The 115,343-nt window shown below is 55.3% G+C and carries 105 protein-coding genes and 1 tRNA gene (2 of these 106 cut by a window edge); 47 read left to right on the top strand and 59 right to left on the bottom strand.

Annotated elements, in window-relative coordinates:
* The 4 genes from ctrA to BMY44_RS18460 all read left to right on the top strand — a co-directional run.
* On the top strand, window positions 1-558 hold the 3' portion of the coding sequence (gene ctrA, locus BMY44_RS05350) for a response regulator transcription factor CtrA (RefSeq protein WP_089991178.1). The gene continues 156 nt to the left of window position 1, outside the view; only the last 558 of its 714 coding nucleotides appear in the window; its start codon lies beyond the left edge, outside the window; the stop codon is at window positions 556-558.
* A 156-nt stretch (window positions 559-714) separates the two neighbouring features.
* Entirely contained in the window at window positions 715-2,841 is a 2,127-nt protein-coding gene (gene ligA / locus BMY44_RS05345) for an NAD-dependent DNA ligase LigA (RefSeq protein WP_089994582.1), read from the top strand.
* Entirely contained in the window at window positions 2,838-4,928 is a 2,091-nt protein-coding gene (gene recG, locus BMY44_RS05340; RefSeq protein WP_089991175.1) for an ATP-dependent DNA helicase RecG, read from the top strand. Before ligA ends, recG begins: the two co-directional genes overlap by 4 nt.
* Window positions 4,929-5,032: 104 nt before the next feature.
* Entirely contained in the window at window positions 5,033-5,155 is a 123-nt protein-coding gene (locus BMY44_RS18460) for a hypothetical protein (protein ID WP_278246565.1), read from the top strand.
* 187 nt (window positions 5,156-5,342) lie between these two features.
* On the opposite strand, the gene BMY44_RS05335 is transcribed toward BMY44_RS18460, so the two are convergent.
* Complete coding sequence (locus tag BMY44_RS05335; protein WP_089991173.1) at window positions 5,343-5,780, bottom strand: iron-sulfur cluster assembly scaffold protein; 438 nt, start codon at window positions 5,778-5,780, stop codon at window positions 5,343-5,345.
* Between the two features lie 65 nt (window positions 5,781-5,845).
* Here BMY44_RS05335 and hisI point away from each other — a divergent pair, with 65 nt between their 5' ends.
* Complete coding sequence (gene hisI, locus BMY44_RS05330; protein ID WP_089991171.1) at window positions 5,846-6,220, top strand: phosphoribosyl-AMP cyclohydrolase; 375 nt, start codon at window positions 5,846-5,848, stop codon at window positions 6,218-6,220.
* Here the strand turns inward: hisI and gluQRS are convergent.
* From gluQRS to gyrA, 5 genes are all read right to left on the bottom strand, one after another.
* Window positions 6,189-7,025 (bottom strand): tRNA glutamyl-Q(34) synthetase GluQRS, encoded by an 837-nt coding sequence (gluQRS, locus tag BMY44_RS05325; RefSeq protein ID WP_089991169.1) that lies wholly within the window; start codon window positions 7,023-7,025, stop codon window positions 6,189-6,191. The two genes, hisI and gluQRS, sit on opposite strands and share 32 nt — an antisense overlap.
* Before the next feature lie 12 nt (window positions 7,026-7,037).
* Window positions 7,038-7,592: a class I SAM-dependent DNA methyltransferase gene (locus BMY44_RS05320; RefSeq protein ID WP_242650488.1), complete on the bottom strand. Its 555-nt coding sequence runs from the start codon at window positions 7,590-7,592 to the stop codon at window positions 7,038-7,040.
* Window positions 7,593-7,673: 81 nt separating this feature from the next.
* Window positions 7,674-9,026: a methylenetetrahydrofolate--tRNA-(uracil(54)-C(5))-methyltransferase (FADH(2)-oxidizing) TrmFO gene (trmFO, locus tag BMY44_RS05315; RefSeq protein ID WP_089991162.1), complete on the bottom strand. Its 1,353-nt coding sequence runs from the start codon at window positions 9,024-9,026 to the stop codon at window positions 7,674-7,676.
* A 42-nt stretch (window positions 9,027-9,068) separates the two neighbouring features.
* On the bottom strand, window positions 9,069-9,779 hold the full coding sequence (locus BMY44_RS05310) for a hypothetical protein (RefSeq protein ID WP_089991159.1): 711 nt from the start codon (window positions 9,777-9,779) through the stop codon (window positions 9,069-9,071).
* Between the two features lie 101 nt (window positions 9,780-9,880).
* A complete protein-coding gene (gene gyrA / locus BMY44_RS05305; protein WP_089991156.1) occupies window positions 9,881-12,643 on the bottom strand; it encodes a DNA gyrase subunit A in 2,763 nt (920 codons plus the stop codon).
* 195 nt (window positions 12,644-12,838) lie between these two features.
* Here gyrA and BMY44_RS05300 point away from each other — a divergent pair, with 195 nt between their 5' ends.
* Window positions 12,839-13,102: an usg protein gene (locus tag BMY44_RS05300; RefSeq protein WP_089991153.1), complete on the top strand. Its 264-nt coding sequence runs from the start codon at window positions 12,839-12,841 to the stop codon at window positions 13,100-13,102.
* Between the two features lie 808 nt (window positions 13,103-13,910).
* On the opposite strand, the gene BMY44_RS05295 is transcribed toward BMY44_RS05300, so the two are convergent.
* Window positions 13,911-14,957 (bottom strand): ornithine cyclodeaminase, encoded by a 1,047-nt coding sequence (locus BMY44_RS05295; RefSeq protein WP_089991150.1) that lies wholly within the window; start codon window positions 14,955-14,957, stop codon window positions 13,911-13,913.
* Window positions 14,954-15,871: an arginase gene (gene rocF / locus BMY44_RS05290; RefSeq protein WP_089994580.1), complete on the bottom strand. Its 918-nt coding sequence runs from the start codon at window positions 15,869-15,871 to the stop codon at window positions 14,954-14,956. The genes BMY44_RS05295 and rocF overlap by 4 nt, the downstream gene beginning before the upstream one ends.
* A gap of 86 nt (window positions 15,872-15,957) precedes the next feature.
* Here rocF and BMY44_RS05285 point away from each other — a divergent pair, with 86 nt between their 5' ends.
* Window positions 15,958-16,377, top strand: a complete 420-nt coding sequence (locus BMY44_RS05285) for an Lrp/AsnC family transcriptional regulator (protein WP_089991147.1) — start codon at window positions 15,958-15,960, stop codon at window positions 16,375-16,377.
* Here BMY44_RS05285 and BMY44_RS05280 read toward each other — a convergent pair.
* Window positions 16,334-16,816 (bottom strand): disulfide bond formation protein B, encoded by a 483-nt coding sequence (locus BMY44_RS05280; protein ID WP_089991144.1) that lies wholly within the window; start codon window positions 16,814-16,816, stop codon window positions 16,334-16,336. The two genes, BMY44_RS05285 and BMY44_RS05280, sit on opposite strands and share 44 nt — an antisense overlap.
* Window positions 16,813-17,391 (bottom strand): YqaA family protein, encoded by a 579-nt coding sequence (locus tag BMY44_RS05275; RefSeq protein ID WP_089991141.1) that lies wholly within the window; start codon window positions 17,389-17,391, stop codon window positions 16,813-16,815. Before BMY44_RS05275 ends, BMY44_RS05280 begins: the two co-directional genes overlap by 4 nt.
* Window positions 17,392-17,508: 117 nt before the next feature.
* Here BMY44_RS05275 and ypfJ point away from each other — a divergent pair, with 117 nt between their 5' ends.
* Window positions 17,509-18,360 carry a KPN_02809 family neutral zinc metallopeptidase gene (gene ypfJ, locus BMY44_RS05270; RefSeq protein WP_089991138.1) on the top strand — a complete coding sequence of 284 codons (852 nt, stop codon included), beginning with the start codon at window positions 17,509-17,511 and terminating at the stop codon, window positions 18,358-18,360.
* A gap of 15 nt (window positions 18,361-18,375) precedes the next feature.
* Here ypfJ and BMY44_RS05265 read toward each other — a convergent pair whose 3' ends face one another.
* Both BMY44_RS05265 and BMY44_RS05260 read right to left on the bottom strand, forming a co-directional pair.
* Entirely contained in the window at window positions 18,376-19,296 is a 921-nt protein-coding gene (locus BMY44_RS05265) for a hypothetical protein (protein WP_089991135.1), read from the bottom strand.
* 105 nt (window positions 19,297-19,401) lie between these two features.
* A tRNA-Leu gene (locus BMY44_RS05260) sits at window positions 19,402-19,487 on the bottom strand.
* A 1,012-nt stretch (window positions 19,488-20,499) separates the two neighbouring features.
* On the opposite strand from BMY44_RS05260, the gene BMY44_RS05255 reads away from it, so the two are divergent.
* The gene (locus tag BMY44_RS05255) at window positions 20,500-25,677 is read left to right on the top strand and encodes a Hint domain-containing protein (RefSeq protein WP_089991133.1); all 5,178 of its coding nucleotides are present in this window, start codon (window positions 20,500-20,502) and stop codon (window positions 25,675-25,677) included.
* Window positions 25,678-25,966: 289 nt separating this feature from the next.
* Here BMY44_RS05255 and BMY44_RS05250 read toward each other — a convergent pair whose 3' ends face one another.
* The 4 genes from BMY44_RS05250 to hemB all read right to left on the bottom strand — a co-directional run bounded on the left by BMY44_RS05250 (window position 25,967) and on the right by hemB (window position 30,803).
* Window positions 25,967-26,563, bottom strand: coding sequence for a nucleotidyltransferase family protein (locus tag BMY44_RS05250; RefSeq protein WP_089991130.1), 597 nt, complete (start codon window positions 26,561-26,563; stop codon window positions 25,967-25,969).
* Window positions 26,564-26,582: 19 nt separating this feature from the next.
* Complete coding sequence (locus BMY44_RS05245; protein ID WP_089991127.1) at window positions 26,583-28,991, bottom strand: GcvT family protein; 2,409 nt, start codon at window positions 28,989-28,991, stop codon at window positions 26,583-26,585.
* 95 nt (window positions 28,992-29,086) lie between these two features.
* On the bottom strand, window positions 29,087-29,641 hold the full coding sequence (locus tag BMY44_RS05240) for a lipid-binding SYLF domain-containing protein (protein ID WP_089991124.1): 555 nt from the start codon (window positions 29,639-29,641) through the stop codon (window positions 29,087-29,089).
* A 163-nt stretch (window positions 29,642-29,804) separates the two neighbouring features.
* Window positions 29,805-30,803, bottom strand: a complete 999-nt coding sequence (gene hemB, locus BMY44_RS05235; RefSeq protein ID WP_089991121.1) for a porphobilinogen synthase — start codon at window positions 30,801-30,803, stop codon at window positions 29,805-29,807.
* Between the two features lie 126 nt (window positions 30,804-30,929).
* Here hemB and BMY44_RS05230 point away from each other — a divergent pair, with 126 nt between their 5' ends.
* Both BMY44_RS05230 and mfd read left to right on the top strand, forming a co-directional pair.
* Window positions 30,930-31,454 (top strand): component of SufBCD complex, encoded by a 525-nt coding sequence (locus BMY44_RS05230; protein WP_089991119.1) that lies wholly within the window; start codon window positions 30,930-30,932, stop codon window positions 31,452-31,454.
* A gap of 36 nt (window positions 31,455-31,490) precedes the next feature.
* Window positions 31,491-34,934, top strand: a complete 3,444-nt coding sequence (mfd, locus tag BMY44_RS05225; RefSeq protein ID WP_089991116.1) for a transcription-repair coupling factor — start codon at window positions 31,491-31,493, stop codon at window positions 34,932-34,934.
* Here mfd and BMY44_RS05220 read toward each other — a convergent pair.
* Genes BMY44_RS05220 through BMY44_RS05205 form a run of 4 tightly spaced genes read right to left on the bottom strand, consistent with a single transcriptional unit; the run spans window position 34,931 to window position 38,541 of the window.
* A complete protein-coding gene (locus BMY44_RS05220) occupies window positions 34,931-36,139 on the bottom strand; it encodes a multidrug effflux MFS transporter (RefSeq protein WP_089991113.1) in 1,209 nt (402 codons plus the stop codon). The two genes, mfd and BMY44_RS05220, sit on opposite strands and share 4 nt — an antisense overlap.
* Window positions 36,136-36,456, bottom strand: coding sequence for a potassium channel family protein (locus tag BMY44_RS05215; protein WP_089991111.1), 321 nt, complete (start codon window positions 36,454-36,456; stop codon window positions 36,136-36,138). The genes BMY44_RS05220 and BMY44_RS05215 overlap by 4 nt, the downstream gene beginning before the upstream one ends.
* A complete protein-coding gene (locus tag BMY44_RS05210; RefSeq protein ID WP_089991109.1) occupies window positions 36,453-37,097 on the bottom strand; it encodes a DsbA family oxidoreductase in 645 nt (214 codons plus the stop codon). The genes BMY44_RS05215 and BMY44_RS05210 overlap by 4 nt, the downstream gene beginning before the upstream one ends.
* A complete protein-coding gene (locus BMY44_RS05205; protein ID WP_089991106.1) occupies window positions 37,084-38,541 on the bottom strand; it encodes a class I adenylate-forming enzyme family protein in 1,458 nt (485 codons plus the stop codon). Before BMY44_RS05205 ends, BMY44_RS05210 begins: the two co-directional genes overlap by 14 nt.
* Window positions 38,542-38,606: 65 nt before the next feature.
* On the opposite strand from BMY44_RS05205, the gene BMY44_RS05200 reads away from it, so the two are divergent.
* Entirely contained in the window at window positions 38,607-39,230 is a 624-nt protein-coding gene (locus tag BMY44_RS05200; protein ID WP_089991103.1) for a helix-turn-helix domain-containing protein, read from the top strand.
* Here the strand turns inward: BMY44_RS05200 and BMY44_RS05195 are convergent.
* The 3 genes from BMY44_RS05195 to BMY44_RS05185 form a co-directional block, all read right to left on the bottom strand.
* A complete protein-coding gene (locus BMY44_RS05195; protein ID WP_089991100.1) occupies window positions 39,227-39,574 on the bottom strand; it encodes a CsbD family protein in 348 nt (115 codons plus the stop codon). The two genes, BMY44_RS05200 and BMY44_RS05195, sit on opposite strands and share 4 nt — an antisense overlap.
* A gap of 60 nt (window positions 39,575-39,634) precedes the next feature.
* Window positions 39,635-40,282: an aquaporin gene (locus BMY44_RS05190; protein ID WP_089991097.1), complete on the bottom strand. Its 648-nt coding sequence runs from the start codon at window positions 40,280-40,282 to the stop codon at window positions 39,635-39,637.
* Between the two features lie 255 nt (window positions 40,283-40,537).
* A complete protein-coding gene (locus BMY44_RS05185; RefSeq protein ID WP_423219745.1) occupies window positions 40,538-42,295 on the bottom strand; it encodes an extracellular solute-binding protein in 1,758 nt (585 codons plus the stop codon).
* Between the two features lie 363 nt (window positions 42,296-42,658).
* On the opposite strand from BMY44_RS05185, the gene BMY44_RS05180 reads away from it, so the two are divergent.
* The 3 genes from BMY44_RS05180 to BMY44_RS05170 are packed head-to-tail and all read left to right on the top strand — an operon-like array spanning window position 42,659 to window position 44,657.
* Window positions 42,659-43,432, top strand: coding sequence for a 3-hydroxybutyrate dehydrogenase (locus BMY44_RS05180; protein WP_089991093.1), 774 nt, complete (start codon window positions 42,659-42,661; stop codon window positions 43,430-43,432).
* Window positions 43,429-43,626, top strand: coding sequence for a hypothetical protein (locus BMY44_RS05175; RefSeq protein WP_089991090.1), 198 nt, complete (start codon window positions 43,429-43,431; stop codon window positions 43,624-43,626). The genes BMY44_RS05180 and BMY44_RS05175 overlap by 4 nt, the downstream gene beginning before the upstream one ends.
* Window positions 43,614-44,657, top strand: a complete 1,044-nt coding sequence (locus BMY44_RS05170) for a patatin-like phospholipase family protein (RefSeq protein ID WP_089991087.1) — start codon at window positions 43,614-43,616, stop codon at window positions 44,655-44,657. Before BMY44_RS05175 ends, BMY44_RS05170 begins: the two co-directional genes overlap by 13 nt.
* Here BMY44_RS05170 and BMY44_RS05165 read toward each other — a convergent pair.
* From BMY44_RS05165 to BMY44_RS05145, 5 genes are all read right to left on the bottom strand, one after another.
* Window positions 44,650-45,249 carry a LysE/ArgO family amino acid transporter gene (locus tag BMY44_RS05165; protein WP_089991084.1) on the bottom strand — a complete coding sequence of 200 codons (600 nt, stop codon included), beginning with the start codon at window positions 45,247-45,249 and terminating at the stop codon, window positions 44,650-44,652. The two genes, BMY44_RS05170 and BMY44_RS05165, sit on opposite strands and share 8 nt — an antisense overlap.
* Window position 45,250: 1 nt before the next feature.
* Window positions 45,251-45,979: a DUF502 domain-containing protein gene (locus BMY44_RS05160; RefSeq protein WP_089991081.1), complete on the bottom strand. Its 729-nt coding sequence runs from the start codon at window positions 45,977-45,979 to the stop codon at window positions 45,251-45,253.
* A gap of 71 nt (window positions 45,980-46,050) precedes the next feature.
* Window positions 46,051-46,965: a pseudouridine-5'-phosphate glycosidase gene (locus BMY44_RS05155; RefSeq protein ID WP_089991078.1), complete on the bottom strand. Its 915-nt coding sequence runs from the start codon at window positions 46,963-46,965 to the stop codon at window positions 46,051-46,053.
* Window positions 46,962-47,846 carry a PfkB family carbohydrate kinase gene (locus BMY44_RS05150; RefSeq protein WP_089991075.1) on the bottom strand — a complete coding sequence of 295 codons (885 nt, stop codon included), beginning with the start codon at window positions 47,844-47,846 and terminating at the stop codon, window positions 46,962-46,964. Before BMY44_RS05150 ends, BMY44_RS05155 begins: the two co-directional genes overlap by 4 nt.
* Before the next feature lie 25 nt (window positions 47,847-47,871).
* Window positions 47,872-48,669, bottom strand: coding sequence for a DUF4198 domain-containing protein (locus tag BMY44_RS05145; RefSeq protein WP_089991072.1), 798 nt, complete (start codon window positions 48,667-48,669; stop codon window positions 47,872-47,874).
* On the opposite strand from BMY44_RS05145, the gene BMY44_RS05140 reads away from it, so the two are divergent.
* From BMY44_RS05140 to tsf, 4 genes are all read left to right on the top strand, one after another.
* Window positions 48,668-49,996 carry a HupE/UreJ family protein gene (locus tag BMY44_RS05140; RefSeq protein WP_089991070.1) on the top strand — a complete coding sequence of 443 codons (1,329 nt, stop codon included), beginning with the start codon at window positions 48,668-48,670 and terminating at the stop codon, window positions 49,994-49,996. The two genes, BMY44_RS05145 and BMY44_RS05140, sit on opposite strands and share 2 nt — an antisense overlap.
* Before the next feature lie 102 nt (window positions 49,997-50,098).
* Window positions 50,099-50,665, top strand: a complete 567-nt coding sequence (locus BMY44_RS05135) for a GNAT family N-acetyltransferase (protein ID WP_131801575.1) — start codon at window positions 50,099-50,101, stop codon at window positions 50,663-50,665.
* A 162-nt stretch (window positions 50,666-50,827) separates the two neighbouring features.
* Entirely contained in the window at window positions 50,828-51,607 is a 780-nt protein-coding gene (gene rpsB, locus BMY44_RS05130) for a 30S ribosomal protein S2 (protein WP_089991064.1), read from the top strand.
* Window positions 51,608-51,688: 81 nt separating this feature from the next.
* On the top strand, window positions 51,689-52,561 hold the full coding sequence (tsf, locus tag BMY44_RS05125) for a translation elongation factor Ts (RefSeq protein ID WP_089991062.1): 873 nt from the start codon (window positions 51,689-51,691) through the stop codon (window positions 52,559-52,561).
* Between the two features lie 412 nt (window positions 52,562-52,973).
* On the opposite strand, the gene BMY44_RS05120 is transcribed toward tsf, so the two are convergent.
* The 6 genes from BMY44_RS05120 to BMY44_RS05095 all read right to left on the bottom strand — a co-directional run bounded on the left by BMY44_RS05120 (window position 52,974) and on the right by BMY44_RS05095 (window position 59,761).
* Window positions 52,974-53,729, bottom strand: a complete 756-nt coding sequence (locus BMY44_RS05120; RefSeq protein ID WP_089991059.1) for a LuxR family transcriptional regulator — start codon at window positions 53,727-53,729, stop codon at window positions 52,974-52,976.
* Window positions 53,726-54,175, bottom strand: coding sequence for a type II 3-dehydroquinate dehydratase (gene aroQ / locus BMY44_RS05115; RefSeq protein ID WP_089991056.1), 450 nt, complete (start codon window positions 54,173-54,175; stop codon window positions 53,726-53,728). The genes BMY44_RS05120 and aroQ overlap by 4 nt, the downstream gene beginning before the upstream one ends.
* A gap of 100 nt (window positions 54,176-54,275) precedes the next feature.
* Entirely contained in the window at window positions 54,276-55,619 is a 1,344-nt protein-coding gene (locus BMY44_RS05110; RefSeq protein WP_242650487.1) for a TRAP transporter large permease, read from the bottom strand.
* Entirely contained in the window at window positions 55,612-56,250 is a 639-nt protein-coding gene (locus BMY44_RS05105; protein WP_089991053.1) for a TRAP transporter small permease, read from the bottom strand. The genes BMY44_RS05110 and BMY44_RS05105 overlap by 8 nt, the downstream gene beginning before the upstream one ends.
* A 42-nt stretch (window positions 56,251-56,292) precedes the next feature.
* Window positions 56,293-57,309: a TRAP transporter substrate-binding protein gene (locus tag BMY44_RS05100; RefSeq protein WP_089991050.1), complete on the bottom strand. Its 1,017-nt coding sequence runs from the start codon at window positions 57,307-57,309 to the stop codon at window positions 56,293-56,295.
* A 223-nt stretch (window positions 57,310-57,532) separates the two neighbouring features.
* A complete protein-coding gene (locus tag BMY44_RS05095) occupies window positions 57,533-59,761 on the bottom strand; it encodes a hypothetical protein (protein WP_089991047.1) in 2,229 nt (742 codons plus the stop codon).
* 267 nt (window positions 59,762-60,028) lie between these two features.
* Between BMY44_RS05095 and BMY44_RS05090 the strand changes: the two genes are divergently transcribed.
* From BMY44_RS05090 to BMY44_RS05080, 3 genes are all read left to right on the top strand, one after another.
* A complete protein-coding gene (locus BMY44_RS05090) occupies window positions 60,029-61,078 on the top strand; it encodes a TRAP transporter substrate-binding protein (protein WP_089991044.1) in 1,050 nt (349 codons plus the stop codon).
* 82 nt (window positions 61,079-61,160) lie between these two features.
* Window positions 61,161-61,964: a TRAP transporter small permease subunit gene (locus tag BMY44_RS05085; RefSeq protein ID WP_089991041.1), complete on the top strand. Its 804-nt coding sequence runs from the start codon at window positions 61,161-61,163 to the stop codon at window positions 61,962-61,964.
* Between the two features lie 5 nt (window positions 61,965-61,969).
* Entirely contained in the window at window positions 61,970-63,412 is a 1,443-nt protein-coding gene (locus BMY44_RS05080; RefSeq protein WP_089991036.1) for a TRAP transporter large permease, read from the top strand.
* Here the strand turns inward: BMY44_RS05080 and BMY44_RS05075 are convergent.
* Window positions 63,409-64,863, bottom strand: a complete 1,455-nt coding sequence (locus BMY44_RS05075) for an aldehyde dehydrogenase family protein (RefSeq protein ID WP_089994572.1) — start codon at window positions 64,861-64,863, stop codon at window positions 63,409-63,411. The genes BMY44_RS05080 and BMY44_RS05075 overlap by 4 nt on opposite strands.
* 122 nt (window positions 64,864-64,985) lie before the next feature.
* On the opposite strand from BMY44_RS05075, the gene BMY44_RS05070 reads away from it, so the two are divergent.
* The 3 genes from BMY44_RS05070 (at window position 64,986) to gndA (ending at window position 69,583) form a co-directional block, all read left to right on the top strand.
* Window positions 64,986-65,987, top strand: a complete 1,002-nt coding sequence (locus BMY44_RS05070) for a TAXI family TRAP transporter solute-binding subunit (RefSeq protein ID WP_089991034.1) — start codon at window positions 64,986-64,988, stop codon at window positions 65,985-65,987.
* 52 nt (window positions 65,988-66,039) lie between these two features.
* Entirely contained in the window at window positions 66,040-68,121 is a 2,082-nt protein-coding gene (locus BMY44_RS05065; protein WP_089991032.1) for a TRAP transporter permease, read from the top strand.
* Window positions 68,122-68,182: 61 nt separating this feature from the next.
* Window positions 68,183-69,583, top strand: a complete 1,401-nt coding sequence (gene gndA / locus BMY44_RS05060) for an NADP-dependent phosphogluconate dehydrogenase (protein WP_089991030.1) — start codon at window positions 68,183-68,185, stop codon at window positions 69,581-69,583.
* Here gndA and phoB read toward each other — a convergent pair.
* The 6 genes from phoB to BMY44_RS05030 all read right to left on the bottom strand — a co-directional run bounded on the left by phoB (window position 69,580) and on the right by BMY44_RS05030 (window position 75,447).
* A complete protein-coding gene (phoB, locus tag BMY44_RS05055; protein ID WP_089991027.1) occupies window positions 69,580-70,269 on the bottom strand; it encodes a phosphate regulon transcriptional regulator PhoB in 690 nt (229 codons plus the stop codon). The genes gndA and phoB overlap by 4 nt on opposite strands.
* A gap of 4 nt (window positions 70,270-70,273) precedes the next feature.
* On the bottom strand, window positions 70,274-70,981 hold the full coding sequence (gene phoU, locus BMY44_RS05050; RefSeq protein WP_089991025.1) for a phosphate signaling complex protein PhoU: 708 nt from the start codon (window positions 70,979-70,981) through the stop codon (window positions 70,274-70,276).
* Window positions 70,982-70,991: 10 nt separating this feature from the next.
* Window positions 70,992-71,792 (bottom strand): phosphate ABC transporter ATP-binding protein PstB, encoded by an 801-nt coding sequence (pstB, locus tag BMY44_RS05045; RefSeq protein ID WP_089994565.1) that lies wholly within the window; start codon window positions 71,790-71,792, stop codon window positions 70,992-70,994.
* Between the two features lie 10 nt (window positions 71,793-71,802).
* Window positions 71,803-73,152 (bottom strand): phosphate ABC transporter permease PstA, encoded by a 1,350-nt coding sequence (gene pstA / locus BMY44_RS05040; RefSeq protein WP_207510484.1) that lies wholly within the window; start codon window positions 73,150-73,152, stop codon window positions 71,803-71,805.
* Window positions 73,149-74,351 carry a phosphate ABC transporter permease subunit PstC gene (gene pstC, locus BMY44_RS05035; RefSeq protein ID WP_089991022.1) on the bottom strand — a complete coding sequence of 401 codons (1,203 nt, stop codon included), beginning with the start codon at window positions 74,349-74,351 and terminating at the stop codon, window positions 73,149-73,151. The genes pstA and pstC overlap by 4 nt, the downstream gene beginning before the upstream one ends.
* A 64-nt stretch (window positions 74,352-74,415) precedes the next feature.
* Window positions 74,416-75,447 (bottom strand): substrate-binding domain-containing protein, encoded by a 1,032-nt coding sequence (locus tag BMY44_RS05030; RefSeq protein ID WP_089991019.1) that lies wholly within the window; start codon window positions 75,445-75,447, stop codon window positions 74,416-74,418.
* A 204-nt stretch (window positions 75,448-75,651) separates the two neighbouring features.
* Between BMY44_RS05030 and BMY44_RS05025 the strand changes: the two genes are divergently transcribed.
* Window positions 75,652-76,062 carry a hypothetical protein gene (locus BMY44_RS05025; protein ID WP_089991016.1) on the top strand — a complete coding sequence of 137 codons (411 nt, stop codon included), beginning with the start codon at window positions 75,652-75,654 and terminating at the stop codon, window positions 76,060-76,062.
* Here BMY44_RS05025 and BMY44_RS05020 read toward each other — a convergent pair.
* Window positions 76,056-77,084, bottom strand: coding sequence for an ATP-binding protein (locus tag BMY44_RS05020; protein WP_341349653.1), 1,029 nt, complete (start codon window positions 77,082-77,084; stop codon window positions 76,056-76,058). The genes BMY44_RS05025 and BMY44_RS05020 overlap by 7 nt on opposite strands.
* A 173-nt stretch (window positions 77,085-77,257) precedes the next feature.
* On the opposite strand from BMY44_RS05020, the gene BMY44_RS05015 reads away from it, so the two are divergent.
* Window positions 77,258-77,650: a hypothetical protein gene (locus BMY44_RS05015; RefSeq protein ID WP_131801573.1), complete on the top strand. Its 393-nt coding sequence runs from the start codon at window positions 77,258-77,260 to the stop codon at window positions 77,648-77,650.
* Here BMY44_RS05015 and BMY44_RS05010 read toward each other — a convergent pair.
* Genes BMY44_RS05010 through BMY44_RS05000 form a run of 3 tightly spaced genes read right to left on the bottom strand, consistent with a single transcriptional unit; the run spans window position 77,647 to window position 79,694 of the window.
* Window positions 77,647-78,168 (bottom strand): gamma carbonic anhydrase family protein, encoded by a 522-nt coding sequence (locus BMY44_RS05010; RefSeq protein WP_089991010.1) that lies wholly within the window; start codon window positions 78,166-78,168, stop codon window positions 77,647-77,649. The two genes, BMY44_RS05015 and BMY44_RS05010, sit on opposite strands and share 4 nt — an antisense overlap.
* A complete protein-coding gene (gene gmk / locus BMY44_RS05005; protein WP_341349645.1) occupies window positions 78,168-78,803 on the bottom strand; it encodes a guanylate kinase in 636 nt (211 codons plus the stop codon). Before gmk ends, BMY44_RS05010 begins: the two co-directional genes overlap by 1 nt.
* Before the next feature lie 3 nt (window positions 78,804-78,806).
* Window positions 78,807-79,694, bottom strand: a complete 888-nt coding sequence (locus BMY44_RS05000; protein ID WP_089991003.1) for a YicC/YloC family endoribonuclease — start codon at window positions 79,692-79,694, stop codon at window positions 78,807-78,809.
* A gap of 165 nt (window positions 79,695-79,859) precedes the next feature.
* Between BMY44_RS05000 and BMY44_RS04995 the strand changes: the two genes are divergently transcribed.
* On the top strand, window positions 79,860-80,540 hold the full coding sequence (locus tag BMY44_RS04995) for a PAS domain-containing protein (RefSeq protein ID WP_089991000.1): 681 nt from the start codon (window positions 79,860-79,862) through the stop codon (window positions 80,538-80,540).
* 62 nt (window positions 80,541-80,602) lie between these two features.
* Here the strand turns inward: BMY44_RS04995 and BMY44_RS04990 are convergent, their stop codons facing one another.
* The gene (locus BMY44_RS04990) at window positions 80,603-81,973 is read right to left on the bottom strand and encodes a class II 3-deoxy-7-phosphoheptulonate synthase (protein ID WP_089990997.1); all 1,371 of its coding nucleotides are present in this window, start codon (window positions 81,971-81,973) and stop codon (window positions 80,603-80,605) included.
* 176 nt (window positions 81,974-82,149) lie between these two features.
* On the opposite strand from BMY44_RS04990, the gene BMY44_RS04985 reads away from it, so the two are divergent.
* The 9 genes from BMY44_RS04985 to BMY44_RS04945 all read left to right on the top strand — a co-directional run bounded on the left by BMY44_RS04985 (window position 82,150) and on the right by BMY44_RS04945 (window position 90,610).
* Window positions 82,150-83,151, top strand: coding sequence for a GlxA family transcriptional regulator (locus BMY44_RS04985; protein WP_089990994.1), 1,002 nt, complete (start codon window positions 82,150-82,152; stop codon window positions 83,149-83,151).
* A complete protein-coding gene (locus tag BMY44_RS04980) occupies window positions 83,148-84,236 on the top strand; it encodes a hypothetical protein (protein WP_089990991.1) in 1,089 nt (362 codons plus the stop codon). Before BMY44_RS04985 ends, BMY44_RS04980 begins: the two co-directional genes overlap by 4 nt.
* 127 nt (window positions 84,237-84,363) lie before the next feature.
* Window positions 84,364-85,560: an ABC transporter substrate-binding protein gene (locus BMY44_RS04975; protein ID WP_089990989.1), complete on the top strand. Its 1,197-nt coding sequence runs from the start codon at window positions 84,364-84,366 to the stop codon at window positions 85,558-85,560.
* An 88-nt stretch (window positions 85,561-85,648) separates the two neighbouring features.
* The gene (locus BMY44_RS04970) at window positions 85,649-86,434 is read left to right on the top strand and encodes an ABC transporter ATP-binding protein (RefSeq protein ID WP_089990987.1); all 786 of its coding nucleotides are present in this window, start codon (window positions 85,649-85,651) and stop codon (window positions 86,432-86,434) included.
* On the top strand, window positions 86,431-87,120 hold the full coding sequence (locus tag BMY44_RS04965; protein WP_089990984.1) for a hypothetical protein: 690 nt from the start codon (window positions 86,431-86,433) through the stop codon (window positions 87,118-87,120). The genes BMY44_RS04970 and BMY44_RS04965 overlap by 4 nt, the downstream gene beginning before the upstream one ends.
* Window positions 87,117-87,830, top strand: coding sequence for an ABC transporter ATP-binding protein (locus BMY44_RS04960; protein ID WP_089990983.1), 714 nt, complete (start codon window positions 87,117-87,119; stop codon window positions 87,828-87,830). Before BMY44_RS04965 ends, BMY44_RS04960 begins: the two co-directional genes overlap by 4 nt.
* Before the next feature lie 14 nt (window positions 87,831-87,844).
* On the top strand, window positions 87,845-88,225 hold the full coding sequence (locus BMY44_RS04955; protein ID WP_131801572.1) for a hypothetical protein: 381 nt from the start codon (window positions 87,845-87,847) through the stop codon (window positions 88,223-88,225).
* Between the two features lie 61 nt (window positions 88,226-88,286).
* Window positions 88,287-89,297: a branched-chain amino acid ABC transporter permease gene (locus BMY44_RS04950; protein ID WP_089990978.1), complete on the top strand. Its 1,011-nt coding sequence runs from the start codon at window positions 88,287-88,289 to the stop codon at window positions 89,295-89,297.
* Window positions 89,294-90,610 (top strand): branched-chain amino acid ABC transporter permease, encoded by a 1,317-nt coding sequence (locus BMY44_RS04945; protein ID WP_207510483.1) that lies wholly within the window; start codon window positions 89,294-89,296, stop codon window positions 90,608-90,610. Before BMY44_RS04950 ends, BMY44_RS04945 begins: the two co-directional genes overlap by 4 nt.
* Here BMY44_RS04945 and BMY44_RS04940 read toward each other — a convergent pair.
* Complete coding sequence (locus BMY44_RS04940; RefSeq protein WP_089990975.1) at window positions 90,579-91,982, bottom strand: MATE family efflux transporter; 1,404 nt, start codon at window positions 91,980-91,982, stop codon at window positions 90,579-90,581. The two genes, BMY44_RS04945 and BMY44_RS04940, sit on opposite strands and share 32 nt — an antisense overlap.
* Before the next feature lie 106 nt (window positions 91,983-92,088).
* Between BMY44_RS04940 and BMY44_RS04935 the strand changes: the two genes are divergently transcribed.
* Window positions 92,089-92,772 (top strand): 1-acyl-sn-glycerol-3-phosphate acyltransferase, encoded by a 684-nt coding sequence (locus BMY44_RS04935; protein ID WP_165611786.1) that lies wholly within the window; start codon window positions 92,089-92,091, stop codon window positions 92,770-92,772.
* A 55-nt stretch (window positions 92,773-92,827) separates the two neighbouring features.
* Here the strand turns inward: BMY44_RS04935 and BMY44_RS04930 are convergent, their stop codons facing one another.
* Window positions 92,828-93,604 (bottom strand): transporter substrate-binding domain-containing protein, encoded by a 777-nt coding sequence (locus BMY44_RS04930; RefSeq protein ID WP_089990969.1) that lies wholly within the window; start codon window positions 93,602-93,604, stop codon window positions 92,828-92,830.
* A gap of 58 nt (window positions 93,605-93,662) precedes the next feature.
* On the opposite strand from BMY44_RS04930, the gene BMY44_RS04925 reads away from it, so the two are divergent.
* From BMY44_RS04925 to BMY44_RS04915, 3 genes are read left to right on the top strand one after another with little or no spacing between them, the layout of a single operon-like run.
* On the top strand, window positions 93,663-94,406 hold the full coding sequence (locus tag BMY44_RS04925) for an amino acid ABC transporter ATP-binding protein (RefSeq protein ID WP_089990965.1): 744 nt from the start codon (window positions 93,663-93,665) through the stop codon (window positions 94,404-94,406).
* Window positions 94,407-94,413: 7 nt separating this feature from the next.
* Window positions 94,414-95,181, top strand: coding sequence for an amino acid ABC transporter permease (locus BMY44_RS04920; RefSeq protein WP_089990962.1), 768 nt, complete (start codon window positions 94,414-94,416; stop codon window positions 95,179-95,181).
* Entirely contained in the window at window positions 95,178-95,519 is a 342-nt protein-coding gene (locus tag BMY44_RS04915; protein ID WP_479723315.1) for a carboxymuconolactone decarboxylase family protein, read from the top strand. Before BMY44_RS04920 ends, BMY44_RS04915 begins: the two co-directional genes overlap by 4 nt.
* On the opposite strand, the gene BMY44_RS04910 is transcribed toward BMY44_RS04915, so the two are convergent.
* Window positions 95,495-96,331 (bottom strand): TolB family protein, encoded by an 837-nt coding sequence (locus BMY44_RS04910; RefSeq protein WP_089990957.1) that lies wholly within the window; start codon window positions 96,329-96,331, stop codon window positions 95,495-95,497. The genes BMY44_RS04915 and BMY44_RS04910 overlap by 25 nt on opposite strands.
* Before the next feature lie 104 nt (window positions 96,332-96,435).
* Between BMY44_RS04910 and BMY44_RS04905 the strand changes: the two genes are divergently transcribed.
* Both BMY44_RS04905 and BMY44_RS04900 read left to right on the top strand, forming a co-directional pair.
* Entirely contained in the window at window positions 96,436-98,904 is a 2,469-nt protein-coding gene (locus tag BMY44_RS04905) for a penicillin acylase family protein (RefSeq protein WP_089990954.1), read from the top strand.
* Window positions 98,905-98,982: 78 nt separating this feature from the next.
* Entirely contained in the window at window positions 98,983-99,738 is a 756-nt protein-coding gene (locus tag BMY44_RS04900) for a GGDEF domain-containing protein (protein ID WP_165611785.1), read from the top strand.
* Here BMY44_RS04900 and hflX read toward each other — a convergent pair.
* From hflX to dusB, 9 genes are all read right to left on the bottom strand, one after another.
* Window positions 99,718-101,019 carry a GTPase HflX gene (gene hflX, locus BMY44_RS04895; protein WP_165611784.1) on the bottom strand — a complete coding sequence of 434 codons (1,302 nt, stop codon included), beginning with the start codon at window positions 101,017-101,019 and terminating at the stop codon, window positions 99,718-99,720. The two genes, BMY44_RS04900 and hflX, sit on opposite strands and share 21 nt — an antisense overlap.
* Before the next feature lie 2 nt (window positions 101,020-101,021).
* Window positions 101,022-101,255, bottom strand: coding sequence for an RNA chaperone Hfq (gene hfq, locus BMY44_RS04890; protein WP_056031573.1), 234 nt, complete (start codon window positions 101,253-101,255; stop codon window positions 101,022-101,024).
* Between the two features lie 103 nt (window positions 101,256-101,358).
* A complete protein-coding gene (locus BMY44_RS04885) occupies window positions 101,359-102,879 on the bottom strand; it encodes a TrkH family potassium uptake protein (RefSeq protein WP_089994554.1) in 1,521 nt (506 codons plus the stop codon).
* A 2-nt stretch (window positions 102,880-102,881) separates the two neighbouring features.
* Window positions 102,882-104,258 carry a Trk system potassium transporter TrkA gene (gene trkA / locus BMY44_RS04880; RefSeq protein WP_089990949.1) on the bottom strand — a complete coding sequence of 459 codons (1,377 nt, stop codon included), beginning with the start codon at window positions 104,256-104,258 and terminating at the stop codon, window positions 102,882-102,884.
* 56 nt (window positions 104,259-104,314) lie between these two features.
* Window positions 104,315-105,715, bottom strand: a complete 1,401-nt coding sequence (ntrX, locus tag BMY44_RS04875; protein WP_089990946.1) for a nitrogen assimilation response regulator NtrX — start codon at window positions 105,713-105,715, stop codon at window positions 104,315-104,317.
* Window positions 105,716-105,725: 10 nt separating this feature from the next.
* Window positions 105,726-107,975 carry a sensor histidine kinase NtrY-like gene (locus BMY44_RS04870; protein ID WP_242650485.1) on the bottom strand — a complete coding sequence of 750 codons (2,250 nt, stop codon included), beginning with the start codon at window positions 107,973-107,975 and terminating at the stop codon, window positions 105,726-105,728.
* 102 nt (window positions 107,976-108,077) lie between these two features.
* A complete protein-coding gene (locus tag BMY44_RS04865; protein ID WP_089990941.1) occupies window positions 108,078-109,445 on the bottom strand; it encodes a response regulator in 1,368 nt (455 codons plus the stop codon).
* Entirely contained in the window at window positions 109,446-110,522 is a 1,077-nt protein-coding gene (locus BMY44_RS04860; RefSeq protein ID WP_089990939.1) for a two-component system sensor histidine kinase NtrB, read from the bottom strand.
* Window positions 110,519-111,520: a tRNA dihydrouridine synthase DusB gene (gene dusB / locus BMY44_RS04855; protein WP_242650484.1), complete on the bottom strand. Its 1,002-nt coding sequence runs from the start codon at window positions 111,518-111,520 to the stop codon at window positions 110,519-110,521. The genes BMY44_RS04860 and dusB overlap by 4 nt, the downstream gene beginning before the upstream one ends.
* Window positions 111,521-111,689: 169 nt before the next feature.
* On the opposite strand from dusB, the gene BMY44_RS04850 reads away from it, so the two are divergent.
* The 4 genes from BMY44_RS04850 to BMY44_RS04835 all read left to right on the top strand — a co-directional run bounded on the left by BMY44_RS04850 (window position 111,690) and on the right by BMY44_RS04835 (window position 115,121).
* Window positions 111,690-112,841 carry a bifunctional 2-C-methyl-D-erythritol 4-phosphate cytidylyltransferase/2-C-methyl-D-erythritol 2,4-cyclodiphosphate synthase gene (locus tag BMY44_RS04850; RefSeq protein ID WP_089994549.1) on the top strand — a complete coding sequence of 384 codons (1,152 nt, stop codon included), beginning with the start codon at window positions 111,690-111,692 and terminating at the stop codon, window positions 112,839-112,841.
* Window positions 112,838-113,326, top strand: coding sequence for a phosphatidylglycerophosphatase A family protein (locus tag BMY44_RS04845; protein WP_089990936.1), 489 nt, complete (start codon window positions 112,838-112,840; stop codon window positions 113,324-113,326). The genes BMY44_RS04850 and BMY44_RS04845 overlap by 4 nt, the downstream gene beginning before the upstream one ends.
* A complete protein-coding gene (locus tag BMY44_RS04840; RefSeq protein ID WP_089990934.1) occupies window positions 113,323-113,796 on the top strand; it encodes a CinA family protein in 474 nt (157 codons plus the stop codon). Before BMY44_RS04845 ends, BMY44_RS04840 begins: the two co-directional genes overlap by 4 nt.
* 143 nt (window positions 113,797-113,939) lie before the next feature.
* Window positions 113,940-115,121, top strand: a complete 1,182-nt coding sequence (locus tag BMY44_RS04835; protein ID WP_089990932.1) for an ammonium transporter — start codon at window positions 113,940-113,942, stop codon at window positions 115,119-115,121.
* 50 nt (window positions 115,122-115,171) lie between these two features.
* Here BMY44_RS04835 and BMY44_RS04830 read toward each other — a convergent pair whose 3' ends face one another.
* Window positions 115,172-115,343: the 3' end of an MmgE/PrpD family protein gene (locus BMY44_RS04830; RefSeq protein WP_089990929.1), read on the bottom strand. Its footprint extends 1,079 nt past the window's final position; only the last 172 of its 1,251 coding nucleotides appear in the window; its start codon lies off the right edge, out of view; it ends in the stop codon at window positions 115,172-115,174.

Here is a 115,343-nt window from a genome sequence, read left to right as displayed (position 1 = left end):
AATTTGCCTGATATCAACGGGCACGAGGTTTTACGCCAGCTTCGCCTGTCACGTATCGAAACACCGATCCTGATCTTGTCTGGCGAAGATGACACAGAAAACAAGCTGAAAAGCTTTGGCTTCGGTGCCGATGACTATCTGACCAAACCATTCCACCGTGAAGAATTGGTCGCACGGATTCACGCAATTATCCGCAGATCAAAGGGGCATGCCCAATCAACTATCAAAACAGGTGACATAAACGTCAATCTTGACGCGAAAACCGTCGATGTGGACGGCAAAACTGTACATCTGACAGGCAAGGAATACCAGATGCTGGAACTGCTATCCTTACGCAAAGGAACTACGCTCACGAAAGAGATGTTCCTTAATCACCTCTATGGTGGCATGGATGAACCAGAGCTGAAGATCATTGACGTGTTCATCTGCAAGTTGCGTAAGAAACTTGCAGAAGCAACGAATGGTGCATCCTACATCGAAACGGTTTGGGGCAGAGGCTACGTTTTACGCGACCCAGACCCAGTTTCGGAAAAGACCAGACTGGCCGTCGGTGCCTGACTACGAACGAAAGAAATCGGTGGCTTACCCAACGTCCTAACGGCTGGACGATCCCAACGCACGGACCTAAAACTGAAGGCAGGCGAATAATGCGCCAGTCTTCAGCGGCGGGGGTAACACGTGCCAGGCGACACTGATCAGCAATCAATTCGCGATATTAATCGACGGACACCCATCGAAAATCTGGACGACGAAAAGGCTGCTGCGGAACTTGCCGCACTTGCCGACATACTTTCCGCCGCGAATGCTGCATATCATCGCGATGATGCCCCCACGATCAGCGACTCAGAATTTGATGCGTTGAAGCGGCGCAATGCTGCGATCGAAGAGCGCTTTCCCCACCTCAAGCGCGCGGACAGTGCGACGGAGCTGGTTGGGGCACCGGTTGGTTCGGGGTTCGGCAAGGTCAAACATGCGGTTCGTATGCTATCGCTTGGCAATGCCTTTAGTGACGAAGACGTGCTGGATTTTGTCGAAAGTGTACGTAAATACCTTGGGTTCAACCAAGACGATCGGTGCGACTTCACCGCGGAGCCTAAAATCGACGGTCTTTCACTGTCATTGAGATACGAACAAGGGCAGCTGATCTACGCTGCAACACGCGGAGACGGCGAAACGGGCGAAAACGTCACCGCCAATGCGCGCACTATCGCGGAAATCCCTGCCAAGATCGATAACGCGCCAGATATTCTGGAAGTCCGTGGCGAAGTTTATATGGGCCACACTGATTTCGCTGAGCTTAATGCGCGACAGGATGCTGCGGGCGAAAAGGTTTTTGCGAACCCCCGCAATGCAGCAGCCGGGTCTCTCAGACAGCGTAACGTCGACGTCACGAAATCGCGGCCACTGCGATATTTTGCATATGCATGGGGTGAAATTTCCGAGCCGTTCGCAGCCAGCCAATTTGATGCGATAAAGAAATTGGAGGAGTTTGGTTTCACGACAAATCCGCTCACAAAACGATGCGAAACACCCGAACAGATGATCTCCCACTATCACGAGATCGAAGAGAACCGTGCCAATCTTGGATATGACATCGATGGGGTCGTCTACAAAGTGAACGATCTTGATCTGCAGCGTCGGTTGGGATTCAGATCAACAACTCCCCGCTGGGCCATCGCGCATAAATTTCCAGCTGAGTTGGCGTGGACGAGATTGAACGCCATCGACATTCAAGTCGGTCGGACTGGTGCGCTGTCACCGGTCGCGCGCCTAGAACCGATCACGGTTGGTGGCGTCGTTGTCTCAAACGCGACGCTACACAACGAAGATTATATCGCTGGACGGGGCGGGGATGGTGGGGATATTCGCGATGGGCGGGACATCCGCGTTGGTGATTGGGTCCAAGTCTATCGAGCTGGCGATGTAATCCCTAAAATCAAGGACGTCGACCTCAAGAGGCGCCTCGAAGCGGCAGAACCCTTTATTTTTCCAGACAAATGTCCAGAATGCGGATCGCCCGCGCTGCGCGAAGAAGGCGATGCCGTCCGTCGTTGTACGGGCGGACTGATTTGCCCAGCGCAGGCTGTCGAACGGCTGAAGCACTTCGTTGGCCGGGCTGCGTTCGATATAGAAGGACTTGGCGCGAAACAGGTTGAGTATTTCTACTATGACGACGTTCTACCGATCAGAACACCCGTAGATATTTTTACGCTTGCCCGTCGGGATGCGGACAACGTCTCGAAGCTCGAAAACCGGGACGGTTTCGGAAAAACAAGTGCCAACAAGCTATTTGCGGCCATCGAAGAACGGCGCAATATCTCGCTGAATAGAATGATATTTGCCTTGGGCATTCGGCATGTGGGAGAGGCCGCCGCGCAAACGCTAGCCATTCATTATGGCAGTTGGGCCGCGTTCGCAAAAGCGATGGACGTGGCCAAGATTGGTCAAGGAGAGGCTTGGGAAGACCTTTTGGCTGTCGATGGCATTGGTGCCGTCATGGCGACAAGTGTCATTAACGCGATGCAAAATCCGGAGGAGCGTCTGAGCATTGATGCCTTGGTGGCAGAACTGGATATCGTGGATGTCAGTGCGCCCGATACGTCAGGCAGCCCTGTTGCCGGGAAGACCGTTGTCTTTACAGGCGCGCTCGAAAAAATGACCCGGGCTGAGGCGAAATCGCGCGCAGAGGCGCTTGGTGCGAAAGTGTCGGGATCAGTCAGTGGCAAGACAGATTTACTGGTTGCAGGCCCCGGTGCCGGATCGAAGGTGAAGAAGGCTTCTGAACTGGGGATCGAGACGATTGACGAGGATGCTTGGCTTGACCTGATCGGTGACGCATGACCGGCCGGCCGGAGTCGCTATTTCCGCTGTTCGGGGCGATGACGGCGCTTGATGGAGTCGGGCCGAAAATCGCACAGATATTCCAGTCCATCCACATCGAAAAACCGCGTGACCTATTGCTAACCCTACCGCATAGCGGTGTTGATCGACATCAGCGAAGCTCTATTAGGGACATCGTACCGCCTGCCGTCGCGACGGTTGCGGTCACAGTGCAAGACCATATCCCCAATACAACAAAGGGTCGTCCGTACCGGATCAATGTAAGCGATGCTGAAACAAGCTTTCAGCTTGTCTTTTTCCATGCCCGTGCAGACTACTTGAAAAAACTGCTTCCCACGGGGCAGAAACGGCTTGTTTCAGGCAGAGTCGAATTGTTTGATGGCCTCGCGCAGATGGTTCATCCGGATCACATTCTTGAATTAAACGCCGCGCAAAACATCCCGGAATTCGAACCTATTTACCCCCTGACGGCAGGCATCACGCAAAAGACCATGTTCAAGGCGACCCGGTCTGCCCTTGCGCTTGTACCAAACCTGCCCGAGTGGATCGACCCACCGCTCAAGCAACGTGAGGTGTGGCCTGATTGGCATGTTGCGCTGCAATCAGCCCATGAACCGCTGGCAACGACCGATCTGTCGCCGCATGCTCAAGCACGCGCGCGGTTGGCCTATGATGAACTATTGGCGCATCAGCTGACCCTTGCACTTGCCCGCGCGAAAGTACGTCGTGCAAAAGGCACTGCTTCCAAGGCAACTGGAAAGCTACAAAAAACCGTCTTGGATGAATTGCCATACACGCCTACAGGCGCGCAGACCCGCGCAATCCGGGAAATTTTGGATGATTTGGCAACTCCGTTGCGAATGAACCGTCTTCTGCAAGGCGATGTCGGCGCGGGCAAAACACTCGTCGCTTTGATGGCGCTTCTCGGTGTGGTCGAGGCAGGAGGGCAAGGTGTAATGATGGCCCCGACCGAAATTCTGGCGCGACAGCACCTTGATGGTCTGCGACCATCCGCTGAAAAGGCTGGTGTCGTTGTGGACATCCTGACCGGGCGTGACAAAGGGGCAGATCGTCAAAAAAAACTGAAAGCGCTGATTGACGGCGATATTCAAATTCTCGTTGGCACGCACGCGGTATTTCAGAAAGATGTGTTCTTCAAAGACTTACGCCTTGCCGTGGTTGACGAGCAACATCGCTTCGGCGTCGCGCAACGCATGGAGCTTGGGGCGAAAGGACATGCGGTAGATGTGCTGGTCATGACAGCGACGCCTATTCCGCGTTCTCTGGCCCTGGCCCAGTACGGCGACATGGATGTTTCCATCCTTGACGAAAAACCACCCGGCAGGACCCCTGTGAAAACAGCGTTGATATCAACTGAAAGGATGGACGAGGTAATCGCGAAACTGCGCCGTGCGGTGGAGGAGGGCAAGCAAGCCTATTGGGTTTGTCCGCTCGTCGAGGAAAGCGAAGTCAGCGACATGACTGCGGCAGAAGAACGGTTCAAGAGCTTGCGCGCTGCACTCGGCGAAGATGTTGTCGGCCTTGTTCACGGCCAGATGCCACCCGCTGAAAAGGATGCAGCAATGGCAAGATTCATCGCCGGGGAAACCTCTGTTTTGGTTGCGACGACGGTAATTGAGGTTGGTGTCGATGTGCCAAACGCCTCTATCATGATGATCGAACGTGCAGAAAGTTTTGGTCTGGCACAGTTGCATCAATTGCGAGGTCGCGTCGGCCGCGGATCTGCGGCGTCTACCTGCTTGCTGATCTATCAAGCCCCGCTGACCGACGGTGGTCGGCGGAGATTAGAAATCTTGCGTGAAACTGAGGACGGCTTCCGTATTTCCGAGGAAGACCTGGCGATGCGTGGGGCAGGGGATGTGATCGGTACCGCACAGTCTGGCTTACCTCGGTTCCGGATCGCGGACCTTGAACGACAGGCCGACCTCATGAAACTTGCGCAAAGCGATGCCCGTAAACTCTTAAATGATGACCCATCACTTTCGACACCTCGAGGCGAAGCGGCGCGCACCTTGCTTTGGTTAATGGAGCAAGAGAAGGCTATTCGTTTAATTTCAGTGGGTTAACGCTGGGCGTACCATTTTGTTCACAAATGTTCTTAAAAAGTTCTTTACAGGGTAAATGCAATATGAGAACAAAGTGGCAACAGAAACGAATGCAGGAGCAGGCAATGACAAAGGATATCAAATCAGCGATCAAGCGATCGCAGGATACGATTATCGCGGACGCATTGGGTGCTGTTGCTTTGCTCGTGATGCTGTTTGTCGGGTTATCCCTGCCTGGGATGATCTGACCTGCCCAGCGTCCTTTTGGTCGGCATTTAGCGCTGCCTGTCCCACACGTGCGCTAGAAGACCTGCCTGTCTTTAAGTCCTATTTAGTGGGGTTTTGCCTCCCCCTTGGACTCCGATCAAAGGCCCGCTTTCCTGCCGCCGCCATCCTTGTCCCGGATGTGCGGCGGTTTTTTCTTTGACGATGCTGTCAGTCGATTGCGTCAAGTGCTTCGACGGTCGCATCAAGCGCGAGCATTATTGATGCATGACGGTTCTTGTAATCCTTCGCTGGCAAAAGAACTTCAAGTCCGTTGAATGGCGCGTCAGGCACCGGTCCGTCTTCTTTCAACATTGCAAAGAGCTGATCGCGCCCCTTGCGCACAGCAGGAGCGTCCAGCCCGACGACATTCGCACCGATAACTGATGCAGCAGCCTGACCAAGTGCACACGCTTTGACATCCTGAGAGTATTCGCTGATTTTTCCATCGGCGACATTAATATCGACAGTCACCGTCGATCCGCAAAGTGGAGAGCGTTTCTTGACCGAAGCATCTGGTGCTGGCAAACGACCGACATGCGGAATGTCTGCAGCGAGTTCGAGAATTCGCTGGGAATAGAGTTTCATCAGGTCGGTTTCGAGCGACATACATTTGCCCTTCCAGATACGTCATTCTAGATAGGCCGCAGCCCAGAACTTGCAAAGGAAAAACAATGGCCTTCGATACAGCGTCGCTCAAGTTCAATTCCAACGGACTGATTCCCGCAATTGCGCAAGACGCCAACTCCGGTGAAGTTCTCATGATGGCATGGATGAATGCTGACAGCATTTCAAAGACGCTCGAAAGCGGGCAGGTGACCTATTGGTCTAGATCGAGACAAGAATATTGGGTAAAGGGGGCGACTAGCGGCAACACTCAAACCCTTGTTGATCTCCGCATCGATTGTGACCGCGATTGCCTGCTGATCGAAGTCAAACAAGAAGGTCCGGCTTGCCATACCGGTCGCCGCACCTGCTTCTTTACGGCTGTTCGAAACGGGAACGAAGTTGAAATCGTCACCGTGGCGGAAGATTCAGAAGCTCCCTGATACCTTCTGGTGTGACACCGGCATCGCGATATTTCGTGATTGCCCGCGCGTCATCGCGTTTTGCAAGACGCTTTCCAGCCTCATCACGGATCAGCTTGTGATGGTGATAAACTGGGGTCGGCAATCCGAGAAGGGACTGCAGTAAGACGTGAATTGGTGTCGCAGGCGCTAGATCTTTCCCGCGGACAACGTGCGATACTTGCTGCTCCGCATCATCAACGACTACGGAGAGATGGTACGAAGTGCCCATGTCCCGCCGGGCCAGTACAACGTCGCCGATTGAAGTAATCAGCGTCTCCGGCAAAAACGTGTGTTTCTTTGCGATGCCTACTTCTTCAATGAAGCTAATCTTGCGAGCCGCTTTTGACATATCAAGACGCAACACAGCATCTGGCATCGCGGCTTGCTTCGACCTATCCCGGCATGTCCCAGGGTAGATCAACCCATCGGGTCCATGCAGCGGGGCACCTTCTTGCGGTGCCCCAAGAGCGTCTTGAACATCGCGGCGCGAACATGTGCATGGGTAGAGAAGGTCCAAACTCCACAGCCTCTCCAGTGCTGCCTTGTATTCATTTGCACGCTCTGATTGCCGCATGACAGGTTCGGGCCAACTTAGGCCAAGCCATGTCAGATCGTCGTAAATCTGCGCTGCCCATTCCGGGCGGGACCGGCTTTGGTCGATGTCTTCAATCCTTAAAAGAAAAGTGCCACTGGCGACCATTGCCATGTCATGCGCAAGCAGAGCGGAATAAGCATGACCAAGGTGGAGTGGACCCGTTGGGGAAGGCGCAAATCGCGTAATCATTTTTGCGCCTGCTCAGTTCCGTCGGGCGACGATAACGTCAGCACCCATCTTCATATCATCAAGGTGTGGACCATGCTCTCGCGACAGGATTGTCAGCGCGCCATCGGAAACGAGCTTCGAAAGTACGGCATCGTACCTTCCATCTTCGAGTGTAGGATCGTTGAAGGAAAACGCAAGAAGGTTACCTGAAGACAGGCTCGCTAGAACTATGGAAAGCGATTCGGGCGGCGCGGCACCTAGGCTAATAACACCTGTCGCGACAATCGCCTTGTACGAGCCAGCCGGGCAGGGCGGTTGCCCCGGTGTTCCGACCCAGACCCTTTCATAGATATTCTTCGCACGGGCTTGTTCAGCCATTTCCGCAGTAATATCAACCCCGTGTATTGGGTCAAATCCCAGACTATTCAGCGCCTTACCGGATAGTCCCGTCCCGCATCCGAAATCGAGAACCGGTCCGTCCTCTGACATCTGGGTGCGAAGGGCCTGCGCGACGCGCTGCGGAGTATGATAGCCGCGCTTCGCAAGGTCAGCGTCATAGCTTTCGGCCCAATCACTATAGACCGCCATCGTTTCCGCCACTGGGCGTGGCGTCCATAGCTTCGGTTTCAGAGGATCCTTGTCAGACATGCCTTAACGTAGGCCCGGGAGTCAGGCTGCGTCTAGTGCCTTCTGGGTAAGCCAAGCCAACCAATCGGCCTTTGCGCGGTCAGTATAGCCCTTGTATCGTTCCTTCCGACCCTTCCGACCGCCTTTCGTTCCTTCAAGTGGCGGGAATAGACCAAAGTTTACATTCATCGGCTGAAACGATTTTGCATCGGCACCACCGGTGATGTGTGTAACAAGTGCGCCCATCGCGGTCGTGTCCGGCACAGCCACCAGCTTCTCACCGTTAAGCTCTGCAGCGGCCATTCGGCCGGCTAGCAAACCCATAGCGGCGCTTTCGACGTAGCCTTCCACGCCGGTGATCTGCCCTGCGAAGCGGAGGTGGGGCTTACTCCGTAACCGCATCTCTTCGTCCAACAAAATCGGTGAGTTGATAAAAGTATTGCGGTGAATGCCACCAAGTCGGGCAAACTCGGCGTTTTCCAGGCCGGGTATCATAGAAAAAACAGCCTTCTGCGCGCCATACTTCATCTTGGTTTGAAATCCGACAATATTGTAGAGCGTGCCAAGTTTATTGTCGCGGCGCAGCTGGACAACTGCATAAGGCTTATTCGTGGGATCGTGACTGTTCGTTAAACCAACTGGCTTCATCGGACCAAATCGCAATGTCTCCCGGCCCCGTTCGGCCATGACTTCGATTGGCAAGCAGCCATCGAAATACTTTGCAGTCTCGCCCTCCTTGAACTCGGTCTTTTCCGCAGCGAGAAGAGCGTCAATGAATAACTCGTATTGGTCCTTGGACATCGGACAATTCAAATAGGCGGTCCGCTCTTCCTCGGTTTCTCCCTTGTCATAACGAGACTGCATCCAAGCCACATTCATATTGATGCTGTCTTTGTAAGCGATAGGTGCGATGGCATCGAAAAACGCCAACGCATCGGCACCCGTTTCCCGCTGGATTGCTTCAGCCAAACTACCGGACGTCAATGGGCCAGTGGCAATAATCCAACGACCTTCTTCCGGCAAAGAAGTGATTTCTTCATAGGACACTGAAATGCGTGGATGAGACTTGAGGGCAGCGGTCACGCTCTCGGCAAACGGATCACGATCCACAGCCAACGCACCACCCGCTGGCAATCGGTGCTTTTGCGCCATGTCCATGATCAATCCGCCCGCTTGGCGCATTTCCCAATGCAACAATCCGACGGCGTTCTGTTCGTGATCGTCGGAACGAAATGAATTTGAACAAACCATTTCACCCAAATTACCAGTCCGGTGGGCGAAAGTTTCGACCTTGGGGCGCATTTCGTGGATAACAACAGAAAGACCCGCGTTAGCTGCCTGCCACGCGGCCTCGGACCCGGCCATACCACCGCCGATGATGTGAAGTGTGCTCATGCCCGCGATGTAGTTGAATCGCGGGCATTTGCAAAGATGTGTTTAGAACTTTGGCAGTGCTTCAAAGATTGAACGCTGACCAAATGTTGTGCCGCGTGCAGCGCCAAAATTGATGCGCGCACCCACCCCTACAAAGGTTTCACTTTCATCGGTTCCACCGTCATCGACGCTCACGTTGCCAACTTCAGCATACAGCGAAGGGCCACCAGTGATCGTATATTCAGCACCAATCGAGATCGTGGAGGCGGAACCCTCGTCACCAGAGTCAGAGAATGCAGCACCGCCCTTGAACGAGATCGATTCCGAAAATGCGTAGTTTCCATCAACACCAAAGATCATCGTTTCCGCATCATTATCGGCCATACCAATGTAGCCTTCGACCTGGCCGCCCATGAACTCGGTGCCACCTTCGACACCGAAAATATTGATCGAGTCGCCGTCTTCAAGCTTGTCCTGCCCGTAAAATCCACCAAGGGAAGCGGTGTCGCTCAGATGATATACGCCGTGCAGCGTGGCACTTGTCGCGTCTTGGTCCAAGCTGTCGAAACGATAGCTTGAAACGTCGGCGCTAACCGCGAACTGGCGATTAATGCCATACTCGATTGCACCAAAGTAGTTTGTCCCGACAAATTCGTCGAAATCGGTAGGTTGCGTTACCTCTACACCAATGGAGCCACCGGTGACGCCCTGCGCCATGGCATCTGATCCGATAACTGCCAAAACGGCAGCCGTAATGAAGGTTTGCTTTGACATTGCTCTAGCCTCAAATCGTTTTTCACTGAGGTTTTATACCTCTTGAGGCTATCGTTATCGGTTTTTCACCTTTGTCGCAACAAAACCTTGTTTTTGACCTATTATTCGGTTGAAGAAGCGGAATCTGTTGCCTCTGCGTCATCATCTTCGCCCTGATCCGCAATCCAGGCCACGCTGACGACCGTCTCACCTTTGCCGGTATCAAAGACTTTAACGCCCCCCGCACCCCTGCTGCGGAAGCTGATACCTTCAACCGGAACGCGAATGGATTGACCGGTTGAAGTCACCAACATGATCTGATCGCCAAGCTCGACGGGGAAGGATGTAACCAAAGGACCGCCCCGCATTGCCTTGTCCATCGCGGCAACGCCCATACCACCACGTCCACGGACCGGATAGTCATGACTGGATGACAGTTTGCCGGAGCCTTTTGCTGTGATGGTGAGGATCAGGTTTTCGGCCGCGGACATCTCGGCATACCGTTCTGGGCTGATCGCGCCAGCAGGGGCCGCATCTTCATCTTCGTTCTCTGCATCATCAGTCAGACCCGCCATCGCACGGCGCATTTTTAGATATGCTGCTCGTTCATCGGCCTCGGCCTCAAAGTGTCGTATGATCGACATGCTGACGACCTTGTCGTCGCCTTGAAGCCTGATCCCGCGTACCCCAACGGATCCGCGACTATTGAAGACTCGCACAGCTGTTGCCGGGAATCGGATCGCACGTCCGGAATCGGTCACAAGCATGACATCATCGTCATTCGACGCGATGCGGGCATTGATCAGCGTTGTCTTCTCATGCTCGCCCTCGAATTTCATCGCGATCTTACCGTTCGATTTCACATTGGTGAAATCAGAAAGCTTATTCCGGCGCACCGTTCCAGCGGATGTCGCAAAGACGACCTGCAGATCGTCCCATTCATCTTCAGCCCGATCGACTGGCATGATGGCAGCGATGGAAACACCGGGTGGAATGGGCAGGATATTGACAATGGCCTTGCCTTTGGCTGTGCGTGAACCGAGCGGCAGGCGCCAGGTCTTGAGCTTGTAGACCATTCCGTCCGTCGTAAAGAACAACAACTGCGTGTGCGTATTGGCCACGAAAAGCGTTGTCACCACGTCCTCTTCTTTTGTCTGCATTGACGTCAGACCTTTGCCGCCACGCCGCTGAGCGCGGAAATCGGCAAGTGCGGTGCGTTTGATGTATCCACCGGATGTAACTGTCACGACCATATCTTCGCGTTCGATCAAATCTTCGTCGTCCATATCGCCGGCCCAGTCGACGATTTGGGTCCGGCGCGGCACGGCAAACAGGTTTTTGACTTCGCTCAGTTCATCTCGAATGATCTGCATGATCCGATCACGCGATCCTAGGATTTCGAGGTACTCCTTGATTTTTGCAGCAAGTTCTTCAAGTTCGTCGGTGACTTCTTTCACACCGATCTGGGTCAGGCGCTGCAAACGCAGGTCGAGAATGGCACGTGCCTGAGTTTCCGACAGGTTATATGTGCCATCTTCATTTGCTGTATGGGTCGGATCGTCGATGAGCTTGATGTAATCAAGGATCGATTCCGCAGGCCAGCGCCGCTCCATCAGCTTGGCACGGGCGGTAGCGGCATCAGCAGAGGACCGAATTGTCGCAACAACCTCGTCAATGTTGGTCACAGCCACAGCCAAACCACACAGAATATGGCTCCGTTCGCGTGCCTTGCGCAGTTCGAACGCGGTGCGGCGGGCCACAACATCTTCACGGAAATCGATGAACGAGGTCAGGAACCGGCGTAGGGTCAATTGCTCCGGCTTGCCGCCATTCAAGGCCAGCATGTTACAGCCAAAATAGGTCTGCATAGGCGTAAAGCGGAATAGCTGGTTCAATACCACCTCCGCCGTCGCATCGCGCTTCAACTCCACAACAACCCGGACACCATTACGGTCGGATTCGTCCTGAACATGCGCTATGCCTTCGATGCGTTTCTCGCGTGCCGCTTCAGCTATCTTATCGATCATTGACGATTTGTTCACCTGGTACGGAATCTCATCAATTACAATGGCGTAGCGATCCTTCCTTAACTCTTCGACGTGCGTCTTAGAACGGATGATAACAGAGCCACGCCCTTCCAAATAAGCTTTGCGCGCACCGGACCGGCCCAGCATGATACCGCCTGTCGGGAAATCCGGACCTGGCACGTATTCGATCAACTGCTCTGACGAAAGATCAGGCTCGTCAATCAGTGCGAGCGTCGCGTCCACCACCTCACCAAGATTGTGTGGCGGGATATTCGTCGCCATACCGACCGCAATTCCGCCAGCCCCGTTAACCAGCATATTCGGGAAACGGGCCGGCAAGACCGTTGGCTCTCGGTCCTTACCGTCGTAATTGTCTTGGAAATCGACCGTATCCTTATCGATATCTGCAAGAAGGTAGGCCGCAGGTTTGTCCATGCGAACTTCAGTATAGCGCATCGCCGCAGCGTTATCGCCGTCCATTGAGCCAAAGTTGCCCTGTCCATCGAGCAACGGCAGGGACATCGAGAAATCCTGCGCCATGCGGACCAAGGCCTCGTAGATCGCGCTGTCGCCGTGGGGGTGATACTTCCCCATGACATCGCCGACTGGACGGGCGGATTTGCGATAGGACTTATCGTGCGTATTGCCTGTTTCATGCATCGCATAAAGGATACGACGGTGTACCGGCTTCAGCCCGTCACGCAGATCTGGAATCGCTCGCGAAACGATGACAGACATGGCATAATCCAAGTAGGATGTGCGCATCTCATCAATGATCGAAACCGTCGGGCCATCATAAACTGGCCGAGGCGGAACATTTTCTTCATCATTTTCAGGGGTTTCTGGTGTATCGCTCACATCACTCGCCTGTTCTTTTTCGCATCACTAGATGTCGTTTTCCGGACTTTATCAGACACCCTATATGGCGTGCAATGGGCGTGGCGCAGACTCTTTGGCAGCCACCAAATATGATTGCTAATAATATGTTTTCATTGACTTATATTTGTTCTGTGGTTGGCTGAAGGAATAAAGCCAAGAAACGATGAGGTTTACATGACCGAAACAGAATTGCTGTTAAAGGGATACGGGCTGACGACTGCTGAAATTTTCTACCGTATGCCGGATCATCAAAGCGTGTTGAACACCTTTATCTGGCAGGAATATGATCTTGCGCCTGACCACGACCGTCTCTTCCAGTTTATCGAGTTCTGGCAACGCGAACTCGACGGTCCGCTGCATTCGGTAAAATTCGTACATCGCAAAATGATCTCGCCTGGCGAATGGCGGAACGTGACAGGCGAATTCACGCTGCATTAAGCTTGCTGGACGTTCAAATATTCAGCAGTACCGGCCATGCTGGATGATACGACACGCGACTGGTTCAAAGGCACAAATGATTTTGCGACCTGCGATTGCACATTGCGTTGCAATGATTGTCGCAGTTCTGGTCGCATCGAAAGTCTATAAATCAACTCTCGCAAAATCCGATGTGCAGTTCCTAGCTCCGCTATTTGTTATCATGCTTTCGCATATGCTTTGGGTCAGGGGCGCTGGTCGAACGTAGCGCGGAAGGAATAACCAACAAACTGAGTTTTAACGGCAAGATTACCGCGACAGTGTCCTAATGGGTCAACGCGCCGCAGCAGGTCCCGCAATACTTGCGATTGGCGCGCGCTCGATGACGCGCAGAGAACTTGAATGAGTACTCTTGTTGCGTCCGACCCGGTCATTCCAGACCTATGCACGTACGCAGTTGATGCGGAAGATCCGGCTGGTAAAAAGCAAGTGTATCAGGTTCACCGCAAATTGCGTTCTGTGGATCGGTGCCTTTTTGTTTTTTTCCCGGCTGGGATGCTTTCGGCGCACTCATCATAAAGACGGCGATTACCGTTTGCGCAATCCACTCCGTCGGTATGGAACGGTTCTTGATCCGCCAAAGCTTTGCGAGTCCAGAATGGCTGGAATAAGTGCTTTTCTGGCTTGGCACGCTGGTTGGCAAAGCCGGGACTGAAGACGGGGCAATGGGATCCTGGCTATTGTTTCATCAGATGCTGCGCACGGATCGGCTTGGCCTAGGGTATGACCTGCCTTAGTCAGAGCCACCAAGGGCCGGCCTGGTGCGCGTTCAGCCTGCGCGTAACACCATTCCGAATAGATCACGCGGATCGTCGGGGTCCGCGATCATGTCCAATTCGCGATAGAGTGCGGTCCCCTTGATCGCACGTTGAACATAGCGCAGGGCAGAAAAATCCTCGATCGCGAATCCGACACCGTCAAACAAAGTAACTTCGGACGCTGATTTGCGACCCTCGATCCGTCCTGCGATGACCTGCCACAGCTCAGTGACAGGATGATCGGCATCCATCTGCTGGATCTCACCTTCAATCCGCGTCTGCGGTGGATATTCCACAAAAACGGACGCGCGGGCCACAACGTCACGATGCAGCTCGGTCTTGCCCGGACAATCCCCACCGATGGCGTTGATATGCACGCCTGCGCCGACAAGGTTGTCGGTCAGAATTGTCTGATAGTTTTTATCTGCCGTCGCCGTCGTGATGATATCCGCGCCTTCGATAACTTCTTCAGGGCTTTGGCACTTGATAATTTTGATTCCAAGCCCTTTCAGATTGGCAGCACATTTCTCGGTCGCAGAAGGGTCGATATCGTAAAGGCGCGCCGTATCGATACCGCATACGGCCTTAAGTGCGAGTATTTGGAACTCTGATTGCGCACCATTGCCAATCATCGCCATCGTCCGCGCTGATTTTTGGGCAAGATGCTTTGTCGCAACCGCGGACATTGCTGCGGTGCGTAGCGCCGTCAGAACGGTCATTTCGCTCACCAACACGGGATAGCCTGTGCGGACATCGGCCAGCAGGCCAAAGCCAGTGACGGTCTGCAATCCCGCAGCTGCATTCTTCGGGTGGCCGTTTACATATTTGAAACCGTACAACTCACCATCGGAAGTCGGCATAAGTTCGATGACACCAACGTCAGAGTGGGATGGGATGCGCGGCGTCTTGTCGAATAACTCCCATCGCTTGAAATCCTCTTCGATTTCATGGGCGATTTCGGTCAACATCTTCTCGATACCGACGTGATGGATCAGCTTCATCATGTTTGCGACGCTGACGAACGGAACCATCGCCAATTCTGAAGGTTTCAAGTTCATTTGATGCTCCGGGTCGGGCGGTCAAAGACGCGACGACCCAACAGTGATGCAGTCAGGTCTGTCATCAGGTTCGCTGTTTTTCCGCGATCGTCGAGAAACGGATTAAGCTCTACAAGGTCAAGGGATGCGACGACGCCGCTGTCAGACAGCATTTCCATAACCAGGTGACCTTCGCGGACTGTCGCGCCCCCCGGCACCGTCGTGCCTACCGCCGGTGCCACGGCAGGGTCGAGAAAGTCTACATCCAAGGATACATGCAAGACGCCATTGACCGCTTTGATCCGTTCGAGAAACGCGGCGAGTGGTGTTGCGATCCCCGTTTCGTCAATCATGCGCATATCGACCACGTCGATATCCATCGCCTGCAATGCACTGTGCTCTGCCGGGTCGACGGAGCGAAGGCCAATCATACAGATATTTGCCGGATCGACGGGAACTGGCAGGGGGGGAAACATCTCGAAACCGTCGCGGCCCGTAATATAGCCGACGGGGGTGCCGTGCAGATTCCCACTATCAGTCGTCGTTGGCGTGTGAATGTCACTGTGTGCATCAAGCCAGAGCACAAAGAACGGGCGATCCTTCTTCGCCCAATGGGCCGCCATGCCAGCTGCCGTGCCAGCGGCAAGCGCGTGATCACCCCCCATGAAAATCGGCATCCCGTCTTCCGCGTGCGCCTGTGCAGCAGCCAACAGCGTTTCGGTCCAGCCGATAACATCAGGCAGTTTATGAAGATGCGAATCTTCAGGCACGTCAGAGGGCGCAGGGGCAAGATTTCCTACGTCAGTGACCGTGTGGCCCAAAGCAGCGATTGCCTCAGCCAAACCAGCGGTGCGGTATGCGTCAGGGCCCATGAGACAGCCCTGGCGTCGCTTTCCGCAATCGACCGGGGCTCCAATTAAGATACAATGTGTCATAAACGCAGTCTCCAATGCCGAATGGAATTTGATAAGCCCCCAAATCGTGCAATAGGTCCATAGATCAATCACAATGGACAATCGCATTGGACAAAACGGACAATCAACTTATCGCTTTGCTGCGCAAGAACGGACGTGCGACCTTGTCCGAACTCGCAGCAGATCTTGGTATTCAGCGCAGTACGGTTCGGGTTCGCTTGGATCGGCTGGTTTCGGGCGGCGAGATCACCGGCTTCACCGTTCAAACCCGCGCCGATGTGAGCGATTTTCCAGTACGCGGGTTGATGATGCTTGCGATCACGGGACGTGGCGCGGACAAGGTTAGCAAGCGATTACGCCAGATTAGAGAAGTACAGGCGGTTCACTCAACAAATGGCTCTTGGGATCTAATTGCTGAAATCGGTACGGACTCTCTCGAAGCCTTCGACAAAGTCCTGACGGACGTCCGGAAACTGGACGAAATCACGCGGTCCGAGACGAACCTTCTTTTGTCAACGCGGCGCTAATCCACAGTGTACAAAGTCCAAGTGAAATCAGCATATTCCATGTTGCCATAGACAGCGTCAGGAATTCCCAACTAACCTGATCGCACATCACAAGAATTGGCCCGTCGGTGGCCAAGAGATCACCACCCGAGAGGCTGCCCAGATTCTGACCGCCGCCGCCTGTGCAACTGCTTGGTCCCTCCCACCATTTGCGTTCGACTCCGGTATGGTATGCACCAATGCCAGCCGTGGTTGCCGTAGCAATGGCACCAGACAACTGCAGGAGGGGGGTGTGAATCCTAATTGCAAGGACGCCAATCAGGATTGCAGCAGCATGCGGCCACCGTTGCCACAGGCACATCGCGCAAGGGGGATAGCCTATCACCTGAAAAAGAAACGCACCGGCAAGCAGCCCGAAAGATCCGAAAGCGGCAAAAAAAGTCAGACCTTCACGGCTCATAGATAGCCCACCAGAAAGAACCCGCCGATCAAGATCGCACAGAACAATATGAACATGAGGCCGAGCCGACGTTCGATAAAGTCACGGATAGGTGCTCCGAACTGCCAAAGTAAGGTTGCAACGATGAAGAATCGTAGCGCGCGGGCAATTACTGCCGACAAAATGAAGACGGGCAATGACAACTGCGTCGCTCCCGAAGCAATCGTGATGACCTTAAACGGAAACGGAGTGACGCCCGCAACCAGCACGGCCCAAGCACCGTATTCATTGTAGCGCGATGCAAACTCTGCGAATTTGTCGTCCTTACCGTAGAATTCCAAGATTGGCATTCCGACACTCTCAAGCAGCCCGTACCCTATATAGTAACCCAAAAGCCCGCCCAGAACAGACGATACAGTGGCGACGGCGGCAATCAGAAATGCCTTTCGTGGAGCCGCGAGGATCATCGGGATCATGAGTACGTCAGGGGGGATCGGGAACACTGACGACTCAATGAATGCAACGAAGGCGAGCGCCCACAATGCATATCGGGATTCGGCCAGCGAGAACGTCCAGTCGTATAGCCGTCTGATCATGAATCGCCCGCATTGTCGTTTGTGTTTTTTGCGTTAGGCCACGACCGGCACGAATGGTCAACCTTGTGACAGGATCGAATTCAGGTAGTCTTTGATTAGTCTTGGGGGAATATGCGCATGAAGTGGCAAGGGCGACGCGGAAGCAGAAACATCGAGGATCGACGCAGACGGCGCGGCGGTGGCGCTGCAAAAGCTGGTGGGGGTATCGGGCTGATTGCCATTGTTCTTGTGGCTTATGCGCTTGGGATCGATGTCACCGCACTCCTCGACGATCCGGCCGCTCAGGGGCTCGGGAGTTCCGGGGCGCCGATTACGGCCGCTGATGAAAAAGCGGCTGAATTCGTCTCCGTGACTTTAGCCGATACAGAGGACGTGTGGAGTGATATCTTCAGCAGGCAAGTCGGCGAAGCGTACGTACCGCCCGTGCTGGTTCTCTTCAAGGGAACGACCCAATCCGCATGTGGTGGAGCAAGTGCAGCAACAGGACCATTCTACTGCCCAGTTGAACGCAAAGCGTACCTTGACACAGACTTCTTCGTTTCCCTTGAAAACAGGCTTGGGGCCGGGGGTGATTTTGCGGCTGCTTATGTCGTCGCTCATGAAATTGCGCATCATGTCCAGAACGAACTGGGCATCCTCCCGCAGGTGAACCGGATGCGCGCCCAACTTGATGAAATCCGTTCTAATGAGTTGTCGGTGCGTGTGGAACTTCAGGCTGACTGCTTGGCCGGCATTTGGACGCGGTCAGTGCAGCAGAAATTTGGTACGCTTGAACAAGGTGATATCGCTGAGGCACTCAATGCGGCAGCCCAGATTGGGGACGACACGTTGCAACGGAACGCTGGCCGCGCCATGCGTCCTCACACTTTTACTCACGGCACGAGCGCACAACGCCAACGATGGTTTATCCGCGGTTTGGAAAGCGGTGACATCGAGGACTGTGATACATTTTCTGCATCACAGCTGTGATTGGAAAGTCTCTGGCTATGTTTCGTCGAATGCGCGCGCGACCATGCGTTTGAGCACAGGCACCTTATCCACAAACTTTGCCCGGTGTTCGGCAGTCAAGACGTCGTTCACGAACTGGCGCACGTAATCAAAATCACCCAGAGCTGTTGCGGCGCGTATGATCAGGGATATGGGCTGAGCGCCTTGATCGATCTTGAAGGCCTCTTCGCCATGACGCAGTGCCTCATCGCGATCCTTCTCGCGCATTTTTTCATTGCCAACGTTGATGTGCCAGGCCACCGAACCTTTCGTGGGTAATTTGATTTCGGGGAACTCACCCGTCTCGAATACGGCTTTGACGACGGAACTAAGCATGCCTGCTTCCTCGATCGTTTTCAGGACCGTATGGCCTGCATAGGGAAGTTCAACATAACGTGCGTGTGGAAATGCCGGCTTGATGGCCCCTTCCATGTACAAAATGTCATTTGGCTCTTTTGGGTCGGTCAGGATGATCGGCGGGACATCACTCTTGGGAACATCTGCAAGCGGAATATGCGCGCGCATCAAATCGTGATATTTGGGTCGTTGAAAACCTGTCCAGCTTGGCAACATAGGTGCACCTGCAAGAACTTCTGCATTGATCGTGCCACCATAGTACAGGGCTGCATACGCCCCAAGACTGGATCCGTAACAGACAACCCTACGGGATTTTGAAACCGGTCTAAGCGCATCCTGAAACGCATCCAGGGACAGACCTTGAAAATGTGATTCATACCGCTGTGCAACATAAACAGTTTCATAACCGTTCTTCAGAGCAAAATCTGTCCCAAAGCCCTTTTCGGCCATTTGACCGGGTTGACCGGCAAAGGTGACGACAAGCGTGTCGTGCTGCTGATCTCCGAGGTGACGGGTGATGCGGTAATTTGCGGTTTCATCAAGGATTGTCGTGTCGACCATTGCCTGTGCCGTCCTTCTTTTGATCAAAGAATTACACAGAGACACAGCCAGGAAAAGCTCCAGGAGCCATATTCACTCTCCAGATCACGAATTATCCAGGAAGGTTGGTAGCCGTGGCCGGACTTGAACCGGCACGCCCGCGAAGGCAACGGATTTTGAATCCGTCGTGTCTACCATTCCACCACACGGCCAACCTGTTGGCGGGATACCCTTGGCGTCTTGATTGCGCAAGATCGAAAACCGACGGGACGGTGAAATACGTGCTGACAATCGTGTCCAGCGGTGAAGAACTCCGCCGCGAAACCTATCTCAAAAATCTGTCCAGAACTTCAAAAAAGCCAGAAACAGCCGTTTTCATAATTTAGTCTTGTCAGACAGAAGCAATTGCAAAGAATCACCCGGTCCTCATAACGGCGCCTGACACACTATTGCCGTGGTTTGCATGCAACCGAGAGACAGTCTGCGTGTTTTTTAGGCAATTGTCCTTTGGATTGAAACGAATTGCCCCTTTCTGTGAACGGCCTCTGCCACATTTATAAGGTTAGAGTTAACAACGCTGCGACATATCCACGTTGGAAACAATCTGCTTGGAATCGAGGCCGTTTTACTGACAATAGTGTCATTTGCAGCGCATTCGCCCAAATGAGCAGCTTATTTGTTTCTTGACTCGAAACAATCAACGGAAATCGCTTCACTCTGACGCTGGGTCAATGACCTCCAATAGCAGCTAAGTGGCCATTCCGGGGCAAATTCCCCGTACTTTAGACTTTTTTAACGCTGCACGACCTTGTATCCAAATCTTGCCCAACTGGGGGGCACTGCGACCGATTTGGGCGGTCGCCTGAGCGGAAAGCCGCTTGGTATGTGAGTTGTCTGCAAGGAACGGGGGTTCTCCCTTACCAAGTAGATTTTTGTTAACCTCCGGGTTCGCCCGGAGCCGTAACCGGTATGTGGTGGGGAATACCATGTAATCGGTAACGGTCTTAGAGCGCCGCCATAAGGCGGAGCTCTTGATCGCAGTGTGGAAATGAACGTGACATTGGTTTCTAGCATCACATTCGGGGCAGCCATTTCTGGCTGTTTGGTGTGTTTGCTATCAATGATCATGCGCGAAACATCGCGCGCTTTCTCCCTCCAGCCTGCTTTAGTATCGCCTACGGTCGGGCAAGCCGCCGCCCGTAGCTTCGTGTAGGAGCTGTTCGCATGACAAAAACAATTGATTTTAACAACCTTGGTCGCGGGACCGTAGTTGACAACGAATATACCTCTCAAGGGGTCACAATTTCCGCATTCGGTGGATCGAACAAAGCAATGATCTTTGACACCGCCAACCCGACTGGCGGAGATCACGACCTTGCCACGAACAATCTCGGCAATGTTTTGATAATCTCGGAAGATGGCGACAGCCACGATCCCGATGACAACGCTGGTGGCGGCAAGCTGCGGTTTGATTTTCACGAGGCGGCAGACGTGAAATCACTGACTTTCCTTGACATCGAGGAAGGTGCAGTCGTTCGCTTCTATGACGAAAACAACTGCCTGATCGCGACCCGTCAAGTGGGACCAACGGCAAACAATGGCCAGCTAGTCGCCCATTTCGATGTGGACGGCGTGTACCGCATGGATGTCCAGCTTTGCGGTTCCGGCGCAATCGACAACCTCGTCTTCGATGACAGTTCGGACCTCGATGGGATTGTCGAAGGATCGACCGCGGGCGAGCGCATTGACGCAAACTACACCGGTGACCCGGACGGCGACCGTGTGGACGCCAACGATCAGATTCTGGCCGGCGAAGGTGTCAACGACGACATTATTATGGCCGAAGACGGCGATGATTTCGTACTGGCCGGAAATGGTGACGACGAAGTCTATGGCGGCGGCGGTGACGATACGCTCTGCGGTCAAGACGGCAACGATGAGCTGCACGGCGATAGTGGCGACGACATTCTGGAAGGGATGAACGGCGACGACCTGCTCTTCGGCGGTCTTGGCGATGACCGCGTTTATGGCGATGCGGGTGACGATACGGCGTTCGGTGGTGCTGGCAACGACATCATCCGTGGTGGAACTGGTGATGACCTACTGTACGGCGATACCGGTGGGAACAACACAATCCGTGAAAGTCTTGACTGGGATCTCGCAGGTTCAGGCAATGGGCAAGATCTGAACGGTTTCACCCAGAACACTGGCAACGTCGACGTTACCTTCACGATTCTGAAAGAGAAGGGTTCGGATACCGAATTTGAATCGGACGACCAGCTTGTGTCCGGTATTGATGATGACGGACGTCCGGTCGATGATAACAGCTCTCTATACAGCGTAACAGACGGGAACGGGAACTCCGCTGACTACCGTTTGGATTTCTCCGATCCTGTCGAAAACGTGTCTTTCCGCATCAACGATATCGACGGAGACGGCGTTGTACGTGTCAAAGCATTTGACGCGCATGGAAATGCGATTGCCATCAATCTTGTAGCGGGGTCATGCCTGACTCTTAGCAACACCGACGGCGTGCCAGGTAACGATACGGCCAGCAGCAACGGTGGCTATGCTCCTGATACATCTCCACATTATTCTGTTCTTGTTTCAATTCCAGGTCCCGTCGCACGGATTGAAATCGAACATGACCAGGACGGTGGCGCAAACTCTGGGATCAACGTCACGGACATTTACTTTGATGTCGACATTTCCGGATCCGGTGATGACGATATTGACGGTGGTGCAGGGAACGACACCATTTTCGGGGAAGATGGTGACGACGTTTTGGCCGGCGGTACAGGTGATGACGTTGTCCGTGGCGGTGACGGTAATGACGTACTCGACGGTGGGTCCGGCAACGATATGCTCTTTGGCGGTTCTGGTAATGACACAATTACGGGCGGCGCTGGCAACGATAAGCTGGAAGGCTCTGGCGGCGATGATGTGCTCGACGGTGGTGACGGCGACGATGATATCTGGGGCGGTCGCGGTCAGGACGTGATCACGACCGGCGCTGGTGCGGACACCGTTGATGCCGGTGCTGACGCAGATACAATTTTTGGATCTGCTGGTGATACAATTGATGGCGGCGCGGCCGGGGACGACAATGACGTGCTGGATCTGACAGGACAGGGACCATACATCCTTGCCGGGCCTGATGGCACCGGTTCCCCTGTTCCTGACAGCAACGGCAACGGCTTTGACGGCACTGTTGTTTTCGTCGATGAAGACGGCAACCCAACCGGCGAAACAATATCTTTCACCGAAATTGAATCGATTGTCGGCGATGAAGTGAACCGTGGTCCAGTTGCGAATGATGATGACTTTGGCGCAGGAGAAGACGATCCCGCTGGCATCATTGGAAATGTTCTGACCAACGACAGCGATCCTGACGGCGACGACCTGACAGTTGGCGCGGTCAATGGAGATCCCGCAGGCGTCGGCACCCCCGTCGCCGGAAGCAATGGTGGTCTGGTGACAATCAATCCAGATGGTACCGTCGCGTTTGATCCAAATGGCGAATTCGAAAGCCTTGGCGAAGGTGAAACGGTCGAAACCACAGTGACTTACACAGTGGATGACGGCAATGGAGGCACAACAACCGCGACTGTCACAATCACTGTGACTGGCACGAACGACGATCCAATTGCCGTTGCCGATACAGACAGCACTGATCAGGACACGGCAATCGCACTGGACAATGTTCTGGGCAACGATACCGATCCTGAAGGCGACGATCTGACGGTGTCAGCCGTCAACGGGGCAGGTGGCAACGTTGGCGCACCGGTTGCTGGCGACAATGGTGGTCTTTTAACTATAGGCGCGGACGGCACAGCGTCTTTCGATCCAAACGGCGATTTCGATGACCTTGCAGCAGGTGAGACTGCCGAAACAACAGTGGCCTACACTATCTCTGACGGAAATGGCGGCGAAGATACGACGACTGTCACGATTACAGTGACTGGGTCCAACGATGGTCCAACTGCCGTAGCTGATACGTTTGCTGGTGATGAAGACAACGTCGAAGTCGTTGGTAATGTTCTCGACAACGACGAGGATCCGGATAGCGATCCACTGACCGTTGGGGCGGTCAATGGTAATCCCGCAAATGTGGGGGCACCTGTACCAGCAAACGGTGGTGGCCTTGTGACGATCGCGCAAGACGGCACGGTTACGTTCGATCCAAATGGAGAATTCGACGAACTCGCTCCAGGTGAAACGGCAGAAGTGACTGTAGAATATACAGTGACTGATCCTAGCGGCGCAACGTCGACGGAAACCGTGACAATCACGGTGAACGGGATCAACGACGGCCCTGTTGCGACTGACAACACCTACACGTTCGATCCGACCGAAGCCGCTGGCGATGTTGACGGAAATGTCATCACCGACGACACAGGTAACGGTTCCGACAGTGATCCTGAAAATGACAATCTGTCAGTCTCTGCGGTCGGTGGCGCGGCAGCAGGCGTCGGTGCAGCAGTGGCCGGCGACAATGGTGGTCTGTTCACAATCGGCGCTGACGGAACCGTCGATTTCGACGCAAACGGCGAGTTCGATGATCTTGGCCTTGGTGAAAGTGCATCGACCTCTGTTACTTACACGATCGTCGATGAAAACGGTGCCGAAGACACTGCAACCGTGACGTTCACCGTGGACGGTGTGAACAACGGCACCGTGGAAGGCACAGATGGCGACGATGTCATCCTGCCCGGATATGTTGATGCCGACGGCGATATCGTCGACGGAGAAGACAACATTCTTCCTGGCAAAGAGCCAAATGATGATGTGATCGTTGCAGGAGCCGGCGATGACAGCGTTGTGGCAGGCCTTGGCGACGACACCGTATTCGGCGGTACTGGAAATGACACCATCGACGGCGGCGAAGGAGACGATGTCCTGGACGGCGGCACTGGCGATGACAGCATCACCGGCGGAACTGGTGGCGATTTCATTGAAGGCGGCGACGGCGACGATGTGATCAACGCGGGCAACCACGACGATCCGTTGCCCGATGTCGGTTATCCGCAGCAAGGTCTGTTCCCGGGCTATGATGCTGACCCGGATCCTACGAACGATCTGGACACCGTTTTTGGCGGCGCTGGTAACGATACCATCAGCACCGGTGACGATAACGATACGATTTTCGGCGGCTCTGGTGACGATACGATCGATGCTGGCATCGACGACGACAGCGTTGACGGCGGTACGGGCAATGACACCATCATCGGTAGTGAAGGCAATGACATTATCGACGGTGGCGAAGGCGACGACCTGATCTTTGGCGGTCTCGACCTGTCTGTGCCTGATTTCGTGAATATCCCGGATGACGAACCGAATGAATTCGGCTTCACTGATCTTGTCACTGACAATAACAACGACACTCTGTTTGGTGGCGCTGGTAATGACACAATTTACGGTCAGGACGACGACGACACGCTGTTCGGGGGCACCGGCAAAGACACGCTATTCGGCGGCGTCGACGACGACGAATTGATTGGTGGTGATGGCGACGACACACTGTTTGGAGGTCAGGGTAACGACGATCTCGAAGGCGGCGCTGGCGAGGATGTTCTCGAAGGTGGTGCCGGCGCAGACTTTGCATCTGGTGGCCTTGGTTCGGATACATTCATTGGCGGAAACGGCGGCGATGTAGTTGTCGGTGGTGAAGACCCCGATGGCAGCGATATTGACGTGCTGGATCTGACGGGCTCCGCCGTTGATTTCATCACCTACGATCCGAACGATCCAGAAGCGGGTGTCGTGACGTTCCTTGATGGTTCGACAATGACATTCTCCGAAATCGAGAACGTAATCCCATGTTTCACCCCGGGTACGACGATCGCCACGCCTAAAGGCGAGCGTCTGGTCGAGGAGTTGCAGGTCGGTGACCGTATCATCACACGCGACAACGGAATTCAGGAAATCGCGTGGGTCGGCCACAAGACGATGGACGGTAAGCAGCTTGCTGCGAACCCACATCTCAAGCCGATCCTGATCAAAGCGGGTTCACTTGGCGACGGTCTGCCAGAACGTGATATGCTGGTGTCTCCAAATCACCGTGTCCTGGTTGCATCCGAGATGACACAACTCTACTTTGAAGAGCGCGAAGTCCTCGCCGCCGTCAAACACATGACTGGTGCACAGGGTATCCACGCCGTTGAAGTGATGGCGACGACCTACATCCACTTCATGTTTGAGCGCCACGAAGTGGTGCTTTCGAACGGAGCATGGACGGAAAGCTTCCAGCCGGGCGATTACTCGCTGAAGGGTATCGGCAACAGCCAGCGGAACGAGATTTTCGAACTCTTCCCAGAGCTAGCGACGAAGACCGGGCTCGAGGATTATCAATCCGCACGCAAGGCACTCAAGAAGCACGAAGCCAAGCTTCTTATGAAGTAAATAGAATGCAGCTTGTTCCCAGCGTTGGCGCCGGGGACCAAAGCAGGGGCCATCCGGGGGTGGCCCCTGTTGTTGTTTGGCGCACTAACCTATCTTTCCCAATTGGAGGCGACATCCGATGCGTTGATGACGCGGCAGTTGTTCTGATTGTCCAACAAGCGGATATAAATCCTGCTTGTTTGTTGAAATACACGTATTTTCCAAGAAAGTGCTGCAATTAATAATCAGGCTCCGTTGACCTGACTTTGACAGGAAAAACCCACGCGGTACGTAGCCCCTAGTTACGCAGTCAACCGCGTCCTGTCGCTGCGCGCCACGCGGCCCAGTCCTCAGGTGTATCAAGGTCAAGCCGCGCGCGATTCCCCGGCAAGGGGACCAATGCGGTGCGTTCCTTGTGCGCTTTTACAATGGCCTGCGCACCGCAATCACCGCTCAACTGGGTGAATTCGGGGCGAAGCGAGGCATCGAACAAGATCGGATGACCAGGTTTCCCATCGACAGTAGCACCGCGCCAAATGAGGTTATCCGGTTGCGACGTACGTGCTGCGAATAGCGCTTCCATATCGCGAGTCTCGATTTCCGGCTGATCTGCCAGCAACAAGAGGAATGCATCGCATGGCGGAAGACGCCGGACGGCGCCGCGCAATGTGCCTGACATGCCTTCGACTGCGTCAGGGATATCATAACAGGCCGTCGGCAAGTCCCGCATCGCAGCATAACGTGGATGCTGTGGTCCCGGCATGGCCGTAAAAACCGGATGGCCCGTCGCAGCCGCGCGTGCGACAACATGCGCAAGCAAAGGCGCACCATCGATTTCTTGGAGCAATTTATCCGCGCCGCGCATGCGGGACGATTGTCCCGCGGCAAGAATGAGGATCGGGGTCATACGCCGACATTAGCAGCGCTTAGCTGCGCATGATATGCCCATCCGGATCAAATAGCGCGGACGTGAAAAGCGTTGCAGAACGACGGTTTCCAAGCAATTCAATCTCGACCTGCAAGCCCTCGTGTGCAAGATCACGCGGAACAAAGGCATAAGCGACGGATTTCTGGGCGAAATGAGAATAGCCGCCAGAAGTACAAAACCCGACAACTTCATCATTGATGAAAACCGGTTCATAACCAACAACATCCGCATCATCTGTATCAACGATGAAGGTCGCGAGCTTACGGGGTGGGGGCATTTTAAGTTGTGCCTCGGCAGCTGCACGTCCAATGAATTCAACGTCTTTGGAAAAAGCGATGAAACGGTCGAAGCCGGTTTCAGCGGCAGTGTAATCCGGCGAATACTCCGACAACCACGATCCAAACCCCTTGTCGAGCCGCAAGGACATCATTGCCCGCATCCCAAACGGGGTGATGCCGAATGCTTGTCCGGCCGTCCACAGACTTATCCACAGGCCTCGTTGGTCCATCGCATCACAGTAGATTTCATAGCCAACATCGCCAGTGTAACTGACCCGTTGCACAGTGCACGCAATCTGGCAAATCGTCATGCGGCGTACATCCATGAACCGTAAAGGCACTTCATCGTCCTTCTCAAGCGCCTCGAACAGGGTTTTTGCCTGCCGGCCAGCGATTTGAAATCCGGTTAAACGGTTGCTGATATTTTCCACACAAATATTGGGCTTCGCATGCTTTTCCAGCCACCGCATATGCACTGCCTGCGCTCCGTATGATGCGGTGAGTTGAAAGGTACTTGGGTCAAGACATGAAATCGTAAAATCCCCAAGCAACCGGCCTTTTGGCGACAACATCGGCGAGAGTGACATGCGACCGGGCTGGGGCAGGCGGCCCGCCATCAGACGGTCCAACCACGCGCGCGCCTCAAGCCCTGTAATGCGGTACTTGCCAAAGTTATGCACTTCGTTGATACCAACACCTTCCCTGACGGCGCGCACTTCGCGGCCGACAGCATTGAACGCATTTGATCTTCGGAAAGATGGCGTTTCGAACTTCGGTTCTGCGTTTTGCGCAAAGTAATTTGGGACCTCCAAACCATATTGATGGCCCCAGACCGCGCCAAGGTGCGAAAAGATATCATACATCGGCGTTGTGCGATGCGGACGGGCCGCGGGCAATTCTTCATTGGGATAGCTGATTGAAAACCGTCGCTGGTAATTCTCCACAACTTTTCGACGTGTATAACCCGAGGTAATCCAATCACCATATCGCGCGACGTCCATTGCCGTCACATCACGCTCGGTTTCCCCTTCAATCATCCACTGGGACAACATCAAACCAACGCCTCCGCCCTGACTGAAACCAGCCATTACGCCACACGCCGACCAGTAATTCCGCAGTCCCGGCACCGGACCAACGAGAGGATTGCCATCTGGCGCAAACGTGAAAGGGCCATGAATTACCGATTTCACCCCTGCGCGCTCAAGAACAGGGAACCGTTTAAATGCAAAACTGATCGAGTCCTCAATCTTGTCAAGGTTATCAGGCAATAGCTCATGCCCGAAATCCCAAGGCGTTCCTTGCACTGCCCAAGGCTTGCATGGCTGTTCGTAAAATCCGATGCACAATCCACGCCCTTCTTGGCGAAGATAGCTTTCGCCGGCCGGGTCCATAACGTGTGGGTGTTCCGTATCGCGATCGTAGATCTCTGGCGTGTCCTCGGTGACGATATATTGGTGCTCCATGGGGTGGAGCGGTGCATAGACACCAGCCATTGCGGCAACTTCCCGCGCCCAAAGTCCAGCGGCATTCACGACATGTTCGGCGTGGATCGTACCCTTGTTTGTCACAACCTCCCAGGACCCATCTGGACGAGGGTTGGTCTCTATTACTTTGGTATGAAGATGAATTTCAGCTCCGGCCATCCGCGCGGCCTTGGCGTATGCATGGGTTGTTCCTGACGGATCGAGATGCCCGTCAAGCGGGTCGTAAAGACCGCCGATAATTCCATCGATGTTTGTTACCGGTGCGATTTTTGCGATCTCTGCCGGTGTAACTATGCTCGTCTCAAGACCTATGTATCGATGCTTGGCCCGTTCAGCCACGAGCATGTCAAATCGGTCCTTATTGTCAGCCAATGTCACGCCGCCCACATGATGCAGACCGCATGACATGCCCGTGATCTCTTCCAGTTCGCGGTAAAGCTTGATGGTGTAGCCCTGAAGAGCAGCCATGTTCGTATCGCCGTTCAAGGTGTGAAATCCACCGGCGGCGTGCCAGGTCGAACCAGATGTTAGTTCAGCCCTTTCAAGCAGTAACACGTCTGACCAGCCTAGCTTCGTCAGATGAAACAGGACCGAACAACCAACAACACCACCGCCGATGACGACAACTCTGGTCGTAGTCTTCATATGACATCCCCCCGCAAGCCTTTCGCCAGAATGGCAGGGAAAAGGGCAATGGTACGACGGTTCACGACATCATGCGTCGCAAACCGTCATGTCGATCAGGGAATAATCCGTGTGTATTTGGTGCCCTCAAGCGTCGCCCCCACGCGCAGACCCGTTTGCGCAAAGACAACGGCAATTACCGGCGACAAGGACGTAATGGTTTCCGCACGCAGGACTTCCCCCTGATCAGAAACAGCATACTCAAGGTCTGCCCCCGCAGACCAACCGGGTGATGTGCGGAACTCAAGCAATGCTTCTTGGGTCATGAAGAACAAGACGTGACTGAACTGCTGAGCACCGATTTGCAAACCTGCGGAACCTGATGCCGCGCTGTAATAGTCGACCGTGCTTGCACCAATCTTTAGCGCGCCTGTGCCGAAAGAACCACCAAGCCCAAGTCCCACTTCTGTGATGAGGGGCATGATAAGCATGCCCGCCGCGCGGTTCTTGAGGTCTACGGTGCCAGGATAGCGTTCGTAGAGAAACTGCAGCGTTGAATCGACACGCGCATCGATTTCTGCCGCGCCGCGTCCGCCAATGCCGTTGCTACATGCAACCAGTGGCATGGATGCCGCGCCAAGAACGAGGTTTCGTCTGGTGAATACTGTCATTGTTCTGCCTATACTGCCGTGTGTCGGGCTTATGCCCTGTTTTGCCAATACAGTATGCTCTTTGAGGCAGGCTGTCACGCAGAACATGTTTTGGTGCGGAAAGCCGCGCAGATGAACACATCGTCGCTGCGCATTTGGCTGACTAAAGCTCAGCTTGGGAATATCAAGCTTGCAACAGCTTCGCTGCCGCTGGTGCAAAATACGTCAATATCCCATCACAACCGGCGCGTTTGAAACAGAGCAGGCTTTCAAGCATGACCTTGTCCTGGTCAAGCCAGCCATTCTGCGCAGCGGCCATCATCATCGCGTATTCTCCGCTGACCTGGTAAGCATAGGTCGGCACGCCAAAAGCGTCTTTGACCCGACGACAAATATCGAGATAGGGCATGCCCGGTTTGACCATCACCATATCTGCACCTTCCTGCAAATCCCGCTCGACCAGCCGCAAGGCTTCGTCCGAATTTCCGGGATCCATTTGGTAGGTTTTCTTGTCACCAGTCAGCGCTGAAGACGCGCCAACCGCGTCACGGAATGGGCCATAAAAGCTGGATGCGTATTTCGCTGTATAACTCAGTATTGCCACGTTCTGGTTGCCAGACGTTTCAAGGGCACTGCGGATTGCCCCAATGCGCCCGTCCATCATGTCAGAAGGGCCCAAAATATCCGCCCCGGCCTCTGCCTGCGCGATCGCCATCTTGACCAGCGCCTCAACAGTGCGGTCGTTCATGATCTCGCCACTTTCGACAAATCCGTCGTGCCCGTTGATGTTATAGGGATCAAGCGCGATGTCGGTCATGATCGCCATCTCAGGAACTGCGTCCTTGATCGCACGGATTGCCTGATTGCTAACGTTGTCGGGCGACCACGCCATCGCGCAATCTTCCGTGCGCTGTTCCATGCTGGTGTAGGGAAAGATGCAGATAGCAGGTATCCCAAGCGCGTGCGCTTCTTTCGCTGCCTTGACGACCCGATCGACTGTCTTGCGCGTAATACCCGGCATCGACGCAACAGGGGTTTCATCGTCCTTGCCTTGCATAACAAAGACCGGCCAGATCAGATCATCGGGCGTAAGCGTGTTCTGCCGGGCGAGGGCGCGGATGGCAGGGCTTTTGCGCATGCGGCGCAAACGGGTTGCAGGGTAGGGGGCAACAGTCGGTTTCATGCGCGATAGGGCCTTTCTGGTCACACACGTTTGGTCGCATGGATCGTCTGCCTTCACAAGTCTGGGCATCCGCGACTTTGAACGCTAGATAGCGAACGTCTGCCAACTGCAAAAGAGAACCCGTTCGTGGATTGGTCCCGCGCCCTTTTTCAAGTCATCGATCTGCGCTCGTTTTCATCCCTGTGGTACTGGATGGCGGTTGCAGTCGTATGGTCCTCGGTAAGCCACTATGTGCTTGGCGTGCCTTATGACATGATCCAGCGCGCGCGGCGGCATGGTGGGCAGGCCGAGCAGGATCTGCATGACATGGTTCGAGTTTGTGTGAATCGATTGCTGCATATCAGTCAGGCGGCAGGCATCATCATCATCGCATTGCTGTGCTTCGTTCTGTCGTCGTTGGCAGCAATGGGGTTTTGGTATGACGCGGAACTGGCGCAAGCGATCTTCCTTCTTGCGTTTCCGATGTCGATCGTCGGAGCGGTATCACTCGCGACTGCCCGGAAAATCGCCGAGACCCAGCCACAGGGCGAAGCACTTTATGCCGCGCTCAACAAACACAGGCTAATTACGCAGGCCATCGGAATGGTCGCGATTTTCCTGACCGCGATGTATGGAATGTACCAGAACCTCGACGTTGTGCGCGGCCTATAGGTTGACACCGTCACACATCGGGGTAGGTCACGGCGCATGTCCAAACACGTAACTGTCGCGGGTGCGCCCGAAGGCTTTGATGCCAAGCTGATCCTGCAGGAAATTAACAAGTCCGGTCGGTCAGTCTTGCACGTCGCACGCGATGACAAACGGCTTGCCGCGATGCAGGCAGCGCTTGCGTTCTTTGCGCCTGACATGCCGGTGTTCTCTTTTCCAAGTTGGGATTGCCTGCCCTACGACAGGGTTTCTCCCAATGCTGACGTGTCGGCGGCGCGGATGGCAACATTAGCCGCTTTGGTTCACAGTATGCCAGAGCGATATGTCGTCCTCACGACGTTGAACGCCGCGACACAGCGCGTTCCACCACGATCTCTCCTGAAAGAAGCCGCCTTCAAAGCCACAGTCGGACACCGCATCGATGAAAATGCGTTACGTGCGTTTTTGGTGCGCATGGGGTTTACTCAAAGTCCGACGGTGGTCGAGGCAGGAGACTATGCCATCCGCGGTGGCATCATCGATATTTTTCCGCCGGGGCAGGACGGACCGATCCGGCTCGACCTCTTCGGCGACACGCTCGACGGGGCGCGCCGCTTTGATCCTGTCTCGCAGCGGACAACTGAGAAACTCACTGAAATCGAACTGGCACCTGTGTCCGAGGTCATTCTGGATGAAAACGCAATTACCCGGTTCCGCCAAAACTACCGGATCGCGTTCGGAGCCGCTGGCACTGATGATCCGCTTTACGAAGCGGTCAGTGCAGGGCGCAAGCACGCAGGTGTCGAACACTGGCTAGGCTTCTTTCAGGACGATCTGGAGACTCTGTTCGATTATTTACCGGACCACACGATCACTCTTGACGATCAGACAACTCCGGCACGGCTATCCCGCTGGGACAGCATCAAGGATCAATATGAAACCCGGATGCATGCGCTCAAACAGAAAGACCGCATGGATACGGTTTACAAACCGGCGTCTCCTGATTTGCTTTATCTCGACGATGCGGCTTGGGAGGTCGCTGTTGCAGGCCACCGCGTCATGCACTTTTCGCCAAATGCGCAAGCCACCGGCGTCGGTGTCATTGATGCGGGCGCGCGGTTAGGTCGGAATTTCGCACCCGAGCGCCAACAGGAATCAATCAGCCTTTTCGGAAGCCTTGTCAGCCACATACAGACCAAACTCGAAGTTGGACCTGTCATCATCGCGTCGTACTCTGAAGGCGCACGGGAACGTCTGACGGGCTTGATCGAAGATGAGGGGATCAGCGAAGTTATCCCCGTCACCGATTTCTCCCGCGTTGGGACTTCGGGTGTCCATCTTGCCGTCTGGGCCCTTGACGCCGGATTCGAGGCGGATGGCCTCACAGTCATCTCAGAGCAGGATGTCCTTGGTGACCGCCTGATCCGCCAAACAAAGCGCAAGCGCCGGGCCGAAAATTTTCTGACGGAAGCCAACAGCCTGTCACCCGGCGATCTGGTCGTCCATGTAGATCATGGGGTCGGCCGCTTCACGGGGATGGAAGTCGTCACCGCACTGGGCGCGGCACACGAGTGCCTACTTCTCGAATATGCAGAGGGATCGAAACTCTATCTTCCGGTCGAGAATATCGAACTTTTGTCCAAGTTCGGGCACGAAACCGGACTTCTCGACAAGCTCGGTGGTGGGGCGTGGCAGGCTAAAAAGGCGAAGCTGAAAGAGCGCATTCGCCAGATCGCGGAGCGATTGATCCGGGTGGCGGCTGAACGCGAGCTCCGAACGGCACCTGCCCTTGATCCGCCGGACGGACTTTGGGATCAATTCCTCGCTCGCTTTCCCTATGCGGAAACGGACGACCAACTTCAAGCGATCGAAGATGTCTTGGAAGATCTTGCTTCGGGTAAACCGATGGACCGGCTCATTTGTGGCGACGTCGGTTTCGGAAAAACCGAGGTCGCAATCCGCGCCGCCTTTGTGGCGGCATTATCCGGAGTTCAGGTTGCGATAATCGCCCCCACGACGTTGCTTGCCCGCCAGCACTACAAATCATTCGCGGAGCGCTTTCGTGGCTTTCCGGTCAATGTCCGCCCACTGTCACGTTTTGTTAGCGCGAAAGAAGCGACCTTGACCAGAGACGGAATTACCAAGGGCACCGTCGATATCGTCGTCGGTACACATGCGCTGCTTGCGAAGGGCGTACGTTTCAAAAACCTCGGTCTCTTGGTGATCGACGAGGAACAGAAATTCGGCGTTCAGCATAAGGAACGTCTCAAGCAATTACGCACAGATGTGCATGTCCTCACATTAACTGCGACACCAATCCCACGAACACTGCAGCTCTCGCTTTCGGGTGTGCGCGATCTGTCGATCATTGGCACACCACCGATCGACCGGCTCGCGATCCGCACTTACGTCAGTGAATTTGACACCATTACCGTCCGCGAGGCATTGCTGCGGGAACACTTCCGTGGCGGTCAATCGTTTGTGGTCGTCCCGCGTATTTCAGATATGCCGGAAATGGAAGAATGGATTAAGGACAACGTTCCAGAAGTCACCTACATCACCGCGACAGGCCAGATGGCAGCAGGTGAGCTTGATGATCGCATGAATGCCTTCTACGACGGCAAATATGACGTTCTTGTTGCCACGACAATTGTAGAAAGTGGTCTGGATATCCCGACGGCAAACACGATGATCGTTTGGCGCGCTGACATGTTCGGCCTATCGCAACTCTACCAGATCAGGGGACGGGTCGGCCGGTCTAAAACCCGCGCGTACGCGTATCTAACGACGAAACCACGCCAGAAACTGACCGACACCGCACAAAAACGTCTGCGTGTTCTCGGATCTATTGACAGCCTTGGGGCAGGGTTCACGCTTGCTTCGCAAGACCTCGACATTCGCGGGGCGGGAAACCTCTTGGGCGAAGAACAATCCGGCCAGATGCGCGAAGTCGGCTATGAACTTTATCAACAAATGCTCGAAGACCAGATCGCAGCAATTCGGTCGGGTCAAGCCGAAGGCATTATCGACGATGGACAATGGGCGCCACAAATCAATCTTGGTGTACCGGTTCTCATCCCCGAGGAATATGTGCCGGACTTGGATGTGCGCCTTGGTCTTTACCGGCGTCTATCAGAACTGACAACGAAGGTTGAACTAGAAGGCTTTGCTGCCGAATTGATCGATCGCTTCGGAAAACTCCCGAAAGAGGTCAACACACTCATGTTGGTCGTACGGATCAAGGCCATGTGCAAGAAGGCAGGAATCGCGAAACTTGACGCCGGTCCAAAGGGCGCGACGATCCAGTTCCACAACGACAAATTTGCCTCGCCCAAAGGTTTGGTCGAATTCGTTCATGCGCAAAATGGTCAGGCCAAGGTCAAGGACAACAAGATCGTCGTGCGGCGTGACTGGACCAAAGAACGCGACAAAATTCAGGGTGCATTTAATATCGCGCGGGATCTGGCGCAAAAACTCGCGGACGAACGAAAAGCGACAAACTAAATGTCGCTCGGCCGCCGAATTTTTGTGGTCAGCCATAACGCAAGAATGCAGCAAATAAGCGCGACCACCGCCATTGGCAGCGGCGTCCCATCAAACATCAGTCCTGCCGGAATCGCGATGATGACTGCGCCGACCGTGGCGAATGACGCTAAAACTGACGCAGCAAGCCCTGCGATGTGACCCATTTCCTCCATCCCAAGCGCATTGAGGTTGCCAATACACAAGCCTGCCTGAAAGAAGTTGCCTGTGACCCAAAACACATACATTCCGAACGCAAGCCAGTAAGGGGCTGGTGACATCGCCACAAGGATTAGGGCAATCGTCAAGCCAATCTGGATCACGAACATCGCCTTGATGATCGCACGCATCCCATAGATTCCGACGATCTGCGAATTGAGCAGACTAGACGAGGCCGCGACTATCGCGATGCCACCGAACCAGAGGTGAAACGCGTCGCCCTGACCAAAAGTGACGTCGAATACCTGCTGTGTCGACGACAGAACAGTGAAAAGCATGCCGAAGGTCAGGGTCTGGATGAAGATCGACAGTCGCGCGGTGTGGTGGGTAAACATCTCGACAACCGCGGCCGCAAGCGCACTAACAGACAAGGGACGGCGATCTTCAATAGCCAGCGTTTCGGGTTGACGCACAAGCAACCAAACCGAAACTGCAACCGAAAACACCATGAAAGAAACAAAAATTGCACGCCAGCCATAGCCTGCTATGATGTAATAACCCATCGTCGGGGCAAGCGCAGGCACGAGTGAAAAGATAATCATCGTGAATGAGAGAATCCGCGCCATCGATGGTCCGGCATAAAGATCGCGGATCATTGCCATGGCGACAACTCTTGGCCCCGCCGCACCAACACCTTGAAGTACACGCGCAGCCAACATGATTTCGAGCGATTGTGCCTTCCACGCCAGCGCGCTGGCCCCGATATAGATGACGGCACCGCCAATCATGACCGGTCGCCTGCCGAAGGCATCGGAAAGAGGCCCTGTGAAAAAAGTGCCAAGTCCCATGCCCAGAACGAAGCTGGTCAGAATGAGCTGCGCCTTGTTCAAATCATTAGGTGACAGTTCAGACCCGATTTCCGGCAGTGCGGGCAGCATTGAGTCGATTGAAAAAGCAACTGTCGCCGCAACCATGGCCATCAGCGCAATGAATTCACCTTGCGATAGACGCTTTGTCGGACGGTTCATTCAGAACCATCCTGATCCTTACGCTGGTCGCGTCTTTGGCGGCGCATCTCACTGCGTCGGTGAACAGTAAAGTGGCTCAGTTGCTGGATCGCGGCGGCGAAGATGCCAAGCCCAACGAAGATGAGAACTGTCGTTCCGATCTTGCCGGCAGCGGTGACAGGCACAACATTACCGTAGCCGACAGTCGAAATTGTAACGACAGTAAAGAAATAGGCGTCCAGCCAGGACCAGCCTTCGACATAGCGGAAATAGATCGTCCCAATCGCAATCACCGTAAACAGTGTCGAAAACAGAATGCCGATGGTATCGCGGTTCATTCGGACGCTGCCAGTTGCTCCTGAATGTCGCCGATCACTTTCAGCCACATCTCTGGCGGTTGCGCACCCGGAACAGCATGCTGGTTGGCCACCACGAATGTCGGTACAGATTGAACGCCCATTTCGCGACTGTGCGCATCACGCTTACGTATATCTTCAATGTCGCTGTCCGTATCCAGCAACCGCTTGACCATCGATGCGTCCATTTCCGCGGTGTCGGCGATATCTGCAAGAACTTCTGCATCGCCGATGTCACGACCTTCAACAAAATATGCCTTGAACAGCAAATCGACGACAAAGCTTTGACGCTGCTCGATCCCGGCCCAATGGATCAGACGATGGGCATCAATTGTGTTCGGCGTACGGGTCATCTTTTCAAGATTGATTATCAATCCGGCCTGTTCAGCGTGGGAAACAACGGGCGCATAGGCTTTTGCAGCCCCCTCTTTGCCGCCGAATTTCCCCTCAAGGTATGCGCGACGGTCCATGCCTTCAGCCGGCATATCCGGGTTGAGTTGGAAAGGATGCCATTCGATTGTGAAGGGATGATCTGGAAACTGCGTCAGCGCTTTGTCCAGATTGGCCTTCCCGATATAGCACCACGGGCAAATCGGGTCTGAAATGATATCAAGTTTTACCATGCGTGGCCTCCCAAGCGGTGCGAAGTTGTCGTCGTAGCAGCTTATTATTCGCCCCACGTGGTAGGGACTGAACCGGCACAAACACCCGGGGTATCTTGTAAGCTGCAAGTTGGGCTGACAAATCGCCCCTGAGTGCTTCTTCGTCTATCATGTCAGCGCCAGAGTAAAAGGCCGCAATGACAGAAACGTCCGGTTTCACCTGCACAGCCGCGCAGGCCCATTCTTGCGCCGGTGAACAAAGATGCAGGGCATTTTCGACTTCTACCGGACTGACACGAAGACCGCCTGCGTTCATCAAATCATCGGATCGCCCTTCGTACCGGACCGCCCCGTCCGGCGTCATGGCCCCGATGTCGCCGGTCAGGAACCATTCATCATTGAACCGCGCAGCAGTTGCAGCGGAGCCATCAAGATAGCCGAGCATCAGACCAGGATCCGTGCGATGAATTGCGATGGTACCATCTCCATCCAACTTCACTTTGCGACCGGGTTGCGGATATCCCAAGGTACCGACAGGTGCTGGACGGGCAGGTGAGCCCGAAATAAATGTCGAACATTCTGACATGCCATAGGCTTCGTATATCGCGGTTCCGGTTCTTGCCAACCAATCTTCGCGCGTGATGTCTGGCAGCTTTTCCCCCGCCGACAGTCCGTGACGCAGACAGGGCGTCGCGGGAAAGTCCGACTTGAGCATTTTGCGGTAAACGCCTGGCGCTGCTGCAAAAATTGTTGCGCTATGTTGCGCCAAAAGTCTTGGGAGCATATCCGAGCCCGTATCGCAAGCCGGAATGAGAGAGGTCGCACCTATCGTCCATGGGTCAATCAATCCCGTTCCCATTGTGTAGGTCCAGTTGAACGCACCAGCATGTAACAAGCGATCATCTGGGCGCAACCCGTACCACCCGTCGAACATCATCTGCCGGGCCAGCACAGCGCGATGCGCATGTACCACGGCACGGGGTATTCCGCCGGTACCTGACGTGAATACGATATACGCGGGGCGTTCCGGATCACCAAAGTCAAATTTCGCCGCAGGCCGAGCTTGCATCGCCTCAATATCCGACGCCAGCAGAACAGGACCATCGGACACAGGCAGGTTTCGACTTGCAACTGTAAGTGCGGGCGCGATGACACTGGCAATCTTCTCCACTTCAGCCTGTACCAGCTGGGGCGAGGTCGGGACGGGGACCAGCCCCACGCTGATTGCGGCCAGATAACAGATTGGAAAAAGCGGCGTGTTCGACAGGCGCAATAAAACGCGATCACCTGGAACGATGCCTTGGTCTAATAGCCCGGTCGCAACTCCGCGGATGGATCGTTCAAGTTCAGCAAAAGTAAGCGAATTCGGCTCAACACCGACAACTTCGAGGGCAAGCTTGTCTGGTGTCGCTCGTCCAGCGCGCAGCACGTAGTCGGCCATATTGAAGTGTTTCGATCTATCCATTTGCAAACGGCTATCCATGACACCTGCCAGTTGCAAGACGTACGGGAGTGTCGATATAGAACCGCATGACCAATACTGACCCGAAATCACTTATTCGCATTGCCCGCGAAAACGGCGCAGCCGAGACAGCAGAGCCTCTTGATCTTGGGGCGCGGGTCAGAGAGCTGCGCAAGGCGCGGAATTGGACGCTGGAACAGGCGGCCAAACAAGCGGGACTTGCACGCTCGACACTTTCCAAAATCGAAAACGGACAGATGTCACCGACATATGAAGCATTGAAAAAGCTGGCAGTAGGTTTGGAAATCTCGGTGCCTCAGCTCTTCACGGCACCATCTAAGGGGCAGGTAAATGGCCGCATGACCGTGACGCGCCGTGATGAAGCGACCCGTAAGATCACGACGACCTATGAACACGACCTACTAGCTGAAACTCTGAAGCAAAAGAAGATGTTGCCTTATCGAGCCCGTGTACGTGCCCGGACGATGGATGATTTCGACGGCTGGGTTCGGCATGACGGCGAGGAATTCCTGTATGTCCTGACAGGCGAAATTTGCCTCTACACAGAGTTCTATGAACCAGTGCAGATGAAACGCGGTGACAGCGCCTACTACGACGCTGCCATGGGACACAATGTGGTGTCCATCTCAGCAGAGGATGCGACCATCCTCTGGGTGACGTCTTTGATTTAGGCGGCCCGACCTACCGGATTTTCAGCCTTGCCATCGTCTCCAAACTTCTTGTCATCTGAAAGAGCATCTTCACCAACGGCCATCTCCTGCGCCGAGTTGCTGATCTGCTCGTTATCACGCGTGCTGTCCATGACAGCATCAGCTGGTTCCGCGCCCATCATCCAATCGGCGAGTTCCATTTGTGCTGTCACGGTATCCATGCCCGTCCGCGTCTTGAGGTAATCGACAAACTTGTCTTGATCTCCGTCGATCGACAAAAGCGTATTTTCTTCAAGTTCCGGCCATTTTGTCATCAGGCGAGGGGCAAACGCGGGCCAATTCTGCGCAATATTCTTCCACTGCATAGTAGATTCCTTTCTTGGTGAGTCTTGCGAAAGGAACCGCGTGAACCGTCAAATGTTCCGCTAGTCGTCAAAGAGTCGTGGCAGGACAATCGCAGCGATGCCGACTGCCACGACCTGCATGAGGATAAACATCGGTGCATTGGCGGGCGCAATTCCCGCGAAAGTATCACTAAACGTGCGGGCAATTGTGACGGCTGGATTCGCGAAACTGGTGGAAGACGTGAACCAGTACGCACCAGTGATATAAAGCGCCACCAGCGTGGGTACGGCTTCGGGGCGATGCCGAATTCCACCAAAAATGACAAACAGCAGTCCGAATGTCGCCAGACACTCACTAAACCACTGTGATAGACCGGTGCGGGCCCTGGTCGAGAACTGAATGACATCTAAATCAAACATCACGTGTGCGGCCCATACACCCAGTATTCCAGCCGTCAACTGAACCGCAACGTATGACATGGCCGCCTTCGGCGTAATTTCCTTGCGCATATAAAATGCGAGTGTGACCGCTGGATTGAAGTGGGCACCAGATATGGGACCAAGTGTCGTGATGATCACATACAGGATGCAACCCGTCGCGATAGCATTTGCAAGAAGTGCGATCGCAACATTCCCGCCTGACAACATTTCTCCCATGATGCCGGACGCAACGACGCCGATCAGTAAAAACGCGGTCCCAATACCTTCGGCAAGCAGTTTACGTTGCAAAGCGAATCTCGGAATTTTCGGACATATGAAACATCGCTGCGATCTATCTTAACGAAGTAACAGGTGTGTAACGGATCAAAGAACCAGATCGGCGGCACCAAGAACAACTTGTCCACCAGTTACAGCCGCGTTGCCCGCAATACGTGCGGGCGCGCACGCCGCCAAAGACAAGCAGACAACTATCAAGACCGCTATTTTCATATCGTACACCCGATAACCCCGGCACAGATCTGCGCCGGAGCCATCCTTAACGGTTTATTCTTCATACCACCAGACGTCGGGTTGCCATCCGGGCCAATCGCCCATCACGGGCAGGGTTTCGGGGTATTTCAGCTCCTTGGCATGAGCCAATCGACTGATATTCCACTGATAAATTGGGATTACGTATCGACCAGAGGTCAAGATGCGATCAAGCGCCTTGATCGCAGCGACGAAATCATCCTGACTTTCCGACGTCAGCATCCTGCCGATCATTTCGTCCACCGCGGCGGACTGAACGCCCATTAAATTGCGTGTTCCTGGTTCATTGGCAAACTCGCTGCCGTAGTATGCGTATTGTTCGTTGCCCGGTGACAAGGACAAACCACGCCGATAGTAGGTCATATCAAAGTCAAAAGCGTCCGTGGCTTCTTTGTACTGCGCATTGTCGACGGTCCTGATCGTCGGCGTCACGCCGATACGTTCCAGCGACTGCGTAAACATGTCGATAATGGCAGCGTTCTCTGAACTACCAACCTCCAACAGGATGTCGAAGGTGAAAGGATTACCTTTGGCATCGGCCATCACACCATCCTGAATGGTCCAACCCGCGGCCTCCATCTGGTCCAGCGCTGCAGCCGTACCTGCACGATTGCGCTCCGTGCCATCACTTACCGGTAAGGCGTATCCGTCTAGCGCACCGGGAAGCAGCTCATCCGCGAATGGCTCAAGAAACTCGCGCACACGACCTTCTGCAGGGCCGTCCGACATTCCGAGCGGGGAATTTGACCAGTAAGACGTAATGCGTGGCTGGGCACTGCCAGTCATTGCTTCGTTGACAAACTCGAAGTTGAATACGTGCATCATGGCGTCGCGGACTCGCCAATCGTCAAATTGGGGACTGCGCGTATTCATCACGAATCCGGTCATCCCTGACGGTCGCTGGTGGGGCAGAACAGACAAGACGTAGTCGCCGTTGTTCACGCGTTCAAAATCGTACTGCGATTCCCATTTCGCGACATTGAACTCACGGTTGGAATTGACTTCGCCAACTTTGAAAGCCTCGAAAGCAGCAGTCTCATCGCCGAAAAATTCAAGCCGGATCTCATCCAGATTGCCAACACCACGCATAAAAGGAATATCGTCGCCCCAATAGTCTGGGTTTCGACGCAACGTGATGAAACGACCGGCTTCAAAGTCATCAATTACGTATTCACCGGACGTGATCGGAACGATGCTTGTGCCACTTTCCGTAAAATCAACGCCTTCCCATTGGGCCTTTTTCAGGATGGGTCGCATCCCCGCAAGCAGTGCGAGTTCGCGGTTATCCGTGCTGAATTCAAAACGCACTTTGTTGTCGCCAACAGCCGTCATGCTTCCGACCTGGTCCCAGAAAGACCGATACCGACCATGACCTTCAGTGCCGAGTGTTTCGAATGACCACATCACGTCTTCAATCGTGACAGGCGACCCGTCAGAGAATGTCGCGGCAGGATTCAGTGTGAATTCAACCCATTCGCGATTCGGGCCGGTCTCGATTGATTCGGCAAGAACACCGTAAAGCGTGAATGGTTCGTCCAAAGAACGGCCCATCAGACTTTCGCCGATCAGGTAGCGCAACTGCCAAGGAACCGTACCTTTTTGAATGTAAGGATGGAGGCTGTCGTATGCACCAACTTCAGCGGTCACAATTTTGCCACCTTTGGGCGCATCAGGGTTCGCATAAGGCAGGGACACAAAATCCGGTGGCAAGGCCGGCTCTCCATACATAGCTATGCCATGTTGCGGCTCCGCAATGACGATGCTGCTGCTCATCCAAAGGGCGACAAACGCCCCAGCTGCGGGGAAAAACACTGGTTTCATATTGGCGACAATCCCTCTTATCCCTGTGTGTGTTGGGGCAGAGCGTAAAGAGGGTTTCCTGACTTATCAAACTTTTAGCTTGGACTCGCGCAAGTCATTGCTTATAAAGGGGTCACTGCTCGATAGGTTTCTTGCCTGTATGAAACCTGCCTCAATAACTTTACGCCCGCTTCGTGCGGGCGTTTTTTTTGCGGTAACGGCTTTTGCAGCTTCTGCCACATTTCGGACACAATCGCATTCACAAAGCCTTCACTGGTTATTCTGCAGTTGCAGCATTACGGTATGCAAATCGTATCAGGCTTAAGGACAATACACATGACACTCGCAGGAAAGACAGCAGTCATTACCGGGTCAAATTCTGGGATCGGACTGGGAGTCGCGCGCGAACTGGCCAAAGCTGGCGCAAATATCGTGCTGAACTCCTACACCGATCACAAACAAGATCACGCGCTGGCCGAGGAGATTGCGACCAACTTCAATGTCGATGCAAAGTATGTCGCAGCCGATATGTCCAAGGCTGATGATTGCCGACGTTTGATCGAAGAAGCCGGCCGCTGTGATATCCTTGTGAACAACGCAGGTATACAGCATGTCGCGCCCATTCAGGATTTCCCGCCCGAGAAATGGGATGCCATTATTGCAGTCAACCTGTCATCCGCGTTTCACACCACCGCAGCGGCGGTGGAAGGAATGCGCGCGAACGGTTGGGGCAGGATCGTCAACATTGCGTCGGCGCATGGCCTGACCGCATCGCCCTATAAGTCGGCCTATGTCGCAGCCAAACACGGGATTGTCGGGCTTTCCAAAACCGTAGCACTGGAAACGGCACGTGACCCGATCACTTGCAATGCTGTGTGCCCTGGGTACGTACTGACACCATTGGTCGAGGCTCAGATCCCCGACACAATGAAAGAATACAACATGTCACGTGAGGACGTCATCAAAAACGTCATGCTCGAGCGTCAGCCGTCAAAGGAGTTTGCAACGACCGAAGAACTTGGTGGCACTGTTGTGTTCCTCTGCTCCGATGCGGCCAATCAGATCACTGGTACGACGATCAGCGTAGATGGCGGATGGACAGCGCTATGAGCGATGCCAAATCAGGCAGGTGCCATTTTGAGTATCCTTTCCGGGACGGGTCGATGTTCAACTGCATCAACCTCACCGGTCCAGACATCAAAGAACTAAAACGATCGCGTGAGGGCAATTCGACCGCAAATCTCGAGGGAATGACGATTGACGGAGACATCGTGACAGAGATGTTGTCAAAATGGGAAAACTAACCAAATCTATCAACCTTGCATTGCAAGGGGGTGGCGCACACGGCGCCTATACTTGGGGGGTGCTTGAAACGATCCTTGCTGATGAGGATATCGATATCGCCGCAATCTCGGGCACCTCGGCGGGGGCATTGAATGCTGCGGCGATCAAAGCCGGAATGTTGGAAGATGGGCGGCAGGGTGCAATTGATAACCTCACCTGGCTTTGGGAACAGGTCGGCGCGATTACGACACCCGGCATCAGCGAATGGCTTTCCTCACTCGCTCCATCAGCCCATTTCTGGGCTAAGGCTATGGAATACTCACCCGCCTATATGGCATTCGACGTCGCGTCGCGGATGAGTTCACCTTATGTGTGGGGGTCGTTTTCGGAAAACCCTCTGCGGTCGATCGTAACGCAATTCCACTACGAAAAGGTCTGCGCGTCAGGCGGTCCTGACATCCATATCTGTGCCACGAATGTGCGCACCGGGAAAATCCGTGTTTTTGCAGGCGACGAGATCAGTGCCGAGGCCATCATGGCATCAGCGTGCTTGCCGACACTCTTTAAGGCCGTTGAATTTACCGACCCGAGAACCGGAGAGACTGAGGCTTTCTGGGATGGCGGCTACACGGGCAATCCCGCATTATTTCCTCTGTTCGAAGACAAATATCCGGACGACATTCTGATAGTGAATATCAACCCGCTGCACCGCGATGACATCCCGACTGACAGCCAACGGATTGCGAACCGGATCAACGAGATCAGCTTCAATTCCTCGTTGTTCCGCGAACTTCGTGCCATCGAATTCGTCAAACGATTGCTGCGCGACAAGAAATTGAAACCTGGATCGATGAAAGATGTTCTTGTCCACATGATCGCAGATGATGGTCTGATGAACGAACTAAATGTGGCAACGAAAACAGTGCCCACACCCGTCGTCCTTGCGCGTTTGCGCGAAGCTGGTCAGGCCTCAGCAAAAGCATTTTTACACGCGCACAAACAGGACCTGAACGTCAACAGCACGATCAACCTGACGGACATGTTCAGCTGATCAACTTCAGCGCAAGCGCCCACATGACCAGACCGATAATCACATCCAGCGCGCGCCATGCGCGGGCTGATTGCATGATCGGTGCCAGCAGCCGTGCGCCATAACCAAGACTGAAAAAGAAAACAAAGGACGACGTGACAGCACCCGCTCCAAAAACGTAACGGGCAGGGGGCGCATAGTCAGTCGAAATGGCACCGATAAGACCCAGTGTATCCAGATACACATGCGGATTTAACCAGGTGAATGCAGCAGCGGTGGCGAGGGTCGGCCAAAGCGCAGCGGTCCTGCCAGCCAGTTGCATATCGTAATTGCCCTGCCACGCAGCCCAAAGTCGCAAAGCGCCATAAGCGATCAGGAAAGCGGCACCACCATAGGTCATGACTGCCGGCAAAGACGGAAAGGCATCCACAATCGCCCCGAATCCCAACACACCGACCGTTATCAGAAGCGCATCTGACGTCGCACAGAGCAGACAAAGCCAGAAAACATGCGATTTCGCCAAACCTTGTCTGATGACGAAAGCGTTTTGCGCTCCGATCGCCAAGATCAACGCAAAACCCGTCGCGAAGCCGGTCACAAATGCCGACGTCACCTCAAATGACTTTCGGCTCTTGAGTAGGGTCCTTGCCATTCGGATAAACAAGCCCTGCTGAGATGACGAGCTTTGCGGCGTCTTCTACAGACATGTCCAACTCGATCACGTCCGCCCGGGGTAGAAACAGCAGAAAACCGGACGTAGGGTTTGGCGTTGTCGGCAGAAACACGGTGATCATTTCATCCGCAGCGGGCAGCTTGCTTTTGACTTCACCTTTTGCCGTGGTGGAAATAAACGCAATCGCCCAAATGCCCTTGCGCGGATACTCGATCAGGCATGCTTGGTCGAATGACGTGTCGCGCTGCGAAAAAACCGTTTCCGCGATCTGCTTTACGCCGTTGTAGATCGATCGCACCACAGGCATCCGGTCGACAAGTCGCTCGGCCCATCTCAGAAATGAACGCCCCAACAGGCCCTTGCCAATCCAGCCGACAAGGACGGTAAAGACCAAAAAGATAACAACGCCGATACCGCGCACATTGACACTGATCCGTTCGCCATTTTCAGGGCCAAAGTAACGATTGACGAGTTCTTCGGGCTGATAGGCATCCGGAACGAATGGCCATACCCAACTGTCAATCCAACCAACAACCGTCCAGATCAAATAAAGCGTCAGTCCGATCGGCGCGATGATAATCAACCCCGCAAGAAAGTTGCTGCGTAGGCGCGCGATCAACCCGGGTTTTTTTGGCGGGTGATGCGGGTCAGGATTTAGGTTGGGCGCCATAATACTTCCGGAACAGAACTTCTTGTCACACTTAGGGCTAACTTGGGGGTGTCACAAGCACGGCCAGGAAATCAGACGGATAATTCGCGCAGTTCCTTTGCAATACTGGCCGCAAGCCGCGCATTGTTGCGCACCAATGCAATATTCGCGACAAGTGATTTGCCGTTGGTGAGTTCGAAAATGCGCCCAAGCAGAAACGGTGTAACGTCTTTGGCCTTGATGTCTGCAGCCTCCGCCTCGGCGATCGCTTTTGCAATGACAGGTGCAAGGTCACCCGAAGGAATTTCCGCATCATGCGGAATGGGATTGCAGACAATCTGGCCACCCGCGATGCCCATCTCAGCCCGCAAATGATGGGCTTTGGCAATGTCCGCGGCATGATCCATACGAAGCGGCGCTGGAAGTTCGGAGGTCGACGACCAAAATGCGGGCAGGACATCTTGCCCATAGGCAATAACAGGAACGCCAAGGGTTTCAAGCACTTCAAAGGTTTTGTTCAGATCGAGTATCGCTTTGGCACCGGCTGCAACGACCGTGACTCGGGTTTGCGCCAATTCATGGAGATCCGCGGAGATGTCAAAGCTGACCTCTGCACCCTTGTGCACCCCCCCGATGCCACCGGTCGCGAAGACCTCAATCCCCGCGAGCCGCGCGGCAATCATGGTCGCCGCAACAGTTGTGGCCCCTGTTCCGCCAGTCGCCATGCAAGCGGCAAAGTCGGCACGGCTCAGTTTCGCGACATTCTTCGCGCGACCAAGCGCGTCCAGTGCCGCATCTTCCAGACCGACATGCAACGTGCCGTTCAGAACTGCCATTGTCGCCGGAACTGCGTCAGCCGCGCGAATGTCGCTTTCAACCTGGCGCGCTGTTTCGACATTCTGCGGATAGGGCATACCGTGGGTAATAATCGTACTTTCAAGCGCAACAAGCGGTTTGCCCTCACGCTCTGCGTCTTTCACTTCGGCGCTTTCAAGAATCGGGATCATCTTGGGTTTTCTCCTGAAACATAAGTGGCTGCGGCCCGAAGCGCGCGCTCCAAAGCAGCGCGTCTGTCCATGCCCTGCGCCTCGGACACGATATGTGCCGCCATAAAGGTATCACCGGCGCCTGTCACCCGCGTGACCAGCACTGCAGGTGGTGTCAGGGTCAGAACGTCCAGTCCCGTAGCCTCAGATGCATCTTTTCCACCATCCGTGACAAGGACCCGACGCGCACCGCGGTTGATCAGTGCACGTGCCGCATCAGCGGAACTTGCGAACTCTGTCTGACACAACAATCCTGCCTCTTCTAAATTGACATAAATCGTTGCTGAAGAATGCTCCAGAAGCGTCAGTAATCGCTCTGCTTTTCCAGGTGATGCAGGCGCCACGCGCAAATCCGCCGCGGCGAAAAGAGCTGAGGATGCAATCCCCTGCAACAGCTCGACAGTCAGGTTCCCATCCAGAGCGACAAAGCCCTCAAAAGGCTTGATTTCGCTTCCAAGCGCCCCGTTCGATAACGGGCGCAGGATCTTGTTGCCAGCAGCTTCCAGCGAATGGGCGTCGGCGATGGCGGCGATCAGCCCGTTCGCGGCTTCGACGGCCATATATACATCTGTCGGCAAGTCGTCGGAGCGATAGATATGATCGCAGATCATGCCCATCCGTTTGGCCTCCGCGACAAGTTCATCGCCTTCGGCATCCCGTCCGATTGCGGTCAGCAACGTGGGTGTCATGCCGAAGCGGCGCAGTGTCATCGCGATGTTCATCGCGACTCCGCCGGGCAGGCGGGTTATGCGACCGGGCACATCAGATCCAACCCGCATATGACTTGATGCGCGCCCAATTACGTCCCACAGGACCGATCCAATACAAAGAATATCTGTCATCGCACCGTTCTAGGCCATGGCGGACCTAGGGGACAGCCCAAGTGATATTTGCCCAGAGGGTTTCCCACACCGCACCAGTATTGGCCGCCAGCGCCGCAGAGGGTTCGCGCAAGACCACTGCATCAGCCATGTAGGAATGACCCGACTTCACGGGCACCGCAACGCGGCCATTGCCGTCGGTCTGGTAAAAGGTGACGTTCACGGCACCGTTCGGGGCCTTTTCAAAAACCTCGAAGCGGGCATTGGCCCGTGGCGCATTACCATAGAACAACTGGAACTGCATGCCGCTTGATAGTGAGTCGGTATAAGGGTTCGTCATGGCGACAATTTCGGTCTCCAATCCGGTACGAACATCCGATCCACCGGCAGAACCGACACCGACAAGGCTTTTCGAATATCGCGTGTAGACTTCCACAAATCCGCTATCGGGTAGTCCGCGCGCGTCATGCCGTGTGCGGACGTCTCCAAACCCCTTATGATCGATGAAATTCTGAAACTTTTCCCAGCTTTCATAGTCAAGCGTCGCAGGTGTGCTTTGATAACTCAGCACATGGAGCCCTTCGCCAAGGGGTGCGACGTTCACAGCCGGATTGTCACCATTTCTGCCACCGACGGGGGCAAGCCGCCCATCGGAAAACATCTGGAAGCGTACAAATCGCTGCGTGAGATAGGGTTGCCTACCGCCTTGAAAATCTTGGCCATTGACAAGGTCGCCCTGAATCATAGTTTGCACGCCAATCGTGTAATCGCCCGGTTCGATCCAGAATTCATGAGCGAGGGCAGGCCCTCCCAGTAGGGCCAGAACGAAAGAGAGTGTGCGCATGTCAGTATCCTTTTTGTCAGCGACTAGGGTGGCCCTTCTAAAGTTGATGTCAACCGTCTTGCTGGTCTGGATCACGCTTGTGTCAACGGCTGCCGCGCACGAAACTTTGCCAGCGATAGCGGATATGACCAAAGAAGGTGACCAGCTTGTATTTGACATCAGGCTTAACGTTGAAAGCCTGTTGTCCGGTATCGACCTGACCAGTTTCACGGACACGAACGATGCCCCGCAAGCGGCGGTCTACGATGATCTTCGCGCACAGGATCCAGCAGCGCTCGAAGCCGCATTTACTGATTTCTGGCCTACGATGGCAGAAAATATCGACGTTCTCGTGGATGGAACGCCAGTTCCGCTGACCTTAGCCTCGGTTTCGGTGCCCGAGGTGGGTGACGTGGACAATATCCGCACATCTGATCTGCAATTTACAGCTGCACTGCCCGAAGGCGCAGACACTGTCAGCGTTGGTTGGGCATCCGAATACGGTGTCCTTGTCTTCCGTCAGATGGGCGTGGATGCGGCTTATACCGACTATCTTGAAGCCGGGGCTTCAACACCTGCCTTTTCATTGACTGGTGGCGATCAGGCAAGCGGATTGGCAACATTCATAGAATACATCCCGGTAGGTTTTGACCACATCGTTCCAAAGGGGCTGGACCATATTCTGTTCGTTTTGGGCCTGTTCTTTTTATCCACACGCATGCGGCCTCTGATTTGGCAGATCTCTGCCTTCACACTTGCGCACACGATCACACTGGCGCTGGCAGCATTGGGCTGGGTCAACATCCCCGGATCTATCGTCGAGCCGCTGATCGCGCTGTCAATTGTCTATGTCGCAGTCGAAAACATCTTTACCGACGGATTGTCACGTTGGCGCCCGGCAGTCATCTTTGGATTTGGTTTGCTGCACGGACTTGGCTTCGCCTCGGTGCTGGCCGAATTTGGCCTGCCAGAAAATAGTTTCATCCCGGCGCTCATCGGCTTCAATATCGGTGTTGAAATTGGACAGCTCGCTGTTATTGCCGTCGCTTTCCTGTGTGTCACAAAAGCGATCGACAACAGCAAAGGCGGAGATGCGAACATCCCCATGGCTGTCGCCTATCTGGTTGCCATGGCGGCTGTGTTCCTCCTGATGATACCGCTTTCCGGAACGGGACTTCTGCCGGACCTGATCCCGCTCATCGCGATCGTTGCGATCCTGCTTGGACTGTCTGCGGTGTCGGCATCAGTCCCACGCTTTGATGGATACCGTGAAATCGTGGCGATGCCTGGCTCGGTGCTGATTGCCGTTGTCGCTGCATATTGGTGTGTAGAACGCGTGTTTCTCTAGGCGGAATCATACCGGTCTCGGCCGAAAGTATGGGATACCTTACCTTGCCCGTTGGGGTTGCATGGCAATATCCATGAAGATGCACCGAAAAGGGAACGGTTCATGACAATCACATTGCGCCCGGCTGCGCCGGAAGACGCCATTCATATCGCCGAACTCGCGGATATTGCAGGTGATGGCTTTCCCAGTGCCATCTGGGCAAGCACAGCAGAACATGGCCAAACCGCAATTGACGTCGGCGCGGAACGGGCCAAGCGTGAGACCGGCGTGTTTTCCTACAAACATGCGACAATCGCGGAATGTGACGGAAAAATTGCAGGCCTTGCGATTTCCTACATCAACGGCGACACGCCCGAAGTGATCAGCGAACAGACGCATCCGATGTTCCGGCCAATGGTTATGCTTGAAAACGAAGCACTCGAAACCCGCTATGTCAGTATGCTGTCGACGTATCCGATCTATCGCAAAACGGGCGTAGCACACGCCTTGCTGGACCGCGAAGAGCAAAGACCCGGGCCGCGGGGCCTGTCACTGATCACCAGCGATCATAACATCGCAGCGCGCAAGTTTCTGGAGCAGCACGGCTTTCACGAAGCCGCTGTGGTGCCCGCGATCAAGATTAACTGGGACACCCCCACAAAGAGCTGGCACCTTTTGCGCAAGCCCTGACAAAACGGGCTTGCGCGACCGGTTTTCTCATCCTATACGCCACGCACTTAATCCCGCAGGCGGGGGCGGGTGTAATGGGGAGAAATCCCAAAGCATCCACCGGTTGGACCATCAGGTCTGATACCCCCGCTGAGGCTTGAAACCGGAAAAGGATACGGACACATGGCTCTTCCTGAGTTCTCCATGCGTCAGCTGCTTGAAGCTGGCGTTCACTTTGGCCACCAGACAGCGCGCTGGAACCCAAAGATGCAAAACTACATTTACGGCAGCCGCAACGGCATCCATATCATGGACCTGACACAGACAGTTCCAATGCTTGACCAGGCTTTGCAGGTCATCCGCGACACTGTCGCAAAAGGTGGTCGCGTTCTGTTCGTCGGAACGAAGCGTCAGGCACAAAAGCCGATCGCAGAAGCTGCCGAGAAATCGGCACAGTTTTTCATGAACCACCGTTGGCTTGGCGGCACGCTCACCAACTGGCAAACTGTTTCACAATCCATCAGCCGCCTGAAGGCAATCGACGAAGCCGCCGAAAACGGCTTTGCCGGTCTGACCAAGAAAGAGCGTCTGGGCATGGAGCGTGAGCAGGGCAAACTGCAAGCTTCGCTGGGCGGCATCCGCGAAATGGGTGGTGTGCCTGACCTTCTCTTTGTCATCGACGTCAACAAGGAAGACCTCGCCATCGCAGAAGCGAAAAAGCTCGGCATTCCAGTCGTTGCTGTCGTTGATACAAACTGCTCGCCAGCTGGCGTTGACTACGTCATTCCCGGCAACGACGACGCTGCTCGCGCAATTGCACTCTATACAGATCTTGCTGCGCGTGCAGCGCTTGACGGGATGCAAGCACAGATGGGCGCTGCAGGTATTGATCTGGGCGAAATGGAAGAGATGGCTGAAGAAGCTGTCGCCGAAGAAGCCGCTGCAGAAGCAACAGCCGAGTAAGCACTTCGCTTTCAAGATTTGAAACGGGGCAGGGGCCATCCTTGCCTCGCCACCCCTATTATTCCGCTTAGGAGAAGTAACATGGCAATCACCGCTGCAATGGTGAAAGAACTGCGCGACAGCACGGGCGCAGGCATGATGGACGCCAAAAAGGCCCTGACAGAAAACGATGGCAACATGGAAGCCGCGGTCGACTGGCTGCGTACCAAGGGCCTCGCAAAAGCCGCCAAAAAAGCTGGTCGGACGGCGGCTGAGGGTCTTGTGGCCGTCGCGGTCGAAGGCGGGAAGGGCGTCGCAGTCGAGGTTAACTCAGAAACTGACTTCGTTGGCAAGAACGCTGACTTCCAGAAAATGGTTGCGGGAATTGCCAAGGTTGCGCTGACCGTTGATAGCACCGAAGCCCTGAAAGCCGCCGATATGAACGGCAAGACCGTCGAGCAGACAGTGACTGACGCAGTCGCGGTTATCGGCGAAAACATGGGCGTACGTCGCATGGCAATGGTCGAAGGCGCATCAGTCGTGTCCTACGTCCACAACGCTGCTGCGACCGACATGGGCAACATCGGTGTTCTGGTGGCACTTTCCGGCGAAAACGCGGCGTTCGGTCGTCAGGTTGCAATGCACATTGCTGCAACGAACCCGGCTGCATTGAACGAAGCCGAACTTGATGACGCGGTCATCGAAAAGGAAAAGCAAGTCCAGATGGACATCGCCCGTGAATCCGGCAAACCCGAAGCGGTTATCGAAAAGATGATCGTTGGCCGGATGAAGAAATACATGGCCGAAGTCACGCTCGTGAATCAGCAGTTCGTCGTGAACCCGGACGTCACTGTCGGTGAAGCCGCGAAAGAAGCAGGTGTAGAAATCACTGGTTATGTCCGTCTTGAAAAGGGCGAAGGCATTGAGAAGGCAGAAGAAGATTTTGCTGCTGAAGTGGCCAAGCTGAACAGCTGATCAAAGCCTTAGAATGAACCTTACGGCCCGTCAGTATCCTGACGGGCCTTTTTTTATGCCGGCAACTTTTTGGCTCTCGAACTTTTGATAGACCGCAATAAGAACGGCACCGCGTTCGGGAGAAACGCGATGCCGACTTAAAAGCCGTGCGCGACCAATGGGATGGGGACAGGCGCACGTACCACTCACTTTTTACCACCAGAAAGGGGCTTAGCCCTTTGGGTGATAGCGCGGACCGGCTTGCCTTGAAATCGCAAGGGTTCCGATCCGCTGTTCCCAGGCCTAAGGCCACCACTCACGGAACAGGGTCAGATTGCCAATTAACCTTACGTCAGGAAAGTAAGGGAATCCCGACCTTTGATGCCGATGTCTGAAAGTTCCCCTTGGAACGCGTCAAGAAGAAGAATGCGGTCTAGACGTCAAGCACAAACATCTGGTTGTAGAATGCAGCTTTTAAAACGGCTTGTGCTGTCGTTTCGACGTCCAGCGCTTCGCGTGCAAGACGCAGATGCTTTTCGACAGTTGCCGCCGTCAGACCAAGCAGGACAGCAATGTCTTGGGTAGTCTTGCCATCACCAACCCATTGCAGCACCTCGCGCTGACGTTTTGTCAGCGATCGCGCACCCGAATAGGGCAGGGTCAGAAGTTTCAGGTGCATGACATTGTTGATTATTGTGATTTCTTCACCATGCTCGGCCCACATAGCCTCGACATCGGTTTGGCTCAGGCCAGGACGTGCTGTAAGCGCGATAGCACCTTTCGTGCGTTCCGACACTGACCGAAAGCTCACGGTATATCCGGCGATAACATCACGTTCGCGATTGAACGCGATGACTTTCTTTTCGCCTTCCGTCAACATCCCGCCAGCGGCAAGTTCGCCCATCCAGCGCCAACTACATGCACCGTTGTTTTCCAGCGCCCAACGGACCATCGGCGCATGAAAATGGTGACCTTCGTTGATCCACGTTTCCATGTAATCGGGCGCGTGGTTCGTCAAAATCACCCAATCCTGCGGATCACCCAATGAGCTAGAGGTGCGATAGCGCGTGTATCCATAGATCAATCGATCAAACCCATACTCCGCCATCCAGCGCGTGTGATGGTCCCATAGTTCGTCGTCGGTCTTAACGCTGATCAGTGTATTGAGACGTTCGGTAAGCTGGCTCATGACGACTGAGATCCAAGATGACCGACCATCGCCGACAGCGCCAACGGATAGCCACCAGCACCAAAACCCGCGATCACGCCAAGCGCGACTTTGGCAACATAGGAATTATGACGGAATGCTTCACGGGCATGCACATTTGAAAGATGCAGTTCGATCGTCGGTATTCCGACCGAGCTGACAGCATCCATCAGCGCAATTGATGTGTGCGTGTAAGCACCGGCATTCAGGATAATCCCGTGGTGAGTGCCACGTGCTGCGTGGATTGCATCCACAAGCTGACCTTCATGGTTGGACTGCATAAAGCTGACCGATACGCCCAACGCCTTGGCTTGTCGTTCGCAAGCGTCCTGAATATCCGACAATGTCGTCGTTCCGTAGACTTCAGGTTGGCGTGTCCCCAGTAAATTGAGGTTTGGGCCATTCAGGATCAGGATGTGGCAGCTCATGGAAACGCTTTATCATTAACCAATTGAGGTGGATATTGAAAACCGCTGAAAACGCGAATTGCAACCCTCGATGGTGCCCTGAACACATCATTTCCGCGATTTACACCCCGTAGAATGCGCGGACGAGCCAAAGTGTAATTGGCGGAAATGCAACCAAAAGCGCGATGCGCACCAGATCGGACAGGACGAAGGGCAGGGCACCGCGATATGTCTCACCAATTGTGACGCCCCTTGCCATTGCGTTAATAACAAACAGGTTCAGGCCAACAGGCGGTGTAATCAACCCTATCTCGGCCGCCATCAATACAAGTATTCCAAACCAGATACCGACCTCTGCAGGCGGTATCCCGAAATCAAGTCCGGTAATGATCGGTACATAAATCGGTACCGTCAAAAAAATCATGGCAAGTGAGTCCATCACGGTGCCAAGAAGAATATAAAGCAACAGCATCCCGACAAGAATTGTCCAGGGGCTAAGATCAGCTTCGCGGAAATAGGCAGCAAGCGTCTGCGGCACGAACGCAGAGGAGAGAAACGCATTGAAGATCCCAGCAGCAAGAATGATGAAAAAGATCATCGCCGAGGTTTTGCCGGTCGCAAGCAAACTTTCCGTCGTGGCCGACAGCGTCAACTGATCAGATCGCCACGCAACGAAAGCTGTACCTGCCACGCCAACGGCCGCTGCGGCGGTCGGCGAAAATGCTCCTGTGTAGATACCACCAATCACGAGAAGAAATATCACAGCAACAGGAAGGATGTCTCGCAGAGCCTTGAACCGGATACTGTAGGGCTGGCGGGGCAGCGCGCCGCCCGCACTCGGAACAAGCCGGGCGTATATACTGATCGTGATGAAATAGCCGACCATCGCAAGAAACCCGGGAATGAACGCCGCCGTGAATAGCTTCTCGATATTTTCCTCTGCCAGGATCGCATAGACCACAAGGACGACAGAGGGTGGGATCAGAATGCCCAATGTACCGCCGGCCGCCAGAGCACCGGTCGCCAGCGAACCTGAATATCCCGCAGTTCGCAGTTCTGGTAGCGCAACTTTTCCCATGGCCGATGCTGTCGCCAGTGACGAGCCACAGATTGCACCGAAACCAGCCGACCCACCCACAGCAGCCATCGCAATCCCGCCTCTGTGATGACCAAGCCAGGCTTCTGCAGCCTTGAAGAGCGCACGCGACATGCCGCCGCGTGTGGCGAACTCGCTCATCAACAAGAACAGGGGAATGATCGACAAGGAATAGTTCGTCAGCGTGCCATATGCAAAGGTCTTCAACTGGTTGTCCATCATCAACATGTTGCCGTTAACAAGATAGCTCCCCGATAAACCAACGACGAGCATCGCTGCAGCCAGTGGAATGCGTGCAAACAAAAGGGCAAGCAGGACCGGAAACGACAGAAGGCCAAGCTGAAAATCTGACAAGAATGGCTCAAGCATCGCGCGGCGATCTACCTGCAAGCCTACCAAACCCGCGACATACACAGGCCAACGCCACGACGAAGAAGATAACTGTCAATGTCTCAGCGACAACGTAGGTCGGCCACAACTTGATCCCGATAATCTGGCTCTCCTGACTATCGCGCAAGCGATCCCAGATCTCAGCCCAACGTCCAGTGACGAATAGTTCGCCCCAAAGCGGATCATCCCGACGCGCCGGTTTGAAAATCAGAAACCATTGGCGGGTCATCAAAAGGTACGCAATCAAAAACAGGAGGATATCGCCAATCAAATCAAGCACTTGATTCACACGACTGCTGAAAAAGCGTTCAAACAGATCGACTTTGATGTGCCCGCGATGCCACATGACATAGGGCAGTGCAGCAAAAAGCGCAAAGCCAACCCCAAATTGCACAAGTTCCTCTTCACCTAGAATAGGATTGATCCAGTCGAGTACTTCAGGTGCGTTTGAGGCCCCAAAAATCCCATCAATTCCACGCCGCACAAGCTTACCGCATATGGAGACACAGGTTACGACAGTCGCAAAAACCAACCCTAATCCACCTAGTATGGCGACACCGGCGCAAAGACGGTCAATCAAACGTTCCAATCGAGTGAAAACGTGCATCATGACCGTGCCTTCGCAAATGCCACCGGAACAGGACGACTTTGTCTACTTGTTTGCAGCAATCAGCGCGCGAGCATTTTCGATCGCAGCAACACCATCGAAACCTTCGTCTGTCGCGCGGGCCGCCCACGCATCATAGACTGGTTGCGATGCGGCAATCCAACGTTCGGTTTCAGCTTCGTCGAGTTGGATAATGTTGTTTGCCTCCGCCTGCTTGCGCCCGACAACATCGCCTTCAAGCATCACGCCAGCAGCAAATTCTGCCATCGCGGCACCTGTTTCTGCATCAAGGATCGACCGCAGGTCTTCTGGCATTGAATCATAGACATCCTGGTTCATTGCAAGGATGAACGTCGCCGTATAAAGCGCTGTATTACCTGAAAATTCCGTGTGGTTTGTCACAAGTTCAGGCAATCGGATCGAAGGTGTGATTTCCCATGGGAGCGCGGCTCCAGAAATTACGCCCTTGGACAGATTTTCAGGGATTGCAGGCAATGGCATCCCGACCGGCGTTGCGCCCAACTCGCCAAGCAATTCCGTGACAACGCGGGTCGGACCGCGCATTTCCATACCTGCAAGGTCTTCCAACTTTGTTATCGGCTCTTCCGAATGAAGCAGCCCGGGGCCATGTACCCAGCCAGAAAGCACGTGAACTTCATCATATTCGCTATCCTGCAAATCGCTCTCGATCAGCGACCAGAACGCCTTCGAAGTTGCAACGGAATCTTCCATAATAAATGGCAGTTCAAAAACTTCGGTCTGATTGAAACGACCGGCAGTATAGCCGGGCAGGGTCAGGATCGCCTCAACGGCACCATCAGCCGCTTGATCGTACAAATCACCCGGACGGCCACCAAGTGACATCGCCGGGAACAATTCGATCGCGATGCGGCCATCGCTTGCCGTTTCAACTTTCTCCTCGAAAACAGCCAGCATGTTGGCGTGCAAAGATGCTTTCTCTGACATGAAGTGATGGATGCGGATCGTCACGTCCTGCGCCGTCGCTGAGGCTGCGCCGAAAGCACCGAGGGCGGCAGCCAATGTCAAAGTCTTGATAGTCATGTTGCGGTATCCCTTGAACGTCGCAGAGTCGCGCAACCTTACAGCGCCATGGTGGGATTGTTTACTGGAATCGACAACAACAACGTCGCAGGGCGCTTTCAGGAAATAGTTACTGCAAATAATTGATATCAATATTAAAAGTGTAAATTCGCCTTACATAAAAACATTACATAATACTGATTATACGCAATTTATATCTGAGGTATTCACCCCACCCATCTGGCTACACAATATCCAGATCGTTGCGCAAATGACCAATCAGGCTGTCCTCAATGACAAGTACGCTTCCGTCATCAAAGTCGAAACGTACATCACGGCCATCCTGTATCGCATAATCGAACACGTCAGTGCCCCGTGCAAACCGGATATTGTCGATCTCGATCGTATCTGCGTTGTTTTGAAAATCGGCGATCACGTCCTGACCATCGCCGACGTCAAAGTGAAACGTGTCGCGGCCGCTGCCCCCATTCAAGATGTCGTCACCGACACCGCCATCAAGATAGTCGCGCCCCGAACCACCTTCGAGCGTGTCGTCACCTGAACGCCCGAACAGCCGATCATCACCGCCATTGCCGCGCAATTTATTTGCACCCTTGGTCCCGGCCAACTTGTCATCACCGCCATTCGATCCGGACACGCTCTCAAAGCCTTTGATTGTATCATCGGCAGCCAGCCCACCAAAAGTCGTGTTGCGCAGCAGATCAACGTCAACTGCCTCTTCGCTTGCGTGATAGCTGATCATGTCCCGTCCTGATCCGCCATTGTAGCTATCAGCGCCGGCACCGGCCCAAAGGATGTCATTTCCGGATCCCAGCGTCACGATGTCCGAACCAGCTCCATCCCGTACCCGGTCATCGCCACCGTAACTGCGCAGGATATTGTTACCGTCGTTACCGGTGATCGTATCTGCTGCGACACCTGATCCGCCGAGCCCTTCAATGTTGCTGATCTTGTCATTGTAAGCATCACCAGCGATCCCCGTGTTGACGTTCAGATCAACAGTAATGCCAACAGAGCTGTCATAGTACGACAGGAAGTCGGTCCCAGCACCGCCATCAAACAGATCTGGCCCGACGGACGCACGCAAATAGTCGTTACCGTCACCGCCATAAAGGCTGTCGCGGCCTGCACCATCATAGAGACTGTCATCATGCGCACCGCCGAAGATACGATCATCGCCGTTGCCGCCAAATAGAATGTCCCTGCCCTCAAGGCCAAAGACCGTGTCGTTACCGTTATTTCCGGTTAGCCGATTTGCGACCTGATTGCCCGAAAGCGTATCGTTGAACCGGCCACCTTGCGCGTTCTCAAGGATGGATCGCAGGTCTCCTCTGTAAAGAAATGCGTTTGCGATGTTGCCCTCTGCGTAGAGTCGATTTCCGTCCGCGTCGCGACCTTGGGACGCGTGCATGCCGTCACCAAGGCTTATGAATGCGCCCGGTGCCAGATCGATGTTCACGCCGCGATCGGCATTTGACAGATCAATCTCATCGACCCCGTTTCCATCCCACAGTGTGCGCAGAATCTTGTTATTGCGCGGGGCACCCTGCCCTTCGCCATCGATGAAGAATTCGCCGGTTGCGAAATCAACCGTGTAGACAGTGTCGCCCGCGTTGCTTTGAAAGTTCGCACCAAATTGGTATTGCAGCGTCGCCACGTCGGCCAGCATAAATGTCTCTGGCCCGTGATTGCTGCTGAAAAACAAATCATCGGCGTCCGGATGTTCAAGATATGACATGACGGACCATGATTGCCCGCGATACGCTTCAGGCAATGCACCTTCGTCATGCCCGTGCGCAAGCCCAAGGCCATGACCCAACTCGTGAATAATCAGATGATCGGCATACGATCCTGGCGGGCCCAGGGCACGATCTGGGTTATAAACGTGCATGACACCCGAAGAACTCCAGGATGCATATGCGGTCGCCGTTCCGACTTCATTGCCAAAATATAGATTTGCAGTCTGCACATCGGGATCAACCTCTTCGAACTGCACACCGGTCAAAGAGGTCACGTATGCAAAAACCTCCAGATGCCGCGCCTCAGCTTCCGCAGACAACTCAGACCAATCCGGGTCGTTGCGGTAGGTTTGGGGCAACTCGAATGAGTACGTCAGGACAGTCCCGTCGGTATAAACGTAGTCCATCAAAAGGCCATTGATCAGATCGTCAACGACAGCATCTCCTGTCTGCGCAATTTCATTGCTATACTGACGTCTGTAGTTGGCAACCTGCGTTGCATCATCGATCAGATTGGGCATGTCAGGATCCGCACCATACTTGCTACGCCCCACCCCATGCAGGGTTTTCGCCATGAACTGCGGCAGCGGTGTGTTCGGAGTTTGACGATCAGATGACAGTGCGAAAGACTGTTGGTTTCTGTCGAACAGTCCGGCGAAATGGCGTGCGTTGGATACCTTTTGGAAACGGGCAGGTACGCGCACGAGCATCATGTCAGCGCTAACGACGCCGTCCAATATGCCTATCTGGTAAAAAAACCATACCAATTACTATGAGATTAAATAGTCCCTTCAAACAACTGAATTAGTTTTAATTTTACTCAACGCATACAATAACGTATGCGTTTAGCCTGTGCTTTGGCATGATTTTTCTGACAATTTTGGACCCACAGTCCTTGCCTAATCACCTAAAATCGGTGCTTATTTTGCACAGCATTCAATTGCGAGCCCGCTCGACGGGAAAACTTTGGGAGGACATCTATGAAACATCGCGTACTCGCTAGCAGCCTGGCAGTCACACTCACAGTGGCCGGAGCCGCCAACGCGCAAGAAACTTTTGAAATGACATCCGCATTCGGGAAAAACCTCCCGATCCTTGGGACAGCCGGTGTGGCCTTTACCGAAAAGATCAACGGAATCTCCGAAAGCGTCGAATTCGAGCACTTTGATCCAGGCGAACTGGTTGCGACGCTCGAGGCATTGGACGCTGTATCCAACGGTTCTGTTGATGCGGCCTATACAACGTCAGGATACTGGCAGGGTAAAATCACTTCGGCTTCACTGTTCGCGGCCGTGCCATTTGGCCCGGAAGCAGGCGAATTCCTTGGCTGGATGTTCTATGACGACGGTCTGACACTGTTTCAGCGCATGTATGATGAAGCGGGCTACAACGTCCATGTCATCCCATGCGGGATCATCGCGCCGGAAACTTCTGGTTGGTTCAAGAACGAAATCAACGGAATTGAAGATCTTGAGGGGCTGAACATGCGCTTCTTCGGTCTGGGTGCCGAAGTCATGCAGCGTCTTGGTGTGTCCACATCGCTTCTGGCGGGTGGTGACATCTTCCCCGCACTCGAGCGTGGCGCGATCGATGCGACCGAATTCTCTATGCCGCGGATTGATGCGCGACTGGGGTTCCACAACATCGCCAAGTACAACTACTTCCCTGGCTGGCACCAGCCTGCCACGATGTTCGAACTGCTGGTGAACAAGGACCGCTGGGATGACCTCGACGAACGGTCGCAAAAGCAGATCGAAGTCGCTTGTATGGCCAACATCACCGACAACTATGCCGAAGGTGAAGCCACGAACTATGAGGCGATGGTAGATAACACCGAAAATAATGGTGTGATCATCAAGCAATGGGATGCCGAGATGCTTGACCTGTTCGAGTCCACCTGGAACGAGGTGGCAGCAGAACTGGCGGCAGAAGACCCATATTTCGCGGAAGTTTGGGCTGACTTGCAAGAATACCGCGAAGGCTATGACATCTGGAATCGGAACATCTATCTGCCGCGTCCGCGCAACTAAGCAGAGTGTCTGATCAGCGTCGGGGCGTCATGCGTCGCCCCGACGTATTTGCGTTTAGATCGCAGCGGCGAAGGGGCGTCTCATGAAGACCACTGAAGAGGTTATTGCCATCACCGATCCCGGTGAGGTCAATCGCGCTGAGCATAACAAGGGTGACCGCTTTATCGTCTTTATCGGGAACATCGGGGCCTGGCTCTTTCCTGCCCTCATGATCGCGATTTGCACGCAAGTCGTGCTGCGCAATGCCGGGAATAATCAGGCCTGGCTCGATGACTTGCAGTGGTGGATTTACGGCATCGCCGTTCTGATCGGTGTGGCTTATGCGGTGACCACCGACAGCCATGTCCGTGTGGATGTCCTCTATGATAATTTCAGCCGTGAAAAACAGACCCGGATTTCCCTGATCGCCATTGGCTGGCTGTTCCTGCCGTTTATTATACTGGCCTGGGATGTGTCCCTACCCTATGCCCTGACGTCCGTATTCGCCGACGAAGGGTCTTCAAGTCCGAATGGCCTGCATAACCTTTGGATACTCAAGATATTCATGAACATCAGTTTCCTGCTGATCGCCGTTGCATGTGTATCTGCGTTGATCCGCCTGATCACAAGATTGTCACGCCCTACACTATCGCGGTTCATTCTGTGGTCGTTGCCCGCCACGATGTTGGCGGTCAATATAGCCGTATTTTATCTCGCATTGGGTTTTCTGACACTGACAGCGGCACCGGAGGCCACGTCCCGCGACATCAGCCGGCACTGGTTCTTCGATGATTTCGAATTCTGGAAATACGATATCAAATACACGGTATTGATCGGCGTTGTTCTTACGCTGATCATCCTCGGGCTTGCCCGCATTTTGGACCGCAACAAGCGGCATGAGGGCTAAGCTAGATGTTTGAATGGATTGGGTCGTACCTGACCGTGAATGAATTTGCCGTCTTGGCAATGTTCCTGACGTTTATCTGGATGCTGTTCCGTGGCATCCCCGTGGCAATGGCGCTTGTGGGTGTCAGTCTGGTTTTCGTCATGATCAGCGAGATCTTTCTAGATCCGCATCGCCGGTTCCTGGAAACCTTCATGGAATTCGACCGGGTTGGTGCGGATTATAACCGCCTTCAGGCCCTTGCCAGTCGTATCTTTGCCTCAACGGTCAATAACCCCGTCCTTGTCGCCCTGCCCATGTTTATCTTTATGGGGCTTATGCTGGATCAATCCGGTGTCGCTCAGCGGATGATGTATGCGATGCAAAAGCTGTTTGGCGGCCTGAGGGGCGGCCTGTCCCTGACGGTTCTGCTGATCGGTATCATCCTTGCCGCATCGACCGGCGTGATCGGGGCATCTGTGACCCTGCTTGGCGTGATGGCACTGCCTGCGATGATTGATCAGAATTACTCCAAGCCAATTGCGACAGGGACGATTGCCTCGGCCGGCACGCTCGGCATTTTGATACCGCCCTCAATCATGCTGGTAATCATGTCGGACCAGTTGGCGATCAGCCTCGGTGATCTGTTCATGGGCGCACTGTTTCCCGGGCTGCTGTTAGGCGTGCTCTATATCATCTTTATCGTCGTCTTTGGTCTGGTCAGCCCCAAATCCATGCCTGCCCCGGCAAAGACAGACGAAGTGGGCTGGCCCGTCGTAAAAGAGGTCCTTCTGGCGGTCATCCCGCCGATGTTTCTGATACTCTTGGTGCTCGGGTCCATCTTTGCCGGAATTGCAACACCGACCGAAGCATCCGGGCTTGGCGCGCTTGGGGCCACATTACTCGCGCTCTTCAATCGCAAGCTGAATTACATCGTCTTACGCGAAGTGTCCCGCTCTACCTTGAACACTGCCGGTTACATCGTCGGGATATTCCTCGCCGCGAACTTTTTTGCGCTGGTGTTGCGCCGCTATGGCGGAGACGAGATCGTGCAGCTTATGGTGCGCTCCGCGTTCGATGATCCTTACATGACGGTGATTTTCATCCTCTTCATAGTTTTCCTGCTTGGATTTCTGCTGGACTGGATCGAAATCACAATCATCATCATGCCGCTGATGCTGCCGATCGTTCTTGCGATGAACCTCGATATTCCTGGCTTCGATCAGGTGCGTGATCCGTCGGTAGTCTGGTTTGCGATCCTGGTCGCTGTGACATTGCAGACGTCATTCCTGACGCCGCCGGTTGGCTTCGCCCTATTCTATCTCAGGGGGGTCTGCCCGCCGGGTGTCACGATCGTGGATATCTACAAGGGCGTGATCCCCTTCGTGCTGCTGCAGTTGATGGGTTTGTTCATCGTGTTTGAATTCCCATGGCTTGTGACGTGGCTCCCATCCGTGGCCTATGGCGGCTAACCATGCCGCACTGCCACGGTTTTGAGGGTTGAAAAACCGTAGAGCGCTTCGAACCCTTTTTCGCGCCCGTGGCCTGACAGGCCTGTGCCGCCGAACGGCAATTCGACGCCGCCACCTGCCCCGTAGTTGTTGACGAACACCTGCCCTGCCCGCAGCGCTTTGGCCATGCGCAACTGTCGCGCACCATCGCGCGTCCAGACCGAAGCGACTAAGCCGAAATCCGTTCCATTCGCGATATCGAGCGCGTCCGCCTCGTCGTCGAACGGAATGATGACTTGAACGGGACCAAAGATTTCTTCCTGCGCAAGCACATGGTCGGGCGGCACATCCATGAATAACGTCGGTGTCACATAGGCACCACCAGCTGGCGCGTCCTTTATGATTGTCCCACGACCCGCGACTTTCAGATCGGAACCTTTGGACAGATATCGTTCCACAATCTCTTTCTGGCGTTTGGAAATTAACGGTCCCACATCCAAATCGTCCATCGCCGGACCAACACGCAAGGCTCCGTACCGTTCTGACATCGCCGAAACCACTTCATCATAGATACCTCGTTGCACGAGAATGCGGGATGAGGCGGAACAGGTTTGACCTGCGTTCTGGATGCCCGCATTCACAAGAAACGGCAACGCATCTTCCAGATCGGCGTCGTCAAATACAACCTGTGGGGATTTGCCGCCCAATTCGAGCGTCACCGGAACGACGTTCGCGCCTGCTGCCTGCTGAATGCTCTTGCCGACCCCCACCGATCCGGTGAAGGACACGTGTTGGACGCCAGAGTGCGAAGCGAGTGCCGCACCCGCCTCTGCCCCGCGACCGGGCACGACATTCAGCGCACCATCTGGTAGTCCCGCTTCATGCGCGATCTGCGCAAATGCAAGTGCTGTCAGGCAGGCTTCCTCTGCTGGTTTCAAAACACATGCATTTCCCATCGCTAACGCCGCTCCGACAGAGCGCCCAATGATCTGCATGGGGTAATTCCATGGAATAATGTGTCCAGTGACACCATGGGGTTCACGCAAGGTATAGACGGTGTAGCCGTCCAGATAAGGGATTGTCTGACCATGCAGCTTGTCTGCTGCACCCCCGTAGAATTCCATATAGCGGGCAAGCGCATGAACGTCCGCCCGCGCTTGTGACACTGGTTTGCCGACGTCGCGCGCTTCGAGTTCTGCAAGATCACCGACGCGCTGAAGAACAGCACGGCCTATCGCTGACAGTATGCGACCCCGTTCTGCGGCTATCATGCGCCCCCACCCGCCATCAAAGGCTTGTGTGGCGGCTGACACAGCTGCATCAACATCCGCCGCCATTCCGTGCGAAATCTCGCACAGGTCTGTTCCGTCTGAGGGATCGATTAAGGTAAGTGTCTGACCAGACAAGGGCGGCACCCAGCGACCGCCGATGAAGCAATTATCTGTTTTGACACCAAATTTCGCCAGCGGCATATCCACATCCCTTTTATCCGTTAGCGCCATCATAACATTTGAAAAAATGCGATGTCGAATAGGCTTTTCCCTTGGGGCAACTGTGTCATAGTGTTTTGAATCAATCAGGGAGGATAATCAAAATGAAGCACTTTTTCACTGCAGTCGCACTTTGCACGGCCGTTGCCGCACCCGTTCAAGCGGAAGAAGCCAACTATATTCTCGCAACAGCATCGACTGGCGGGACGTATTATCCTGTTGGTGTTGCCATTGCCACGCTGGTGGCTGTCAAACTTCAACCCGGCGAAGGGATTGCGATGTCCGCGATCTCCTCTGCAGGATCAGGGGAAAACGTCCGTCTGATCCGCGAAGGCGAAGCACAATTCGGAATCATGCAGGGACTCTATGGCTACTACGCAGCGACTGGCACCGGCCCGTTGGAAGAGGTAGGGCCGCAAGAAGAACTGCGCTCGGTTTCCATGCTGTGGCAAAACGTGGAACAATTCGTAATCGCAGCCGATGCTGCGACGACAGGCACAATGGACGACATGGTCGCACTCAAAGGTGAGGCGATGGCGCTTGGCAGCCAGAACTCCGGCACGATCGGCTCCAACGCCGCCTTGCTCGAAGGTCTCGGGCTTGGTGATATCGAGACCGATTACGAATTGGTCTACGGTGGCTATGGCCCATCTGCAGAAGCTCTGCAGAATGGTCAGGTCAAAGGCCTCGGCGCACCGTCAGGCGTTCCGACCGGTGCTATCAGCCAACTCTTTGCGGCTGCCGGCGATAGCGTGAAGCTCTTGAATTTCACACCGGAACAGGCTGCCGCGGCAGATGCTGGGCGTGAGCTCTGGACACCCTACCTGATCCCTGCCGGGACGTATCCCGGGCAGGCCGAAGACGTGAATACGATTGCCCAGCCGAATTTCCTGGCGACGCATAAGGACGTGTCCGAAGAAAACGTCTATCTGATCACCAAGACGATGTACGAGAACCTGCCATTCCTGCAGGCAATCCATCCTGCAACCAAAGCGATGGCAATAGAGGCTGCGATCGCTGGTTTGCCCTTGCCCCTGCATCCCGGTGCACAGCGCTACTATGAGGAAGTCGGGATCGAAATCCCCGCGCGCTTGATCGCCGAATAAGACAAACTGGCCCGACCACAAGCGCCGGGCCAACTTTGCAAAGGGGGCAGCGATGTCAGACGAACCCACCCGTCAGGTCACCGGGATCTGGAATCACGCACTCACATTGTTTTGTGTGCTGGTGGCCGTCGGGCACCTCTACGTCGCCATTGATCCCGTAATTTCCGAACTCGAGCGAAACGCGTTCCACTACGCGGCTTTCGCCTTCTTGGCAGCGGCGCTTTATCCGATGTTCGGTATGCGGTCCGGTCGTTCCACAGCGCTGCTTGTTTTTGATTTGGCATTCGGCATCGCGGTTGCGGTCAGCGCTATCTACCTGACAATGGCTGAAAATGCGATCTACGACCGCGGCGTCAAATTCAATTCGCTCGACTGGGTTGCAGCAGTCATCGTCATAATTGGAGCCATTGAATTGACGCGCCGGTTGACCGGCTACATCATTCCAACGCTGATCATCATCGCCCTGACTTATGTCGGATGGTGGGGGCAATACCTTGGTGGGGTCTTTACCTTCCCTGGTTTGACATGGGAAACGGTAACCTTCCGCTCGATCTATGGCGATGACGCGATATTTGGTACAATCGCTAGGATTTCATCAACTTACGTCATTTTGTTCATCATATTCGGGGCATTCCTGATCCGGTCCGGGGCAGGAGATTTTGTCATTGATCTGGCCCGCGCCGTCGCAGGCAAGATGGTTGGAGGACCGGGCATCGTGGCGGTGATTTCATCCGGTCTGACCGGTACGATCTCAGGATCGGCAGTCGCGAACACGGCATCGACTGGCGTCATCACGATCCCGCTGATGAAAAAGGCGAACTTCGACGCAAAATTCGCGGGCGGGGTCGAAGCAGCAGCTTCTACGGGTGGTCAACTTATGCCACCGATCATGGGTGCCGGTGCGTTTGTCATGGCAAGCATAACGCTCATCCCTTACGAAAAAATCGTAGCAGTCGCCGCCCTGCCCGCGCTCCTGTATTTTTTGTCAGTTGCGTTTTTCGTGCGCATCGAAGCGAAACGAAAGAACCTTGCGCCCTTGCCCTCAGACGGCACGACGCTGGGTGCTGCGTTCCGCAAAGGCGGGGCCAGTTTTGTGATCCCGATTGGTCTGCTAATCGGCATGTTGGTGTCCGGTTTCACGCCCACATACGCGGCGGTATACGGCATTATCGCAGTTGTGGTGTCCAGCTGGCTCACCCAAAACCCGATGGGACCAAGGGCCGTCTACGAAGCGCTCGCGCTGGGGACCAAGGGGATGATCATGACGGCTGTGCTGCTGTGCGCCGTCGGCCTGATTGTCAACGTCATCGCCACTGCAGGTATCGGTAACACTTTCAGCTTGATGATCGCGGGCTGGTCAGGCGGCAATATCCTCGTCGCGATCATTCTGATTGCATTGGCTAGTCTGATCCTTGGCATGGGCTTGCCCGTCACGGCTGCCTATATTGTTTTGGCAACGCTCTCGGCACCGGCATTGGCCGGGATGATTTCTGACCGCATTGTCGTTGACGCGCTTGTTGCAGGCACATTGAGCGAAAGCGCCAAAGCGGTGCTGATGCTTGGAGCCCCTGAAACGATGAGTCTTCTTGGTGGTCCGATCCCACGGGCAGACGCTGTGGGCATCGTCGGGAATTTGCCGCTGGAAGTCGCTGCACCTTTGCGGGACATGACCGTGCCGACCGAAGCTGCAACAGCCGCACTCTTGTCCGCGCATATGATTATCTTCTGGTTGTCTCAGGACAGCAACGTCACGCCGCCCGTTGCACTTGCAGCGTTTACCGCGGCGGCCATCGCCAAAGCCCCTGCCATGGCGACAGGGATACAAAGCTGGAAGCTGGCCAAGGGGCTCTACATCGTTCCGGTCCTGTTTGCCTATACGCCTTTACTATCAGGAAATTGGCCCGCGATGCTGACCGTTTTTGCATTTGGCGTCATCGGAATCTATGCGCTTGCCGCCGCGCTGCAAGGCTGCATGGAGGCACCATTGAACATCCCATTGCGCCTTGTTGCAGGCGGAGCCGGATTGGCCTGTCTCTGGCCACAGCTTCTCAGCGCAAACATCATCGGGGCAATCGTGGTGATTGGTCTGCTTGTCCTCAACACCCGCCAACAAGTCTCAGTGCCACAGAACTGACCTTTCATTCCGTGGACGGTACTGCCATACGCTGCCGAAACGACTGTAAGCGGAGGTTTCTATGAGCAAAAGCGAAATCGGTTTGATCGGGCTGGGAACGATGGGTCGGGCCCTCGCACTCAATATCGCAGATAACGGTTTCGATGTGGCGGTGTTCAACCGAACTACAAGCAAAGTTAAAGAATTCGTCGATGACGCCGGTGAACTTTCGCAACGGATCACGCCGACAGAAACGCTCGCAGAACTTGTCGCCGCAATCACACCGCCACGCGCAATAATTCTGATGGTACCAGCAGGAAAACCTGTCGATGATCAGATCGAGGCACTGCGTCCTTTGCTCGACGCCAATGACATGATCATCGATGCGGGCAATGCAAACTTTCGCGACACAAACCGTCGCGCCGCTGAAACCGGCGATCTCGCCTTTTTGGGTATCGGCGTCTCGGGTGGCGAAGATGGGGCACGGTACGGTCCATCAATCATGGGCGGTGGTCCAAAGACATCATGGGACCGTGTGTCCCACATCCTGAAAGCCATCGCAGCCGATCATAAGGGAGAGCCCTGCGCGACCTGGATGGGCGAGGAAGGCGCAGGGCATTTCGTCAAAACCGTTCATAACGGTATCGAATATGCAGACATGCAAATGATCGCCGAAGTCTACGGGATCATGCGCGACGGGTTCGGCCTCGGGGCAGCGACAATCAGCAAAGTGTTTGATCGCTGGAACGCGGGTCCATTGCAATCCTATCTTGTTGAAATCTCGGCAGCGGTAGCAGCCGCGATCGACCCCGAAACCGAAGGGCCGATGCTTGATGCTATCGTAGACGCCGCGGGGCAAAAAGGGACCGGTCGCTGGACGGCGATCGAAGCACAGCATCTCGCTGCACCGATCCCCGCAATCGAAGCTGCGGTGGTTGCGCGCAACCTGTCATCACAGCGGCAAATCCGGGCCAAAGGCGAAGAACTGTTTGGGGCCGCCCCCCACCGGATTCCGCACGATATTCTCGGTGTCGATCAACTTGAAGAAGCGCTTATCGCCGGAAAGATTATTTGCTATGCTCAAGGTTTCGAAATGATCGCCAAGGCGTCTATCGAATTTGATTGGTCATTGCCCTTGCCAGACATCGCAAAGGTTTGGCGCGCTGGATGCATCATCCGGTCTGCGATGCTGGATGATATGGCCAAAGCCCTGTCCGAAGATCCCCATCGCAATCTCATGTTCGCGCCGCACTTCGCAAAAAAGCTCAAAGCCTCGCATATCGCACTGCGCCAAGTCGTGGCCCAGGCCGCCCTGCATGGAACAGCGACGCCAGCGCTAAGCTCTGGCCTTGCCTATTTCGACGCGATGCGGACCGCACGCGGAACAGCAAATATGATTCAGGGCCAGCGGGACTATTTTGGACGCCACGGTTTTGAACACATCAATGGCAGCAAGGATCAACATGGTCCGTGGGCCGACTAGCCAAGAGCGTAGCCTGCACCGCGCACTGTCCGGACCGGATCAGCTCCGCCTGTCGAGGTGAGAATCTTGCGCAACCGACCAACGTGCACGTCAACGGTGCGCGTATCGACATAGATATCCCTGCCCCAGACACGATCAAGCAGCTGATCGCGAGACCAGACCCGACCCGGCTTTTCCATAAACGTAGACAAAAGCCGAAACTCAGTCGGCCCCAGTTTCAACTCGGTACCATCGCGCGAAACGCGATAGGTTTCGGCATCAAGCTGAATATCCTCATAAACAAGGATCTGGCCAACCGTCGCAGGTCGGACCCGGCGCAACTGCGTGCGCACGCGAGCCATCAATTCAGAGACTGAATAGGGTTTGACCACATAATCATCCGCACCGGTCTCAAGGCCACGAACTTTGTCTATGTCTTCTGACCTTGCCGACAACATAATGATCGGTATGGCGCGTGTGTCCGGCGACATTTTCAAACGGCGGCAGACTTCGATCCCAGACAGGTTCGGCATCATCCAGTCAAGCACGATGACATCGGGGGGGTCTTCGGCGGCCAGCAACAGGCCTTCTTCGCCGTCCTCAGCGCGTGTGGCGCGAAACCCTTCTGCTTCCAGATTGTAGGCAAGAACCTCACGTTGGGCGGGTTCATCCTCTACAATCAAAACATGGGGTTGTGGCCCATTCATGCGCTTAGCTCACACCGGCGACATAGGCTGTCCGATCATCTTTCGGACGGGCCTCTTCCGGCATTTCACCTGTGACCAGATAAATGACCTGCTCGGCCATGTTTGTAGTCAGATCACCCATACGCTCGATATTCTTTGCCATAAAATGCAGATGCATGCATGGCGTGATTTGGCGGGGATCTTCCATCATGAATGTCAGGTACTCGCGGAACAGCGCATTATACATCTGATCGACTTCCTGATCGCGCTGACGCACATCCTCGGCCGCTTCCGCGTCACCTCGAATGTAGGCGTCAAGCGTATCCTTCAGCATCCCTTGAACTTCGCGGGCCATCCGGCGCAAGGCAGCGTCAGAACCGTTGATCGGAGCCACATCAACAAGCACTGTGGTCCGTTTGGCGATGTTCTTGGCATAATCGCCAATCCGTTCAAGGCTGGCCGCCAACCGCAACACCGTCAGGATTGACCGCAAGTCCTTGGATACAGGGGCGCGCAGCGCAATTATGCGCGCAGCAACTTCGTTGATTTCAAGCTCAAGCGCGTCAATCTCCTTGTCCCCTTTGCGAACTTCGGCAGCAAGCTCCAGATCGCGATGCTCAAGGGACTTCGCAGCATTCAGGATCGCCTCTTCGACTTTGCCGCCCATACGCATGATCAGCGCAAAGAGCCCTTCAAGATCGCGGTCGTAGGCCGATGAAATATGCTCGTTCATGAAATGCTCCTTACCCGATCCGGCCAGAGATATAGCTCTCTGTGCGTGGATCTTCCGGGTTGGTAAAAATCTTGTCTGTGTCGCCAAATTCAACGAGGTTCCCGAGATGGAAGAACGCTGTCTTTTGCGAAACACGGGCCGCTTGCTGCATCGAATGCGTAACAATGACGACTGAATAACGCTGACGCAGATCGTCAATCAGCTCTTCGACCTGCGCGGTTGCGATGGGATCAAGCGCGGAACAGGGTTCGTCCATCAGCAGAACTTCGGGTTCGGTCGCGACGGCCCGCGCGATGCATAGGCGCTGCTGCTGGCCGCCTGATAATCCCGTCCCAGGTGCGTCCAGCCTGTCTTTGACCTCGTCCCAGATCGCACCGCGACGCAGCGCTTTCTCGACGATCTCGTCAAGCTCTGCCTTGTTGCGCGCCAGACCGTGAATCTTCGGGCCATAGGCCACGTTGTCATAGATCGACTTCGGAAATGGGTTCGGCTTTTGAAAAACCATACCGACCTTCGCACGCAGTTGCACCGGATCGACGCGCGCATCATAGATGTCTTCACCGTCAATCGTGATGTTCCCAGTCACGCGGCAGATATCAATGGTGTCGTTCATGCGATTGATGCACCGCAGAAAGGTGGATTTCCCACAACCCGACGGACCGATAAAAGCGGTGACGGTCTTATCCGCGATGTCAACGTCGACATCTTTGATCGCGTGGTTTTCGCCGTAATAAACCTGCACGTCTCTGGCACTGATTTTGGTGTCTTGCATCGTGCTTGTTTTCCGATCCACTGCTGTCATCTGGTTCATCATATCTCTCTTACCACCGGCGCTCAAACTTGCGACGCAGATAGATCGCGATTGCATTCATAATCAAAAGGAAGACCAGCAAGGCGATGATCGCGCCAGATGCCCGTTCTACAAAGCCGGGGTCAGCCCGCTGCGTCCAGTTAAAGACCTGAACCGGCAATGCGGTCGCGGCTTCCCCGAACAGGCCAGCGTCTTCCGAATATGCGGCGGGATACTCGCGCACAAAGGCAACCATGCCAATCAGCAATAGCGGGGCCGTCTCGCCTAATGCTTGTGCCAGTCCGATGATTGTCCCAGTCAGGATGCCAGGTGCAGCCAACGGCAAAACATGATGGAAAACAGATTGCATCTTGGACGCCCCAACCCCCAATGCCGCATCGCGGATCGAAGGCGGCACCGATTTCAGCGCAGCGCGGGTTGAGATGATGATTGTGGGCAGGGTCATCAGCGTCAGGACCAGTCCACCCACCAAAGGCGAAGACTGGTTGAATTCCATGAAGTTGATGAAGATGGCGAGGCCGAGGATCCCGTAAACAATCGACGGCACGGCCGCGAGGTTGGAGATGTTGACCTCGATGACGTCAGTCCAACGGTTCTTCGGCGCGAATTCCTCCAGATAGATCGAAGCGGCCACACCAATCGGAAGCGCCAAAACCAGCACGACAATCATCATGTAAAGCGAGCCAAGGAAAGCCACTCCCAATCCGGCCGCTTCGGGGCGCTGGTCAGAGGCATCAGGCATCGTCAGGAAACCCCAATTGAAACCTGTGTAAACGACGCCTTGATCTGCCAGTGCCTGAGCGACCGCCAGTTCTTCGGGCGATGTATTGCTGTCCAGCGCTGCGCTTTCCATCGTCACACGGCCCTTGAAAAAGCCATCGACGCGGCCAGTCATCAGCAAAGGCACTTCGATGGTTGTCCCGACCAATGCCGGATCGGACAGCACCATGTCCCGCACTGTTGCTGCGGCCTCTTTCGAAATCAGCCCGCCCAATTCCTTTTCGGACAATTCGGTTTCGATCCCTGCGGCTTCGACCGTCTGTGCCATCGCAGCATTCAGCAGCTTGGCATAGCCAATCGTCGTCACTTTCTTCATGACGTCCAAATCACGCACGCCGGATTTGTCCAACTGGTCTTCAGGCAACGCAATCGAAAGATTGATAAATGTCTGCTTGTAAGCCGACAGTCCGTTCCCAAGCACCGAAGTCAGCAGGATTACCAGTGCAAAAAGCGCGACAATGATCGCCGAGAACCCATAGGCCTTGAACCGTGCTTCTGCCGCGTTCCGCTTTTTCGTGCGGCCATCGACCCTCAGCAGGGACGATTTATGTTTCAGCGTATCCACCGACAGATCGCTCATTCGTACTGCTCCCGGTATTTGCGCACGATATAAAGCGCGAGGACGTTCAGCGCCAAAGTGATGACAAATAGCGTTAAACCAAGGGCAAACGCGACAAGCGTTTCAGGCGAGGCGAAATCGGTATCGCCGGTTAGCTGGCTCACGATCTTGACCGTGACGGTTGTCATCGCCTCGAACGGATTAAGCGAAAGACGCGCGGCAGCACCGGCCCCCAACACGACGATCATCGTTTCGCCGATGGCCCGCGATGCCGCAAGCAGGATCGCGCCGACAATTCCAGGGAGTGCCGCCGGGACCACGACCTGCCGGATCGTTTCGGATTTCGTCGCGCCCAGCCCAAGCGAGCCATCACGCATCGATTGCGGCACGGCGTTGATAATGTCGTCGGACAGGGATGACACGAAGGGGATCAGCATGATGCCCATAACAAGGCCAGCCGTCATGACCGAAGACGCCGATTGCCCGAAACCCATCGGAGATGCGAAATAGTCGCGCAAAAATGGGCCGACAGTGATCAACGCAAACAGGCCGTAAACGATAGTTGGAATGCCAGCAAGGATTTCAATCGCAGGCTTGGCGACCGCTCTCATCCGTGGCCCGGCGTATTCCGACAGGTAAATCGCCGCGAACATCCCGACTGGAACAGCGAAGGCAAGTGCGATGAAACTGATGTAAAGCGTGCCCCAGAGAAGCGGCAGAATGCCAAGGTCAGAGTCTCCTCGGAAATTTGGCGACCATGTCGATGAAAAAAAGAAGTCGCGCCAGTCATACTGGCTGAAGAAGTTCCGCGTTTCGAACAGCATGGAAAAAACAATGCCGACGGTCGTCAGAATGGCGACCGTCGAAGCAAAAATCAAAAGTGCCATGACCCAGCGCTCAGAAGCGGTGCGCGCCCGAAAGTCCGGCGATATCCGCAAAACCGAGAGCGCGAGTCCAGCGACCGCCAGCCCTATCGTCACGATATGAAAAAGCGTCGGGGACCCAGTGCTTTCCGATGCTACGCGCATTCCGACCAGCCAGGCAATCATCAGTGCAAGCGGTGGCAGCGCTGTCGATAACGCCGTATTCAAGGCGTGCTGTTTTGGAAGTGACGCCAGCTTGCGCTGATCGCCGCCGGAAACCTGAAGCGCGCGCGACTTCGCGATAAACCAACCTGCGATCGACAGACAAAGGATCACAATCAAAGGGGTCGAGAGCATGGCAGCCACCCAGTCATGTATTGGCAGGCCGGTGGCACCGTCGCGCCACCGGCCAAAGACATATTCAGTTCGTCAGTGTGACTTCATCAGCGACCGTGGCTTGCACGTCAGGCAATTGCGGATCGGATACAAGGCCGTACTCGGCAAGTGGTCCGTCAGGGCCAGCCATATCATCAGATACGAAAAACTCCGCAAATTCCTTTACGCCGGGAATGACACCGATATGGGCCGCCTTGATATAGAAATAAAGCGGACGGGAAACCGGGTAATCACCAGCGGCAATCGAGTCGGTGGTTGGCACGACGCCCGACATCGTTGCGACCTGCAGCTTGTCAGTGTTGTTTTCATAGAAAGCCAAACCAAAAACGCCGATGCCGTTTGCGTCAGCGTCGATACGTGCAAGCGTTTCGGTATAGTCACCATCTACATCAACCGAAAGGCCATCCGTGCGGACCGCCATGCATTTGCCTTCAGCCGTGTCCTCATCAACGCCGGCGTCCAACATGGCTTGAAGGAACCCGCCCTCTTCGCAGCCAGCCAGCAAGACCTTCTCTTCAAACACTTCGCGCGTACCGTGCTTTGTGCCGGGAATGAACGCCTGGATCGGCTGATCGGGGAAATCAGGGTTCACTTCATTCCAGTTCGTGAACGAATTCGGCACCAGCTCACCGTCGATGAAATGCTCTGCGGCAACGGCCTTGTACCAGTCTTCGGGGGTGAAAGCGAACCCGTTGCCATCGATGTCTGACGCAAAGACGATCCCGTCATAACCAATTCGCACTTCAATGATGTCGGTCACACCAGCAGCGGCACAGGCTTCCATTTCGGATTCTTTGATCGCGCGCGACGCGTTTGCAATGTCGATGGTGTTTTCACCAACACCTTCGCAGAACCGCTTCAGCCCAGCGGACGATCCACCAGACTCCACGACAGGGGTCGGAAAGTCGAAATTCTCGCCAAACGATTCTGCGACAATTGCGGCATACGGCAGCACAGTCGAAGAACCGGCAACCTGAACGTTATCACGTGCAGCAGCCGACGTTGCTGCGAATGCCGTGATGGTGAGTGTGGAAGCGGTCAGTTTCATGATCGACATGTCAAAACTCCTGTCTGTCAAGCATCGGCACCAAGCGAGCCATGGCACCATTGCCAGCGTTTTCGCCCTGCTCGACAAAGCTTTTGTGACGGTTGTGTAAAACTTTTATGACAAGACGCGGAGACAGGGAGAATGGTATCAAACTCACGCCACAACGGCGCCAAATTTCTCTCGTAAGACTACGAAAACAAACGAAAGATACGCATGACCACCGTGAACTATGTCGAACGCCTGAACGCAATCAATCGGGACACCCCCGCACCGATCCAGCGTGTTGAGATAAATGAAACGCCAATCGGCCGCTCGGTTCCTGCGATTCTTCTTGCGTGTTTCGTATCCTTTTTCCTCCTACCGCTCGGCGTCCTGTTTGCCGCACTCACGCAGATGGTCTTCGATCCGGGCTATTTCAGCGAAGGCGACGAACAGCTGGGTGTCTGGTTCATGTTTGGATTTGGAAATGGTGCCCTGATCGTCGGACTTGCGGGCGTGATCTGGAACCGAGCGCGCAACTACGCCACGAACATCATGTTTGCCAGTTACGTGATCGGCTACGCGCTGGGCTATGCCTTCGTCAACGCGGCCTATAAACTGTCAGGTCTCCAAAGCCTTTACTGATCGTCCAGAACCGGCAGGATCACCGTCACGGTTGTCCCCTCGCCTTCGATGCTTTCTATCAGCAATCGACCCCTGTGACGGTTGACGATGTGTTTGACAATCGCAAGACCAAGACCCGTCCCACCAACTTCGCGCGACCGGTGATTGTCTACGCGGTAGAACCGTTCAGTCAGACGGGCAATGTGATGCGGCGCAATCCCAAATCCTGCGTCCCGAACCACCAGACGCACCCCGACGCCCCGCAGCCGTGCTTCATGCGCCGGTGCATTTAATGATAGGGCGATTTCGCTTCCTGGTTCGCTGTACTTAACAGCATTTTCGATGAGATTTGCGATAACCTGACGCAATTCTCCCGCTTCCGCAGCGATGTTGGCACCACCGCTTTGATCTTCGAAACGGATTGTCGCACCAGCAGCATCTGTGACCGGCTGCAATTCAGCAAGCGCGCTCTGTGCAACGTTTGCAAGGACAACACTGCCGGATGGGCGGACACGTTCTTTCGCTTCCAACCGGCTAAGCGATAGCAGATCATCGACCAATCGCGCCATGCGCCCCGCCTCACGTGCCATGACCTCAAGAAACCGGTCACGGGCAGCGGCGTCATCACGCGCCGGGCCGCGCAAGGTTTCGATGAAGCCAAGCAGTGCGGTAAGTGGTGTCCGCAACTCGTGGCTGACGTTCGCCACGAAATCTGTCCGAAACTGATAAATGTCTTCCGCCGCTGTGCGATCCTGAAATGTCAGGACAACCGCTTGCCCCGCCGATGCGATATGGACGGTGTAAGTTGTGTCGCGCCCTGCCTCTCGGCCAAGATACGATGCTTCGAGCGGCGCACCATTCGCCATGACCGCTTCGATTCGGTCCAGCAGTGCTGGCTGGCGAAGTGCAGTGCTAAAATGTCGCCCGACAACGTGATCACCCAATAGCTGACGCGACGTCGCGTTTGTGGCCGCGATCATCTGATCGTCGCCGATCACCAGAACCGGGAACGGAAGAGTCTCAATTAATTCAGCGTCTAGCACGCCATTCAAAAGCGTTCTCCCGGAACAAAACTCGCAACGTCATAACGTTGGAAAATGGCAAATGACAGTGGTTATTCCCATATAATTCCCACTTGAACTATGTATCTGGTGTTTGTACTGCCGCTGGATTAATCATTTTTTTGTGGCTGGGGGAGATCAAGGTTCTGAAAGCGATGCTGGAGTTCAACACGGCGACCAATGACGACCAGGTCATGGAGGGCAAAATTGTCCCGCTGACGCTTGTGATCGGAGACCTGCGCGACTGGGAAGCAGCAGGCCGGATTATCCCTTCCATCGAAGGTTTCATGTTTGCCGACGTGTCAGACATTGATACGTGCTTCATTCGGAAACATAATCCGACCGTTATTCTGTCCACGCTCGTGACCCGCGAATTCGACGCTGTCGAAATCGCCCGCAAACTCGGCCAGATGGTATACACTGGCAGTTATCGCGTACTGACGAATAACATCCCGAATGTCGAACTGATCCGCGAAGAAGTTTCGCAAATCGCGCCGCAGCTTGATTTCGACATTGTTGATCTTTCAAAGATCTTTCCCGACCTTTAATCGACGGCCTTCAGACCCTTCGCAAAGCGCACGGCGTTTTGCTGATAGTGCAATGCAGATGCCTTAAGCGCTTCGATCGCGCCTACATCAAGACTGCGCACCACTTTGCCGGGCATGCCCATCACCAGACTACCGTCAGGAATCTCTTTCCCCTCCGGGATCAACGCCCCTGCCCCGATCAGGCAATCGCGACCAATCACGGCACCATTCAGCACCGTGGCACCCATCCCGATCAAAGTGTTCTCGCCGATCGTGCACCCGTGCAGCATTGCTTTATGGCCGATCGTGCAACCTGCGCCAATCGTCAATGGAAAACCCATGTCGGTATGCATCACGCAGTTCTCTTGCACGTTGCTGCCAGACCCGACCTCGATCACTTCATTATCGCCGCGTAAGGTACTGTTAAACCAAACAGAACTACGCGCATGCAACTTGACCTTGCCAATGATATGGCAACCCGGCGCGACCCATGCATCATCCGCGACTTCAGGCGACTCTCCATCCAATTCATACAGCATCAGCGTTCCTCGAATTCCTGTTGCAGTCGCCGAACATGATCCATCAATCCCGGCTGCTGGGATGCCCGAAGTCTTTCCGCACTGATGATCGTTTTCAGACGCGCTTCTGTTTCGTCCAGATCGTCATTTATCAGCACATAGTCATAACTGTCCCAATGACTGATCTCGTCCCATGATTTCTGCATCCGCCCTTCGATGACCGTCGCATCATCCTGTCCACGGCTGACAAGGCGCCGGTGCAGTTCCGAGATCGACGGCGGCAGGATGAAGATCGACAATACATGGTCCTTGAGATCCGATGTCGCGATCTGCTGGGCACCCTGCCAATCGATATCAAACAGCACGTCTTTTCCGGCATCGATGGCCGCTTTGACCGGGGCCTTGGGTGATCCGTAGTAATTGCCAAAGACCCGCGCATGCTCCAGCATTTCGCGATCATTCACCTGACGTTGAAATTCATCGACGCTGACAAAGAAATAATGTTCCCCATCGACTTCGCCGTCACGTGGCTCCCGCGTGGTTGCTGACACCGAAAACCGCAGGCTGTCATCCCAATCCCGCAATCGACCAGTCAAAGTTGATTTTCCAGCACCTGACGGTGACGACAGAACGATCAATAGGCCCCGACGATCCATCAGTTATTCCACATTCTGTATCTGTTCACGCATCTGGTCGATCACAGCCTTCAGATCCAATCCAAGCGCTGTTAGCGCGGTATTTTGCGACTTAGAACAAAGCGTATTCGCCTCGCGGTTAAATTCCTGTGCCAGGAAATCCAGCTTGCGACCCATGGGTGTGTCGCTTGCAATCATGTCACGGGCGGCATCGATATGCGCCTTCAAGCGATCGATTTCCTCGGTCACGTCCTGTTTGACCGCAAGCATCGCCAGTTCCTGCACAAGGCGTGCCTCATCAAGTTCAGCTTCGCTGACCACGCGGGCGACTGCGTCACGGAAATTCTGCGCGGCGACATCCTTGCGGGCCATAACGGCCTTGTCGGCGGCAACCACAAGGTCGTCAATCTCGGCCAATTGGCCTTTGAGCATTACCTCAATCGCTTCGCCCTCCGCAGCGCGCATCGCCACGAAATCTGCCAGCATCGGTTCGATTTCAGCGATGAGCGCTTTGACAAGTGCTCCGTCATCGGTGTTCGACTTGCCCTGCACGACAACGCCCCGATGTCCCAAGACGTCAGCGGCAGTCGGCTGGCCAAGGGTCACACCCATGGAAAAAGCGCGGTCCTGCACCGTATCCAGGGCCGCAAGCACGCGGTCCAGCTGCGCCTCGTCCAACGCAAGTCCCTGATCATTGTCGTCGCGCGTCAGACGCAGGGACACAGTAATGCTGCCGCGCTTCAAATGGGCCTTCATTGCTGTGCGAAGTGCAGTTTCCAGCCCGTCCAGCCCGTCTGGCAAACGCAGCCGTATGTCTAACCCACGCGCATTAACGCCGCGCATTTCCCACATCCAAGACATGCCATCCAATGCGCCGGTCTTGCTGGCGTAAGCGGTCATCGAATGGATCATACGGTCTCGTCCTCGGGTCAGTGTCGCACGCACCTAAGGGAAAAGCGGATCAAAGGGCAAGTCCCGCCGGACGCTGCATTAACCCATTAATTCTTTCTTAAGTGATATGAACAAGCCGTTAATGCATAGTTCCTGCAAGCAATCACAACACGGATCAAAGGAAAGATGGGCCCTATTCTTCGCAATTCTCACAACCAAGGCGACACGATCCTCGATCAGGCCGGTCAGGACATTCTGCGCTCGGTGGAACAGAATTGGCGTAGGATGTGCGGCAATGAACTCACGCCGCTGCGTCACCGATTGGACCCGATGCAGATGGACCTCGCGCTGCCTTATACATTCATGCTGCATGTGACCGAACCTTGTTCGGCGCGTGTCCGTGTCGCCGGTCAGAAGCTGCACGAGATGCTTCGCAGCGATCCCCGTGGGCAGTCATTTGCAATTTTCTTCGCGTCCCGCGCACAGGACACGATAATGGAACTGATCGATGCGACTTTGGCGCTCCCTGCAATCGTGCGTATCCCGCTCTCAGCGCCACAAGGCTTCGGGCGCAAAGCCGTGCGCGCCGAATGCCTGCTTCTGCCCATGCGCGACGCAGAGGGCGCATTGAGCCGGATCATTGGTGTTATCGTCCCTGAAAAAGTGCTGAAACCAAAAGCGCACAAATGGGAAATTGACCAGAACCGCGATCTGCTTTGCGATATTCAGGAAGGCTATTTTCCAGATCGTCGGGGCGGACAACGCAGTAAAACACTGGACGGGCATGAGACCACCCAACCCAACATCCGGCTGGTCGTCGACAACACCAGCTATGATGATCAGGCTGAACCGGCGATCAGCCAGTAATGAAAAAGGCCTCCCCCTTTTCAGGCAAGGCCTCTCTCATCATCGAAGTCATTAAATCTGACTTAGCTCGCTTTTGCTGCGTCCAGTTGGGTGCGCCGCTTTGACAATTCTTCCGCAACCAGAAACGCCAACTCAAGCGACTGGCTTGCATTCAGGCGTGGATCACAGGCCGTGTGATAGCGATCCGATAGATCTTCGTCTGTAACAGCACGAACGCCCCCGGTGCATTCCGTGACATCCTTGCCGGTCATCTCGAAATGGACACCACCGGGAACAGTACCTTCAGCATTATGTACGGCAAAGAATTCTTTCACTTCGCGCAGAACCGACTCGAAAGGACGGGTCTTGTAGCCGGTGGAGGACTTGATGGTGTTGCCGTGCATGGCATCACAAGTCCAAACGACATTGGCACCCTCTTCTTCCACGGCCTTAATCAGGCGCGGCAGGTGCTCACCAACGGAACCGGCACCAAAGCGAGCGATCAAAGTCAGGCGACCCGCCTCGTTGTTGGGATTTAGTGACGACATGAGCGATTTCAGATGGCCACTTGTCATCGAGGGGCCGCACTTCAACCCGATTGGGTTCAGCACGCCCTTACAGAATTCAACATGCGCACCGTCAGGCTGGCGTGTCCGGTCACCGATCCAGATCATATGGCCGGAACCTGCAAGCCAATTGCCAGACGTCGAATCCATGCGGGTCAACGCCTCTTCATATTCCAGCAGCAAGGCTTCATGCGATGTGTAGAATTCAACAGTCTGCAATTCGTGGTTGGTGTCACCGTCAAGCCCGGCCGCTTTCATGAAATCAAGCGTATCGCCGATACGGGCGGCCATCTCGCTGTATTTCTTGACCTCATTCGCGTCCGTGAAACCAAGCGTCCACTGATGCACTTTGCGTACATCGGCATAACCACCCGTAGAAAAGGCGCGCAGCAGGTTCAGCGTGGCCGCGGCCTGCAAATAGGCCTGTAGCATCCGCTCAGGATCAGGAATGCGGGAGTCAGAGGTGAAGTCAAAACCGTTGATGATGTCACCACGGTAGCTAGGCAGTTCCACGCCATCGACAGTTTCGGTCGGGGCAGACCGGGGTTTTGCCATCTGGCCAGCCATCCGTCCCACTTTGACCACAGGCACTTTTGCACCGTAGGTCAGAACCATGGCCATCTGCAGCATGACCTTGAAGGTGTCACGGATCGTGTCGGCGTTGAACTCTTCAAAGCTTTCAGCACAGTCGCCGCCCTGCAACAAGAATGCATCGCCCCGGCTTACCTTGGCCAGATGGTCTTTCAGCCGGCGGGCTTCGCCTGCAAAAACCAATGGCGGATAGCTGGCAAGACGGCCTTCTACAGACTCCAACGCAGCAGCGTCAGTATATTCAGGCATCTGGACCCGGGGCATTTTGCGCCAGTCAGATTTTTGCCAGTCAGCCATTGTCTTGCTCCATTTACACTTGAATTTGCGATTTCAGAGGCACCGTATACAGCCCAATGCGGTCAGGTCCAACGCAAAATGCCTCCCTCACAAAGGGGCACCATTCATGTTATCGCTATTGAACCCAAGCTGCAAAACGTGTTGGCTGTGGCGGCAACTACGGCGCAGGACAATTTATGCCGATCGAATCTCAGACTATCGCTGTTCAGCACAACGGAAAACCGCGCCGGTTCGTATTTGTGCTCATGAACCAATTCACCATGCTTTGCTTCGCAAGTGCGGTCGAAAGCCTCCGCATCGCGAATCGTACCGCAGGACGCGAACTCTATAGCTGGCGCATCATTGGCGAAGGCGGGGAAACGGCGCTTTGTTCGAATGGTTGCGTGTTCCAACTACAAGATGACCTGACAGAGCTGGATCGCGACGACACGGTCATGCTATGCGGTGGGATCGACGTCGCCGAAGCCACAACCAAGCGAACGCTCAACTGGATCCGGCGCGAGGCACGGCGCGGTGTAACGATCGCCGGTCTTTGTACGGCCGGCTACACCATGGCGAAGGCTGGCCTGCTCGACGGAAAGAAAGCGACGATCCATTGGGAAAACCAGGACAGTTTCGTTGAAGAATTCGAAGATGTGATCCTGACGAAATCTGTTTTCGTGATCGACGGCAACCGGATCACGACAGCGGGCGGCACAGCCTCCATCGATATGATGCTCAAGATCGTTGCCGACGATCACGGCGAAGAACTGGCAAATGCGGTGGCCGACCAGTTGATCTATTCGTCGATCCGCACCGACCAGGACACGCAACGCCTGTCAATCCCGACCCGGATCGGCGTGCGCCACCCAAAACTGTCGCGTGTCATTCAAATGATGGAACAGAACATCGAAGAGCCCATCAGCCCCGCCGTCCTTGCCAAAGACGTCGGGATGAGCACGCGGCAGCTGGAACGGCTCTTTCGCCGCTACCTGTCCAGAAGCCCAAAGCGCTATTACATGGAACTGCGCCTGCAAAAGGCCCGCAATCTGCTGATGCAGACGGATATGACAGTCATCAATGTCGCGCTCGCCTGCGGTTTTGCATCACCATCGCATTTCTCAAAATGCTACCGGTCACATTACCACACCACACCATACCGTGAACGCGGAACGCAGGCTGCACGCCTGTCAGTATGACGCGGAAACCGGTTTCAAATCGGCAGGTCTTTGGACGTATCGGCGTCGGATTTCTTATCGGCTTTATTGTCGTTGTGGTGACGGTCTACCAACTTACGTTCGGTGCCATCGCTGAATATCGCGCACTCGCCAAATTAGAGCGGGTCAGCCTGTTCACGCTTCTGGATACGACTCCCGCGCAAGCGGACGTCTTCGTGTTCCAGGACGGCAGTGACGGCTGGTTCGCAGTTACGGAGCCTCAAACCGTCGCAGCCGCGGAAATCGGTATCTACGGCCGGCGCTTTCTTGGGGAAATGTTCAACATCGATGCGCAACCCATGTATTGCGGTGGCGCGGGCAAAGCCCTTTGGGTGGTCAAAGACCAACGGATGATCGGCGAGCATGCCTATTGCCGCACGCGCCGCATGGATCTGTCAGAACTGCGCCCCAACGCTCGCGCTGTCCGCGTCGTCACAGACTCTCTCACTATGGACGAAGCCGAAGCACTGAAAGACAAAATCGCAAGCAATACCGATCAATTCGGGATCGTCCTCCCAACGCAGTATCGCGACTATCAATACAGCTTCGACGTTGATCTACCGTATCGCTGGTCCAGCGCTGACGAACAGTGGCACAGGTCCAACGAAGAAGAAGCAATCAAGGCGGCGATCACCGCACAATTTCCGGAACTGGCAGGTTCATATGCGCTTACAGTCAGAAACGAATATACAGGCACGAACACGAACTACGTCAAAGACGAAAGCGGAACCGGTTGGGTTCCTGCTGAAACCGGACCTTCGATCAACCATGACGGCAATACCATCCTGCTGACGGATATCGACTTCATCACCCATATAAATGTTCGTTTCACCTGCGATCTTGCCGCCTGCGAAACACTTCAGGGAATTGATCTAAGCGAATTCGCAACGCCAAATGCGCGAAATATCGCAAAGTTGGATCAGGCAGTGGCATCTGCGATCTTCCTCAAAGATATCGGAACCAATCCGACGAAACCAACCGTGGCCGATCTCAAACGGGACCAGATCAGCGTCAGCGACATGCAAGTCATGCGCTACACCGTATCAACGGCGATCTTCCGGGACTAAGGCAGGCTTATTTGCCGAAAAAGACAGGTGAAACAACCGGATTTCCTGCGTGATAGCACTTTTCATTCCTGCTGCCGCTGCTAAGGTCTCCCATCAGGATAAAACGTATCCGATAGGGAGAATACTCATGAAAAAACTACTGATGGCCTCTGCGGCCACCGCATTGATCGCAGGCGGCGCACTGGCAGATGGCCACGCGACCGACGTAAAGATCGGCGTCATCCTGGGCTTCACCGGCCCGCTGGAATCGATCACACCGGCCATGGGTGCCGGCGCTGAGCTGGCAATGGCCGAAGTCACTGAATCCGGAATGTTGCTGGACGGTGCAACAGTCACATCCGTGCGCGGCGACTCCACCTGCATCGACTCCGGTGCCGCGACAGCTGCTGCTGAACGTCTGATCACATCCGACGGTGTGAACGCGATCATGGGTGCGGATTGTTCCGGTGTCACCGGCGCAATCCTGCAGAACGTCGCACGCCCGAACGGGGTCGTCATGATTTCGCCGTCCGCGACATCACCCGGCTTGTCGACAGCTGAAGACGACGGTCTGTTCTTCCGGACAGCGCCTTCTGATGCACGCCAGGGCGTCATCATGACCGACATTCTGACCGATCGTGGCTTCACGAACGTCGCGCTCACATACACAAATAACGATTACGGCAAGGGTTTGGCAGATGCCTTCCAGGCCGCCTTCGAAGAGCGTGGTGGAACGGTCACCATCTCTGCGGCACATGAAGACGGCAAGGCCGACTACTCTGCCGAAGTTGGTGCACTGGCGGCTGCTGGCGGCGAAGTGCTCGTCGTTGCAGGATATGTTGACCAGGGTGGTTCCGGTGTTATCCGCGCAGCGCTCGACACGGGCGCATTCGACACATTCTATGTGCCGGATGGCATGGTCGGCGAAAAGCTCAACGAAAACTTCGGCGGCGAAATGAATGGCTCATTCGGCGCATATCCCGGGACTGACAACGCTGGTGCTGGCAAGTTCGTCGAACTGGCAGAAGCAGCCGGTTTCGATGGCACAGGCGCGTTCGCCCCTGAAAGCTATGATGCCGCTGCACTGATCATGCTGGCAATGCAGGCTGCTGGGTCCGCAGACTCGGCAGACTTCAAAGACCACGTCTTTGACGTTGCAAACGCGCCGGGCGTGGAAATCATGCCGGGTGAATTGGGCAAGGCGCTTGAACTGCTGAAAGCAGGCGAAGACATCGACTATGTCGGCGCATCTGCCGTCGAACTGATCGGACCTGGTGAATCCGCCGGTAACTATCAGGAAGTCGAGTTTGCCGATGGCGTCTATTCGACAATCGGTTATCGCTAAGTCGCCGGTCTAGAAGACTTGAACAGCGCGGGTTCGCCCGCGCTGTTTGTACAAGAAGACACGCGTCAGACGTGTCAGGGGATGGAAGATGATTGTCGTTGAAAACTTGGTGAAAACCTTTGGTGGTTTTCGCGCCGTCGATGGCGCTAGCCTGTCGATTGAACCGGGATCAATTACCGGCCTTATCGGACCCAATGGCGCCGGAAAAACTACACTTTTCAACGTGATCGCAGGCGTTCTGAAACCAACGTCAGGACGCGTGACAATGGCGGGCGAAGATATCACCGTCCTGCCACCGCATGAGTTGTTTCACAAGGGATTGCTGCGGACCTTCCAGATCGCGCATGAATTTTCGTCCATGACGGTGCGCGAAAACCTGATGATGGTGCCAGCGGACCAATCCGGTGAAGCGATCTGGAATTCATGGTTTGGACGCAAACGGATTGCCGACGAGGAACGTGCACTGAAAGCGAAGGCTGACGAAGTCATCGAGTTTCTGACGATCGAACACCTGAAAGAGGAAAAAGCGGGTAACCTATCCGGCGGGCAGAAAAAATTGCTCGAACTTGGCCGCACGATGATGGTCGACGCCAAGATCGTCTTTCTCGACGAAGTCGGCGCCGGGGTAAACCGCACCCTTCTCAATACGATCGGGGATGCGATCATACGCTTGAACAAGGAACGCAACTACACCTTCGTTGTGATCGAACACGATATGGATTTCATCGGACGGCTCTGCGATCCGGTGATCTGTATGGCCGAAGGCAAAGTGCTGGCCGAAGGCACACTGGCCGAGATCAAAGCGAACGAGCAAGTGATCGAGGCGTATCTGGGCACAGGCCTGAAGAACAAAGATCAGGTGGCAACAGTATGAATGCCTTGGCAACTCGTTCGATCTATCACCGAGTCGCCATCGGGCTCGCTCTGACTGCACTCATTCTGAGTCCGGGTCTGGCTTTCGCGCAAACGGCGGATGGGACGGAAAGCCCAAAATTCTTCTCATCAGCAGATGCGCCCAACAGTTTTGAAAGTGCGCCGGCTGCACCAGAATGCGACGATATTTCAATTGATGTTCGGTTTTGTCGTAAGGGAACAGCCTGGTCGCTTCTTGATGGAACCTACTCCGAAAACACTGTGTCCTACAGTTATTCTGACAACCAACACGCGCGGTTCGTGATCTCTCCAATGGCGGAAAACGCTCCAAGATTGCTTTCGTCAGAAGAGACATTTTTGCTTTTGCACGCGCTGCTGTTTGAAGGGGTGGATATCGGTATGCCAATGAAGAACGGCGCGATTCTGAGGGGGAATGTAACGTTTGATGTACCGAACAGCATGAGGCCGACGAACCGAACTGTCCTCATCGAGAAGACAGATGGAAGCCATGAACTCCATCTTGTGACAATTCGCTATCTCAAAAACGGGATTGGGTTTTTTGCGACGTCACAACCGACATCAAAACCGGATACCTTTTTCAGTCTCACCGATGATCAAGACACGTTCCACAATAGTTTTCTGGCATTGATAGATGATGGTATAAGCCGCGTAAGGAGCCGACCATGAGTGATCCATTCCTGATCGGCGACTCCATGACGGGTGGCTACGGCAAAGGCCCCGATATTCTGCATGGCTGCACAATTGCCGCCGAAAAAGGTGAGATCGCCGTGATTGTCGGACCAAACGGTGCAGGCAAATCCACGGCGATGAAGGCGCTATTCGGGATGCTGAATGTTCATTCGGGCGCAGTGCGTCTGGATGGTGAGGATATCACAAAGCTTTCTCCGCAGGATCGCGTGATCAAGGGGATGGGCTTTGTGCCCCAGACCTCGAACATCTTCACGTCGATGAGTGTCGAGGAAAATCTGGAGATGGGTGCCTTCATTCGCACCGATGACTTCAAGGACACGATGACACAGGTCTATGATCTGTTCCCGATCCTCAAGGAAAAGCGGCATCAGGCCGCAGGCGAACTGTCAGGCGGACAACGCCAGCAAGTGGCTGTGGGCCGGGCGTTGATGACCCAACCAAAAGTGTTGATGCTTGACGAACCGACCGCCGGTGTCTCTCCGATTGTGATGGACGAACTGTTCGATCGGATTATCGAAGTGGCCCGCACCGGCATTCCGATCCTGATGGTCGAACAGAACGCACGTCAGGCGCTTGAGATTGCGGACAAGGGGTATGTTCTGGTGCAAGGCCGAAACGCCCACACCGGAACAGGAAAAGAGCTTCTTGCCGATGAGGAAGTCCGCCGGAGCTTTCTTGGCGGATGATCGGGGTGGTTGATATGGCAGATGCCTCCGGCGGGAGTATTTTGGGCAAGATGATACAAGCAGGGTGCGCTGTCCTGATCACTGGTCCCGCAGCGGCCGAAACCGTTTCTTGCATGATGGATGACGGCGATGAGGTCGCTTTCATGATTGATCGCAATCAATTCACGCACCCGCTTGATCCAGACGAACCGCCGCAGCGCAAAGTCACGACGGTCCGATATGGTGCAAAGCATTTCCCTGCCGAACCAATCCTGATGGGCGACATCCGCGGCTTTCAGGCTGAAGGTTTGGGGGGAACGACGATGCTCTTCATCATGCAGTCCGACGGGACGGCAATCCTCGCGAACAATCACGAAGGTCTGCGCATTGGCGGGCATTGCGAGGTGATGCAATGAGACGACCTGCCCGTCGATCCGAACGGACAAGCGAACGTGCGACTTCAAGGAGTTTGAGAGTATGGAATTTCTGAACGCGTTGGTCGCACTGGCCAATTTCGTGATCGTTCCCGCCATGGCCTACGGCGCGCAGCTGGCAATTGGCGCGCTTGGCGTCACACTTGTCTACGGGATCCTGCGGTTCTCGAACTTTGCGCATGGCGACACGATGGCGTTCGGCACGGCAATCACCATCTGGGTTACTTGGGGCCTGACGGCAGCCGGCATCACGTTCGGCCCATTGCCCACTGCCCTCCTCGCCCTGCCAGTCGGTATTGCGGCGACAGCACTCCTTCTCGTCGGAACCGATCGTGCGGTCTACCGCTTCTATCGCGTCCAAAAGGCGTCGCCTGTCACCTTCCTTGCCGTTTCCATGGGTGTCATGTTCGTGATGAACGGGATTGTGCGCTTTGTGATCGGCGTGCGGGATATCGGTTTTTCAGACGGCGCACGGTTCTTGATTTCGGCGGGTGATTTCAAGAAATGGTCAGGGCTGGATGAAGGTCTTGCGATCAAGACAACACAGGCCATCACGGTCGTCATCGCGGTGATCGTCGTCGGCCTCTTGTTCTATTTCCTGAACCGGACACGCACCGGGAAATCAATGCGCGCGTTTTCGGACAACGAAGACCTCGCGCTTCTTTCCGGTATCAATCCTGAAAAGGTCGTTTTGGTAACATGGGTCATCGTCGGCGCACTCGCTACAACGGCCGGTGTCCTTTATGGCCTCGACAAGTCATTCAAGGCCTTCACGTACTTCCAGCTTCTCTTGCCGATCTTTGCCGCAGCAATCGTTGGTGGCCTTGGCAGCCCGGTCGGCGCAATTGCCGGTGGTTTCGTTATCGCCTTTGCCGAAGTCACGATCACCTATCCACTGAAGAAGCTTCTCGGTTATCTTCTCCCCGAAAGCCTCGAACCGGCCGGGCTCGTGCAATTGCTGTCAACGGATTACAAGTTCGCGGTCAGCTTCGTGATCCTCCTGGTCGTCTTGCTCTTCAAGCCGACAGGACTATTCAAAGGGCAAACGGCATGACTTATCAGATGCGCGTCACCTTGTTGTTCGGCATTGTCGCCGGTCTCATTGCATGGACAGGTTTGGTGCAGGGTTGGAACAATGCGCTGATCATCGTGAATTTCGGGCTGATCAGTGCGATCATGGCACTTGGCGTGAACCTGCAGTGGGGTTTCGCGGGGCTGTTCAACGTCGGGATCATGGGGTTTGTTGCGCTGGGCGGTCTCGCCGCTGTGCTGGTGTCGATGCCCCCCGTCGAAGAGGCATGGTCAGCAGGCGGCCTGCAACTGATTGCTGGCTTGCTGTTGGGTGCCGGTGCAATCGTGGCTGCGATCTTTACACAGGCACGATTGAAAGGTCGAATGAGGCTCTGGGGCACGCTGGTCGTTATCATCCTCGGGTTCTTCCTGTTCCGCACAGTATTCGATGCTGGTGTTACCGCCGTCGAAGCCGTGAATCCCGCATCAACGGGGTATCTTGGTGGCATCAACGTCTTCGGCAGTGACATGATGATCCTTGTGGCATGGCCGATGGGCGGATTGCTGGCGGCCGGAGCCGCCTGGATTATCGGCAAAACGGCCCTTGGTTTGCGCGCGGACTATCTGGCAATTGCCACGCTTGGCATTGCCGAAATCATCATAGCTGTGATGAAAAACGAAGACTGGTTGGGGCGCGGCGTAAAGAATGTCGCCGGCCTGCCCCGCCCCGTCCCGCGCGAGACCGATCTGCAGCAAGACGCTGACTTTGTCGCGCGAGCAGCCGACTGGGGGTTGGACCCGGTCACAGCGTCAACACTGTATACCAAGGTGCTTTATGCGGGGCTGTTCACGATTGTTCTCATCATCTTGCTATGGCTCGCACAACGCGCACTTCACAGCCCCTGGGGGCGCATGATGCGCGCAATCCGCGACAACGAGGTCGCGGCAGAGGCGATGGGCAAGGATGTCAAGGCGCGACACCTGCAAGTCTTCATTCTGGGGTCTGCCGTCTGCGGTATTGCAGGTGCGATGCTGACGACGCTGGATGGGCAGCTGACACCGGCGTCCTATCAACCGTTACGGTTTACCTTCCTGATCTGGGTGATGGTGATCGTCGGGGGATCGGGCAACAACCTTGGGTCTGTTCTTGGCGGAATGCTCATCTGGTTCTTGTGGGTGCAGGTGGAACCAATTGGTCAGGCCGTCATGAATTTCTTTACCGCCGGCATGGCTGATACAAGTCCGGTCAAGGTCTATCTGATGGAATCAATTGCGCATATGCGCCTTCTGACAATGGGTGTGATCCTGTTACTGGTCCTGCGGTTCAGCCCGCGCGGCCTGATCCCGGAACGCTAGGCTTCGGGGCCTGCACGCGGCCAAACAACGAACCGATCATCGGGCGTGAAACGCGTTCCGCGACCACGACCGCAATCAACCAGCCGGTCGTCACACCCGTTGCGATACCCAGAAAGACGCCAATCACATCCATGTCGAAAACGCCGATATAGAGCCAGATGAAGAACGCGATGCCAAAACCCTGCCGATAAAGCCCGATCCACAGCGTGTAGATCGGCTTTTTCAGCGCCTGAAGGTGCGAGTTGATCGCGAACAGCATCATGTAGACAGGCAGGATAAGCCCGTCGATCTTGAGGTAAAGCGCACCAACATCCTTGACCGCAGGATCACTCGTAAAGAACCCCATAAATGTGCGGCCCCCGAACCAGAGGATCGGACATGCGACAATCATCATGACGCCGCAAATCTTGATGCAAAAGAACAGCGCATCCCGCACCCGATCATATTGATCCGCACCAAAATTCTGGGCCGCAATCGGAAGAAGGGCCCCCGTGATCCCCAGGATCGGCAACAAGAATAACTGCTCGATGCGCAGGGCAATCCCGTAGGCAGCAATGGCATGTCCGCCAAACTGTTTTAGACCGAATTGCACCACAAAACCGGCTGCAAACATCACCAGAATGGCAAAGCTGGTCGGGGCCATCTGGGCCGTGATTTCCTTGTAGGTGCCAGCCTCTGGACGCAATTCAGAGAATGCCCAGCCTTCCATCATCTCGCGTTTGAAAATGCAACGTAGGATGTAGATGGCGACACCGGTCTGGCTGACGATGGTCGCCAGTGCAATCCCGTTAAAGCCAAGGCCGGGGATCACACCGGGAAGACCGTAAATAAATAGCGGGTTGAGAACGCAGTTGGCAAAGAATGCAACCATGAGCGCACGTTGCAATGACTTCGTGTCGCCACGGGCTTGCAGAATACCGTTCGCACCATAAGCCAGCAGAAATCCCGGAAGCGAAAAGACAAGCCAGTTGAAATAGCCGGTTCCAGCGTCACGGTAAGCACCGGGTTCGGATACAAGACGGATGAGTGCAGGACCGAACCAAGCCGAAGCGATCATCAGCAAGATGGTCGCGATGACGCCATAACCGATCCCCTGCAATGCAAGCCGCCGCGCCGCAGACATATCCTTTTTGCCCGCCGCATTGCCGACAAGTGCCGATAATGCAGATCCAAGACCAAAACCGACAGCCATCATGATGAAAAACGCCTGGAACCCTATGGCCATTCCGGCTTGCGCGTCGGTGCTGATCTGTCCGGCAAAGTAAGTATCGACAACGTTATAGAGCGTGCTGAAAAGCATACCAATCGCTGACGGTATCGCGAGAGCACGAAAATGGCCCGATATCGGGCCAGTGGTCAAGTCGCGGTCCATTGTGTGCTTTCTTGCGATTGTGTCCTGTAAGTACCGCAAATTCGCGCGGATGACTATGGCACTGAAATCGCTTTGGCATCTTCCAGATTTCCCGGATAGTCGCGCTATGAAACGATTTCTTGATGCGACTGTCGGGCGCTGGCTCCGCCACTTTTTCTTTGTTCTGGTGCGAACCTACTATGCGCTGTTCTACAATGTTAGTTGTGCGAACAAGCATTTGTTGCAAAACGCACCAGGCACGCTGATCCTCGCCACCCACGTCAGCCGCCATGACGGGCCATTGATCACGTCGATCCTCTACACCACGACGCGGATCCGACCGACGGTACATTGGGACGAATATCACAACTGGGCACAGTGGTTTCCGCTCTACGTGGCCGGTGCGATCCCGATGAGTTCGCCAAAATCGTGGCCGCCGGAACAAAGGCAGGAACGCAAAGCGCAAACGCTCGCCAAGATCCACAATCTGCTGGAAAACGACTGCGCCGTGCTCTTGTTTCCCGCAGGCAAGGTGCGGCGGCAACCGGAAGAAATTATCGCGCCTTACCTGTCAGGCGTGCACGAAATCCTGCGTGCCAATCCCGACACGCCTGTCATGCTGTTGCGCACCGACGGGCTCGGCACGTATCAACGCAAGATCTACGATGGGTTCTGGAGCTTCATCGGCGTGAAGAACGGTCGTCGCCATGTGGCGATGGACTTGCGCCCGATCCATGACCTTGACCCCCAAAGCGATCTGGAAACCTTCAACAAGAAACTGGAAGCGCTACTAAACACCGAAATCGCATGACAAAAGGCCACGCGCGATGGCGTGGCCTTCTATTCTTTTGCGAACTGTGTGGACCTTAAAGGCCCCACTTCTCCGCGACTTCCACAAAGAACCCGCTGGCCTGCTTGATCGCAATCCAGTTGTTCACGTAGTTGATCCAGACCTGATCGGACTGCGGCATCAGCATCGCGATAGGGGTCGGTGCGCGTGACTGATCTACGTCGATCATCGAGACTTCAGGGAATTTAGCCACCAGCGTGGCACCTTCGATATTGGAGGTGATAAACACATCTGCCCGGCCAGACAGCACTTCCTGATAGCCACGGGCCGGTGCTTCGACGACGGTGATTTCGGCATTCGGGAACCACTCGCGTGTCATGGCCTCAAACGATGTGCCCAAAGTCGTCGCGACCTTCACGCCTTCTTGGTTGATGCTGTCCCAGCCGGTGAAGTTTTCAGCCTTATCAGCGGTTGTGAACGGCAGAATTTCGACAGCAATATAAGTGTCGGAATATCCCGCAGCCTTCATCCGCGCCGGGCTGATGGATGCTGATCCGGTGATATGGTAATTGCCGGCTGTGATGCCCGATACCAACGTCTTCCAATCCGTTGGAACGAATTCCAGTTCGACCTCAAGATCTTTGGCCAACTCCGTCATGATGTCGATGTCATATCCGACATACGCATTTGTCGCCGGATCGCGGACCGACATCGGATTCCAGTCACCAGTAGTACCCACCTTCAGAACGCCAGAAGACAGAATATCGTTCAACGCAGATTGCGCCATGGCCGGCACAGCGGCCATAGATGCGACGACAGCAATCGCCGCGCCGAAAGTTTTAAGAAATGTCATTTAAGTTTCACCCTTTGTCGTGTTCTAAGGCAGCTAACCCGCCCCGAGGAAAGTCAAGATGCCAGACGCCGGCCCAGCCATCACGATTTCAAGCGTAAACAAATGGTATGAAGACTACCACGCCTTAAAAAATGTCTCACTGAACGTCGCACACGGAGAGCGCGTCGTCGTCTGCGGGCCGTCCGGGTCGGGAAAATCCACACTCATTCGCTGCATCAACGGTCTTGAAAGCCACAAGTCCGGCGAAATCATCGTGGACGGCATCAAGCTCAGCGATCCGGCCTCTGTTGAAAACATCCGCGCCGAAGTTGGCATGGTGTTCCAGCAGTTCAATCTGTTTCCACATCTGACAGTGCTGCAAAACCTGACGCTTGGCCCCATCAAGGCGCGGGGTCTGTCACGTCGACAAGCCGAAGAGCGGGCGATGACCCTGCTCGAACGGGTGCAAATTCCGGAACAGGCCGACAAACTGCCCCGCGCTCTTTCAGGCGGACAACAGCAAAGGGTCGCAATCGCACGCTCGCTCTGCATGGAACCCAAGATCATGCTTTTCGATGAACCGACCAGCGCGCTCGATCCGGAAATGATTGCAGAGGTTCTCGACGTGATCGTTGATCTGGCTGAAGATGGAATGACGATGGTTGTCGTAACGCATGAAATGGGTTTCGCCCGCCGGGCCGCGAACCGGATGGTCTTCATGGATCAGGGCGAAATTGTCGAGGTCGGCACACCAGAAGATTTCTTTACCGCCCCCAAAACAAAACGTTGCAAGACGTTCCTCAACCAAATCCTGCAGCACTGAGGCCACGATGCGCTTGAAAATCATCCTGCCGGTCGCGGCACTCCTGGTTCTGGCTGCCTGTTCAGAAAACACGAATTGGGGCTGGTATGTCATCGATCCACGCACAACCAATGGTGCGAACAACATCCAGTTCCTGCTGAACGGCTTCGGCGCAACAATCCTGCTGTCGGTCATTGCCGCCGTTATGTCCATGGCGATCGGTCTTCTCGTCGCCCTGCCCGGCATGTCAACAAACCGATGGATCCGTATGCCCAGCCGGATTTACATCGAATTCATCCGCGCAATCCCGCTGCTGCCGATGCTGTTCTGGGTGTTTTACGGTCTGCCGGTGGTGCTGAAATCCATGGGCTTCCAAGTGTCGATAGACGCGTTCTGGGGCGCGATTATCACGCTCGCGATCTCGGATTCAGCGTTTACGGCTGAAATCTACCGCTCTGGCATTCAGTCGATCCCCAAAGGTCAGACCGAAGCAGCCCGCACCGTCGGCCTGAATTACCGCCAAACGATGACCTACGTGATCCTGCCACAAGCAATCCGACGCATTCTGCCACCATTGGCAAACCAGTTCATCTATATCGTAAAAATGTCCGCCTTTGCCTCTGTGATCGGCATGCAGGAACTGACGCGCCGCGCAAACGAGCTGGTGGTGACAGAATACCGGCCGCTTGAAATATACACACTTCTGATTTTTGAATATCTGGTGCTGGTGCTGATCATCAGTTTCTTTGTGCGCTGGCTGGAACGCAAGATGGGCGCTGACGAAAGTAGGTCATGATGAGCTGGAACGAGTTCCTGAAAGAAACCAACGCAAATATCGCAAAATTGCAGGCTGAAAGCCCGGACACAATGGCCGGCTTCAATGCCATGGGCAAAGCCGCCAAAACAAACGGCGCACTTGATGAAAAAACGAAAGAATTCATTGCTTTGGGCATCGCAATTGTGACCCGTTGCGACAGCTGTATCGGGTTCCACGTCAAATCACTGGTCCGCCTGAAGGCAACGCGCGCTGAGTTGTGCGAAGCGCTCGCGATGGCCGCCTACATGGGTGGCGGGCCTTCAATCGCTTTCAGCGCAAAAGCACTTGCCGCCTATGACGAATTCGCGGCTGCGTAGCGCACGTATGCGAATTTCTCGCCATCAGGCGACCAATTCGGCACGTTGATACTGCCCTGTCCGCCATGAAAGGCCGCGATGCGGCGCAGGTTCGTGCCGTCGGGCGACATCAAATTCAGCGTCACGTCCTTCCCCCGGGGATGGCCCTGCGTATCAGGCGGATAGGCCAGATAAAGAACATGTGCGCCGTCCGGAGACGGATGCGGAAACCAGTTCACGAACGCATCGTCCGTTACTTGCGTCAGATCGCCTCCATCGGTCCTCATCTTCCAGATATCAGGTGTCTTGCCGTGATGATCGGAATTGAACCAGATCCATTCACCATCAGGGCTGTAATCGGGTCCGTCGCGATGCCCGGACCCATCCGTCAGGACGGTTTCTGCGCCGCCTTCGGCTAGGATCGTGATCACGTGAAACACCCCGGCCCGCTTGCCGACATAGGCCAAGGTCTTCCCGTCGGGCGACCACCCATGCCAATAGCTCGGCGTTTGTTGCGTAATACGCACCGGCGTTCCACCGCCAATCGGCAGTGTGTAGATACAAGATCCTTTACCAGCACTTCCATCACTGATGACAAGCTGCGTGCCGTCCGGTGAAATCCCGTGATCGTTATTGCACGACGTGCATGATCCAGTATCAATCGGCGAAAGTGACGGCGCATCCAACGGCAGCCGGTATAGCCTCCCGCCCCCGTTCACGACCAGAAAGGTACCACACCGCGACCAGTTCGGGGCCTCGATCAGCGCGTCGGTCTCAAACAGAACGTCTTCTGTCCCATCGACGACACTGTGAATGACGACAGTACTTTGCATATCCGGACCCTAGCGCGAGTTAGAGGTTTTTCGCCACCCCGACTGGCGCGTTCCTGTCGCATTCGCTAAAAGCCCGAAAGCGTTGATCTAAGGTTTCCCGTTCCATGGCATTTCTATTCCGCTGGCTGTTTCGCATAACGACGGGCCTCATCGCACTTGCCCTCGGTATTTTTGGGCTGACCTATTATTTTGCCGCACGATCCTTGCCCGATTACAATGCAGATTTCGAGTTGGCTGGCATTACCGCGCCTGTTGAAATTGTGCGCGACAATGCGAACGTGCCGCACATCTTCGGAACCAACGACACTGACGTTTACTACGCGCTTGGGTTTGTCCATGCGCAAGACCGGATGTGGCAGATGACGATGCTACGGCGCACGGCACAAGGCCGCCTGTCAGAAGTGTTCGGCCCGCGCACGCTCAAGATCGACGAGTTGATGCGCAGGCTTGATGTCTATCCTCTCTCAGTCAGATCGGTCGCAGTACAGGATCCCGAAACCCGCGCCGCACTCGAAGCCTATGCTGATGGTGTAAATGCCTGGCTTGGCGAAGTGAACGAAGGGGCCCGTGGCCGTGGTGCCCCAGAAATGTGGATGTTCAATCATCCTGTTTCGCCATGGCAGCCTGCCGACAGCATCGCGCTGATGAAACTGCTGGCGGTGCAAACGGCCTCGCAACTTGAAAACGAGGTGCTGCGCGCGCGCACATCATTGGTCGTGTCTCCCGAACGGATTGTTGACATCCTCCCCGACGATCCCGGCAACGGCATTGCGGTCTTGCCAGAGTACGCAAGCCTTGTACCCGGGACACAACGATATGCGGCCAACAACCGGATGCCGAATGATCCGCTCTCGCCGACCAAACCACGCGCACACGCCGGTGCGTCGAATGCATGGGCAGCTGGCCCAAGCCGCGCGGCCGCCGGATCAACCCTGCTGGCCAACGATCCGCATGTCGGTCTTACCGCACCGACAATTTGGTATCTGGCCCGATTGGAACTGGAATCGGGCGGCGTGATCGGCGGAACGGTCCCCGGTATTCCTGTCGTGCTGACCGGCCGCAGCGCAGCACTCGGCTGGGGGATCACCGCCAGCTACGCCGATGATCAGGATGTTTTCATTGAAGAGGTCAATCCAGACAATTCAACGCTCTATCGCGGGCTGGATGGTTGGACGCCTTTCACGACACGCGACAGCATCATCAACGTAAAAGACGGGGTTTCCGTGACGTTGCGGATGCGCTGGACCGATAACGGGCCGGTTCTGCCACCGGATCAGTTCGATCTTGGAACCATCACACCGCCCGGTCATGTGACAAGCCTGTCCTGGACGGCTTTGTCGGATAAAGACACCTCGATCAGCGCCGCGATGCGGCTTATGGCGGCCAAGACAGTCGAAGACGCCATCGAGGCGACGGCCGACTATGTCGCGCCCTCCCAGAATCTGACACTTGCCGACCGCAACCGCATCGCGATGAAAACAATCGGTGCCCTACCTGCACGGGACGCAGCACATCAAAGCCAAGGGCGGCTGCCAAGTTTTGGCTACCTGCCACAGAACCGCTGGCAAGGGGTGCGTCCATACAGCGAAAACCCGGAATTCGTCGAACCCACCGGTGGAATCCTTGGCAATACCAACAACAAGACCGTCGATGCGCCTTTCCCCGATCACGTGTCGTTCAACTGGGGCGACACGCAACGGATCAACCGCTGGCGGCGGTTGATGCAAGCACGAGAAGTGCACACCCGCGAAAGCTTTATCGAGGCGCAGCTTGATACGGTCAGTTTCACCGCACGATCTTTGCTGCCCTTGATGGGTGCTGATCTCTGGTTCACCGGCGATCCGGCACCGGACGGGACGCCCGAACGGCGGCGCCAACAGGCGCTCGAATTGCTTGCAGCGTGGAACGGCGAAATGAACGAACACCTGCCTGAACCCCTGATTTACGCAGCGTGGCTACGTGCGTTGCAGGACAGGTTGATCCGCGATGAACTGGGGCCATTGGCCTCCGAATACACTCACGCTGATCCGGTTTTCATCGAACGCGTATTTCGCAACGTGGATGGTGCGGCAGCTTGGTGCGATGTTATCCAATCTGCACCAGAAGAAACCTGTACGGAAATCTCGCGGCAGGCGCTTGACGATGCCTTGATCTGGATCGACGAAACCTACGGAAACAGGGTGCAGGCGCTACGCTGGGGTGACGCACATCAGGCAACACATGATCACCCCGTTCTTGGCAACGCGACTATCCTGAACTGGTTCGTCAATATCCGCCAATCCACCAGCGGGGGCGACAACACGCTGCAACGCGGATTGACGTCCGGAACGAGACCGAACCCGTTCCAGAACATCCACGCTGCCGGGTATCGCGGTGTCTATGATTTTGCGGATCCGGACAGCTCTGTCTTTGTGACGGCAACCGGGCAGTCAGGGCACCCGCTTTCGCGTTATTACGACAACCTCGGAGAGCTGTGGCGACGCGGAGAATACATCCCGATGTCACTTGATCCCGATCTCGCCCGCGCTGCGGCGCTCGGTGTGACAAAGCTCTTTCCGGACACCCCGCAATAGTTTGATTTGTCCGAAAAAGCATAGCGCAGAGGGACGCGCATTAACCGGCTGGCAAGAATGGAAGTTCTATGCAGGCTCATGTCGAAATCGGGTCTTCCAAAATTCCTTCTGGCCATGTTTGCGCCCAAGCGTCGGTGGGAATATGTAACCAAACCTGCAAGTACGCTTGCAGTGTTCGTGCTGATCTACGTCGCTGCCGAAGTTCTGGTTTTCGGCTGGGAACCCGCAAACCTGCCGCGCCGTATGGCTTTGGTGCTCGCAATCCAGCTTCCTTTTACCGCTGTTGCCTTCATTCTCGTGCACTACCTCGACAATCTCCAATCAAATCTTGCCAACCTCGCAATGACGGATGTGCTGACAGGGCTGCCAAACCGGCGGGCATTTATCGAACGGGTCCGCATCTTTCAAAAAAGGGGGGTGGTCGGATTCCTGCTCATCATCGACGCGGATCATTTCAAGCGCATTAACGATACATACGGGCACGCCGTTGGTGATGCCTGCTTGCAGGCGATCGCAAATCGACTGGACGATGTGACGGATACCCACGATTACATCGGCCGCATAGGCGGAGAAGAATTCGCAGTCTACCTCGCGCACAGCACCCGCGAAAACCTGCAACTGGTGGGGCGGCAACTCTGTCAGGAAATCCGCGTGCCGCTGACAAGCCAATCGCACGTGTTGCGCTTCACACTCTCCGTAGGGGCGTGCGAAACAAAACCGCGGGAAGGCATCGAAACAGCACTCGCCCGCGCAGACGAAGCACTTTACGTCGCAAAGGATACGGGGCGGGCGCGGCTTGTCGTATGGAGCCGATCAATGCGCGACGCCGCCTGACCCCGCCTTCAGCTTCAAGAACCGGTCCTTTTGCAACTGCGTCCAAAGCACGTCGATGTGATAACCATCATCAACCTGTTCATCAGCGGTCACGACGCCCTGCGCAAATAGCCAGGCACGCGCCTTCCCATCCGCGAACCCAAGTGTCAGACGCTCCTGCGTGCGCGGCTCTTTCACCGCTTGCGAAATCGCATCAAGGAGCGGCTCAATCCCCTCGCCAGTCAGTGCCGAAATTGCAAACAGATTATCACGGCGTGCCGCCTGCGTCAGCATCGATTCAGTTTCATCGGCCGAAAGCTGATCGATCTTGTTCCAGACCTCAATAATGGGGGCACCTTCTCCGACACCCAGTGACCGAAGGATAGCATGGACATCCTCGGCCTGCTCTTCGGTTTGCGCATGGCTGATGTCGCGGACATGGACGATCAGATCGGCATCCAGAACCTCTTCCAGCGTTGCACGAAACGCAGCGACAAGTTCGGTCGGAAGATCACTGATGAAACCAACTGTATCAGACATGATGACCTCATCACCGGCCGGCAGTTCGATCCGGCGCATGGTCGGATCAAGGGTCGCAAACAGCATGTCCTTGGCAAAAACGTCCGACCCTGTGACACGATTGAAAAGGGTCGATTTACCAGCGTTCGTATAGCCCACCAAAGCGACAATCGGGAACGGTACCTTGGCACGGGCCGCACGGTGCAATTCGCGGGTCTTCACAACCTTTGCCAGCTGCTTGCGCAAACGGCCAAGTTGTTCGTCAATGGCGCGCCGGTCCGCCTCGATCTGGGTTTCCCCCGGACCACCAACAAATCCAAGACCACCGCGCTGCCGCTCAAGGTGGGTCCACGCACGCACAAGGCGGGTACGCTGATAACTCAGCGCTGCCATCTCAACCTGCAAGACACCTTCCTTGGTGCGCGCGCGATCGCTGAAGATCTCAAGGATCAAACCGGTGCGATCAAGTAGTTTGACCTTCCACGCTTTTTCCAGATTGCGCTGCTGGACCGGGCTGACAGGCCCATCGACCAGCACCAATTCGATATCGTTGGCTTTGAACTTCGCGCCAAGCTCTTCGATCTTGCCGGATCCGAACAGCTTGCCTGCGTGGATGCGTGGCAATCGCACGACGTCACCGCCAATGACGTCAAGGTCAGGCAACGCAAAGGCCAACGCAGTAGCCTCTTCCAGACCCGCGGCTGGATCGCGGCGGGACGGGTCAGATTTGATGTCCGGGTGCAGCACCCAAGCCCGCGTGACAGGCTTGTCGTGTTCAAGCAAAGTTATTCTTCGCCTTCATAAAGACTGATCGGCTGGGCCGGCATGATGGTTGAAATTGCCGACTTATAGACCAGTTGGCTTTGACCATCACGGCGCAGAAGCACGCAGAAACTGTCAAACCAGGTAATCACGCCTTGCAACTTCACACCGTTCACCAGGAAAATCGTGACTGGTACTTTGACTTTGCGGACGTGGTTGAGAAATGCATCCTGCAAATTCGCTTTATCGGACGCCATGGCTGTCCCCTTTTCTTATTATTAGTGGCGCGAAAGAGCCCCGTCGATTCAGGGGCAGTATGGATTGGCGTTTCAGGAGTTTCCAGCCCAAATTACGTGGCCGTCAATTTCGCCAGATTTCCGGGTTGAAGAGTGCGATAATCGCAAGCGTTTCCAGACGTCCAAGCACCATCGCAGCCGCCAGAATACCCTTGGCCGCGTCGGGCAGACCCGAATAGGCAATCGGCGTTTCCGCCGCAACCGTTGCCAGTGGTCCGGTCGTCGACAAGGACGCGACCGCCAGAACCATAGATGTCTCGAACTGGACACCGGTCAGCGACATCAAGGCCATGACAACCGCGATAGAGATCGCGAACAACATGAAAAAGATCCACGAAATAAACGCGCCTTGCCTGCGGATCAGGCGGGCCTCGCGCCCGCCGCCGCCGATCGACGAAGGGTGGACCAGACGCGCCATTTCTCGCTCACCATGCCGAAACAGCGCATAAACCCGCAGAAGTTTGACACCGCCCGCCGTCGTTGCGACACCGCCACCGATCAACGCCAGCCCGACAAGGAACAAGCCCGGTGTTTGCAGACCGGACCAATCGGTCGCCCCTTCCCAGTAGCGCGATTCAAAACCTGTGGTCGTCAGAAAGGATGTAACAGTAAAAATCGTGCCCCATAGCGCCTGCAACCCTTCAAGCGTGCTGGTATTGCTTTCCCCGACGGCGCCGAAATAATGGCGCATCGTCAAAAGAAAGGTCGTTCCCGCGACAAGGAAAAAAGCCACCTGAAATTCAGGGTCGCGGCGCAGGTCTGTGCGGTCCGCATCACCCAACAACCCCCGTGAAAAGGTCAGGCGTGACAGCGCAAAGATGAAAAAGATGAACATCAACGCCTCACCGAGCCAGCCAGAAGCGGCATAGTAGACACCATCAATCGGTGAAATCCCCGACGACGACATGATCGACATCGCATGACACAAAGCGACGTATGAGAATTCGCCAAATATGACGAGCCCGAGCCAAAGCGTCGCCGTCAGCCCGACGTAGATCGGAAGCAGCTTCAGCGAATAACGCATTAGCCGTTCAGAAGGATCGGCAATGCGCGAAATCTGGCTGAACTCCGTCGATGACCCCCGACCAGCGCCACCTGTCGCGCGCACCTCGAACCCGCCAAGATTCATCGGGGCAAAAACGGCAACGGCCGTGACCCAAACAAGGAACCCGCCCATCCAGCCAACAGTCGCGCGCCACAGATGCAAAGACGGTGTCAATCGCCCGTTCGTGTCGTAAAGCGTTGCACCGGTCGTCGTGAAACTGCTGATCATCTCAAACCAGGCGTTCAGATAGGTGGTATTTCCGACAGCTTCGGCAAACGGCACAGCAAACATCAAAGGCAGGATGCTGAAAGCTGCAAACAGCGTCAAAAGCTGGCTACGCGCAACGCTACGCGGGGCATAACCCGCTGTCGCAAGGCCGACCAGCAAGGTCAGAAACCCGAACAGGATCATCCCGTAAAAGAAGACCCGCATCGTGATAAAATCTTCCATCATCGCGCCATGCACTGCGGGCAGCAGCATCGAAAACGACGCGATGGCCATCAGAACCACGAACAGCGGCAGCTTTGACAGCCGGTCCATCATCAGAAAAAGTCGATCGAGACCTGCAAGAGCCGCTCGACCTCTGGCACGTCGGCAGCCATTGCAAAGATCGCAATTGCATCACCCTCGCTGATGCGCGTCTCACCCGTTGGTTTGACAACCTTACCTTGCTGCATAATGGCGCCAATCAACGTGCCTTCCGGGAAGCCGATATTCTTGATGCGCTGTCCAGCGATGGGGGATGTGCCCAACACCTGCGCCTCGATCACTTCGGCCTCTGCATCACCGATGGAATAGACACCGCGTACACGTCCGTGGCGAATGTGGCGCAGGATCGACGACACCGTTGTCGCACGCGGGTTGATATAAGCATCGATATTCAAAGGCCCCATCAACGGCACCAATGTTGGATCGTTGATCAGACAGATCGCCATCGGGCAGCCCATTTCCTTTGCGCGCACAGACGCAAGCAAGTTGGTCTTATCGTCATCCGTGACGACCAGAACAGCATCAGCCGTGCTGATCCCCGCCTCTTCCAGCAAAACACTGCTCAGCCCGTCACCATGAAGAACGATCGTCCGGTCCAACATGTCAGCGGCGTTCTCGGCACACTCACGCCCCTTCTCGATCATCTTGACCCGCACTCGATCGGTGCGGGATTCAAGGGCGCGCGCAACGCCAAGGCCGACGTTGCCGCCACCGATAATAACAATCCGCTCCTGCTTGGATTGGGTCTTGCCAAAGATCTCCAGCGTGCGAGTCATGTCCTTGGTTTCAGTGAAAACGTAACAATCATCACCCGGAAAAATCTGGTCGTTCGGGGACGGCACGAAAAGCGCGCCTTCACGGCGGATGCCGACAACCACGGCCTGCAAGGTCGAAAACAGATCGGTTAGCTGGCGCAACGGCGTGTTGATAACGGGGCAATCTTCATCAATCGTAATCCCAAGAAGCTGCGCCTTGCCTTCCAGAAAGCTCTCCGTGTCAAAGGCCGCAGGCGCGGCAAGCCGTTGAAGGGCTGCCTCCGCAACTTCGCGCTCGGGGCTGATCACGACATCGATGGGCAGATGATCGCGGCGGTAAAGGTCAGAGTATATCGCTTCCTGATAGGACTGCGACCTCAGGCGCGCGATCTTGCGCTGAATTGCAAAGACCGAATGGGCCACCTGACAGGTGACCATATTGACCTCGTCCGAATAGGTCGCCGCGATGATCATATCAGCGTCGCGCGCGCCCGCCTTTTCCAGCACGTCAGGATAGCTCGCAAACCCGGCGATGCCTTGGACATCCAACGTGTCCGTGGCACGACGCACCAGTTCGGGATTATTATCCACCACCGTTACGTCGTTGTTTTCACCAGACAAATGCCGTGCGATTTGCCAGCCGACTTGACCTGCACCGCAGATGATGACTTTCATCCAAACGCTCCCGATTTTGCGCTTTGTTTGGTGACAGGTTAGGTCGGATTGGTCAATCAGGCGTCCGCTTCGACGTAAGCGACGCGCGCGCCTGCCTTATTGGTGGTCGCAACCCCCAAAGACTTCAACTTGCGATGCAAGGCAGAGCGTTCCATGCCAACAAACGATGCTGTCCGGCTGATATTGCCACCAAACCGGTTGATCTGTGTCAGCAGGTATTCCCGCTCGAACAACTCGCGCGCCTCACGCAATGGCAAGGTCGCCAATCCACCAGACAGAACAATGCGCCCTTCTTCGGCCGGACCTTCGTCAGAGGCAGGCAACTCTTTTGCACTGATATCACCCGAACTTTCGCCAAGAATAAGAACGCGTTCCACGACATTCTTCAACTGGCGTACATTTCCGGGCCAAAGCATGGTCTGCAACAGCGCACGCGCGTCTTCGGCCAGCTTGCGCAGGGGCAAACCCTGCGCCTTGTTGAACATCCCGATAAAGTGCTCGGCCAAAAGCGGAATATCCTCGCGCCGCTCTTCCAGACTTGGCACATGGATCGGAACAACGTTCAGGCGATGGTACAGCTCCTCACGGAAATTACCGGCCTCGATCTCGACCAGCAGATCGCGGTTCGTTGATGATAACACCCGCAAATCCACTTGGATCTTGTCGCTGCCACCGACCCGCTGAAAACGTTGATCGACAAGCACGCGCAGGATTTTCGATTGGGTCCCAATGGGCATATCGGCAATCTCGTCGAAATAAACGATACCACCATTGGCCTCTTCCAAAAGTCCCTTCTCGACCCCGCGACCCGTGTCCTCGCGACCGAACAGAACTTCTTCCATACGCTCCGGTTCAATTGATGCAGACGACACAACGACAAATGGCGCATTGGCGCGGTTTGAATTGGCGTGAATGTAGCGTGCAGCAATTTCCTTGCCCGCTCCGGCAGGTCCGGTCAGCATGACACGACCATTCGATTTCGTGACCTTATCAAGCTGTGTCTTCAGCGTCCGGAATGCAGCGCTTTCACCCAGCATATCGGCGCTGGCGGTCTCGCCCCGCTTCAACTCGACGTTTTCGCGACGCAAACGAGACGTTTCCATTGCCCGCCGGATCACAACCATCAGCTGGTCGATATTGAAGGGCTTCTCGATAAAGTCATAGGCCCCCTGCTTGATGGCCGCGACTGCGATCTCGATGTTGCCATGCCCGGAAATGATGACAATCGGCACATCCGGATGGTCGCGCTTGACGACCTTCAGGATATCAATGCCATCCATATTGCTGTCTTTCAGCCAGATATCCAGAATCATCAAGGCCGGTGGTTCCTTGTCGATCTCGGCCATACACTCGTCCGAGGTCCCCGCCAGTCGCGTGGTAAAGCCTTCGTCCTGCAGGATATCCGCAATCAATTCGCGGATATCGCGTTCATCATCTGTAATCAGAATATCGCCCATGGTGTGATCCTCATGCTGGAATTTTCTTGGCCGCTTCTGCCGAAACAGACAGCGGCAGTTCAATAATGGCGCAAGCCCCCCTGTGGTCACTTGCGTCAAATGGTTCGGCGTCTGTAAGGGTCAGGGCCCCGCCGTGCTCTTCGATGATCTTCTTGACGATGGGCAGCCCCAATCCAGTGCCCTTGTCGCGTGTTGTAACGTATGGTTCGAACAAGCGTGTCCGATCTTCCGGCAGCCCGATGCCATTGTCCTGAATCGTAATCCAGGCGGTGTCGTCATCGTGATTCATCGTCACCCGGATTTGCGGCGTTAGCAGCATATCAGGATGTTTTTCCTGACGTGATTCAATGGCTTCTCCGGCGTTCTTAATCAGATTTGTCAGCGCTTGCGAAATCATGGTGCTGTCCAGATCGGCCACAACGGGCGTATCTGGGAATTCGGCCGTAATGCGCACATCTGGCTGGCCGGATTCCTGCAGCGCGACCGCATCGCGCACCAGCGCTGCCAAATTGGCCTCTTTCAGTTCAGGCTCCGGCATTCTTGCGAACTTGGAAAACTCGTCAACGATCCGGCGCAGATCATCGGTCTGACGCACGATCATCTCGGTCATCTGGGCCAGCTTCTCGGGATCATCGACCTCCTTGCCGAATTTACGACCGATCCGCTCGGCTGATAGTTTGATCGGGGTCAGCGGGTTCTTGATCTCGTGGGCGATCCGCCGGGCAACATCACCCCACGCGGCCATCCGCTGCGCACTGACAAGGTCGGTGACATCATCAAAAGCCACAACGTAGCCTTCCAACGCCCCGTCTGTATTGCGGCGCGGTGCCATGCGAACCAGCAGACTTTCCTGCTGACCTTTGCGGATCAGGTTGATCTGATCCTGCACGCCGGCACGCGCCTCCGAGCGCAACTGCTCGAACAGCGGGGCGAACTCTGGCACCGCGACAGACAAGGCGCTGTCCTCTTTGCCGGAATCGACCCGCAACAAACGCTGCGCGGACGGGTTCACGAATGCCACACGCCCTTCGGAATCCAATCCCACAACGCCTGATGTGACCGAGCTTAAGACACTGTCGAACAGGCGGCGCCGCTGTTCCGATTGGCGGTTCGTTTCCAGCAACTCGTCGCGCTGACCCTTCAACTGGGTCGTCATCTGGTTGAAATACTGGCCAAGCTGGGCGATCTCATCGTCGCCCTCTTCCTCGATCACCTGCACATCCAGATCACCCTTGCCCACCCGCTGCGACGCGCTGACAAGCCGACCCACAGGACGGGACAGACGTTCTGCAAACCACAGCCCAAGCCATGTTGCCGCCAGGATCAGGATCACGGCAAAGCCAAGGTAAACGAAACCGAAACCGAACAGCAAACGCCCGCGATCGCGTTCCAGCTGTTCGTAAAGCGCGACCGTTTCACGCGTTTCATCCAGCAGCGCAAGAATTTCGCCATCAACCTCACGCGTCACGTAAAGATAGCGGTCGGTGAAATTGCTCATCCGGATCAACGCACGAAACTCATTGTTCGCGCTGTCTTCAATGATCGCAATCCCGTCCGTATCCGCTTGCGCGAAAGCTTCAGGTGCCGGTGCCTCGTAGTCGAAGGAATACGAACTACCGCCACGGGTGCGGATGTCGCCCGCGCTATCCAGAAAGAAAACCTCGGTCAGACCACGGGCATACTGCGGTTCAGCTTGTTGAAGAAGTTGCCGTACATCACCGTCATTCATGAAGAAATTGCTTTGACGTGCGCGGTTGAGATAGTTCGAAAGTGCGACGCCGTCTTTGACAAGTTCGTTGCGTTCTTCGTCCTCGTAGGCCTGTGCGGTTGTCAAAGATGTGCCAAGCACCGTTTGGACGCGATCCGAAAACCAGCCCTCAAAACCAAGGTTGATGGACAGCAACGCAAAAACCGCGACCAGCACGGTCGGAATCAAAGCCAGCAACACAAAAACGCCAGTAAGACGCAGGTGCAGCCGTGACCCTGCCGAACGGTTGCGCCGCGCAATGACCATGCGCAAGACCCGCTGCAGCACAAGCGCAGCAATCAACAGGATATAGATAAGGTCAGCCAGAAGGATCAGGCGCAGACCCGGGGACGCCGCACCTTCTTCCAATGGTCCGCTGATGATCAGGAAGGTCGCAACGGCAAGCGCTGGCCCGAGCAACACCAGCCCGAGCGTCAGAGAATTCTGAACTGACCGCTGACGCCGCCACCGGCTGAATCGCCGCAGATCAATGCCCAAAAGGGTACGCCGCACGCGCATGCCCCTCAAATACCGTGAGTTTTCACCCACTTACCGCCTGTTTATGTGGTCCTTGCCGCCAGCTTGCGCCTTTGGGGCCACGGTTATGTTGCGGTTTTACATCAATTTGCGGCGGCGAGTCACGCGAATATCGAGATCGGTGATCTTTTTTCTCAAGGTATTGCGGTTGATCCCCAGCAAATCGGCACATTTAGCTTGATTTCCGCCGGTCGCATCAAGACTGATTTCGATCAGTGGCGCCTCAACCTCGCGCAGAATCCGATTGTAAAGGCCCGGTGGCGGCAACACACCACCGTGCAGGTCGAAATAGCGCTGCAGGTGCTTTGCCACTGACGCCGAAAGCTTGTCGCCCTCGCCGCCTCTGCGCAATGGCTCCATTTCCGGCTGGTTGCCAAGGACAACTTCGACCTCGGACTGCGCCACCGCGTCTTCGGTAGCTGTAAAAACCAGCCGTTTGATGGCGTTTTCCAACTGGCGCACGTTTCCGGGCCAGCTATAGGTGCGGATCAACTGCATTGCCCCGTCGCTCAGACGCCGTGCGGGTGCGCCTTCGCGCTCTGCTTTGGTCAGGAAATGCTCGGCCAGCAGCGGGATATCATCGACACGCTCACGCAAGGACGGCACAGCCACGGTGACACCACCGATGCGATAGAACAGATCCTGCCGGAACGCACCAGCTTCCATAAGATCGGTCAGATTGCCTTGGGACGTCGCCATGATGCGCGGTGCATTGCTGTCCAGACTGTCAAGCATACGCACAATCTTGGCTTGTGCCAGATCGTCCAGATCACCGATTTCGTCAAACAGGATCGACCCACCCTTCGCACGCGCAAGAACGGCGTTGGGCCCATCCATCCCTTCCAGATCCTGCGCCGATACGGTGACAAAAGGCAGGTTCCTGCGGTCCGAAAAATCATGGATTGCCCGCGCGATCAGCGACTTGCCAGTGCCGCTTTCACCGGTGATCAGGACCGGCATCGTGGTGTTCATCACTCTTGCGACAAGGCGATAAAGCCCCTGCATCGCAGGCGTGCGTCCGACAAGCGGCAGATCTCCAGACGGATCGGCATCCCCTGTCGCGCGCGCCACAGGTGCGCGGCGTTTGACATCAAGGGCGCGCGCCGCGCGTTTCATCAAATCTGGCAGATCGAACGGCTTGGGTAGGTAGTCATAAGCATCCGCCTCGGCCGCCTGAATCGCTGTCATGATCGTATTCTGCGCGGATATCACGATGACCGGAAGGCCAGGCCGCTTTGCCGCGATTTCGGGCAGTTGTTCAAGGCCGTTGCCATCCGGCATGATCACATCGGAAATGACCAGATCGCCCTTACCTTCGTCCACCCAACGCATCAGCGTCACAAGCGAGGATGTGGCATGAACCTTGCAACCCGCCCGCGTCAATGCCTGCGTCAATACGGTACGGATCGTCCGGTCGTCATCTGCAACTAGAATTGTGCCGTCCATTTAGCTGTCTCCGTCAGGTAAGAATTTGGGAGCCCGCGGCAGCGAGATCCTGAAAACCGTTTTGCCCGGGACGCTGTCCACACTGATCCAGCCGCCACCGTCGTGAACAAGCTTGCTCACCAGCGCCAGCCCCAGACCCGTGCCGTTCTCGCGGCCCGAAATAAAGGGTTCGAAAATATCATCGGCGATCGAGGGCGGCAAACCGGGGCCATCATCGATCACTTCGATCTGAAGCGGCAGACTGGCCTTGATGCCGTCCTGCTGGCGCACCCGCAAAGACCCGTCATAAAAGGTGCGCAACCGGATCGTGCCACCGTCGGACCCCGCCTCTGAAGCGTTCTTCAGCAGGTTCAACATCACCTGCAGCAACTGATCGCCGTCGGCCATCGCGTACGGCAGCGACGGGTCGTAATCGACGATGAAAAACATATGCGCACCAAACCCGACAGCCGCCGACTGACGCGCTCGGTCAATCACATCATGGATGTTGATCGGCTTCATCGCGGGGGGACGCAAATTGCCGAATTGCTCGACCTGCTCCAGCAGCTTCACAATGCGCCGCGACTCTGCCACGATCAGATCGGTCAGTTCCTGATCTTCCGCGCTCAGGTTCATGGAAAGCAGCTGCGCGGCGCCTGTAATGCCCGCCAGCGGGTTCTTGATTTCATGCGCCAGCATTTCGGCCATCCCGATGGCAGAGCGCGCGGCGGTCGACGACTTTCCGCCTTTGGTCATCCGGCTCGCGATCTCGATCGGCCGGATCATCATCAGCGTTACATCATCCGATCCTGACAGCGGTGCAAAGTGGACGTTGCAGACCATCGGCGGCCCCATCCCGCTGCCGACGGCAACATCGTTGATGAACAAGGGTGTGCGCCTGTCGCGCGCCCTGCTGAAAGGCCCTTCAAGCTGCGCATCAATCAGGATCGTATCCCAAAGCGATACATTCTGGACCTGCTTTGCTGACAGGTTCAAAAAGCTTTCGGCGGCGGCGTTGGATTGCAAAATGCGATCATCGCCCGCGATCAGAAGCGACGGGATCGGAAGCGAATTCCACAGGTTGTCATCCTGGATCATGCGGCGACCGCCTGCGGGCAAAGCGCGTCCGGCAAAAGCTTCAGCACCACGGCGGGCGATCGCGACGTCAGGATTTCCTTTCGCAATTGTCCATGCGTTCCTGCATCATCCATATACCAGCCAAGGTGCTTGCGGGCGACCTTGCCGCCCAATTCGGCACCATAGAACGACAGCATCGCTTCGTAATGTCCGGCGACCAGATCGACCAGAACGCGCCCTTGTGGCACTTCTGGTTTGGCCGTGCCATGCAACGCCGAAGCGACCTCTGCCAGGATCCAAGGCCGCCCCTGCGCGCCCCGTCCGATCATGACCCCATCGGCCCCTGACGCCTTCAATGCCTTCCGCGCTGAGGCAGCGTCGACAATATCACCATTGGCGATGACGGGAATGCGCACAGCATCCTTGATGGCGCGAATGGCGTCCCAGTCCGCCGACCCTTTGTAGAACTGGCAACGGGTACGCCCGTGTATCGTCACCAACCGTATTCCTGCGGCTTCGGCACGCCGCGCCACATCAGCGGCATTCAAACAATCATGATCCCAGCCAAGGCGCGTTTTCAGCGTGACGGGAATTTGTACTGCCGCCACAACGGCCTCGATCAGGGACAGCGCGTGATTCGGCGTTTTCAACAGGGCCGAGCCGGAATACCCGTTCGTCACTTTCTTTGCCGGACATCCCATATTGATATCGATGATGGCGGCACCGTTCGCCTCGACCATACGCGCCGCTTCCGCCATCCACCTGGCTTCCCGTCCGGCCAACTGGACTGCGGTGCCAGCCTGGTCAAAGCCCAGCTCGGCACGTTCGCGCACGCCCGGCTTGGCCTGCACCATTTCCTGAGACGCGACCATCTCGCTCACAACCCAGCCTGCACCAAACCGCGCCACCAGTTGGCGGAACGGCAGGTCAGTGATCCCCGCTAATGGCGCAAGCGCCACTGGCGGCGTCAAACGGGCCGTACCAAGCTCTATTGAGGGGATCGTCGTCATACCGGTCATATATGCCTGTTCCTTAGGCAGTGCGATGGAGATACGTTCATTCACCCAAGGCCGCCATGCCCATGTGATGAGTATTTGTGCAAAAACCGCAAACTGCCTGAATATTGTGCGTTTTGCAAATCCGAACAGCGCGATTGCGCCGGTTTCGCGCAGGACTTACACCGACATCATGACATCCAATTTCAAACAACCGCACATCGTTGCGATTCTGGTTGCTGCTGGCAAGGGTGAACGCGCGGGCGGGAACGTGCCAAAGCAATGGCAATTACTTCACGGCAAAACTGTTCTGGAACATAGCCTTAAGTCATTAAGTTCAAGTTGCCAGACTACGGTCGTTGTCCTGAACGAAAACGATCTGGTACGCTGGAACGAAACCGGTCTGGCAGCTGACATCGTTGTGACCGGCGGTGAAACGCGCGATGCGTCCGTCCGCGCCGGGCTAGACGCATTGGCTGACCACAATCCGGATTACGTACTGATCCATGATGCCGCCCGCCCCCTCGTCTCTCAAACCGTCATCGCCAATGTCATCGCGGCATTGGACCATCACGACGGCGCAGCACCCGCCGTGCCGGTCGTCGATGCACTCTGGACGGGGCAAGACCGGATCGTCACTGGCACGCAGGATCGCACTGGGCTTTTCCGCGCACAAACACCACAAGGGTTTCGCTACGCCGTCATCCGAGATGCCCACGCCGCGCACGCTGGAACGGCGGCTGACGACGTCGAAGTTGCCCGAGCCGCAGGGCTGACGGTTGCGATTGTGCCCGGGGACGAGGATAACATCAAAATTACCGGGCCGGATGATCTGGCCCGCGCGACAAGACTAATGGAACAGACCATGGATATTCGCCTTGGCAACGGCTACGACGTGCACCGCTTTGGACCGGGCGATCACGTCTGGCTATGCGGCATCAAGGTCCCCCACGAACGCGGCTTGCAAGGTCATTCCGACGCCGATGTCGGTATGCACGCAGTCACAGATGCGATTTATGGCGCACTTGGCATGGGGGATATCGGACAGCATTTCCCGCCAAGTGATCCGCAATGGAAGGGCGCGCGCAGCGAAATCTTTCTGCGACATGCGGTCGAACTGGCAAGTGAACAGGGATTTTCGGTGTCCAACGTGGATTGCACGCTGGTCTGCGAGTATCCGAAAATCGGCCCGCATCAACCAGCTATGAAAGCGGCACTGGCCGACATCATCGGGATCAGCGCAGACCGGATCAGCGTCAAGGCAACCACATCCGAACAACTCGGTTTCACAGGCCGCGGCGAAGGCATCGCCAGCCTTGCGACCGCGACCTTGGTCAAACCATGAGCCGGATCATCGCCACTTTCTTTTTCGCAGGCCTCTTGAAACCCGCACCGGGCACATGGGGCTCGCTTGCTGCCCTGCCCGCAGCATATCTCATCATGTCATGGGCCGGTTTTTTCGGACTGATCTTTGCAGCCCTGATCGCCTATTGGATCGGCTATTGGGCCACGCTGGAAGAAACACGCGGCAAAGATGATCACGACCCCTCCGAAATCGTCATAGACGAAGTCGTCGGCCAGTGGATCGCTTTGCTGCCCGTGGCTTATGGGGCCAATATGATGAACGTCAGCTTGCTCACGCTCTGGCCGGGCTGGATTGCCGCATTCCTGCTCTTTCGCCTGTTCGACATTACCAAGCCTGGTCCGGTGGGTTGGGCAGACAGGCGCAGCGACGCGACCGGCGTGATGCTGGATGATGTCATCGCGGGCATTCTCGCGGGCATTGGGGTCATCGCACTCGCCACGCTCTACCACGGGGTGATGATGTGACCCTCGCCGAACAGATCCTTGCATCTGCCCAAAAATCACAAGCCATCATCGCCACCGCCGAAAGCTGCACAGGCGGCATGGTTTCTGCCGCGATCACGGATGTGCCGGGCAGTTCGGCGGTTTTTGACCGGGGGTTCGTGACCTACACCAATGCAGCCAAAACCGACATGCTTGGCGTCAGCACCCGCACACTCGAAAGTGTCGGGGCGGTCTCCGAAGAGGTCGCGCGCGAAATGGCGATCGGGGCGATCGCCAATTCCACTGCAACACTTTCGGTGTCTATCACCGGCATCGCAGGGCCCGGCGGGTCGGACCACAAACCCGAAGGCCGCGTCTGCTTTGGGCTGGCGACGCGCACCGATGTGCACACCGAAACCAAGGACTTCGGCGCGCTCGGGCGCGACAGCGTGCGCAAAGCCGCCCGCGATCATGCGCTCAACCTGCTTCTTCGCGCGCTGTCGCCAGAATAGGCAATCCGCCACCAGAGCGCCCAATTTTTACGCTTTCTCAGAATTGCGTGGAAATTGAGCGTATTGACCTCCGGTCGCTCCTTTTCATAGCACATGAAATCCGGTCCCTCGCCCTAACGACAAAAAAGGGGAAGGAATCTATCATGGTTGGAGCGGATACAGCCTGGATTATCGTGGCCACGGCATTGGTCCTGTTCATGACGCTACCGGGACTTGCATTGTTTTACGGTGGTCTTGTGCGGGGGCGAAACGTTCTCAGCGTCTTTATGCATTGCTACGCGATTGCCTGTTTGATGAGCATCCTCTGGTTTGCCTTCGGCTACTCGATTGCGTTCGGCAGCGGAACATCTGGATATTGGGGCGGTCTGGACAAGGTCTTTCTGTCCGGCATTGATGCCGACACGGTCTTCGGGACCCTACCAGAAGTGCTTTTCTTTGCTTTCCAGATGACATTTGCAATCATCACACCGGCACTTATCGTCGGGGCCTACGTCGAACGGATCGGGTTCGGCTTCGTCCTGCTTTTCTCGGGCCTCTGGATGTTGCTGTGCTATGCGCCCGTCGTGCACTGGGTCTGGGGGGGCGGAATGCTCGCAGACGGTGGCATCTTCGGTGACGTCGGCTTGAAAGACTTTGCAGGCGGTGTCGTCGTGCACGAAACCGCTGGTCTGGCAGCGCTCGTTCTCGCGATCTTCCTCGGCAGCCGTCGTGATGCGTCCAAGCCGCCGCACAACCCCGGCATGGTGATGATCGGGGCCGCGATGCTCTGGATTGGCTGGTTCGGTTTCAACGGCGGCTCGCAGCTTGCAGCTGACGGCGGCGCGGCGATGGCGATCACCGTGACACATCTGTCCGCAGCGGCAGCGTCGTTGACATGGGCCCTCTGGGAAAAGATCAAGTTCGGCAAGGCCTCGCTTGTGGGTATGGTGACCGGCACGATTGCCGGGCTTGCCTCGATCACGCCCGCGTCCGGTTTTGTTGGCCCTGTCGAAGCGCTCGTCATCGGATCCGTCGCGGGTATTATGTGCCAGGAAGCTGTGACACTGATCCGCAACGTCGTGAAAATCGACGACACGCTCGATGTGTTTGCAGTGCACGGTGTAGGCGGCATTTTCGGCACGATCATGATCGCCGTCTTCGGTGCCGGGTCATGGGCGGCACAACTCGGCTCGCTCGCGATTGTTGGAGCTTATACGATCGTCGTCACCTGCGTACTCATCGTGATCTGTAAGGCCGTCACAGCGTTGCGCGTCGATCCCGAAACCGAAACAACAGGTCTCGACCTGGCGGTACATGGCGAACGGGCTTACGAACTCAACAGCTGATCAGCTTCGGCAAATGTGGAAAGGGGCACCTTCGGGTGCCCGTTTTCGTTTCAAACGTCGAACAGTCCAACAAGATCACCGCGACTGACCACATCCCACAACGCTGCCGCGCGTGCGTCGCCCAGCACAGCCGTCGCTTTGGCGCGCAAACGCGTTTCACGCTCGGACAAGGAAAGTGGAGCGTCCAGATCATGTTCGCGAGTTTCCGTGCGCCCGTCAGCA

It is taken from the genome of Cognatiyoonia koreensis (assembly GCF_900109295.1).
In the GTDB taxonomy this organism is placed as follows: Bacteria; Pseudomonadota; Alphaproteobacteria; order Rhodobacterales; family Rhodobacteraceae; genus Cognatiyoonia; species Cognatiyoonia koreensis.
Note: the sequence above shows the minus strand (reverse complement) of the source record. Positions and strands in the feature narration are given on the sequence as shown.

What these genes read in the sequence shown, in the direction of transcription:
- BMY44_RS05250 (WP_089991130.1), bottom strand. Translation starts at nt 26,563, where the DNA reads ATGACCCCGATCCTCATTCTTGCCGCGGGACAATCGTCCCGCATGCGC.
- BMY44_RS05140 (WP_089991070.1), top strand. Translation starts at nt 48,668, where the DNA reads ATGTCAGTATCCTTTTTGTCAGCGACTAGGGTGGCCCTTCTAAAGTTG.
- BMY44_RS05280 (WP_089991144.1), bottom strand. Translation starts at nt 16,816, where the DNA reads ATGAGCCGTGAAGGTCTGACTTTTTTTGCCGCTTTCGGATCTTTCGGG.
- BMY44_RS05205 (WP_089991106.1), bottom strand. Translation starts at nt 38,541, where the DNA reads ATGGATAGATCGAAACACTTCAATATGGCCGACTACGTGCTGCGCGCT.
- BMY44_RS05210 (WP_089991109.1), bottom strand. Translation starts at nt 37,097, where the DNA reads ATGGTAAAACTTGATATCATTTCAGACCCGATTTGCCCGTGGTGCTAT.
- BMY44_RS05015 (WP_131801573.1), top strand. Translation starts at nt 77,258, where the DNA reads ATGCTGGAGTTCAACACGGCGACCAATGACGACCAGGTCATGGAGGGC.
- BMY44_RS05105 (WP_089991053.1), bottom strand. Translation starts at nt 56,250, where the DNA reads ATGATGCACGTTTTCACTCGATTGGAACGTTTGATTGACCGTCTTTGC.
- BMY44_RS05200 (WP_089991103.1), top strand. Translation starts at nt 38,607, where the DNA reads ATGACCAATACTGACCCGAAATCACTTATTCGCATTGCCCGCGAAAAC.
- BMY44_RS05240 (WP_089991124.1), bottom strand. Translation starts at nt 29,641, where the DNA reads ATGACAGTATTCACCAGACGAAACCTCGTTCTTGGCGCGGCATCCATG.
- BMY44_RS05265 (WP_089991135.1), bottom strand. Translation starts at nt 19,296, where the DNA reads ATGGTCGACACGACAATCCTTGATGAAACCGCAAATTACCGCATCACC.
- BMY44_RS04940 (WP_089990975.1), bottom strand. Translation starts at nt 91,982, where the DNA reads ATGGACCGCGACTTGACCACTGGCCCGATATCGGGCCATTTTCGTGCT.
- BMY44_RS04905 (WP_089990954.1), top strand. Translation starts at nt 96,436, where the DNA reads ATGGCATTTCTATTCCGCTGGCTGTTTCGCATAACGACGGGCCTCATC.
- BMY44_RS04860 (WP_089990939.1), bottom strand. Translation starts at nt 110,522, where the DNA reads ATGATCCAGGATGACAACCTGTGGAATTCGCTTCCGATCCCGTCGCTT.
- ntrX (WP_089990946.1), bottom strand. Translation starts at nt 105,715, where the DNA reads ATGGGCGATATTCTGATTACAGATGATGAACGCGATATCCGCGAATTG.
- BMY44_RS05080 (WP_089991036.1), top strand. Translation starts at nt 61,970, where the DNA reads ATGTTTGAATGGATTGGGTCGTACCTGACCGTGAATGAATTTGCCGTC.
- BMY44_RS04955 (WP_131801572.1), top strand. Translation starts at nt 87,845, where the DNA reads ATGGCAGATGCCTCCGGCGGGAGTATTTTGGGCAAGATGATACAAGCA.
- gmk (WP_341349645.1), bottom strand. Translation starts at nt 78,803, where the DNA reads ATGGATCGTCGGGGCCTATTGATCGTTCTGTCGTCACCGTCAGGTGCT.
- BMY44_RS05000 (WP_089991003.1), bottom strand. Translation starts at nt 79,694, where the DNA reads ATGATCCATTCGATGACCGCTTACGCCAGCAAGACCGGCGCATTGGAT.
- tsf (WP_089991062.1), top strand. Translation starts at nt 51,689, where the DNA reads ATGGCAATCACCGCTGCAATGGTGAAAGAACTGCGCGACAGCACGGGC.
- trmFO (WP_089991162.1), bottom strand. Translation starts at nt 9,026, where the DNA reads ATGAGCACACTTCACATCATCGGCGGTGGTATGGCCGGGTCCGAGGCC.
- BMY44_RS05220 (WP_089991113.1), bottom strand. Translation starts at nt 36,139, where the DNA reads ATGAACCGTCCGACAAAGCGTCTATCGCAAGGTGAATTCATTGCGCTG.
- BMY44_RS05335 (WP_089991173.1), bottom strand. Translation starts at nt 5,780, where the DNA reads ATGTCGCTCGAAACCGACCTGATGAAACTCTATTCCCAGCGAATTCTC.
- gluQRS (WP_089991169.1), bottom strand. Translation starts at nt 7,025, where the DNA reads ATGATTACGCGATTTGCGCCTTCCCCAACGGGTCCACTCCACCTTGGT.
- pstA (WP_207510484.1), bottom strand. Translation starts at nt 73,152, where the DNA reads ATGAGCGATCTGTCGGTGGATACGCTGAAACATAAATCGTCCCTGCTG.
- BMY44_RS05320 (WP_242650488.1), bottom strand. Translation starts at nt 7,592, where the DNA reads ATGGCGGTCTATAGTGATTGGGCCGAAAGCTATGACGCTGACCTTGCG.
- BMY44_RS04930 (WP_089990969.1), bottom strand. Translation starts at nt 93,604, where the DNA reads ATGACATTTCTTAAAACTTTCGGCGCGGCGATTGCTGTCGTCGCATCT.
- BMY44_RS05010 (WP_089991010.1), bottom strand. Translation starts at nt 78,168, where the DNA reads ATGCTGTATGAATTGGATGGAGAGTCGCCTGAAGTCGCGGATGATGCA.
- BMY44_RS05075 (WP_089994572.1), bottom strand. Translation starts at nt 64,863, where the DNA reads ATGCCGCTGGCGAAATTTGGTGTCAAAACAGATAATTGCTTCATCGGC.
- pstB (WP_089994565.1), bottom strand. Translation starts at nt 71,792, where the DNA reads ATGAACCAGATGACAGCAGTGGATCGGAAAACAAGCACGATGCAAGAC.
- phoB (WP_089991027.1), bottom strand. Translation starts at nt 70,269, where the DNA reads ATGAATGGGCCACAACCCCATGTTTTGATTGTAGAGGATGAACCCGCC.
- BMY44_RS05030 (WP_089991019.1), bottom strand. Translation starts at nt 75,447, where the DNA reads ATGTCGATCATGAAACTGACCGCTTCCACACTCACCATCACGGCATTC.
- BMY44_RS04985 (WP_089990994.1), top strand. Translation starts at nt 82,150, where the DNA reads ATGCCGATCGAATCTCAGACTATCGCTGTTCAGCACAACGGAAAACCG.
- BMY44_RS05295 (WP_089991150.1), bottom strand. Translation starts at nt 14,957, where the DNA reads ATGAACTTGAAACCTTCAGAATTGGCGATGGTTCCGTTCGTCAGCGTC.
- phoU (WP_089991025.1), bottom strand. Translation starts at nt 70,981, where the DNA reads ATGAACGAGCATATTTCATCGGCCTACGACCGCGATCTTGAAGGGCTC.
- BMY44_RS05145 (WP_089991072.1), bottom strand. Translation starts at nt 48,669, where the DNA reads ATGCGCACACTCTCTTTCGTTCTGGCCCTACTGGGAGGGCCTGCCCTC.
- hisI (WP_089991171.1), top strand. Translation starts at nt 5,846, where the DNA reads ATGGCCTTCGATACAGCGTCGCTCAAGTTCAATTCCAACGGACTGATT.
- BMY44_RS05300 (WP_089991153.1), top strand. Translation starts at nt 12,839, where the DNA reads ATGACCGAAACAGAATTGCTGTTAAAGGGATACGGGCTGACGACTGCT.
- BMY44_RS05160 (WP_089991081.1), bottom strand. Translation starts at nt 45,979, where the DNA reads ATGGCGCCCAACCTAAATCCTGACCCGCATCACCCGCCAAAAAAACCC.
- pstC (WP_089991022.1), bottom strand. Translation starts at nt 74,351, where the DNA reads ATGCTCTCGACCCCTTTGATTGTGATCCTTTGTCTGTCGATCGCAGGT.
- BMY44_RS05255 (WP_089991133.1), top strand. Translation starts at nt 20,500, where the DNA reads ATGACAAAAACAATTGATTTTAACAACCTTGGTCGCGGGACCGTAGTT.
- BMY44_RS05215 (WP_089991111.1), bottom strand. Translation starts at nt 36,456, where the DNA reads ATGAACCGCGATACCATCGGCATTCTGTTTTCGACACTGTTTACGGTG.
- BMY44_RS05310 (WP_089991159.1), bottom strand. Translation starts at nt 9,779, where the DNA reads ATGTCAAAGCAAACCTTCATTACGGCTGCCGTTTTGGCAGTTATCGGA.
- rocF (WP_089994580.1), bottom strand. Translation starts at nt 15,871, where the DNA reads ATGACACATTGTATCTTAATTGGAGCCCCGGTCGATTGCGGAAAGCGA.
- BMY44_RS05175 (WP_089991090.1), top strand. Translation starts at nt 43,429, where the DNA reads ATGAGCGATGCCAAATCAGGCAGGTGCCATTTTGAGTATCCTTTCCGG.
- BMY44_RS04970 (WP_089990987.1), top strand. Translation starts at nt 85,649, where the DNA reads ATGATTGTCGTTGAAAACTTGGTGAAAACCTTTGGTGGTTTTCGCGCC.
- BMY44_RS04995 (WP_089991000.1), top strand. Translation starts at nt 79,860, where the DNA reads ATGGGCCCTATTCTTCGCAATTCTCACAACCAAGGCGACACGATCCTC.
- BMY44_RS04925 (WP_089990965.1), top strand. Translation starts at nt 93,663, where the DNA reads ATGCCAGACGCCGGCCCAGCCATCACGATTTCAAGCGTAAACAAATGG.
- BMY44_RS04960 (WP_089990983.1), top strand. Translation starts at nt 87,117, where the DNA reads ATGAGTGATCCATTCCTGATCGGCGACTCCATGACGGGTGGCTACGGC.
- BMY44_RS18460 (WP_278246565.1), top strand. Translation starts at nt 5,033, where the DNA reads ATGACAAAGGATATCAAATCAGCGATCAAGCGATCGCAGGATACGATT.
- trkA (WP_089990949.1), bottom strand. Translation starts at nt 104,258, where the DNA reads ATGAAAGTCATCATCTGCGGTGCAGGTCAAGTCGGCTGGCAAATCGCA.
- mfd (WP_089991116.1), top strand. Translation starts at nt 31,491, where the DNA reads ATGTCCAAACACGTAACTGTCGCGGGTGCGCCCGAAGGCTTTGATGCC.
- hfq (WP_056031573.1), bottom strand. Translation starts at nt 101,255, where the DNA reads ATGGCGTCCGATAAAGCGAATTTGCAGGATGCATTTCTCAACCACGTC.
- BMY44_RS05025 (WP_089991016.1), top strand. Translation starts at nt 75,652, where the DNA reads ATGACCACCGTGAACTATGTCGAACGCCTGAACGCAATCAATCGGGAC.
- BMY44_RS05170 (WP_089991087.1), top strand. Translation starts at nt 43,614, where the DNA reads ATGGGAAAACTAACCAAATCTATCAACCTTGCATTGCAAGGGGGTGGC.
- dusB (WP_242650484.1), bottom strand. Translation starts at nt 111,520, where the DNA reads ATGACCGGTATGACGACGATCCCCTCAATAGAGCTTGGTACGGCCCGT.
- BMY44_RS04885 (WP_089994554.1), bottom strand. Translation starts at nt 102,879, where the DNA reads ATGGACCGGCTGTCAAAGCTGCCGCTGTTCGTGGTTCTGATGGCCATC.
- BMY44_RS04910 (WP_089990957.1), bottom strand. Translation starts at nt 96,331, where the DNA reads ATGCAAAGTACTGTCGTCATTCACAGTGTCGTCGATGGGACAGAAGAC.
- BMY44_RS05275 (WP_089991141.1), bottom strand. Translation starts at nt 17,391, where the DNA reads ATGATCAGACGGCTATACGACTGGACGTTCTCGCTGGCCGAATCCCGA.
- BMY44_RS04835 (WP_089990932.1), top strand. Translation starts at nt 113,940, where the DNA reads ATGGTTGGAGCGGATACAGCCTGGATTATCGTGGCCACGGCATTGGTC.
- BMY44_RS04965 (WP_089990984.1), top strand. Translation starts at nt 86,431, where the DNA reads ATGAATGCCTTGGCAACTCGTTCGATCTATCACCGAGTCGCCATCGGG.
- BMY44_RS05110 (WP_242650487.1), bottom strand. Translation starts at nt 55,619, where the DNA reads ATGCTTGAGCCATTCTTGTCAGATTTTCAGCTTGGCCTTCTGTCGTTT.
- hemB (WP_089991121.1), bottom strand. Translation starts at nt 30,803, where the DNA reads ATGAAACCGACTGTTGCCCCCTACCCTGCAACCCGTTTGCGCCGCATG.
- aroQ (WP_089991056.1), bottom strand. Translation starts at nt 54,175, where the DNA reads ATGAGCTGCCACATCCTGATCCTGAATGGCCCAAACCTCAATTTACTG.
- BMY44_RS05070 (WP_089991034.1), top strand. Translation starts at nt 64,986, where the DNA reads ATGAAGCACTTTTTCACTGCAGTCGCACTTTGCACGGCCGTTGCCGCA.
- BMY44_RS04850 (WP_089994549.1), top strand. Translation starts at nt 111,690, where the DNA reads ATGACATCCAATTTCAAACAACCGCACATCGTTGCGATTCTGGTTGCT.
- BMY44_RS04935 (WP_165611786.1), top strand. Translation starts at nt 92,089, where the DNA reads ATGAAACGATTTCTTGATGCGACTGTCGGGCGCTGGCTCCGCCACTTT.
- gndA (WP_089991030.1), top strand. Translation starts at nt 68,183, where the DNA reads ATGAGCAAAAGCGAAATCGGTTTGATCGGGCTGGGAACGATGGGTCGG.
- BMY44_RS05245 (WP_089991127.1), bottom strand. Translation starts at nt 28,991, where the DNA reads ATGAAGACTACGACCAGAGTTGTCGTCATCGGCGGTGGTGTTGTTGGT.
- BMY44_RS04845 (WP_089990936.1), top strand. Translation starts at nt 112,838, where the DNA reads ATGAGCCGGATCATCGCCACTTTCTTTTTCGCAGGCCTCTTGAAACCC.
- BMY44_RS04865 (WP_089990941.1), bottom strand. Translation starts at nt 109,445, where the DNA reads ATGGACGGCACAATTCTAGTTGCAGATGACGACCGGACGATCCGTACC.
- rpsB (WP_089991064.1), top strand. Translation starts at nt 50,828, where the DNA reads ATGGCTCTTCCTGAGTTCTCCATGCGTCAGCTGCTTGAAGCTGGCGTT.
- BMY44_RS04975 (WP_089990989.1), top strand. Translation starts at nt 84,364, where the DNA reads ATGAAAAAACTACTGATGGCCTCTGCGGCCACCGCATTGATCGCAGGC.
- recG (WP_089991175.1), top strand. Translation starts at nt 2,838, where the DNA reads ATGACCGGCCGGCCGGAGTCGCTATTTCCGCTGTTCGGGGCGATGACG.
- BMY44_RS04945 (WP_207510483.1), top strand. Translation starts at nt 89,294, where the DNA reads ATGACTTATCAGATGCGCGTCACCTTGTTGTTCGGCATTGTCGCCGGT.
- BMY44_RS05185 (WP_423219745.1), bottom strand. Translation starts at nt 42,295, where the DNA reads ATGAGCAGCAGCATCGTCATTGCGGAGCCGCAACATGGCATAGCTATG.
- ypfJ (WP_089991138.1), top strand. Translation starts at nt 17,509, where the DNA reads ATGAAGTGGCAAGGGCGACGCGGAAGCAGAAACATCGAGGATCGACGC.
- BMY44_RS04900 (WP_165611785.1), top strand. Translation starts at nt 98,983, where the DNA reads ATGTCGAAATCGGGTCTTCCAAAATTCCTTCTGGCCATGTTTGCGCCC.
- BMY44_RS04990 (WP_089990997.1), bottom strand. Translation starts at nt 81,973, where the DNA reads ATGGCTGACTGGCAAAAATCTGACTGGCGCAAAATGCCCCGGGTCCAG.
- BMY44_RS05065 (WP_089991032.1), top strand. Translation starts at nt 66,040, where the DNA reads ATGTCAGACGAACCCACCCGTCAGGTCACCGGGATCTGGAATCACGCA.
- BMY44_RS05155 (WP_089991078.1), bottom strand. Translation starts at nt 46,965, where the DNA reads ATGATCCCGATTCTTGAAAGCGCCGAAGTGAAAGACGCAGAGCGTGAG.
- BMY44_RS04915 (WP_479723315.1), top strand. Translation starts at nt 95,178, where the DNA reads ATGATGAGCTGGAACGAGTTCCTGAAAGAAACCAACGCAAATATCGCA.
- BMY44_RS05135 (WP_131801575.1), top strand. Translation starts at nt 50,099, where the DNA reads ATGACAATCACATTGCGCCCGGCTGCGCCGGAAGACGCCATTCATATC.
- BMY44_RS05195 (WP_089991100.1), bottom strand. Translation starts at nt 39,574, where the DNA reads ATGCAGTGGAAGAATATTGCGCAGAATTGGCCCGCGTTTGCCCCTCGC.
- BMY44_RS05095 (WP_089991047.1), bottom strand. Translation starts at nt 59,761, where the DNA reads ATGATGCTCGTGCGCGTACCTGCCCGTTTCCAAAAGGTATCCAACGCA.
- BMY44_RS04920 (WP_089990962.1), top strand. Translation starts at nt 94,414, where the DNA reads ATGCGCTTGAAAATCATCCTGCCGGTCGCGGCACTCCTGGTTCTGGCT.
- BMY44_RS05120 (WP_089991059.1), bottom strand. Translation starts at nt 53,729, where the DNA reads ATGAGCCAGCTTACCGAACGTCTCAATACACTGATCAGCGTTAAGACC.
- BMY44_RS05180 (WP_089991093.1), top strand. Translation starts at nt 42,659, where the DNA reads ATGACACTCGCAGGAAAGACAGCAGTCATTACCGGGTCAAATTCTGGG.
- BMY44_RS05085 (WP_089991041.1), top strand. Translation starts at nt 61,161, where the DNA reads ATGAAGACCACTGAAGAGGTTATTGCCATCACCGATCCCGGTGAGGTC.
- BMY44_RS04950 (WP_089990978.1), top strand. Translation starts at nt 88,287, where the DNA reads ATGGAATTTCTGAACGCGTTGGTCGCACTGGCCAATTTCGTGATCGTT.
- BMY44_RS04980 (WP_089990991.1), top strand. Translation starts at nt 83,148, where the DNA reads ATGACGCGGAAACCGGTTTCAAATCGGCAGGTCTTTGGACGTATCGGC.
- BMY44_RS05090 (WP_089991044.1), top strand. Translation starts at nt 60,029, where the DNA reads ATGAAACATCGCGTACTCGCTAGCAGCCTGGCAGTCACACTCACAGTG.
- BMY44_RS05150 (WP_089991075.1), bottom strand. Translation starts at nt 47,846, where the DNA reads ATGACAGATATTCTTTGTATTGGATCGGTCCTGTGGGACGTAATTGGG.
- BMY44_RS05100 (WP_089991050.1), bottom strand. Translation starts at nt 57,309, where the DNA reads ATGACTATCAAGACTTTGACATTGGCTGCCGCCCTCGGTGCTTTCGGC.